This window comes from Streptomyces sp. NPDC039462 (genome assembly GCF_055639375.1).
On the sequence record NZ_JBVKAO010000001.1, the window covers coordinates 1,824,016 to 1,939,358 of the forward strand.

The following is a 115,343-nucleotide window of genomic DNA, read 5'->3' on the forward strand; positions in this document are numbered from 1 at the left end:
TCGCCTCGCCGTTGCCGACGGGGAAGAACGGGTCGCGGCGGCCATGGACGACGAGCGTCGGGACGTCGATCCCGGGCAGGCGCTCGCGCCAGCGGGGGGCGCAGTCGAGCCGGGAGAACACCATGCCCAGCTGGTTGGCCGTCTGGACCGGGGGCGTGGTGTCGGGCGTGCGGTCCCAGACGCGCGCGGCGATCTCGCGCGCGGCAACGGGGTCGTCGCCCCGGATCTCCGCGCCGGCGGCGGCGAACTCCGCGACCGCCTCGCGGTCGGTCCAGTCGGGCTGCGGGCGGGCGAACAGCCGGCTCATCGTCGCCCGGTCATGGTCGGGCAGGTCGGCGTCGGGCGGGCCGGGGGCCACCGCGCGGGTGCCGACCAGCGTGAGCGCCGAGAACACGGCCGGATGGTCGAGCACGGCCACCTGTGCGACCATCCCCCCGACGCCGATCCCCGCGAGGTGCGCGGGCCGCCCGCCGAGCGCGCCGGCGAGGGCCACCGCGTCGGCGGCGAGGTCGCGCAAGGTGTAGGAGGGTGCCTGCGGGTCCGCGCTGGTCGACTCCCCGCTGTCGCGCAGGTCGTAGCGCACCACGCGGCGCCCGCCGGCGGCGAGGCGCTCGCACAGCGCGTCGGGCCAGGAAAGCATCGTCGTCCCGCCCGCGAGCAGGACGAGGGGTGCGTCGTCGTCACCGAACGACTTGATGCAGATGGCGACCCCATTGGCGTGGACAGTGGTCACAGTGGTCACAGTGGTCATCGGGTCGCCGGGAGTACGTCGTCGTGGGACGGCCACGTCGCGCGGTCGAGGTCGGGCGCGGCAGCCACCTCAAGCATTCGCCTCTTGCCTGGGCAGATCTTGCCTGGGCGGAGCCGATCCACTGCCGAACTCATCGCCCATGCGCTGATCGCCCTCGTGCTCACCGGCCCGGCGTAGGCCGGTGGTGGCGACCTCAGGCGGAGATTCGGGCGAATGGGTAGAATTCTGGCATGGGGAAGCGGCCTGTGGCGCCGACTGCGCCCGAACTCGTGCTGGAGACCGACACCGGCTCCACGGTGATGAGTCCGAGCCGGGATTATCACGTGGGCCGCGACCCGCTGAGCGACATCGTCATCGACGACATCCGCGTCTCGTGGCATCACGCCGTCCTCCACGCCGAGCTCGATCACTGGACCATCGAGGACGAGCACAGCACCAACGGAACGTACGCCGATGGGCGGCGCGTCGAGGAGGGGGAGATCGGGCCGGGCAGCGTCATCCGCTTCGGCAGCGTCACCGACGGCCCGCGCGCGGTGGTCGTCGGCCGCACCCCGCCCGAACCCCGCGCTCCCGAACGCCCCTCCTCCGTCAGCACGCCCTCGGCCACCGGCACCTTCCGGCAGCCGACGACCGTGCGCCCGCTGCCCACCCGCACCGTCCGCATCGGCCGCGCCGACGACAACGACGTGGTCATCGACGACCTGGTCGTCTCCCGCCGGCATGCCGAACTGAGGGTCCTCCCGGACGGTACGTACGAGATCGTCGACCTCGGCAGCCACAACGGCACCTACCTCAACGGCCAGCCGGTGGACCGCGCCCCTCTGGCGCCGGGGGACATCGTCGGCGTCGGCCACCGCGCGTACTGCCTCGTCGGCGACCAGCTGCAGGAGTACGTCGACACGGGCGAGGTGTCTCTCGACGTCCAGGGCCTGACGGTCACCGTCGACCGGGGCCGCAAGACACTCCTCGACCAGGTCTCGTTCCCCGTCGGCGAGAAGTGCCTGCTGGCCGTTGTCGGACCCAGCGGCGCGGGGAAGTCCACCCTGCTCAACGCCCTCACCGGACTGCGCCCCGCGGACGGCGGCACCGTCCTCTACGACGGCCGCGACCTCTACCGCGACTACGCGGAGCTGCGCCAGCGCATCGGCCTCGTACCGCAGGACGACATCCTGCACGTCCAGCTGACCGTGCGCCGCGCCCTCGGCTACGCCGCCGAACTCCGCTTCCCTCAGGACACCGAGCGCGCGGAACGCCGGGCCAGAGTCGACGAGGTCATCCGCGAACTCGGCCTGGAACAACGCGCCGACCAGCCCATCCACAGCCTCTCCGGCGGCCAGCGCAAGCGCGTGAGTGTCGCACTCGAACTGCTCACCAAGCCCTCGCTGCTCTTCCTCGACGAGCCCACGTCCGGGCTCGACCCCGGCATGGACCGCTCGGTGATGCACATGCTGCGCGGCCTCGCCGACGACGGCCGCACGGTCATCGTCGTCACGCACAGCGTGCTCAGCCTCGACGTGTGCGACCGGCTCCTCGTCCTCGCCACGGGCGGGAAGATCGCCTATTACGGGCCGCCGCGGGACGCGCTGCCGTTCTTCGGCTTCCCGCAGTGGCCGGAGGCATTCGAGGCCTTCGAAGGCGACCGCGACCGGGACTGGGCACGGGACTACCACCTCTCTCCGCTGCACCAACGCTACATCGTCAACTCCTCCGCGCAGCCGTACCTGACGTCCCTCCCGCAGGACGGCGCGGCCACGCCCGGCTCCTTCGCGCCGCCGCCGAAGCCGCAGAGCTGGGGTTCCCAACTGCGCACGCTGGTGCGGCGGTACGCGGCCGCGCTCGGCGCGGACCGCACGTTCCTCGCCATCATGATCGCCCTGCCGTTCGTGATGGGCGCCATGGCCCGCGCGCTGGCCGGAAGCCGGCTCACGCAGGAGACGGCGATGAACGCGCTGCTCATCCTCTGCGTCGGCGGAGTCCTGACCGGTGCCGCCAACGCGGTGCGCGAACTGGTCAAGGAACGCGTCATCTACCGGCGGGAACGGGCGGTGGGGCTCTCCAGATCGGCGTATCTGCTGTCCAAGGTCGTCGTCCTCGGCACGGTCACGGTGCTCCAGGCCGTCGTGCTGACCCTCGTCGCTCTCCTCGGCGTCGACCTCAACGCGCCCGGCGGCGACGGGGTGTTGCTGCCACCGCTGGTGGAAGTCACCCTCGCGGTGGCCCTGCTGGCGTTCACCGCCATGATGCTGGGCCTCCTCGTATCGGCGCTGGTGCGCAAGGAAGAGGTGACGATGCCGCTGCTCGTGTTCCTCGCCATCGTCCAGGTGGTCTTCTGCGGCGCTCTCCTCAAGCTGAACGGCGTGCCCGGCGTCGAACAACTGGCGTGGCTGGTGCCCTCGCGCTGGGCGCTGGGCGCCATGGCGGGCACCATCGGCCTCGGCAGGATCGTCCCGGGCGAACTGACCACCGACCCGCTGTTCCGGCACTCCGCGGGTGTCTGGCTGCTCAACATGGGGATGCTGGTGGTCCTGTCGGCCGTCTTCGGATACGTGGTCGCCAGGCTGCTGCGCCGCCATGAACCCGCCGTGATGCGGAAGTAGGGGCGCCGACGATGACCCCCGCGGGCTTCCGCCCCACCCATGTGGTTCCCCAGGACGGACTGCCCGCCTGGGAGGCACCCGACGTGGAGCGTCCGACGACCCCTCTCGACGCGCTGCTGCCCGTGCAACTGGTCGACCGGCTCGGCGACTGGGGCCGGATCGTGTGCGCCAACGGCTGGTCGGCATGGGTCGACGGCCGGCTCCTGGTCGCCGTGCCGCGCGATCCACCGGGCGCGAGCGGCCCCCTGACCCGCACGGCGGACCCGCGCCCGCTGTTGACCAGGACCGAGGACGCCCTCGGCCGCTACCGGAGTGCGGTGGAGGAACTGGCGGGCGGGGGCGACGGGGAGTCTTTCCGGCGTGGGACGCACGGGCTGCGGGTGGGCGTGGTCGTGGAGGGCGAATCGTTGTGGCTCTACGATGCCGACCACGAGCGGTGGGTGTACTGCGACGGAACGAGGCTCAGTACGTACGCGGCGACGGAAGGGCCCGCCACCGAGGGACACGGCGAGGACCACGAGGCCGCCGAACCCCCACGGGCAGCCGCCACCGGCCCCGGCGCTTCCCCTCCGCCTGACGAGGAACCGACCCGCCTCGTCCCCGCAGCGCAGGAACCGACCGACGGAACCGACCGTTCGACCGCCGGGACGGGGCCGGGGGAGACGCAGGTGGTACATGAGGTGGCAGGGCCTGAGCCGACGCGGGTGGGGGGCGAGGCGGTAGGGCCGGGGGAGACTCAGGTGGTCGATGAACTGCACACCCCTGAACTGCACACCCCGCACGGCGGACACCCCGCCCCGTTTCTCCCGCCCGAGGGGGACGAACCCCATCAGCCGCTCCGGCCCGGTGACGCCTGATGGCGGCCGCGCCGGGCGAGGGCGGCCCGAGCCCGCACTCCGGGCGGCCCTCCGAGCTGATCGGACAGCGGATCGCGGACTACCAAGTCGAGGGCGAGATCGGCCGCGGCGGCATGGCCGTGGTCTACCGCGCCAGGGACCTGCGCCTCGACCGGACCGTCGCTCTCAAGCTGCTCGCCCCCGAACTCGCCCGCAACGACACCTTCCGGCGGCGCTTCACACACGAGTCCCGCGTCGCCGCCGCGATCGAACACCCGCACATCGTGCCCGTCTTCGAAGCCGGCGAGACGGACGGGGTGCTCTACATCGCCATGCGGTACGTCCCCGGGAGCGATCTGCGCCACCTGCTCGACCGTGGCGGCCCGCTCTCCGTCACGGCCGCGCTCCGCATCGCCACCCAGATCGCCTCCGCGCTCGATGCGGCGCACGACCACGGCCTGGTCCACCGGGACGTAAAGCCCGGCAACATCCTCATCGCCAAGGGCACGGACAGCGACCACCCCGAGCACGCCTACCTCACGGACTTCGGTCTTACGAAGAAGTCCTTGTCGCTGACCGGATTCACGACCGTGGGCCAGTTCGTCGGGACCCTCGACTATGTGGCGCCGGAGCAGATATCGGGCCGCCCGGTGGACGGCCGATGCGATGTCTACAGCCTCGCCTGCGTCGTGTACGAGACCATGGCGGGCCGGCCGCCGTTCCAGCGCGACGACGACTTCGCCCTCCTCTGGGCCCATCAGTACGACCAGCCGCCCCGGCTGACGGAGAAGCGGCCGGGTGTCGCCCCCGGCCTCGACGGGGTCCTCGCGAAGGCGCTGGCCAAGAGCCCGGAGGACCGGTACGGGTCGTGCCTGGAATTCGCCGCCACGATGCGGGCCGCGGCCATGGGCAGCAGTACGGACGGCCATCCCCCGACGCGGGTGGACCGCCGCGTCGAGCAAGCCCCGGCCCACCCGGGCGCGCCCCCCGACCCACCCCGCTGGGCCCAGCCGGTCTTCCGGCAGCTGACCGAATAGAGCGGCCGGTCTCCCGACGGCCGACCGCACAGCCCGCGCCAGGCCAGGACAGCCCGCTCAAGGCCAGGACAGCCCGCGCCAGGTCAGGCCCCGGGCCGCACCTCGCCCCGCCGATGGACCCGCCGCGCCAGCATCCCGCCGAGGAACCCCGAGACCAGACCCCAGGCAACGGCCAAGAGCAGCGCCTTCCAGAGGTGCGGCCGCAGCTCCACGAGGCCGGACAGGCCCCCGCCGAGATCCCCGATGCCGAGGAGCGAGAGCCCGTAGTGGGCCGACACGCCCGCCAGGAGACAGACGGCGAGCACGGTGAGGGCCAGCGCCACCGCCATGTGCACGGCGTGCTGCCAGGCCCGCATCCGTGCCGGGGAGCGGGCCGCCATCAGGAACGCCGCCGTCGGCACCAGGACCGCCGCGACGACCAGCAGCCACCACACCCGCCCGTCGTGCTCGGCGAGAGTGCGCAAACTGAGCGTGGAATCGGCCGGCGTACGCAGCACCTCGTCGAGGACCCGCGGCATGGGCAGGCCGAACGGCCCGTCGACCCGGCCCTCCCAGGACGCGCCGAGCCCCAGGGTGAAGGCGAGCCAGACGAGGTTGGGCAATCCGAGCAGCAGCACCGCGAACGTCTCGGCGGCATGGCCGCGGGTCGCCGCCACGACGAGGCCGGCCGCGAGCCCCAGGGCGGCGTACGACAGCAGCAGGAACACCATGGCGTACGCCGCGGGACGCACCGATTCCTGGAAGCGCAGCAGGCGCGCGGGGAGCGGGGCGCCGCGCGAGACGGACAGTGCCACGACGAGGATGCCCGCGAGCCACAGCAGTCCGAAGACGAGGGTCAGCGGCACGTCCGTCTTGAATCCGACCTCGGGCGAGGAGTCCAGCAGATCGCCGATCTCCCCGGCGGGCCCGTCGCCGGGCGCGATCGCGAAGCGGTGCCGGGCCAGCAGGCCGAGGCCGGTGAGCAGCAGCACCCACAGCACCGCGATCCGGGCGGCCCAGCCGGCGAGTTCCCGCACGTCGGCCACGGCCCGGTGCCGCAGCGGCCGGAGGAACCCGGCGGCGACCACCAGAGCGCCGACGAGGCTGACGGAGAGCGGGAGCACGGAGAGCCCCGCGTCCGTCTCGGCGATCATCCCGGCGTCGCCGGAGAGCCCGACGGAGCCGCCGACCGCCATCACGACGACGGCCGCGACGACACTCGGGAACGCCCCGCCGGGCAGGTCGGCGGCTCCCGCGGCCCACAGGCCGAGCCCGGCGACGACGGCCATGGCCGCCAAGGAGGCGAGCACGGCCGCAAGGGCATGGGGCCAGCCATGAGGGGCCCGTCGGCCCTGCTCCGCGCGTTGCGCCCCGGCCCGCCGCGGCGGTGTCTGCTCGCTCACGGTGCCACGCTAAGCAGCGCGGGACCGGTCCGCCTTTCGAGAGGGACTTCGGGAGGGCTTCGAGAGGGCTTTCGGAAGGGCCGACCGGCGTCGGCTTGCGGGGCCCCGGACGTCGGGGCACACAATAGGCGCGTACCGGAATAAAAGGTACGTCGCCGATCCCCCCCCACACAGGGAAGTGTTCGTGAGCGTCGAACCGCCGTCGTCAGGACGCCCCACAGGACCCCCTTCGGGCCCGCTCTCGGGTCCTTCGCAGCCGAGCCCTTCGGGGCCGGGCGAGACCCAGGCGGGCGCGAGCGCCGCCGGCTCGACGCCGCCTCCGGGTGGTGCGCGGCCCTCGGGCCCGCCGAGCGGCGGCCCGCCGAGCGGTCCGGCCGGTGGCGGGGGCCGCGGCGGAGGGTCCGACGGCCCGGGCGGGGGCGGCGCCGGTGCCGGTCGCGGAGGAGGTCGCCCGTGGTGGAAGTCGGCGCCCCGCGTCGCGGCGATCTCCGCCGCGGTGGTGGCCGCGGTGATCCTGGCCGTCGTCCTCACCCGCCCCGAGGGCTCGTCGGAGTCGGGCGGCGAGGTCCTCCTCCAGCCGGCGGGCAAGTCGGGGCCCGACCCCTTCACCCAGTCGACGGCCCGCGAGGGCTCCACGCCACCCTCCCCGAGCGGGCTGCCCAGTTCGTCCGCCTCGGCCAACGTGACGCGCGGCGTCGACGGCGCGGCGCCCGGTCTCTACGGCGGGACGCGGAAGGTCGGCAGCTGCGATGTGGAGAAGCAGGTCGGCGCGCTCCAGAAGGACCCGGCGAAGAACAAGGCGTTCGCCTCCGTCCTCGACATCGAACCGTCCGCTGTCCCCCGCTACCTGCGCTCGCTCACGCCCGTGCACCTGCGGCTGGACACCCGCGTGACCAACCACGGCTACCGCGACGGCCGTGCCACCGGCTACCAGGCGGTGCTGCAGACCGGCACCGCGGTACTGGTCGACGACCACGGCGTGCCGCGGGTGCGCTGCGCCTGCGGCAACCCGCTGCTGCCGCCCGTCGCGCAGAAGAGCACACCGCGGCAGACGGGCGACGCGTGGCCCGGGTACCGGTCCTCGAACGTCGTGGTCGTGGCGCCCGCCGCCCAGGTCGTGAACCAGTTCGTCGTGTACGACCCGGACAGCGGTGACTGGTTCACCCGGGCCAAGGGCGACACGGGCACCGGCGACAAGAAGACGAAGCCTCCGGCGACCAGGCCTCCCTCACTGCACCCGGACACCCCGTCCCCCGACGAGTCGACCTCGACGGCCAGTACGCTGCCGTGCGACGCGCGGTCCCCCGGGGTGCCCCCGGCAAGCTCGTGCCCGCCCTCGTCGGTCCTGCCGCCCTCCTCATCGGCGCCGCCCTCCTCGCCCGCCACGCAGCCGCCCTCCTCGGTCGAGGAAGAATCGCCCGCGTCCGAGCCCGTACCGCCGCCGTCGTCCCCCGAGGCGGACGGGAGCCCGTGAGCGAGTGGATGTCGCCGGGCCGGCGACGGCGGGACAGTACTCTCCTCGCATGACTGACAATGCACTGCGTTCCGTCACCATCGAGCGGGCAGGCCCCGGCCGGTTCACCGCGACCAACGCCCAAGGGAGCACGCTGACCTTCGGCACCGGCGGGGGTGCCGACTTCACGCCGGTCGAGTTGTTCCTCGCGGCGATCGGCGGTTGCAGCGCGGCCGACGTGGAGGTCGCCACGAGCCGTCATGAGGAACCGGCCGCGTTCACCGTCACCGTGACCGGCACCAAGGTCGAGGACGAGGGCGGCAACCGGATGTCGGACCTCGGGGTCGCCTTCCACGTCACGTTCCCGGACGGCCCGTCGGGGGAGCGCGCCCGCACCATCCTGCCCCGGGCCGTGAAGACGTCGCACGACCGGCTGTGCACGGTGAGCCGCACGGTCGAGGCGGGCACCCCGGTCACCGTGACCGTCTCCGAAGGCACCGACGACGCCTGACACACCCGTCAGGCGCGCACCGCCTTCGCCATGCGCTCGACGAAGGCCGCCAGGTACGTGGTCAGGCCGGTGTGTCCGCTCTGGGCCATGCGCACAGCACGCAGGCGCAGGCTGCGGCGGGCGTGATCGGCGCGGATCATCCGGGCATACGTGGCCGCGTGGCTCGGCCAGGGGCAGACCTGGATAAGGGTGTTCGGGTAGGAGGCGGTCAGTCCGGGGGCATGGGGGCGGGTCGCGGCAAGGACGGTGTTCAGCCAGCCGGGGCTCGTGCGGTGCTGCTCGGCAGCGGGGGCCGGTGCCGAGCGCATGGCACGGAACAGCTCGCCGTACGTGTGGTTGGAGAAGTGGCCCGGCTCCAGCAGGCTGATCTCGTCGAGGCGTTGGACACCCTGCGTGGGCGTCGCCTGGGCGGCGGGGTGTTCGGGGTGGACGGTTCTCTCGGCCCAGCCGTCCACCACACCGACACTCGAGTTGGCGGGCGGATGCGGCTTCCAGATGCCATGGTCGCGGGGTCGCTTGGGGTCTTGCGGGAGCCGGAGGGGAACGGCTCGGGCTCGCCGTCGGCGCACACGGTCGGTACGCGGCGGTCGGTGGCGCCCCGGCCGAGGGCCTCGGCCATGGAGATCCAGCGGGCGCAGCCCGGGTTCAACAGCGAATCGCGCCACCTCATGCCTGGCTCGATCGGTTGGGCGGCGGACCTCCTTGATGCCCGTCTCGATGCCAGAGGGGTATCGCCGCCACACGGCAAGGGTCGCGCGAACGTCAGGTGGGCGATGCTGACCCTTCGCAGCGAACAAGGCGGCTGACCTGTACGAACGTCCTGTCTGCATGAGATGTGGTGGAACTTCATCGGCCGCACGCACGAGGACATCGCACAGGCCCGCAACGACTGGATGACCGGCGACCGCTTCGGCGTCGTGCAGGGGTACGACGGGGCCCCGCTGTCGGCCCCCGAACTGCCGAACGTGCCGCTGAAGCCGCGGGGACGGGTGCGCCGACCCGAGGCTTTGCGTCTGGGGCAGGCGAGCGGGACGTCGCTCGGGAGACGTCGTGATCGCCCGCGGCGGGCGTACCGGAAGGGCTGGACCGATCCCAGATGTGATCGGTCCGACCGCGGGTCGCGGCTTGCGGGTGTCGGCGCGTGCGACCAGGTCTACTCGTACTCATGCTGACCCTTTGCCGAATCAATTGACGAATAATCAGGTCGGTGGTCCCTTGGCTGTGCTGGTGGGAGGGCAGGCACCGCCATGCTTCGAGCGGTGATAGCGGCATTGCTTCGCTTGCTGGCCGTCTGGCGCTGACTGGTCGAGGAGGCTTGTCCACGGCCCAAGACGGCGCCACGGGCTGAGCCCTGCGCGGCGTTGAGCGAGAAAGCTCACCTTCCGCACGGGCGCACCGCTTCCGACGTGGCATCGGTTCGTGGTGCGCTGTGTCTCACCGACCTGTGCGAGCAGCACCCAGGCAGTCCGGGTGAGTAGGTACACAGACTCGCACCGGTTGCCTTCGGCCAGGCCGGGGCCGGGCAGCGGGCATCGACCGGGTCCGGGCTGTTGCCCGCCAGGGCGGTGGTCACCCCGCACCCGGCCCGATCACCTGGGCGGAGCCAAGACGATCTACGAGCGCCGCAACGAAGTTGAACGGATGATCAACGCGCTCAAGAACTTCCGGGCAGTGGCCGCCAGATACGACAAGCGCGCCTACGTCTTCCACGGCACGGTCACCGTGTCGCGCTGCGACTATGGCTTCGCTGAGGCAACGCAGAACTCATTGCCCTCGGGGTCGGCCATCACAACGTGGTGTCCGTCGCACTCCTCCAAGACCCTCCCGCCCGCCTTTACCAAGCGGCCTGACTCTGCCTTGATCCGCGCCCACCGCTCCTCGGGGCTGCCGTGTCCAGGCACCCGGACATCGATGTGGAGCCGGTTCTTTGCCGTCTTGGACTCCGGGACTTTGAGGATGGACAGGCGAGGGCCGACGCCATCGGGATCGCAGAGCCACGCGCCATCGTCCTCGGTGTCGTCTTCCGGGAGGTCGAACTGCGCAAGCCACTCCTCGCGTGTCTTGAAGGGAGCGGGCGGTGGCTCGTCGATGTAGCCCAGTGCCGTTTTCCAGAATGCAGCAAGGAGCTGTGCATCCGCGCAATCAAGCGTCAGATCGATTTTGGCTGCCATGGCAGGACCGTACCGCGCGCCTCTGACAAGGTTTTATGGCCAACGGAGCGGCTATCGCCGGTCTCTCGTGATCCGCTGGACAGGACCCAGCCCGCGCTCCAGCTCCGAGAAGTCAGCCGGTCTCAGTGGTCAGCGCACTCTCATCACCGCCACCGCCACCGCCAACGTCGCATGCCGCGTTGTCCCGCGGCTGCCTCCACCACCAGCCCGGACCCCCGGCGTCGTGTACGGCTTCCCGTCATCCGTCGGTGCCGCCCGCCGGACTGGGCAACCAGGCGCGCAACCGCGGCCGCGAGCGGGGCCGTCGGCGGTGGGACAGCAGGCGGCGTCCGTTGGGCAGGGGCAGCCCCACGGTCAGCCGGCGTCCGGCAGCGGCCCGAACCCCTCCTCATCCGCCTTGCGCTGCGCTCGCCGCTCGTTCTCCTGCCGCCAGACCGTCAGCCACGGCCACGGGTCGGGCCGCTCCGACGGGGCCAGGCCTGGGAAGACCAGGCGGTGCGCGATGCGGCATACGGCGCCCGGCGTGGGTTCGGCGTCGTGGGTGTTCCAGGCGTGCCCGTCGCTCTCGATGAGCCACCGTTGGCGGGCGGGCACCATGTGCGCGGGCAGTGTCTCGGCCGGATCGACTGGCTCGAGGAGCACCCACGCGTTCGTCCATGTCGGGTACCGGTCGCCCTTGAGCCCGCAGTCGGGGCAGACGGGCGGTGCCGGTCCGGTCGCGCCGTCGTCGGCGGCCTGCGCCCGGTCCACGTTTTCCCACGGCCGGTCGGGCTCGGGTACGGACTGGATGTGCGGGTCTTCCCCCATGCCCTCCACAGTCGGCAGGAGGGTCGTGGCGGCGCCAGGGAGTGAACTGGGCGGACGAGAGGGGCGCTGCCGGGCCTACCGCGTCACGGGCGCCACACGGGCCGTACAGCGGCCCGGCCGCGGTGGGCCCGGGCGGCCTGTTCACAGCGCCTTCGGGTCCGTGTCCGGCCGCCCCTTCACCAATTGTCGGACCACGGCGTCGTCCTGAGCGCTCAACACACGTCATGCGCGTGTCAGGGAACGATCCTCCGGTCGGACAGGTCGGAGCCGGTTTCGCTCTTCGTCAAACCCCTGGCGCCCCACACCTTGTGAACCTTAAGGTTCGAGTATGGAAGAGAAGGAACTCGGCATCGAGGAAGTGCGCGCCCAGATCGGAGACTTGGTCGACGATGCCCACTACGAAGGCACTGTCACCCACATCACCCGACGCGGCCGCCGCCTGGCCTCCATCGTCCCCGCAGGCATGAAGGCCACCAGCATCCCCGACACGGCCATCGACGCAGCCTTCGACGCAGTCTGGCCCGCCCTGCCCGAAGGCGTCCGCATCGGTGAGGCCCGGCGCCGCACCATCGCAGCGCTCAATGCCGCCTACCCGCACATGGTGGTCTCGGCTGAGCCGGAAGTCCTCCCCGACGTCGACCGGTTGAAGGAAGTCAGCCGGAGCATCGAACAGCAGCTCGCGGGCGGCGCCCTCTCACCCGAGCAGACAGAACGCATGCGGAAGGCGGCCGAAGGGCTAGCGCAGACCATCCGAGACACCCGCGTCCGAATGACACACCAGCAGATCGTCACCAAGGCCATCGAAGAGGAGGGTGGAGTCTGGGACGCCGCCCGGACCGTCACCACGCTGGGCTTGGCCGGACACGGCGTAGACGACAAGCGCGCCAGGGCCGTCCTGCGCAGGATCGCCACCACAGGCCTTCTCACCCGCACGTCCCAGACCCGCGCCATCTATGACACCACCGAGAAGTCAGGACACCGACCATGAGCGATGGCACCGACCTCGGGAACGTGCAGTAGTTCGACCAGACCATAGGCGTGTACACCAACCTCGGCTCTGGCTCAGGTTTTGTGACGGGTGGCGCTCTGTTACCGCTCGACATCGAACAGCGGGATGGACGGGGATGGCGGAGCAAGGACTGTACGAAGGCGGTTGAGTTTGGCTTGCCAGTGCTTCCGGTCTTCCGGGTCGACCCAGGTTGAGGCTGTCCCTGCCTCGTGGCTGATGATGCGAGCGAGGGCCCTGTCCGCGAGCGTCCGGAGATCGCTAGGGAAGGCGGGCATGGGTTCTTCAGGGCCGTAACTTGTATCGATTGGCTCGCCGTCAGGGCATTGCGCGGCAATCAGTGCGGCTGCAGCTATCGCTTCATCTCCTTCAGCGAGCCAGCCGGTGGCGTCGAGGGTGCGCGTGAGGACGCCACGGATCAGTGCCTCGCGTTCCTCTGGCTTGGCGTCGTCGAGATCGTCGGCGAAGTCCGCGGCCGTGTCGTTGTCGAAGGGGCCGGTGTCCCAGGTGCCCATGCTGATCTCCTCGTGTAGTTGCGCCGGGATCTTCGCATCAGCTGCTGACATTGCGATCACTGTGCGAGCAGTACGCGTTTCCGCAGAAGGGCGAAGCCAACACGTCGGAACATCTGGCGCTTGAGCTTTTTTATCTCTCCGGCGCCGAGACTGAGCCGGTGGAGGAGCTGTTCGCCGGGACGGACGTGGCGACGCGGGTCCTGGGGGAGCGGGTCCGGCAGGCGAGCGCGCTCAAGCTCCTCTCCTACGGCGCGTACCAGAAGGCGTCCCGAGTGCTGGCCGCCGTTTCCTACGGCCTAGCCGCCGACCACGGTGTCGACCAGGAACTGCTCGCCGTCGCGGGCAAGAGGCCCGGCTCGTACGTAATGGAGACCGACTACATCCCCAAGGCCGCAGCGAGCGCCTGGCGGTGGGCCTCGGAACTGATCGAGGCCGCCGACATGCTCCATAAGGCCGGACTTCCCGACGACATGCTGCGCGCGGCCGCCGCCATCCAGAACCACTGGATGGACGCGACAGACACCCTGGGCCTCTCGCTGACCTCGCCCTGACGCATTCGAAGAAATCCGCCAGGTGAGGCCATGTGGCCAGGAGCACCGTCACGCATCGCCTCTGCCCTGGGGAGCACGAAGCGGCCCTTGTTGCCCGGTCCTGAACCGGGCAACAAGGGCCAGCGGTATGTTGTGTCTTTGCGGACGGATTCCAAGACCGTCTCCCGAACCGGGAAAAACGGTCTCGGTTACCGCAACTGGTCGCCCTCCGGGCAGCATTGTCCTCACGGTGGAGCCCCCGCATCTGGCGAGCTCTGCTGCAATGCCAGACAGGCTCAGCTACTGCCCCTGGCGGCAGCTCAGGAACACCGGCGTCCCATCTTCGCGATGCGGCGGTCGTACCCCTTGGTATCCCACCACTCTTCCAAGAGGACATGAACCAGACGAACCAGTTGTCGAAGACGCTCGGGATCAGGGACAGACGAGGTGAGCAGGTCCAGAAAGGACTTGTCGCCCCACGGGAGCGTGAACACCCAGCACTCCTCGGCATGCCCCTTCCGCTCGACGTTGAGCCGATAGGTCAACGTGGCGCTGCGGTCCGGGTGGTGGTCCACCGTCAGGTCGGTTACACCGAACCTGGTCGTGCCGTCATCGGACGTGAATGAGCTTGCCAGGACGCGCTCAGCCGGCGTGTGAGTCACCATCTGCACTCCTCATTCCGTCTACGAGTACCCCACGCTAGTCGCTGGCAGCTGGCAGCGGAGAGGCGCGTAACCCTGTAAGCGGTCAGCGCATCGTTGCTCCCCGCAGGCGGTACGGAACACCTCGCGACTCGGACAAGAAGTGCTCCAGGTTGAGTACCCGCCCCCCTTCAGCCGCGATCAGTACCTCTTGCCCCTCTTCATTCTGCGGGTTCGCCAGACTCCGATCGATCCGGATATGAGCGTGATGACGACGAGCATGATTGCCCCCGTGGGCCAGAACGGCGTGGGGTTATCGGCGGCTAAGTACATGTGCTCCACAGCCTGGCCTCCTCCGTCGGTTGAGCCACGCTCCGTTCACCGTGGCCGCTGCTGGTCGGTTACCCGCGTTCCGTCGCGGCACATCACCAGAGCAGCGTCAGGCTGCCTCGTAGTGGTGCGCCCGCCCGGCCCGCCACGTCACCCACGCCGGCCTCCCGTGCCGGATGGCGGGTGCACGACGATCAGGGCACCGTCCATGTCCCCAGCGTCCGCTGCGGGAGATCCTTCGCACGCGCAGGCCAACCGGCACATTCCGCAGCCAAGTTGGCCATCGACATCGTCGCTGCGGGCTCTGTATAGGCTGATGCGCGTGGACGTAACGGGGTGTCTTGGGTGTGACCTTCTGACCGGGCGCCGGGAGTTACCCGGGGGTGTCCTGCATGAGACCGCCGCTTGGGTGGTGAACCACGTCGTCGGCCCGATGAACCTCGGCACCCTGATCGTCGGTCCGCGGGAGCACGTCGTGGCCATCGCGGAGCTCGACGACACGGCAGCGGCAGAACTCGGCCCCCTGCTGCGCGATACCGCTCGTGTCGTGGAGACGTTGTGCCGGCCCGAGCAGACCTACGTCTGCATGTGGTCACACGGCCGCGACGCGCGCAAGCACCTGCACATCGCGGTCCAGCCGGTGACCGCTGAGGTGCGGGCCCGCTACGGCGGACTGCGGTCCGAGCAGCTCCAGGCCCGCATGCTGGCGGACGGAGACGAGCCGGACATCACGGAGGTCGAGCAGTTCTGCGAGCGGGCTCGCCAGCTGTTCCGAGCGATCACCGACAACAGCGCCGCAGACCACAGCTGATCACCCGCACGCCGATGTCACGCGCAGTCCGGCAACGTATGCGAGGAACACTGCAGTCTCCTCCATCACGTGCCCCCAACGTGAGGTTGGAAAGGGTTCACAGTTGAAGAGCCGGTGTTCGGCGGGACAGACCTGCATTTGGGAGTGCGGCCCCTCAGTCAGGGCGTTGAGGCGTTCCTGCAGGAGCACGCGCCGCAACTGCTGCCTGACGAACCCACCGAGGCGGTCGCGCCTGCAGGCCAGGCGATAGCGTGCGTGATGGTGCTGACGTGACTTCGGGCTGAGCTCGCGACCGGCAGTACAGACTTTGCGAACGTACAAAACGGTGCGATGGCGCCGTCACGAAGGGGAAACTCGATGCGCAAGATCACCGCCGGGATAGCACTGGGGCTCTCCGCCATGCTGCTGAGCGGCTGCGGCGGAAGTGACTCCAAGGACGACGAGGACAAGAAGCCGGCCGCCCAGAGCAGTAAGAGGCCGCAGCAGGAGGAGAGGAAGAGCGCCGCTCCGGAAGCCGCCGGCATGGACGGGACGTGGAAGCCGATCAATAAGAGCCCGATCGCGACGATGACGATCGCCGGAAACAAGGTCACTACCACGGGCAAGCTCGCCTGCCCGGGCACCCTCAAGCCGAACAAGAACAAGAAAGAAACGGTCATCACCCTGAACTGTCAGACCAAGGCACCCGATCGCTCCCGAGGAACCCTCGAGTTCAAGGACGGCACCCACGTCATCATCTCGTGGGACGGCCCCGCATGGGGCGGGCTCATCGACTCACTCATCCGAGCCTGACCCAGGTCATCCCGCGGCTGTCCGACGGCCTCCCCCCGGGGGGGGGGGGGGGGGGGACCGGCGCACCGGTCGCGTGCGGCGGGTTTTGCAAGTTCGGAGGTTGCTGACCTTTCTGACGAGTAGTCAGGAAGGTCGGCGACAGCGGCCTCGGCACGCGCCCTGCGTCGCCCACCGTGGGCTGGGGGCTGTAGGCGCCGCGGCCCCGGTGGCGCGGGCGCTGTCGAACCCAGCCCGTCTCGGTTTCACGGCGAACGGCGGCCTGATCAGTGAACCCTCGCGACGTCCCGGAGGCGCATCGGCTACGCGCCGGGGAAGTACCGGTTGAAGGATGAGGAGTCGACCGCCATGAGGCCGGTGAAAGGCTGGTCCAACTGGTAGACGAGCAGAACAGTCAGGGTGATCAGGCCGGTGAGACCCATCACCATGACGACATGGGAGACGCTGCGCTGGATCCCGAACATGAACATGAAGGCGATGGTGAGCAGCCCGCCGCTCAGCAGGCCGAACCACAGGACCGGTGACAGACCGTTACGTGCGTCAGCTTCCCGGCCCCGGCGCGCGTCCCCCATGACCGAGACCTGGTTGGCCACCTCTTGCACGGTGACCTGCTCCACCGCCTTCGCGTCGGCGGGAGCCCGGTTCGCAGTGCGCACATTCTGCAGGAGACGCCAGCCCTCCTGCCCCGGAGGTTCTCCTGCCGCCATGGCAGGGAGCTCGGTGCGCACCGCGTGGTGTACGTACTGCGTCACACTCTCGCGCAGGCGCACCGCTTCGGCCTCGGGCAGGCCCCCGGCGAGCTGGTAGATCTCGTGGGCCGCGTTCGCCTCGTTCTGGACGTGCTCCTCCGCGCTGGACCTGCCTTCCCAGACCGACACCAGCGACAGTCCCAGCAGCAACGCGTACAGGACGCCGACCATCATCGCGATGTACTCGGCCACGTCCTCCCGCGGCTCGGCGTCGTCGTTCGGCCAGTAGCGGTGACGCAGGAGCACGCTCGCGGCCGCGAGCATGGACACACCCAGGACCAGCGCGATCGTTTCGGTCATGAGCGCTCCTTCTGCGTACGGCGCGGCTACCGGGGCGTCCGTGCGTCACTTCAGGCGCGAGCCGAGCAGGACTGCTGCCAGGACCGCCGGAAACACGATCAGGAACAGGAGGGCCACCAGGCCGGTCCCGGTGGGCCCGTGTCCTGGACGATAGAGGCGGTCCAGGAGCTCCACATCTTGAGCGGTGTGTTCGGGGCGCACCGGTGTCACGCTGGAGGTATCGGGGTCCAGGAGAGGCGGCGGGACCACTGGCCGCAGCAGCGGTGGCCGGACCGCAGCGGCTGGAGGTCGCGCAAGACCCGGTGGCGCGAACGGGGCCGTGCCCGGAGGCAGGGGGAAGAGACCCGGTGGCGCGAACGGGGCCGTGCCCGGAGGCAGGGGGAAGAGACCCGGCGGCGCGAAAGGGACCGCACCTGGGGGAACGGGGAAGAGACCCGGCGGGGCGAGCGGCGGCCCGGGCGGCCCCGGGGGCCCCGGCGGAGCGGGTGGCGCCGCTGGTGGCGCGAGGAAGAGACCCGGCGTGGTGCGTGGGATCCCCGGGGGCGCGACGAAGAGACGCGGTGGTGCGAGCCGGGCCTCCGGGGGAACGGGGAGCGGGCCGGGCGCGGGCACTGCGGGGACAGGACGCGCGCCGGGAGGAAGAGGAGCGGTCCGCTGCCCAGTCCGGGCTCCGGGCGGAGGGGGTGGCGGGGGCCGAACAGCAGCGGCCCGCAGGGTGAACCGCACCGAGGAGTGTGCCGTGAGGCGCGGGGGAGGGGCCAGCGCGCCGGTACGTCCCAGCGTCCGCGTGAGGTCGTTGGCCTCGGCGAAGCCCCTGCTCTCATAGATGCCCGGCGCCGCATGAGCGATGGAACGGCATGAAGCGGAGCGCCCGGGAGCGATCTGGGGCACCACCGGCCGGCCGGCCCCGCAGTCGACGGCCTTGGCCTGCGGCAGCGCGTCACTGACGCGGACTTGGTGAACGGTGAGGTCTCCCCGATTCGTCACCGTGTAATTGATGATGCCCCGCTGCGGGGCCACCTCGACCGTCTGGACGAGGGCCAGGACTCCTCCCACCCCCCGGTATCCCGCGCGTGCGCGGGCCCGGGACTCCGTGTTCATGGCGCGGACAGCACCGACGGCGGTGACGTCCGTTGCCTGGACGCCCGGGGCGGCCCGCGTCTCGGCCGTGCACGTGGCCGAGCTGAGACCACGCAGCATCGCCACCGTGTGCCGTCCCCCGCAGTTGACGGCCACGCCCCGGGGGAGGGCGGGGTCGGTCACCCGCACGTTCAACAGGTCGGCCCCCGTACGATTGATCAGGCGGTAGACCTTGTGAACGGGGTCACCGACCCGGATGCCGGGATGCATGGCCCCGGTGCCCGGCCGGGAGTTGACGTTCACTTGCAGTGCCAGGCCGCCGTTCCCCGCGCCGTCGGCCTTCGCGCGTCCTCCACCGGGCACCGCGACAGCGCAGGCCAGAATCAGCAGTGCGGATACGTGCAAGGGCCACACCAACGCCTTCCTCCAGCGGATACGCATGCCGCCATGCTCGACGAGGACCGCATTTCCCACGGAAAGGAACGCGCCTGCTGTCTCCGTTGCGGTATGACAATCACCCTTGTGGCCTCGTGCCGACCTCACCTCACCGGCGTGGGAAAGTGCCGGTCGAACGTTTTCAGAGCCGTCAGGTAGCGCATCAGGGGCCCTTCGGGAGGCCCCCCGTCTCCGTGCCCGGCCCCGGCCGGTCACCCGAACGGCCCGGTCCGAGGGTCGGGGGTGCCGACAGCCGGTCCAGTGCACCGCTGCCCCCCCCACGACTCCAACGGGGTCGCCACGCGGTCGGCCTCTCCGTCGTCGGTGTGGGGCGGATGGATGAACGACATCGTCCGAGCGGGCGATCGTGCCCCTGCCGGATGATCAAGCCTCGGGGTGGGGCGCAAGCTGGGCTGAGCTCGGGTGGCGGAAGAGACGCGGGCCGGGGCCGAGGTCGAGGGGCGACGTTGCTTCAGCGGTTGCAGTACAGATTCGACAATGTCATGGCGCGCGGAACGCCGGCACTCATCGGAGTGCTGGCCATTGCCTGCTGTGTACTCGTGTTGCTCAATGGGGCGCTGCTGTTGTTGCTCGCTCCGACGGGGGCGTTTTCGCAGGGTGGGGACTCGTGGCTGTGGTCCGGTTTCCTGCGGGTCATCAGCCCAGCGGTGATTGCCAGGGACAGGGGTCCGGCTCCGTTCCTGGCCGTCGCGGCGCTGATGGCTTTCGGCGGGATCTTCCTGATGAGCACGCTCATCCCGGTGATCAGCGCGGGGCTCCAGAACCAGCTGGCCCGCCTGCGCCGCGGCCGTTCGCCCGTCGCCGAGAGCGGGCACACGGTCGTGCTGGGCTGGTCTCCCCATGTCTACACCGTGCTCGGCGAGTTGGTGGAGGCCAATCGCAGCCGGCGCCGTGCTTGTGTGGCCATCCTCGCGGAGAAGGACCGCCCGGAGATGGAAGCCGCGATCCGGGAACGGGTGGGACATACCGCCACCACCAGAGTTGTGTGCCGCAGCGGTGACCCCACCGACCCGGTCGACATCGCGATCGTCAATCCTTCGACCGCACGCGCGATCATCGTGATCCCGCCAGAGGGTGACGACCCTGACATCGCGGTCGTCAAGTCGCTGCTGGCCGTGGGGAGTAGCCAGGCTCCTCAGGGGCGGAGCGGGGCCAGTGCCGCACCGGTGATCGTGGCCAGCGTCCAGGAGGCACAGAACCTGTCCGTGGCGCGTCTGGCCGGCGGTGCCACCTGTCATGTCATCAGCGCTCAGGGGTTCATCTCCCGGTTGATGGTGCAGATGAGCCTTCAGTGCGGGCTGTCCGCGGTCTATACCGACCTGTTGGACTTCGAAGGCGATGAGATCTACATGCAGCCGCAGCCCGAACTGGTCGGACGGACGTTCGGTGAGACGCTGACGGCCTACCGGACCTCGTGCGTGATCGGGCTGATGGACGCGTCCGGCCGCGTACGGCTCAACCCCCGCCACGACACAGTGCTTCGAGCGCAGGACCAGATCGTCGCCATCAGCGAGGACGACGGCACAGTGGTGTTGTCCGAAACGGTGCCCGTCGTCGACGAGACGGCGGTCTCACCCCCCGATGTCCCCGAGCGGCCGGGCCGCCGGGTCCTGATGGTGGGCTGGAGTCGACACGCGCCTGACATCGTCCGCCAGCTTCAGACGCAGCTGCCTGCCGGATCCCGGGTGGACGTGATCGCCGATACCGACCTCACCGGCGCCGCGAAAGTTCTCACCGGCGCCGAGAAAGTGCTCACGGGCGCGGGCGACAGCGTCCCCGAAGTGTCCTTCCGCCAGGCCGACACCACCCGTCGGGAGGTTCTGGAGTCCGCCGGCCTCGGCGCCTACGACCACGTCATGGTCGTCTGCCCGAACGAGCGGGACCCCCGCGGCTCCGATGCCCGCACCCTCACCACCTTGCTGAAGCTACGCGATCTGGCGGCCCGGCACTCCCACGATTTCTCCCTGGCCACGGAGATCGCCGACGACCGCAACCGCGCCCTGGCCCGGGCGGCGAAGGCGGACGACTTCATCGTGAGCAGCGAGCTGGTGAGCCTGTGCCTCGCCCAGCTCTCCGAGAACCCCCGACTGGGCCAGATCTTCGACGAGTTGTTCGGACCGCGGGGCGTCCAGATCAGCCTGCGTCCCATGGCCTGCTATGTACGGGCCGGGGCGGACACCGACTTCTTCACGGTGACCGCCGCGGCCGCCCGGTGCGGTGAGATCGCCCTCGGCCACCGTATTCGCGCCCGGGCCCAACTGCCTCCCGACTACGGGGTTCTGATCAACCCTGACAAGGCGGAACGCGTCAGCTACACCAAGGACGACCAGATCATCATTCTGTCGGCCGGCACACACGACGAGTCCTGAGCGCCGGGGAGGCACTCTGCGCCGCTCGGGTCCCAAAGAAGCGAGATGGCCGGGAACACGGCCTTTTTGCGTTGCGGGTCGGCCCGGTTGACGGGCGGGATCCTGCCCGGAGTCAGGCCCGTGGGGAGGGACATGTGTCCGACCGGGTGACCCGCGCTCTCCGGCGCGGTGTCCCGGCCAGGACAACACGGTCGCCGGGCGAGGCTGTGACCATGAACGCACAGCCTCCCAGGCGCACCGTCATGGCCGCGGCCGGCAGCACCACCCTGACTGCCGGCCTCATCGGCTCCGCCCCGCAGGCGGCCGCCGCGCCCGCTCTCGCGCCCCTGGCCGCACCTTCCACGCCGGCCGGGGGCGCCGACTGGCAGACCTGCCTGGCAGTCGCCCGGGCCATCCTCGTCCTTGACGAACACAACAGGCCCCTCACCCCCGCGTACACCGACATCCTGCTCCGCAAGGGCCTGCCCCGTGGGGGCGTGAGAAGGAAGGTTCTGGTCATCGGGGCCGGCCCAGCCGGCATGGTGGCCGCCCACCTCCTGCGCGAGGCCGGGCACCACGTCACCGTGCTCGAAGCCAACGCCAACCGGGTCGGCGGGCGCATCAAGACGTTCCGCACCGGTGGCCATGAGAATGCCGACCAGCCGTTCGCCGACCCCGCTCAGTACGCGGAGGCCGGAGCGATGCGGATCCCCGACAGCCACCCTCTGGTCACCGGGCTGATGGAAGCGCTCGGCCTCGAACGTCGCCGTTTCCACCTCATCGACATCGACGCCTCGGGGAAGCCCGCGAACCGCACATGGATCCACGTCAACGGCATCCGGGCCCGCCGCTCCGACTATCAGGACAGGCCCCGGCGCATCAACCGCTCCTTCGGCGTCCCCGCGCGGCACGAGAACACCCCGGCGGCCGACCTGCTGCGCGCCGCACTGGCACCGGCCAGAGCACTGGTCGACGGCAAGAGCGGCCGCGAACTCGTCGAAGGCTGGGCGAGAGTGCTCCACACGTACGGGCACTGGTCGATGTACCGCTACCTCAAAGAACGAGCCGGACTCGACGAGAACACCATCGACCTGATCGGCACCGTCCAGAACCTCACCTCGCGCCTGCATCTCTCCTTCCTCCACAGCTTCCTCTCCGCGGCATTGATCAGCCCGGGCACCGCCTTCTACGAGCTGCCCGGAGGCACCGCCACTCTCGTCGACGCCCTCTACGAGCAAGTGAGGGATCTCGTACACCTGGACCGGCGCGCCGTGCGCATCGACTACCGGCCCGGCGGCGGCGTCACCGTGCACACCGTCTCCGAGAGCCGCACGAGCCGGCCCGTGACCGAAGAGTTCACCGGCGACGAGGCGATCATCACCGTGCCCTTCTCCGGGCTGCGCCACGTCACCTTCACACCCGCCATCTCCTACCGGAAACGGCGCGCCATCACCGAACTCCACTACGACGCGGCCACCAAGGTGCTCCTGGAGTTCTCACGCCGCTGGTGGGAGTTCAGCGAACGGGACTGGAAACGCGAACTCGACGCCGTACGCCCCGGTCTGTACGAGGCGTACCGTGCCGGGAAAGCGCCTACGGACGGCTCGTTGCTCGGCGCCCACCCCTCCGTCCCCGAGGGCCAGGTCTCCGAGCGCCAGCGCATCCACTACGCAGCGCACCGTTCCCCCCAGCGAAACCAGCCCGAAGCGGCGCGGGTCATCGGCGGCGGCTCGATCACCGACAATCCCAATCGCTTCATCTACGAACCCTCCCACCCCGTTCCCGGCAGTCCGGGTGGAGTTCTGCTCGCTTCCTACACCTGGTCCGACGACGCCCTGAAGTGGGACGCCTACGACGACGAGGAGCGCTACCCCCTGGCGCTCACCGGTGTTCAGGAGGTGTACGGCCAGCGCACCGAAATCTTCTACACGGGAAAGGGCCGCACCCAGTCCTGGATGCGCGACCCCTACGCCTACGGGGAAGCATCCGTCCTCCTTCCCGGTCAGCACACCGAACTCTTCCCCGACATCCCTGCCTCCGAGGGCCCCTTGCACTTCGCGGGCTGCCACACTTCCCTCAAGCCCGCATGGATCGAAGGAGCCCTCGAATCCGCGATCCGCACAGCACTGAAAGTCCACACCAGATGACAGGGGCCATGTGTCGACGGGGGTCGGATCGGCTCGCTTAGGCACGAACAACTTGGTGTGCGGGGCCGACGGAACCAGGTAACGTCTTGGTCATGTTCTTCCAGACGCCGATTTACGAGTGAGAGCGTGACGGGCTTCCGCTGACGTCCTTCGACGGGGCCGCGCCCGTCCCCTCCGATGAACACTTAGGCACTTCACACCATTTTGGGAGAACTTGTGAGCAAGAACATCAACAACCCTGTGGGCATGGGCGGCGGCAAGCGCAAGAGGCTGTCCCGCGCCGAGCGGCAGAACAACGGTCCGCACCGGAACCTCGACCGCCAGGGTGCCGCCGACCAGAAGGCGGAGCTGGTGCGCAAGATGCGCGAGAAGGTCGGCGCGGCCGAGGGCGACGCCGGGCAGGCGGGCGACGACACCGTACAGAACTGACGCACCGCCGCCGCGGGGCGGCACCACATGGGGCAGGGCCCGGACCGCGACGCGCGGTCCGGGCCCTGCTGCACTACCGGGCCGGCTGGTCCCGGTCAGCTCGACGGAGCCCCCCGGCGCGCCCCGAAAGTCCGGGAACCGTCGGGCGCTGACGGTTTCTCGGTCGTTCCCTTTCAGCCGCGATGCGCCCGATGGACGCTGACGGCATAGCCGCCGCCCTCGTAGGGGTGGGCGTCCCACGTGGCGAAGCGGTCGACGAAGGTGAGGCCGGCCGTGGCGCAGTGGGCGTCGTACTCCGGCAGGGTCAGGGTGGGCGATACCGGCAGGTGGGCTTCGTCCAGGCCGAAACCGGCGACCATGAGGCCGCCCGGGCGCAGGCTCCGCGCCAAGCGGCTGACCACCGCGGCCTCCGTGCCCGCGGCAAGGAGCGGGAAGATGTTGCCGGCGGCCACCACGAGGTCGAAGTCCGCGCCACCATGCAGTTCAGCCGGGTCGAACGTGGCCAGGTCGGCCTGGATCCAGGGCAGGTGGGGCGCCTGTTTGCGCGCCACGGCCAGCATGGAAGCGTCGAGGTCGACTCCGACACAGTCATACCCGAGCTCCGCCAACCGGATCATGACCCGGCCGGTACCGCACCCGGCATCCAGCACCCTCGCTCCGGCGGGCACCAGCGTGGCGCACAGCCGTGCCTCACCGTGCATGTCCCTGCCGCTGCCGGCCAGGGCGGCAAACCGGGCGGCGTAGTCCTCTCCGGACGTCCCACCGGTCAACTCTTCCCAACGACTCATGACCGACAGCGTAGGCGAGCAGCAGGAGTGGCTACCGACGTTCAGCCGGTCGCAGCAGAGCTCCGGGCCCGAGCGGGGAGCATCGCGGACGAGGCCGCCGATCTTCACGCTGCTTTACTTGAAAGTTCAAGGCTAGTAGCGTGTCCGCCATGAGCCAGAGCTGCCCGCGCCGTCCCCGCACCGGCCGGGGCATGACGACGCGGACGGCACGACCCCGGGGGCGCGCCGTCCGCGTGGCGCTGATCGCCCTGATCTTCGTCTTCCTGGCTCCCCTGTTCGGCATCGACGGGGCAGCGGATTCCGCTTCTGTCGGACCCGAGACCGCAGCCCGCGCGACCGCCGTTTCCGTCGCGCCTCGGGCCGACTCCCCGGCCGAGGACCGCGGCTGCCACGAGGGGCAGCCGGCGGATCCGAGGGGCGGGGTGGTGCCGTGTCCCGACCCGCCGGGGTCGCACACCCCCAAGTCGACGTCCATGCCGCCGAGCCCTCCCCACGTCGTCCCGGCCCTCGCCGGAACCTCGCACCAGGACGTCACATCGGTCGACCTGTACGGAATCCAGATCATCAGAACGTAGACGGGTCTCTCCACCCGCAAGCCGACAGTGCCCGACAGCGCTGGTCGGCGTCGCTTCGCTGCGCCTCCGGGAGCAGCAGCCTCACGTACGCCCTTCCCTACAGGAGAGACACCCATGTCCGTTTTCACCAGTAACAGCACCCCTGCCGGCGCCACGTCCCCGAACGACGCCACATCCCTTCCCGCGCCTTCCTGGTCCGGCAGTGACCTCGGGCTCCTGCTGCTGCGCTGGACGGTCGGCCTGACCATGGCCGCCCACGGAACCCAGAAGCTCTTCGGCTGGTTCGACGGCGGCGGCCTGGACGGCGCCGCGGGGTTCTTCGCGGGCAGCGGTTACGAGGCCGCGCACACCATGGCCGTGATCGCCGGGCTCACCGAGACCCTGTGCGGCCTGGGGCTCGTCATCGGCCTGCTCACCCCGCTCGCCGCGGCGGGCGTCGTGGGCGTCATGCTCAACGTCGTCGCCGTCAAGTGGGGCGGCGGATTCTTCAGCCCCGCCGGCATCGAGTTCGAACTGCTGCTCCTCGCCGCCGCCGCGAGCCTGGCACTGACCGGACCCGGTAGGTTCGCGGCCGACCGGTTCCTCCCCGTACTGCGCGCACACCGGCTTTCCCACGGTCTCGCCGCCGTGGCATTCGGCGCCGCGGCGGCCGGCATCGTTCTGGTGACCCTCCGCGCCTGAGATCCCTGTGGGGTAAGGGGTCTTCCGGCGCGGACCGGTGCCGGAAGATCCCGCCTGCAAGTACTGGTCCTGGATGGCCATGGCTGGAACGGCCTTACGGGGCCTAACGAGTGACAGATCGTTCCCTCCACCCGTCGCTGGTGTTCACACAGTGGCGCGCAGTTCAAGCTGGGTGCGGCCGGGCGGCAGGCGTTGGACCGGCTCGGTCGGCACGTGGGGTGGCTTGAGACGCAAGGTTCCCGCGCGTGGCCTTCAGACGGATGTACGCGGGCAGCGCGCCGCAGGGCCCTCTCGCGGCGAGGAACAGGAGACCCAGGCATGACGCAGGCGGCGGAGAACGCGACGGAGTCGGACCTTCCCGAGGAGTTGGTGGCCCTGCTGACCGGCCACCTTGATGTGAAGGCGGATGCCGGTGAGCTCTCCGGCAGGACGACGTTCGAGAGTCTCGGCCTGGACTCGCTGTCGCTGTTCGAGCTGGTGGTGGCGGCGGAGGAGGAGTACGGGATCGTCCTGCCCGAGAACACCCTGGACCTGCGCCCGTCTTCGACCCTGGGCGAGGCGGCTCGGGCGTTCGAGCATGCGCGCTGAGATCGCGGTCACCGGGCTGGGGCTGGTGACTCCGGCCGGGCACACGGCGGAGGCGAACTGGGCGGCCCTGTGCCGGGGGCGCTCGCTGGCCGCGACGGACCCCGACCTGGCGGGGCTGCCGGTCGACTTCTCCTGCCGGGTGACGGACTTCGACGCCGAGACGGAGCTGGGCCGGGCGCCGGCGCGGCGCCTGGACCGCTTCATCCAGTTCGCCCTCGTCGCCGCCCGGCGGGCCGTCGCCGACGCGGGCCTCGATCGTCGTACCTGGGAAGCGGAGCGGGTCGGTGTCGTGCTGGGTGTCGGGTCGAACAGTTTGAGTACCTACGTCACTGAGTTCGGCCACCTCGGCGCCGGGGTGCCGGAGCGGGTCTCGCCGCTCGCGCTGTCGCGCAGCGTGCCGAGCATGGCCGCGGGCGAGGTCGCCATCGACCTGGGCGTGCGCGGCCCCAACTTCACCACGGCCAGCGCCTGCGCGTCCGGTGCCACCGCGCTCGGAGTCGCCCGTGACCTGCTGCGATCCGGTACCTGCGACATCGTGCTGGCGGGCGGCAGCGAGTCGGCTCGCTCACGCATGACGGCCACGTGCTTCACGCGGATGCGGGCACTGTCCCGGCGCAGGACCGAACCGGCCCTGGCCAGCAGGCCGTTCGACGCGCAACGTGACGGCTTCGTCCTGGGTGAGGGCGCCGGCATCCTCGTCCTCGAACGCGCGTGCGCGGCTCGGGCCCGCCGGGCTCCCGTCCTGGCACTGCTGCGAGGTTACGGTGCCGGCGCCGACGCGCACCATCCCGTCGCCCCGCACCCGCAGGGCGACGGCGCGGTCCGCGCCATCCACACCGCTCTCGCGGACGCCGGGTGCGGGCCGGGGGACGTCGGCCACGTCAACGCGCACGGCACCTCCACCCCGCTGAACGACGCGGCCGAGGCACGCGCCCTCGTCCGCGTCTTCGGTGACGACGGGCCGCCGGTCACCGCGTCCAAGGGCGTGATCGGGCACGCGCTGGGGGCGGCCGGGGCGATCCAGGCGGCGTACACGGTTCTCGCGCTGCGCCATGCGGCCGTGCCGCCCGTGGCGAACTTCGACGGTCAGAACGGGGACGACAAGCTGGACATCGTCGCCGGGCGTCCCCGCCCCACGCGCGGCGACGTGGGCATCAGCTGCTCCTTCGGCTTCGGCGGCCAGAACGCCGTTCTGCTGTTCACGGCTTCCTAGTGGGAGCCGGACGCCGTCTCCGGCGGATGCGGGACGGAGGCACACGGATGGATGCGGTGCGGCGCCGGGCCTGGCTTGTGGTGGTGAGCGCCCTGCTGGCGGCGGTGTGCGCGGGGGCACTTGCCCCGGTCGCCTTCTCGGCGCTGAGCACGGGTGGCGCCGTCGCGACGGACACGGAGGCGACACGTGCCGGACGGCAGGCAGAGCGGTTCGGCGTGCCCACGCCCGATCTGCTCCTGGCCGTTTCGCAGCGCAGCGGCGGTGAACGCGAGGCCGGCGTCCGGGACGGCACCACAGCGGTGACGGAGAAGCTGGCCGGTCAGCGCGACGTCAAGACCGTGTGGTCGGCACAGACCACCGGTGACACATGGCTGCGCTCCAAGGACGGACGGACCCAGCTGGTCGCCGTACGGCTGAAGGGCACGGACAAGGAACGCAGACAGGTGGCGCCCGGTGTGGTGGCGGCGGCCCGCTCGGCCGTCCCGGGGATGCGGGTGGAGCCCAGCGGCGAGGTGTGGGCCAACCGGGAGATCGACGAGACCATCGAGCGCGATCTGAGCCGGGCCGAACTGCTGGCCGCGCCGGTGCTCTTCATCGTCCTGGTCTTCGCCTACGGGTCCGTGGTGTCCGCGCTGCTGCCCGTCGTCGTGGCCGCGCTGGCCATCGGCTGCACCATCCCGGTCCTGGGCCTGCTCGCGCAGGTGGCCGACGTGTCACGGGTCGCGGTGAACGCCGCCTCGGCGATCGGCTTCGGCCTGGCCGTCGACTACAGCCTCTTCCTGCTGGCCCGCGTACGGGAGGAGACCGCGCGGGGCGCGGACCTGCACACGGCGCTGGCGGCCGCCCGCCGCTCCAGCGGCCGTTCGATCGCGTTCTCCGCCGCCGCCGTCACCGTATGCCTCGCCACCGCCTTGGTGGTGCCGGTGCCGATGCTGCGCGCACTGTCCCTGGCGGGCATGATCGTCACCGTACTGGCGGCGCTGGTCGCCCTGACCGTGCTGCCCGCCTGTCTGCGCCTGCTCGGCCCCCGGGCCCAGGCGTGGGACCCGCTGGCGCGGTGGCGGCGTGCCCGTACCGGGGACGTCAGTCGCTTCTGGCATCGCACGACGTCCACGGTCACCGCACGGCCCCTCCTGGCGGGCGGCCTCGCGGTGCTGCTGCTTGCCCTGCTGGCCCTGCCCTTCACCCACGCACAGCTCGGCGTCGTGGATGAACGCACGCTGCCTTCGTCGGCTCCGGCCGCCGTCGCGGCCGAGCGTGTACGCGCCGAGTTCGCCGCGCCACCGGAGCGGCTCCTCACCGTGGTCGTCACCGGACCGCGGGCGACGGACGGTGCCCCGGCTTACGGCGACCGACTCAGCCGTGTCCCGGGCATCACCGGTGTCCGTGTGGTGCGTGTGGCTCCGTCCGGTGAGGCCCTCGTGCTGCTGGCGGCGACGTCCGCCGCCCCCGGCACGCCGGAGGCGAACACCGTGGTGCGCGAGGTACGACAGATCTCCGCCCCGGGCAGCGTGGCGGTAGGCGGGCGAGCCGCCGAGGTCGTCGATACGTCGGACGCCGTCCTCGACGCCCTCCCGTGGTGCCTGTTTCTGCTGACGGTGGGGCTTCTGGCCCTCCTCGGCGCCTTCACCCGTACGCTGGTCGCGCCCCTGAAAGCCCTGCTCGTGGCCACCGTCAGCCTCGGGGCGAGCCTCGGCGCGCTCGTCGTCCTCTTCCAGGACGGCCACGGCAGCGCGGTACTCGGTCACTTCACGGCGACGGGAACACTGGACGCCTCGACCCTGCTGTTCGTCCTGTTCATCACGCTCGCCCTGTCGGTGGACTACGAGGTCTTCCTGCTCGGCCGTATCCGCGAGGAGTACGACCGCTGCGGCGACAACCGCACCTCGATCGTCGAGGGCGTCGCCCGCACCGGCCGGCTGATGACGTCCGCTGCGGCAGCCGTGGCGATCTCGACCGCGGCCATGGCCACCTCCCACGTCGCCCTGCTCAAGTTCATCGGCATCGGCGTCGCACTCGGCGCGCTCGTGGACGCCGTGCTGGTGCGGGGAGTCCTGGTGCCCGCCGTCATGGCGGCCCTCGGCCCGGCGAACTGGTGGGCCCCGGCCCGCATCAGGTCCCCGTTGTTGATCACTACACCTGTGAAGAAAGGCGGAAGCTGATGCCGACGCGTCAGGCGACGCATGACCGCACCCGGCAGTCGGAGGCCGCCGGCCCACAGGTGGTGGCGATCCGGACGGCTTTCCCGCCGTATCAGTACCGGCAGGAGGAGATCCTGGCCGCGCTGGCCCGCACGACGCTGCTGGAGTCCGAGACGGGCGCTCTGGTACTCCGAAAGATCCACGCCAACTCGGGTGTGGAGACCCGCTCGCTGTCCCTGCCGTTGGAGAAGCTCGTCGAGCTCGCCCACCGGGAGGACTTCACCGAGCAGAACCGCATCTGGCTCGACACCGCCATGGAGCTGGGGGAACAGGCGCTGACCGGCGCACTGCGCACCGCAGGCGTCCGGCCTGAGGAGGTCGACGCGGTGATCAGCACCACCGTCACCGGCCTTGCCGTGCCGTCGCTGGAGGCCCGGCTCGCCCACCGGGTCGGGCTCCGGCCTGACGTCAAACGCATCCCGCTGTTCGGCAACGGCTGCGCAGGAGGCGCCGCAGGTCTGGCCCGGCTCCATGACTACTTGCTGGCCCACCCCGGCCAAGTGGCCGTCCTGCTCGCCGTGGAACTGTGCACACTGGCGCACCAGCGCGCGGACGGCTCCGTCGCGAACATCGTCGCCGGCAGCCTCTTCGGGGACGGTGCGGCCGCCGTCGTGGCCTTCGGAGCCCGGCGGGGCGGCCGCACCGCCGGGCCCGAGCTGGTGGACACCCACAGCCTGCTGGTCCCCGGCACCGAGGACGTCCTCGGCTGGGACATCGGCTCCCACGGCTTCCGGATCCTGCTGTCGCCCGAGGTCCCGACGCTCACTGAGAAGCACTTGCCCACGGCCGTCCAAGGGCTCCTCGCGCGGCATGAACTGTCGCCGGACCAGATCGCGAGCTGGATCATCCACGGTGGCGGACCGAAGGTCTTCACCGGTGTGCAGCGGGCCCTGGGCCTGCAGCCCAGCGCCTTGGAGCTCACCCGGAGGTCCGTGGCCGAGCGGGGCAACCTCTCCTCGGTCTCCGTACTGGACATCCTGCACGCGGCCATGGAGACACCGCCGCCTGCGAACACACCCGGCCTGGTCGCCGCCATGGGACCCGGGTTCGCCATCGAACTGGTCCTCCTCCGTTGGTAGGGGCCGCCCGCCGCCACCCAAACCTGCCGACCGCCTGATTAGAAAGGTGTCACGGACCGTGCCCGCCATCCCCGCAGACGTACGCATCCTGATCGACCTCGAACCGGTGGTCGCCGACGCTCTCGACACGCATTTCCGGACGACCGTCGACTGGTACCCGCACCAGTACGTCCCGTGGAGCCAGGGCCGTGACTACGACGGTCTTCTCGAAGGAGAGCCATGGGACTCCTCCCAGCAGAAACTGAAGGCGGCCGCTCGGGACGGCCTTCTCTACACTCTGCTCACCGAGGAAAACCTGCCCAGTTACCACCGGGTGATCGGGGACATGCTGTCGCTCGACGGCCCTTGGGGTGTCTGGGTCAATCGATGGACCATGGAGGAGGCCAGGCACGGCACCGCCATCCGTGACTACCTCGTGGTCACCCGCAGTGCCGATCCGGTGCTTCTGGAGGACGCCCGCGCCGCCCATGTGCAGCACGGCTACGACATCGACTACCGCGGCGACCTCATCGCCTCTCTGGTCTACGTCACCCTCCAGGAACTCGGCACCCGCGTCAGCTACCAGGGAATCCGCCGACTGTGCGACGAGCCGGTGTGCGGGGCTCTGATGCAGCGCATCGCCCACGACGAGAACCGGCACATGCTCTTCTACCGGACCGCCCTCCAGGCATGTATGCGCATGCACCCCGACCGCACGCTGCAGGCTGTGGCCACAGTCCTCAAGACATTCCGTCCCCCCGGCCACGCCGCACCCGGCTTCGGCCGGCTGGTCAGCTCCCTGGCCAGGTCGGGCATCCTCTCACCGGAGACGTACTACAAGGACATCGCCCTTCCCTTCGTCCGCATGCTCGGCGCTCTCGACACCTCCGGACTCACACCAGTCGGACAGCGCGCCCAGGAGGAGATCGCCGTGCACATGGACGCATCAGAGGACCGTGCCGGCAGATACCGCGCCCTGGCCGAACGCCTCGACCGGCTCGCGAACGCGTAAGACGAAGATTCCGCTGTCCGGGAGTGAGAAGGACGATCCGACATGCCCCTGGGTTGGGAGACGATCCCCGTAAGTCTGTACGTTCTCGTGACCGCGGTGACCGTCGTGCGCCTGGTCGTACTGACAACTGCCCGCCGCAACGCGCGATGGGCCATCGACTGCGGCGGCATCGAGTACGGGCAACGCCACCACCCCGTCATGATCGCCCTCCATGTCTGCCTGCTCGTCGGGACCGTTGCGGAGGTGGCCCTCGCCGACCGTGCCTTCGTCCCTCTGATCGGCTGGCCGGCGCTGGCCGTCCTCGTCCTCGTGCAGGCAGGCCGCGCCTGGTGCATGAGGGCGCTCGGCCCCCGATGGAACACCCGCGTCATCGTCGTGCCCGGGCTGCCGCTGGTCACCACCGGCCCCTACCGTTGGATGCGGCACCCCAACTACCTCATCGTCCTGTTCGAAGGCGTCGCCCTGCCCCTCGTCCACACCGCATGGATCACTGCCGTGCTCTTCACCATCGCCAACACGCCTTGGCTCGCCGTCCGCGTCCGCACGGAGAACGCGGTGCTGTGGCCAGTGGCGCGGGCCTGTTCGCGGTGCGGGTCCGACGCTACTTGAGCATGTCGGCCGCCTTCACCCGGTGAAGGTGGATCAGGATGTCGTGGGTCTTCGCGAGCCGGATCTTGGCGGCGTTGCCGTTCCAGGGGTAGGTGGCGCCGATGTTCTTGACGGTGCGTGACTCGGCGAGCCAGGCGCGGGCCGGGGCGGGGGCGTTGCGCAGGTCCACCATGAAGTCGCGGTGGCGTACCCGGTCCAGGGTGTGCTCGGTGGTGCCGGGTGCGGCTGGCCCGACGGCGAACCGGTGGACGCCGCCGTCCTGGCCCAAGGCGTTGAACGAGCCCCGGTCGAAGGTGAGGCCCACACTCAGGTAGTGGCGGCCCAACTGTTCGCGAAGGAAGTCGCCTTGGGCCTTCGGATGCGTATTCGGGACGTACGTCTTGAGGGCGATGTGGCTGTTGTGGGCGGAGAGCAGGATCTTGTCGCCCGTCTGCCGCTGCCACCAGGCGACGTTCTGTGCCATGACCTGGTCGCGGTAGCGCATGGCGTCAGGGACGGCCTTTGGGTCGTCCCAGTCAAAGGCGTACATGGTGGTCATCTGGTGGATCGCGGTGGCGTGCTGGACGGCCCAGGCGTGCCCGTCGGCGTCCTTGCCGGGCCGCTGTTCGAGCAGGTTTAGTGCCCGGCCGGTCCGCTCGGCGAGATCCTTGCGTTCGGCCAGCGGCTTCGACAGGTAGTCATTGACGTACGTCTCGGCGTCGGTGGTGGGCCGCAGGCCCCGGTACAACTCAGTGAGCCGCGGGCTGAGTTCGGGCCGGGCCGCGGCCGCGTAGGCGCTCACCTTGTCGTACAGCTCGGCACCGGCGAACCCGTTGTCGTCGCCGACGAAGCGGAGGGGGTCCTTGGGGTGCTTGACGTTGTACGCGCGCATCCATTGGAGCAGATCGCGGTACTCGCTGGTGTTCCAGAACTGGTAGGTGCCCTGGAACTCCTCGTCCATGATCTGCTTCAAGTCGCCCTCGCCGCGGGTGAGGTAGGCGTCGAGCCGCAGTCCGGTGCTCCAGGGGGCTTCGAGAGCGAAGGCCCGGAAGCCCTTCTTCTCCACCAGGTACCGCAAGATTCGGTGCTTGACGGTGAAGAACTCGTGCGAGCCGTGGGTGGCCTCGCCCAGGCCCACCACCCGGGCGTCGCCGACCATCTGGCCGAGCGGGCCGAGATCGGTCAGGCCACCGCGCGGCTCGGTGGTGCGCAGCGGGTGGGCCGCCCGGCCAAGGGCCGCCTCCGGGGAGCGGAACGCGGCGGGCGCGGCCCCCTTCGGGCCAGCCGGCGCGGCGGCATCGGCGGAGACCGATGCGGCGGTCGAGGCGGCGGGCGAGGCGGGCGGAGTGGCAGCGGAGGCGGCCGGGATGACGGCCAGGGTGGCACCGAGCGGGACGAGGAGGGCGGCGAGCAGGGTCTTGTGCGTTCTCATGAGCCCAACTCTCGCCGCGCGGGCATGCCCCGGACCATCCAGTGCGCCCCCCGAACCGCCCGGGAGTTAGCTCCACCCGTTCAGGAACGAAAACCAGGACCCTGGTCCTGGTCCTGGTCCCGGGTCCTGCTCCCCTGGTCCTGGACGGGAATGAGACGTGGGGTTCCATATGGCGTGCGTAGTCAACCCTCATCCGGCGAGAACCGTTGTGCAGTTGGCCCGGAGCGCGTGGCTGCTTGCCCAAGGCGGGCAGTGGCCAGGGGCCACGCGTCGATGTCGCGATAGCGCCGCGGGCCTGAGTGGCCTCTTATCGTGCTGCCGACCAGGTGGAGGCGCTCGGCCTGCCAAGGGCGTCCGGTGAAGCCGTCGAGGCAGGCGGCCGCCGCCTTCACGGACGCGTTGTCGTTGCGACGAGCGCGGGCCAGCGTGAGGTGGGGACGCAGCGGACGCTCGGGAAAGTCGACATCACAGTCCCTGACCAACGCCCTTACTGCTTCGGCCAGGTCGTGCAGTTGGTCGAGGTCGCCCTCGATGCCGCTCCACAGCACGCGCTCGTCGAAGTGTCCACCACCGATCAACGCCAGTTCGAGTGAGGGGCGGGTGGCCGCCAGGTCGGCGAGGGGCGAACGAAGCCGCTGGACGACCCGCACCGGCAGCTCGCCCAGGAAGGCGAGGGTGATGTGCCAGTCCTCGATGCGGTTCCAGCGCAGGTCGGGATAGGCGGCATAGGCCGGGCTCAGGGCAGCCGCCAGTTCCTTCTTCGCGCCATCGGGCGGCGCAAGGGCGATAAAGGCGTGCTGGGTGGCGGTCTGGGGCGGTTCGGTCACGGACGTCTTCATACCTCATGCGTCCGAGCCCCTCATGCGCGTCACAGCGAGGGCGGTACCGAAGAGTACGGCGTGTGGCTACGCACCCTGCTCCGGCCCGCCTCCGCCACTGGGTCGTCGCTGTTCGTGGTGGCCACTGTCAGTCGTCGGGCGTGGGGCGGTTCGGTGAGACCCGCAGGAGTGCGCCCTTGTGCGAGGACAGATCGGCCAGCGTGAGCCAGTCCTACCGAGTGGAGGGAGACGACCGTGACCGGCCCCTCTGTGCGGACCTCGCGCTCGTACGGGGTGGCGGGCGCATGCTGAGGATGCGGACTCGACCGGCTCGGCCTCGGGCAGAGTGCGCGCCACGGTCCAGCCGTTCACCCAACGTCGTAGCAGCTCTGATTCGGTCTTCGTCATTCAGCGATGTAGGGGTACGACGGTGACCCCTCTGGGGAATGTCGGGGTTGCCTGGTCTAGGGGACCGGGAGATTCATGTCCACAGCATGAGCCTTCCGGCAATGCGGAGTTGACGCGAGCTCAAAGGTTTTCGCTGGCTGTAGCGGTGGCGATACAGTCCGGCAGAGACAAGGGAGGGCCTGACGTGCTGGAGACCGTAGCGTTGAGTGCGCTGACTGCCTTTCTCACTGCGGCGTGGAACGGCGCCGCGGGAGAGATAGGCAAGCAGACGCTCCTGTCGGCCGGGGCGATGGCGAGAAGGACCCTGGGAAGGGAAACACCGCTGCCGACAGGGCCGGAGGAGTGGCAGACCCTGGCGGGCCAGGTTCACGCGCGCCTGGGCCATGACCCCCAGCAGGCAGGCGAGTGGGCGCTCCTCGTACGTAGCTTCCCCGGGCAGGCGATGGCGCTGACCCCAGCAGCCGGACTTCCGCCCGCGTCAAGGGACTTCACCAATCGCCAGAGAGTCTTGAAACAGCTGAAGCGGGAGGCGACGCGCCGGGCCGATGGGCGGCCGCGCGTCGCGTTGCTCCATGGACCGCCGGGGATCGGCACCACCGCGGTGGCCCTGCATCTGGGCGCGGCGCTGCACGCCCAGTTCCCCGACGGGCAGTTCTACGTCGACCTGCGGGACACCGCCGGCGGGCACGGCCCGGAGCCCGCCACTGTGCTGCTGCGTCTGCTGCGGCAGATGGGAGCCCCGCCGGATCGGATGCCTCCCACCGCCTCAGGCCGCGAACAGCTCTACCGTCGGCTCACCGCTGGTCGCAGGGCTCTGGTGGTGGTCGATCATGCTTCCTCAGCCGCCCAGGTCCGCAGTCTTGTTCCGGCCACTCCTGACGTATTCCTGCTGGTGATCGTCTCCGGTCGGCCCTTTGCGCTGGAGGCGGAGCGCGTCGCTGTTCCTCCCCTGAGCGACCGGTACGCGGTGCAGATGATGAGGAAGGTGGCCGGGCCGGAGAAGGTCGCGCGCGCCAAGGCCCGGATGCCGCGCCTGCTCGCGCGGTGTGAGGGGAACGCTTTTGCGCTGAAGGCCGAGGCACTGCGACTCCAGACAGAGGCAACCGAGCCGTCCGAGCAGGGTGCTCCGGAGACAAGGGCCGGAGCACCGGGGCGTGATCCTGTGCGGGACACCGTCCAGGCCGCCTGTGACGTCCTCCGGCCGGAGACGGTGCGGCTCATCAGGTTGACGGCGCTGGGCGGCTGGCCCTCCATCGACGCACGCCTCGCTGCCGCAGCCGCAGACACGACGCCCGAAGAGGCGGCCCGGATGCTCGCTGAGGCTTCGGAGGCCCAGCTGCTGGACGCGGTGGGGGACGAGCGCTACCGATTCCGTCCCCAAGTGCGGCGCTGTCTGGCCGACACCGCAGGCCCCGCGCACGGCATCCCCGAGTGCTCCGCCGCCGTGGAGCGTGCGCTCGACTTTCTCCTCAACCGCGCCCTGCACGCGGCCCATGCCGCACTGCCGCAGAGCTGGCGCACCGAACCTGCGCCGGAGGACGGGGACGCCTACCGTGACGAAGCGGAGGGTGTCGCGGCGCTGGTGGCGGAGACCGGCAACGTGGTCCGAGCGGTAGCTGTGGCCGTGGAGTATCAGCATTTCACGACGGCGCTGCGGCTGGCTCGGGCCCTGTGGCCACTTCAGCTGAAGGCCGGATGTTGGGACGAGGTGCTGCCCGCGCTGCGCGTGGCGGCCAGGTGCGCCGACGAACGCAGTCCGCACTCCCGCACAGCGGCCGGGCTCCACTTCCAACTCGGTCACTGCCTGGGGGAACTTCAGCAGTGGGAGGAAGCCGCGCGTGAGGTGCGCGCTGCCATCGCGTGCGAGCGCGCGGATGGGCACGTACGAGGTGAGGCTTCGTCCGTCGAGCTGCTAGGGCTCTTGTACCTCTACCAATGGCGCTACGAGGCCGCTTTCGAGCAGTTCGGAGAGGCCGAGCGCATCTACCGCCGGATCACCGCTGGACAGGAGGGGGCGCGGGACGTGGCGCGCGCGCTCGCCCTGATCGAGCGCCACCAGGGGCGTGCCCTGCGAGGGATGGGGCGGTTGGCGGAGTCGCGACACCAGCTGGAGTCTGCGACGGACTTCTTCAAGGACCAGGGGGAGAGCTACAACCGCGCACGTGCTCTCACCGACCTGGCGGAGACTCTCCTCGACGCGGGGGAGAACGCCGAAGCGCTGACGAAGATCACCGAAGCGGAGCATCTCCTGACACCGGCGGCCGCTCCGCACCTGCGGTACCTCGCCGGGCTCCGGCTGCGCTGCGAGGGCAACGGCTAGCTGTACTGGTCGGGGACGTTGATCAATGGTTGTCTTGCTCGGCGATATCCGGGGTCGTGAGGATCCAGACTGAAGGGCCGACCATCGTGTGTGGCCGGCCCTTCGACGACTAGACGTGTGGGTAGGGGCGTGCAGATCAGTCCACGGGGGAGACTCGGATGAGGTTGCCGTCGGGGTCGGTGATCACAAACGTGCGGCCGAAGACAGCGTCGTGCGGCTCCTCCACGACATGGACTCCCTTCGAGACCCAACTCGTGAAGATCTCGTCAATCGCAGTCGCTGCTCCGGAGACCATCAGCCCGACTTCGCTGGTGCGAGGGGTGCTCGGGACCGTTTGCTCGCTGTAGCCCGTCCACAGCGCGAACAGGACACCGGGGGCAACCTCGAATGCTACGTAGTGGGGACTGGTGAAGGTCGGTTCGATCTCGAACAGGTCGCTGTAGAAGGCGGTAGCGGCCTCGGCGTCGCGGACGCCGATCAGGAACAGGTTGGGTGCGGGCATGGAGCGCTCCTCAGATCGTTGAAGTCTCGGTACCGCTCCAGTTGATCGCCTCATCACGACAGAACCTGTCACCTTTTCTGCGAACATCAGTCAGCATGAAGGCTTCGAGGCTGTTGCACCTCTTGCTGCTCCTGCAGACCCGTCAGCGCATCACCACCACCGAGCTCGCCGAGCGTCTGGAAGTGTCTCGGCGGACCGTGCTGCGGGATGTCGAGGCGCTCTCGACAGCAGGTGTGCCCGTCTATGCCGAACGCGGGCGGAACGGTGGGATCGTCTTGCTCCCCAGTGCACGGCTCAACGCATCCCATCTGGAACCGCCAGAGCTGGAGGCCCTCTCCGTAGCCGGCTTGGACAGCGCGCAACTTGAGCGTATGGGCCTGTCTGCGGTGTGGGAGTCGGCCGCGCGCAAGATGGCCGCCCGGCAGGCTGTAGCACCTGGGTCGCCGAGCCTGCTGCAACTGGCGGACCTGGTGCTGGTGGACAGCACCGGGTGGTTTGCTGACTCAGAGGCAGCGGTCGACGTAGCGGATCTGGCATCGGCCCTGCGACGCCGACGTCGGCTGCGAATCCAGTACCGGCGCAGCGCCGAGAAGCAGGCCTCAACGCGGGTGGTCGACCCGTACGGGATCGTGGCGAAATCAGGCCGCTGGTATCTCATCGCCGATGACCAGGGGGACGGTCGACTGTTCGCTCTGGAACGACTCTCGTCCTACGAAGAACTCGACGCGCCCGCTGCTCTCCGACCAGGCGAAACCCTCCGCACCAGATGGGCCGCATTGAAGGAACGAACCGAGGGGCAAGGTCGCGTGAGCGTGACCGTCCGTCTGCCAGAAAATGGCATCGACCTGGCATGGCGCATTCTCGGCAACCGCATTCACGACATCTCCGACGCGGAGAACGGCTGGTGCATCGTCATCGTCCGCTACCCCGACATCGAGTCAGTGCGCCAGCTCCTCCAGTTCGGCGACCACATCGAGATACTCGCCCCAGAGACAGCCCGCGAACGCATCAGTCAGCTCGCCAGAGACCTGGCTGAAAGGCACTCAACCCCGGCCTCATGATTGCCGATCGGAACATCCTGCCCTCCATCAACGTCTCCGGTCAGTACAGCTGGCGGGCCGTCACGGTCACCGGGTGCACGTCGCCGGCGGCATGCACCTGGAGTGTGATGGAGCCTTCGCACGGAACGCTGCCGCCGTCGGCCAGCCACGCATACAACGCCGAGGCATACGCCGCCGGATCAGCATCCGCCCCCGGGTGCGCGGACAGGCGGAGCAGACCGTGTCCGCGGCTACGCACGGTGCAGGTGTCCGGGCCGGTCACGTATGCGGCAACTGCGCAGTGCTTGTGCCGCGCCAGGGTCTCGGCCGTCCACACCTCCGGGCCGCCGAGGCGCGGGTCTTCTGCCGAGTCGTCCCGCAGGATCACGTCGGCCAACTCCAGGCAGCCCGGATCCCTGGTCTCCTCGTGCACCGCCAGATGCACGTCACCGTCGGCGTCATAGGGGTGCTCGGTGGCTCGCTCGACCACGATGTCGGTGGCGGCAACACGCGTGAGCACGCGGAGTGGAACGGTCCGCCGTGGTGGGTCGTAGGGAGGCAGGGGCAATGGTTCCAGCAGAGCGGGGGCAGCGGGCTCCGGGAGGTCCAACAGAGCATAGAAGTGCTGCCGCAGGAGCGCCGCCGAGGCTCCCGGTGCTGAGGTGACGAACTCCCCGGGATCAGCGGCCGAGCGGTGCTCGGCCATCAGCCGCTCCACCTGGGGACGCAACGGGGCGTACGGATCGAGCCGCGGTGCGTCCCGGACGAACGCGGCGAGCGGCGTTTCGGGGTCCAGCCGGTCCTGACCTCCGGCCGCCAGCAGTACCGGGAGGCCCAGAGCGGACGCATAGTAGGAGACGGCGCCGAAGTCGCCGACGACGGCATCGGCTGCCAGCAGGGCCTGTCGCCAGGCGTGCGCGGGGTCGATGAGAGTCAGCCCGCTGCGCAGGGCCTGGTCCAGCCAGGCGCGGACCTGGCCGGGGCCGTGGCCGTACCAGATGTTCGGATGCAGCACCGCCGCCAGCCGATAGTCGTCGGCCGGCAACTCCGCGGCAAGTCGGGGGAGGAGGCCCGGAAGGAGGTCTTGGCCGCCGCCGCTGCCGAAGAAGCCCTCGGGGTTCCACGTGGAGTTGAGCACGACGAGCCGCTGGCCCCTTCGCACGCCCAGGGCCCGTCGGAAACGGTCGCGGTACGGGCGCGCTGCGAGCATCCGGTCGAAGCAGGGGTCACCGGCGAGCACGGAGACATCCACGGCCTCCGGACATGCGCGACGCAACCGGTCCAGTTGTTCTGGATGCGACAGTACGAGGCCGTCCATGAACGGTTTGCCGTCCGCCAAGAGCCACTCGGGAGACAGCCCGCTCCCGGCTCCCGGCTCCCGGCTCCCGGCTCCCGGCTCCCGGCTCCCGGCTCCCGGCTCCCGGCTCGGCTAGCTTCTTAGTATATCCAACACCGTGCGAAATAACGGATAGTTTGCCCGGAATGGAAGCGAGCTGTCCGCCGAAGCTCGCAGATACCGCAAGATCTACCGGTGTCGAAAGCGCTTGGTCCCAAGGCAGTACGGGAAGGCCCAAGCCGGCGGAGAACTCCTCGATTCCATCCTGGAAAGCGGAGGACCCCGTAGAGGTGACGAGTAGCTGCACGCGGAAGTCGTCATGGAAGAGCGGCAACACGTCCATGAGGCGGCCGGCGGACGTCACGTTGTGAATCACCAGCAGAACCCGACGGAGAGCTGTACGGCTGGTCCAACGTTCCGACTCGAACCCGACCGGCACGCGTATCGGCAGGGGTTCAGCCCGCACTTGTGCCCCTCCTGAGCGTGTGTGGTGCTATCGCACGATGACTGTAACTGTGCGTGATTCAGGCAGGCCCGGCCTGAGCCGGCACGGCCCGTTTCTCAGTTGCACGCGTCGCCTGGGTGACAAGGGACGAAGCGTCGAACTCGGCGAATCTCGGCATGGTGTGCACTCTAGTACCGCTCATGCCCACGGGGTGGGCGAGGGCTACGGGCTGCTGCAGGACGGGCCGGTGCCGCCTGGAGCAAGTCCTCGATTGCTCAAGACACCGAGTGGGCGTCCAGCAGTGTCTCAGTCGGTGATGTCGACGCCGTACCCGCGTGCGAGGTCGGCCAGCCGTGGTCGTAGCCCTGCCCGATGGCGCGGAAGCGCCAGACGGGTCCGCGGCGGTAGATCTCACCGAGGAGCAGGGTGCGTTCCGATGTGGCAGCGTCCAGGGTGGCCCTTGCCAGTGCGGAGGCGCCGCTGCCAGGTGTGACGGTCATCTGAACCGCGCCCACATCCCCGAAGGTCGCGTCGCCGTCGATGGCGGCCGCGATGACGACCTTGTGGGAGGAGGGTGGGAGCGAGGCGACGTCGATGGTGATGGTCTGCTCGGCCGGGCGAGTTCTGCCGGGGCGGGCAGGTCACCAGTGGCAGCGGCAGGTCGAGCCGGGCGGCCTCCCAGAGTGTGGCGCGGACGATCCCGGCGAGTACACGGGTGTCGTCCAGCGCGTCATGTGCCCGAGTCTGCGATATGCCGTAGTGGGCCGCCAGCGTGCCCAGCTTCATGTCTTCGAGCGGTAGGTCCACTTGTCGGTTGAGCGCCAAGGTGCACAGCCGCTGCGAGACCGGCAGGTACATGCGGGCCCGCGCGAACTCGTGGGCCAGGAAGTCGTAGTCGTGGCGACGTCTTCGAAGGTCGGTGCCCCGCGCAGCCGCTCGGCAGTCAGGCCGTGGACATGTACGGGCCCGGGCTCGCACCCGGGATTCAGCAGCGCCGAGAACTCTCCGGTCTGCTCACCATCCGGCCCCATGGTCACTACGGCGATCGACAGCACACGGTCCCGTCGGGCGATGAGGCCCCAGCAGGGAAGGGATCCGGTGGCTCGTTGTGGGCCCCTGCTCTCAGCAGAACAGGGACGCGGTGGTGGCCTGTCCATGTTTGAGTGCGCTGATGAACATCTTGGTGTTGGGCGGAACGGCGTGGGTGGGCCGCGAAATCTCGCGGCAGGCACTGGAACGTGGGCATCGGGTGACCTGTCTGGCCCGTGGAGAGAGCGGCAAAGTGGCCGCCGGTGCGGTGCTGGTTGCTGCGGACAGGCGTGACCCGACGGCGTACGAAAGTCTGGCGGGCCGGGATTGGGACGCCGTGGTCGAGGTGTCGTGGCAGCCGGGGTTCGTCCGCAAAGCGCTCGCGGAGCTCGGTAAGCGAGCTGGCCATTGGTCGTACGTATCGTCGGTCAGCGCATACGCCTCGCATGCGCAGCCACACGCTGACGAGTCGGCGGAGCTGCTCCCGGCGGCCAAGCGGGACGAGGTCGACCACCAGGAGTTCGGGGAGGCCAAGGTCGCCTGCGAGGAGGCTGCGGCGGCCTCGGTGGGCGACCGGCTTCTCATCGCGAGAGCAGGACTGATCGGCGGTCCCGGTGATCACAGTGGACGCTCCGGGTACTGGGTCGCCCGCGCGGCCCGCGAGCCGCTGGCACCGCTTCTGGTCCCGGCTGCCCCAGGCATCCCGACGCAGGTGATCGATGCGCGAGACCTCGCAGCATGGCTGCTCGACTGCGCGGAGAAGGGAACGACGGGAACGTACAACGCGGTCGGCCCCATCGTTCCCTTCGGGGAATGGGTCGCCCTGTCGCGGCAGATCGGCGGGCACACCGGCCCGGTGATGGAGGCCGACGACGCCTGGCTGCTCGGCCAGAACGTGGTCCAGGCCATGGGCCCGGAGTCGCTCGCGCTGTGGGTGGCCGACCCGAACTGGGTCGGCTTCAGCGCTCGCAACGGCGCTGCGGCAAGCGCGGCAGGTCTGCGACACCGGCCACGGGCGGAGATGCTGGCGGACACTTTGCGTTGGGAGCGGGAGCAGGGCCTGGACCGGCCCCGCCGGGCCGGCCTCAGCGGTGAGCGAGAGCGCCAACTCCTGAAAGCGCTCGCGCCCGAGTCGGACGGGACGCCAGGGCGGCCTGGCGGGCGGCCAGGCGATGCGCCCGTCAAGGTGTCCCGTACGCAGTGCCGGTGACAGCATGCAGCAGGTGACGCGCGGAGACCTTGGAGGCCGCAGGGCGGTCCGTGCCGGTCACGCACGGGAGGCGAGGTGGCGCCATTCGTCCCACATGTCGAGCCGCTTCCGATAGGCCGACTCGACAACCGGATAGGGGTAGGTGCCGAGAAAGAGCCGCAGGGGCGGTTCGTCGGTGTCGACGAGGTCAAGGACGACGGTGGCGGTGCTTCGCGCGTCCTGGGGCGCGCGGGCGGACGCGCCGGCCCGGCGCGCGGCGCGGACGGGTTCGTAGGCGGGGAGCGGCTTGGTGTGCACCGCGGAGGCGCCCGACCAGTCGGTGCCGTAGGGGCCGGGTTCGACGAGGGTCACGTTGATCCCGAACGGAGCGACCTCCTGGGCCAGGGCCTCGCTCATCCCCTCAAGGGCCCACTTGGAGGCGTTGTACAGTCCGAGCGTGGGGAAGGCGGCGAGGCCACCGAGGCTGGAGACCTGCAGGATGTGGCCGCTGCCTTGGGCCCGCAGGTACGGCAGGGCCGCCTGCGTCACCCACAGTGGGCCGAACAGGTTGGTGTCGAGCTGTGCGCGGGCCTGTTCCTCGGTGGTTTCCTCGACCATGCCGAACAGGCCGTAACCCGCGTTGTTGACGACCACGTCGAGGCGGCCGAAGACTTCGGCGGCCCGTTGCACCGCGGTGGTCGCGGCGGCGCGGTCGGTCACGTCGAGGGGGAGTGGGAGGACGTCGTCCCCGTGGGTGTCCACGAGGGGCTGCAGGGTCTTGGGGTCGCGTGCGGTGGCGGCGACGCGGTCGCCGCGTTCGAGAGCGGCTTCGGCCCAGATACGGCCGAAGCCGCGGGACGCGCCGGTGATGAACCAGGTCTTCATGGCATCGAGCCTGCGTCGTTTCCACCTCGGCAGCCAGCACCCTCGCAGGGTTACCCTCGCACCATGGCGGCCGACAATCTTCTGGGAGATTTCCTCAAGGCCCGGCGCGGAAGGGTCGCTCCGGCGGACGTGGCGGGACCCGCCGGCGGACGTCGCCGGGTGTCGGGACTGCGCCGGGAGGAACTGGCCCGGCTCGCCGGCATCAGCGAGCCGTACCTGGTCCGGCTCGAACAGGGCGTCGACCGGCACCCTTCGCCCCAGGTGCTGCGCTCCCTCGCGCGGGCGCTGCAGCTGGACGCCGACGCCTCCGCTCACCTGCACGCACTCGTCGACGCCGTCCCCGTGCCGCCGTCGCGGACCGAGGCCTCTGAGGACGTGCACCGGCTGCTCGACGCGTGGACGGACCACCCCGCGTACGTCCGCGACCGGTGTTTCGACGTGCTGGCGGCGAACAAGCAGGCCCGTGCGCTCGCCCCGATGTACGAGCCCGGGAGCAACCTGGTCCGAGCGATGTTCCTCGACCCGGCGTCCCGTCGGCTCTTCCCCGACTGGACGGAGGTAGCCGCGCAGACCGCAGCGGCCCTGCGGGCCGAAGCCGACCCGCGCGACCCCAGAACCGTCCGCCTGGTCGCCGAACTGGAGACGGACGAGGAGTTCCGTCGTCTGTGGTTGCGGCACGAGACGCGACCCGCCCGTGACGAACTCAAGCGCTTCGCACACCCGGTCGTCGGCAGCCTCGCCCTGCGCAGGCAGGCACTCACCGTCGGCGGCGCCGAGCAACAGGTGATCGTCGTGTACCAGGCGACGGCCGGGAGCCCGTCCGAGGCGGCCCTGTCACGTCTTGTGTGACGCGCCAGACGCCTCCGAGTTCGCCGACGTGCAGTCAGCACAGATGCATCCAGGTGCGGCCCGTATTCGTATCTCCGCCGGGATACGGGCTGTCGTGATCTGCCGTGATGCGGTACCGGAGCGGGAGCCTGGGAGGTGAAATGCCGGGAGGCGGGGGCACCGTTAGGGCATGACGACGACGCTTGGTGCCTTTGTGCTCGGTACTCCGGATCCGCCCGCGCTTGCCGACTTCTACCAGGCCCTGCTGGGCTGGCGCGAAGTGGATCGCCGGCCGGAGTGGGTCCGCCTGCGCAATCCGGAGCGGGAACGGCCCGGTCTCAGCTTCCAGTTGGAGACCGACCACACGCCCCCGGTCTGGCCGCAACGCCCGGGTGTACAGCAGATGCAGGCCCACTTGGACCTCCAGGTCGACGATCTGGAGGCGGAGACGGAGCGGGCCCTCGCTCTGGGCGCGACGCTGGAGGAGCATCAGCCGCAGAAGGACGTACGAGTTCTGCGGGATCCGCACGGTCATCTGTTCTGCCTCTTCCTGCCGGGGGCATGATCCCCAGTACGGGCCCTGACAGGTAGCCATGAGTGCCCGGGACGGCCGACGCGCCGTCTCCGGGCCTTTTCGGTTTTGTGGTCCTCCCCTTGACCTGCGGCGACGCAGCCACTACGTTCCCAAGCCACTGACCCGTGGTGACGAAAGGAGGCGACCAGCAGATGTGCACCAGCTCTGACCTCGGTCGTCTCGCCCAGTGCACCGCCTGGGTACCGGGTCGGATCGCACACGGCTGCTGAGTACGCCGTCCTGATGTGCCCCGCTGCGGCACTCTCCGGGTTTCCCTGCCCTTCACCGTCTTCCGGCACGTCGCTGTCCCGTGCCCTGCCGCGCCCGCCGCTTTGGGTGAGGCGCGTCTGAACACAGAAAGCTGCCTGAAATTGGCGAACATGAATGTGACCGATCACGCGCCGGAACGGACACCGGAAACACCTGAAGCGATGCCCGGCACGACCGGGGCGCGGATGACGGTGAACGGGACAGAGACACCGATCTCACCGTGCGCACCCCACACCACGGCGCTGGACTTCCTCCGCGAGCGCGGCCTCACCGGGACCAAGGAGGGCTGCGCGGAGGGCGAGTGCGGTGCGTGTTCCGTCATGGTGGCCCGGCCCGGAGTGCACAAGCCCACCGACTGGGTGGCGGTCAACGCCTGCCTGGTGCCGGCCGCGGCGCTCGACGGCCAGGAGATCATCACCTCCGAAGGGCTCGCGACGGCCGGTGCGCCCGGCACGGCGCCGTCCCTGCACCCCGTACAGGAGGAGATGGCGGTCCGCGGCGGCTCCCAGTGCGGCTACTGCACGCCGGGATTCGTCTGCAGCATGGCCGCGGAGTACTACCGCCCCGGCCGTTGTGAACATTCTGGTACGGGGGCGGCCGACCGTACGGAGACGGGCCCGAGCCCCGACCCCGAGCACGGCCCGAACGGCTTCGACCTGCACGCCCTCAGTGGGAACCTGTGCCGCTGCACCGGCTACCGACCCATCCGTGACGCCGCGTTCGCCGTCGGTGCGCCCACCGATGACGACCCGCTGGCCCGGCGCCGCGAGCTGCCCCCGCCCGCGCCGGTCGCCACCGAATACGCCCTCGACGGCCGAGTGTTCCTGCGTAAGAACACTCTCGCCGAGACCCTGAGGGTGCTGCGCGAGCGGCCCGACGCCGTCGTGGTCGCCGGCTCCACCGACTGGGGCGTCGAGGTCAACATCCGCTCCCAGCGGGCGGATTGCGTCATCGCCATCGACCGGCTGCCCGAACTGCGGGAGCTGCGCGTCGAGTCCGACCACATCGAGATCGGCGCGGCTCTGACGCTCACGGAGATCGAGCGCCGCCTCGACGGCGACATCCCGCTGCTCGCCGAACTCTTTCCGCAGTTCGCCTCGCGGCTCATCCGTAACGGCGCGACCCTCGGCGGCAACCTGGGTACCGGATCGCCCATCGGCGACAGCGCGCCGGTCCTGCTCGCCCTCGACGCGTCGCTGGTGCTCGCCGACGCCGAAGGTGAGCGCGTGGTACCGCTGGCGGACTACTTCACCGGATACCGGCAGAGCGTGCGCCGTCCCGGGGAGCTGATCCGCGCGGTGCGCGTCCCGCTGCCGCTGTCACCCGTCACCGCCTTCCACAAGATCGCCAAGCGGCGTTTCGACGACATCTCCAGCGTGGCCGTCGCCTTCGCGCTCGACGTCGAGGACGGGATCGTCCGCAAGGCACGCATCGGCCTGGGTGGCGTGGCCGCCACGCCCATCCGCTCCCTGGCCACCGAGGCCGCCCTGGAGGGCAAGCCGTGGTCGGCGCGGACCGCCGAAGCCGCGGCCCGGGTGCTGCGCGGGGAGGGCACACCGATGAGCGATCACCGCGCCAGCGCCCTCTACCGTTCCGCGATGCTCGGCCAGAGCCTGCTCAAGCTGCACGCACAGACCACCGAGGCGGTGTCGTCATGAGTCATCTGTCCCAGCGTCCCGAGAAGCCCGTCGTCGGAATCTCGATGCCGCACGAGAGCGCCGTCCAGCACGTCACCGGCGCCGCCCTCTACACCGACGACCTGGTCCAGCGCACCAAGGACGTCCTGCACGCCTACCCGGTCCAGGTCATGAAGGCCCGCGGCAGGATCACCGCGCTGCGCACCGAGCCCGCTCTCGCCGTGCCCGGCGTGGTCCGCGTCCTGACCGGTGCCGACGTGCCCGGCGTCAACGACGCGGGCATGAAGCACGACGAACCGCTCTTCCCCGACGAGGTCATGTTCCACGGCCACGCAGTCGCCTGGGTACTGGGCGAGACGCTGGAAGCTGCCCGGCTCGGCGCGGCAGCTGTCGAGGTGGACCTGGAGGAACTGCCCTCCCTGGTCACGCTGCGGGAAGCCATCGAGGCCGGCAGCTACCACGGGGCGCGGCCCCTGATGGAGACCGGCGACATCGACGCGGGCTTCGCCGACAGCGCGCACGTGCTCAGCGGCGAGTTCCAGTTCGCCGGGCAGGAGCACTTCTACCTGGAGACGCACGCGGCGCTGGCCCAGATCGACGAGAACGGACAGGTGTTCGTCCAGAGCAGCACCCAGCACCCCTCGGAGACCCAGGAGATCGTCTCGCACGTGCTCGGCGTGCCCGCGCACGAAGTGACCGTGCAGTGCCTGCGGATGGGCGGCGGCTTCGGCGGCAAGGAGATGCAGCCGCACGGCTTCGCGGCCGTCGCCGCGCTCGGCGCGAAACTCACCGGCCGGCCGGTCCGCTTCCGGCTCAACCGGACCCAGGACCTCACCATGTCCGGCAAGCGGCACGGCTTCCACGCCACCTGGAAGATCGGGTTCGATGCCGAAGGCCGCATCCAGGCCCTGGACGCCACCCTGGTCGCCGACGGCGGCTGGAGCCTCGACCTCTCCGAGCCGGTCCTCGCCCGGGCGCTGTGCCACATCGACAACACCTACTGGATCCCCAACGCCCGCGTGGCGGGCCGTATCGCCAGGACCAACACGGTCTCCAACACCGCCTTCCGCGGCTTCGGCGGCCCCCAGGGCATGCTGGTGATCGAGGACATCCTGGGCCGCTGCGCGCCGAAGCTCGGCCTTGACCCCATGGTGCTGCGGGAACGCAACTTCTACCGCCCTGGCCAGGGCCAGACGACGCCGTACGGACAACCCGTCACGCAGGCCGAGCGGATCTCCGCGGTCTGGCGGCAGGTGCAGGAAAGCGCCGGTGTCGCCGACCGCCGGCGCGAGATCGACGCGTTCAACGCCGCGCACCCGCACACCAAGCGGGCGCTCGCCGTCACCGGCATCAAGTTCGGCATCTCGTTCAACCTCACCGCCTTCAACCAGGGCGGCGCCCTGGTGCTGATCTACAAGGACGGCTCGGTCCTGATCAACCACGGCGGCACCGAGATGGGCCAGGGCCTGCACACCAAGATGATGCAGGTGGCCGCGACCACGCTGGGCATCCCGCTGCACAAGGTGCGCCTCGCCCCGACGCGCACCGACAAGGTGCCCAACACCTCCGCCACCGCCGCGAGCGCGGGCACCGACCTCAACGGCGGGGCGATCAAGAACGCCTGTGAGCAGCTGCGCGAGCGCCTGCTGCAGGTGGCCGCCACCCAACTGGGCGCGAACGCCTCGGACGTACGCATCGTCGAGGGCGTCGCACGGGCCCTGGGCAGCGACAAGGAGGTGGCCTGGGACGACCTGGTGCGCACCGCCTACTTCCAGCGGGTCCAGCTGTCGGCCGCGGGCTTCTACCGGACCGAGGGCCTCCATTGGGACGCGAAGTCGTTCCGGGGCTCGCCGTTCAAGTACTTCGCCCACGGGGCAGCCGCCACCGAGGTGGAGGTCGACGGCTTCACCGGCGCCTACCGCATCCGGCGCGTGGACATCGTGCACGACGTCGGCGACAGCCTCTCCCCGATGATCGACATCGGTCAGGTGGAGGGCGGCTTCGTGCAGGGCGCGGGCTGGCTGACGCTGGAGGACCTGCGCTGGGACACCGGCGAAGGACCCCACCGCGGACGCCTCCTGACCCAGGCGGCGAGCACCTACAAGCTGCCGAGCTTCTCGGAGATGCCCGAGGAGTTCAACGTGACGCTGCTCGAACACGCCACCGAGGAGGGCGCGGTCTACGGCTCCAAGGCGGTGGGCGAGCCGCCGCTGATGCTGGCATTCTCGGTGCGCGAGGCGCTGCGCCAGGCCGCCGCCGCGTTCGGGCCGAGCGGAGTCAGCGTCGAACTGGCCTCGCCCGCGACACCGGAGGCCGTGTTCTGGGCGATCGAGGCGGCGCGCGGCGCGCCCGCCGCCACCCCGGACGGTCACGCACCTGACGCGCCGGCCGATGCCGGGAACGCCGACACCGGGAACGCCGACGCCGGGAACGCCGACGGCCGGGACCGGGCGGCCGAGGCCGCAGCGTTGAACGGTGCCTGACATGACGTGGATCGCCGCGGTCGCGCGGTTGCGGGCACGCCGGGAGCCCGGCGTGCTGGTCACCGTCGCGACCGTGCGCGGCCACGCCCCGCGCGGCGCGGGCGCGAAACTCGTGGTGGCGCGCGGCGAGACCTGGGGCTCGATCGGAGGCGGCAATGTGGAGGCCGTCGCGATCGACCGGGCCCGGGAGATGCTCGCCGCGGACACGGCGGAGCCGGAGCTGATGGACTTCGCCCTGAACGACAAGGTGACCAACCGGCACGGTGTGCAGTGCTGCGGCGGCACGGTCTCGGTACTGCTCGAACCCCTGCCGGTGGTACGGGCGGTGGCCGTCTTCGGCATGGGGCACGTCGGCCTCGAACTCGCGCGCATCCTGGCCCGCCAGGACCTCGACCTCCATCTGGTCGACAGCCGCGCGGACATGCTCGCGCCGCAGCGGCTCGACGCACTGGCGGACGCGGTGGCGCACGTCCACGTACACCACACGCCGCTGCTGCCCGAGGAGGTCCTTGAGGCCCTGCCGCACGGCACGCACGTCCTGATCATGACCCATGACCATGCCGAGGACGCGGCTCTGTGCGACGCGGCCCTGCGCACCACCCACCTCGGCTCCATAGGGCTGATCGGTTCGGCGGCCAAGTGGGCGCGCTTCCGCAAGCGCCTCTCCACGGAGGGCGGCCACGACGACGCCACCATCGACAGGATCAAGACCCCGATCGGGCTTGCGGACATCACCGGCAAGGAGCCCGCGACGATCGCCGTGAGCGTCGCCGCGGATCTCCTGCGCGCCTTCGAGGGCGCACGGTGACCTATCGCGCCGAATAAGGGTTACGTCAGGCGCACGCCAATTGGCCGAATTTGTGTACTGGTAGAGAGGGGTGTCTTCCGGACGTTCGTGGAGTGGGCGAGCGGTGCGGCGGTGGCGCATATCCGACCGGAGAGCGTCGGCCGCGGATCGGATTCGCCCACACCGTGTTGAGCCACGGTCCTTCGGGCGGGGCACGGGGTGTCCGCTGGCTCAATCATCACCCCAGATCGGGGAGATCCCGCCCGGAATGCCGACGGCGCGGTGGCGCGTCCATCCGGTCCGGTCCGGCGGTGTTCGGCGTGCCTGTGCGCGCACTGGCCGCGTTCTTTTCCGCGCGGTCCGGTTTGCGGCCGAGTTGCCGGGGCACACGCGGCGGTGCGGCATTCGGCGATCGGCCTCGATGCGCGGTCGGCCGGACGAATTGGCTGAGTGGTGACGCAAAAGCACCGGCGGAACACTCTCCGTTCAACCTCAGGGGGTTGCTTGCACGTGACTCGCCGTGAAGACTGTGGCCGAGTTCTGCCGAGTTCTATCGAAACGAAGGTGTTCCGAGGGGACGCATCATGCCAATCGAGGCACGGCACGTGCCGCGATTGCGTACTCTCACACACTGTTTCGAACGGCCGGGACTGGAGGTCCGCTGTCCGTCCAGGACAGGGAGGGGCCCGCGCGTATCCGGTGCGCGGGAGGTATCGCCGAGGGGGATGGTTATGTCGGGTTGGCGCGCCGCACGACTGGGCCGACTGCGGGGCCGTGGTCGACCGTGCAGCCGCGGCGGCACCCTGCACCGCATGTGTTGAGGGCACCGCATGTGCTGAGGCCCGGGGGTCCGTTCCGGCGTCGGACTGACGCCGATTGACCGTCCCGCCGTACGAGGACTCCGCGGGGCACGTGCCGTTCTGATTCAAGTCCAGGCGACAGTGACACAGCTGTGCCCGGGGCCGTGCTGCCCTGGCCGACCCGGACCACCACACCCCTGTGCGCGTGACTCCAACGTGCCCGCACGCGCCAGCCGCTAGCAAGGGAGACAAGGTGATCAGCAAGCAACCGACGGGCGAGCGACCCCTCTTGGAGGAGTTACCCGACCGCTGGCGGGGCTTACGCGATACCGGGCCGGTGCGGTACGACGAGACCCAAAGCGTCTGGCAGGTGCTCGACCACGAGACCGTCTCCGCCGTGCTCGCCGACCCGGCGACGTACTCCTCGGAGCTCTCCACTCTCGCACCCACCCAGTCCGACTTCGAGACCTTCACCCAGGGCAACTTCGTCGGCATGGACCCCCCGGAGCACCGGAAGCTCCGCACCCTGGTGAGCCAGGCGTTCACGCCGCGTGTCGTACAGGGCCTCGAACCCCGCATCGAGGCCGTCTGCGCCCGGCTCCTCGACGCCGTGACCGACCGCGACCGGTTCGACCTGGTCGACGCGCTGGCCTACCCGCTGCCGATCATCGTCATCGCCGAACTCCTCGGCATCCCCGCGGAGGAACACCGGCGCTTCCAGGAGTGGGCGAGCGTCCTCTTCGGCGGCGACCAGCTCGGCGAGGCGCCCGACATGGCCGACCTGGAGCGCGCGCTGGAAGCCATCGCCCCCACGGTGCGCGAGATGAACGGCTACATGCTGGAGCACATCCGCGCCCGCCGCGCCGACCCCGGTGACGACCTCACCAGCAGACTCATAGCCGCCGAGGTGGACGGTGTGCGCCTCGCCGACCAGGAGATGGTCGGCTTCGTGGCCCTGCTCCTCGTGGCCGGGCACATCACCACGACCGCGCTGCTGGGCAACGCGATCGTCACCTTCGACCGGCATCCCGACACGGATGCCGCGCTGCGCGCCGACCCCACGCGCGTCCCGGCCGCCGTCGAGGAGGTCCTGCGCTGGCTGCCGCCCTTCCCCGAACTGGGCCGCAGGGTAACCCGACCCGTGGTCCTCGGCGGTCACGAGATCCCGGCCGACACGATGCTGATGGCCCATCTCGGCGCCGCCAACCGGGATCCCGCCCGCTTCACCGCGCCCGACGTCTTCGACGCGACCCGAAGTCCCAATCCCCACTTGACCTTCGGGCACGGCATCCATTTCTGTTTCGGCGCGCCGCTGGCCCGGCTGGAAGCGCGGATCGCTCTTCACATGTTGCATGAACGATTCCGCGAACTGACGATCCCCTCCTACGAGGACGTCGTCTACCAGAACCCGGCCGTCCTCATCGGCGTACGACATCTGCCTGTAGAGGTCGCAAGACCGTAGTCCCCGGCGCACGCAGCGCCCCCTCCGGCCGGCCCGCACCGCTCGTGCCCGGGCCGGATCGGCACACCCGCACATGAGACCCACCCAACGGGAGTCCCCTTCTCATGCCGTACAGCATCCCGCTCGCCCCGGTCGCCTTACGGGAACCGGCCCTATTACGCCGCGAGCTGCAAGACCGTCTCGACGACCTGGCCCGGACCCACCGGGTACCCGGCGCCCAACTGGCGGTGGACACCGGCAGCGACGTCGTCGCCGTGCACACCGGTACCGCCGACGTCACCATCGGCAGCCCCTTCACCGCGGACACCGCGGTTCCGCTGGGATCGCTGACCAAGCCCTTCACCGCCGCGCTCGTCATGCTCCTCGCCGACGACGGCGACCTCGACCTGGACGAGCCGGCCGCTGAGCACCTGGCCGAACTGGCCGGCACTCCGGACGTGACGATCCGTCAACTCTTGTCCCACACCGGCGGATTGCCCACAGGCCCCGACTCCGACACCGCCGCCGCGACCACCCCCGCGCGCTACTTGACGGCCGTCTGCACCGCCCGCGATCTGCTGTTCACGCCAGGGACCGACTTCTCCTACTCCAACGCCGGCTACGTCGCCGCCGGACGGCTGGTGGAGACGGTCACCGGCATGCCCTGGCCCGAGGCCGTGCGAGCGCTGCTCCTCGAACCCCTCGGTGTCCTCCCGGTGTTCGTCGGCGACGCCGCGCCCCTGCGGCCGGTGGCCGCGGGGCACGCCGTCAACACCGTCACCGGGCAGTCTGTCGCCGCCCGGCAGAACCTGGCACCGCTGGAGGCACCGGCCGGCGCGCTGCTCGCGAGCGCCCTGGACCTGGTCGCCTTCGGCAACGCGCTGACCGGCCGCTCGGATCTGCTGCCGCCCGCCGTCGCCAAGGAGATGCGCCGGGCCGAGACCGCCGCCGACCCGGGGACGCTCGCCGACGGCTGGGGCGCCGGACTCGCCCTGTACCAGCGGGACGGCCGGGTGTGGTGCGGCCACGACGGCAACGCCCAGGGTACGTCGTGCCACCTGCGGGCCGACCCGGAGAGCGGAGTCGTGGTGGCCTTCACGGGCAACGCCGGGGGTGCCACCGCTCTCTGGCGCGACCTCGCCGAGTTTCTGGCCCGGCTCACCGGCATCCGGGTGCCCGCCGAGGCGCTCACCACGGACCGCGGCCGGCCCGTCGGCCTGCCCGGCTGTGCGGGCACGTACCGCAACGGAACCACGACCTACCGCGTCGCGCCCGGACCGGACGGTACGCCGGCCCTGTCCGTCGACGGGGACCTGGCCCTGCCGCTGGTCTGTTACGCCGACCTGTCCTGCGATCTGCGAGATCCGGCCACCGGGCGTGTCGAACCCGGTGGCCGGTTCCACCGCGATCCGGCCACCGGCACGATCGATCGGGTGCAGATATCCGGGCGCACCGCGCGCCGCGCCGACGACGGCTGAGCACGGTCGTCGCCGTCGCCGCGGGCTTCGACGGGCGAGCCTTCTTCCGGCCGGGGGGCGGGTTGTCGGCTGGTGCCGGTGCCGGTGCCGGTGCCGGTGCCGGTGTCGGTGCCGGTGCTGGTGTCGGCGCCCGTCTGCTCCGGTTCGGTCTAGGGCTGACGGCGTGTTGGTCCCGGCTCCCTCGGGGGTCGGCCGCGGGCCCAGCACCCGTTGCCCGGGGGCTGGGGCGTGTGGCCGCCTTGCCGTGCGGAACCGGTTCCGGTGGCGGTTCGCCGTGGCCGGTCCGGACCGGTGGGTCGCTGTCGCCAGTCCACTTCGGTGGCGTCCGGTGGGGCCGTTGCCGGGCCACGGCGGCGGCACACCCGTCCACCGGTCTGCCGGGCGCCGTTCGGCTCCGGCGTATTCCGGTCACCGGACCGCTGACCGGGCCCGCAGGCGGGGCCGGTGGCGGGTCGGGGGATCGGAGTCGCCGGGAGGTGGTGGTCGGTGGCCTGGGCGGCGGGTCGGGTGGCGGATCGGGCGGTGGTTCGGGTGGCGGGCCGGTCGGTGGGCCGAGCGGTTTCGGTCCTCGGGCCCTGCCGGTCCGGTCACCGCGGCTGGGTGGTTCGGCTGCCGGTGCCGGTGCCGGTGCCGGTGCCGGTGCCGGTGCCGATGCTGGTGTGTTGGCTTTCGGGGTCCGTGGTCCGGCCGCGGGGCTTGGTGGTTCGGCCTCCGGGCTTGGTGGTTGGGTCACGAGGCTTGGTGGTTCGAACGCCGGGTTGGGTGGTTCGGGCACGGGGTTCGGCGCTCCGGCCTCCGGGCTTGGCGGTCTGGCCTTCGGGCTTGGTGGTCCGGTCATCGGGTTCGGTGGTTTGGCCACGGGGCTCGGCGGTCCGCTCTCCTGGCTCGGTGGTCCGGCCGCTGGGTTCGGTGGTTGGGCCTCCGGGTTCGGTGGTTGGGCCTCCGGGCCTGGCGGCTCGGCCAACCGGCTCGGGGGCTCCGCCAACCGGCTCCGGGGCCGGACCGCCAGGTCGCGCGCGCTCGGGCGTCGCGGTGGCCCCGGTCGCCGGATGCCGTGGCTCTCCCGGCGGCCCGGGTGGCTCTGGCGGTCCCGGTGGTGGGCCGCTCGTCGGGGTGGGTCACCACCGGGACCGGCGAGTCACTCGTCGCAGCCTCGGCTCAATCACCTGCCCACGCCCGTCGGTCACCGCACCACCCCGCCCGCTGTATCCCGTCCGTTCCGCATCACGCCGCCACCGTCCGGTTCCACCGCACCGCCGCGCACACCCGCCGTATCCCGTCCACTCCGCACCATGCCGCCACCATCCCGTTCCACCGCACCGCCGCGCACACCCGGTGTGTCACGTCCGATCCAGCGCACCGCCCACGAGGCGGGGCCGGGATCGTCCGCGTGGCGCGCGCCGCATCGCCCCGCTCTCCAGAAGGACTTCACCCATGACGGACCTGCACGACAAGCCCGCGCCGGCGTCCTCCCTTCCGCAGGGCGGCCCCGCCGCCGACACGCCGGAGGACTCGGCGTCTCCGGCGCATCCGACGCTCGGCGAGCTGTTCACCGCCTGGGTGACCCGAACCCCGGACGCACCGGCCCTCACCGACGGCCGACGGACCTGGACGTACCGTGAACTGGCCGCACGTACCGACCAGTTGGCCGCGCATCTGATAGCCCGGGGAGCGGGGCCGGACCGGGTGGTGGCCCTGGTCCTGCCACGCTCCATGGAGCTGATCGCGGCGGAGCTGGCCGTCGCTCGGGCGGGCGCCGCCTTCCTGCCCGTGGACCCGGCCTACCCCGCCGAGCGCCGTGCGCTGATGCTCGCCGACGCCGCGCCCGCGCTCACCCTGGACGATCCGCGTCAGGTGCGCGAACTGCTGGAGACCGAAGACGCAGCGGGACACGGGGGCAGCCCCGGCGACGACGCGGACCGCGCGGCGGACGGCCCCGGCGTCGACGCGGACCACGCGGCGTACGTCATCTACACCTCCGGTTCCACCGGCACCCCCAAGGGCGTGACGGTGACCCACCGCGGCATCGGCGGGTTCACCTCGGCCGCCGCCGAGCGGTACGCGGTGGGGCCCGGCGACCGGGTGCTCCAGTTCTCCTCGCCGAGCTTCGACGCCTCCGTCCTGGAGCTGTTCATCTCCGTCCTGTCCGGCGCCACCCTCGTCGTACCGCCGCACGGGCCCTGGCTGGGCGACGAACTCGCTGCGGTCCTGGACGAGCACCGCATCACCCACGCCCTCATCCCGCCCGCCGCGCTGGCCTCTCTGCCCGACCCCGCGCGGGGCACCGGCCGCCACCTGCGCACGCTGATCGTCGGCGCCGAGGCCTGCCCTGCCGGTCTCGTGGACCGCTGGGCACCCGGCCGTCGGATGATCAACTCCTATGGTCCGACCGAGACCACCATCGTCGCCACGTGGACCGGGCCGCTCACCGCGGGCAGCGGTACGCTGACGATCGGCGGCGCTCTGCCGCACACCCGGGTGTACGTCCTGGACGCCGCGATGCGGCCGGTTCCTCCCGGCGCCGACGGCGAGTTGTTCGTGGGCGGTGACGCGGTGGCCCGCGGCTACTTGGGGCGCCCCGGGCTGACAGCGGCGCGGTTCGTCGCCGATCCCTTCGGCACACCCGGAGCGCGCCTGTACCGCACCGGTGACCGGGTGCGGTGGACCGCCGAGGGAGAGCTGGAGTTCCTGGGCCGACTGGACCGGCAGGTGAAGATCCGCGGCTTCCGGATCGAGCCGGGCGAGATCGAGGCGGCGTTGCGCCGGGCGGGCGCCGACACCGTCGGCGAGGCCGTGGTCGTCGTACGCGAGGACGTGCCGGGCCATCGGCGTCTCGTCGCCTACGTCACGGCGGCCACCCGGACCACACCTAACGTGCCACCGGGCTCTGTCGGCCTTGCCAGGCCTAGTCGTTCCGCCGTCTCTGACGGTCATGCCCGCGCCGCGCACTCCCTCGACCCCGCCGCCCTGCGCGCCGCCGTCGCGGCCGTGCTGCCCGCGCACATGGTGCCGTCCGCCGTCGTGGTGCTCGACCGGATGCCGCTCACCCCGCAGAACAAGATCGACCGGCGGGCCCTGCCCGCGCCGGAGCGGACGGTATCGGCCGGTCATGTGGCGCCGCGGACGGCCGAGGAGCGGATCCTCGCCGGGATCTGGGCGGATGCCCTCGGCGTCGAGGAGGTCGGGGTCACCGACGACTTCTTCGACCTGGGCGGGGAGTCGATCCTCGCCGCCCGTGTGCTCGCCCGCGTCCGGGACGACCTGGGCGTCCGGCTGACCGTACGGGACGTGTTCACCGCGCGGACGATCGCCGCGCTCGCGCCCCTGCTCGCCGACCCGTCGGCCGCCGCGCCGCCGGAGCCGATCCCACCGGCCCCCCGCGAGGGCGGCCTGCCGCTGTCCAGCGCGCAGCGGCGCCTGTGGTACATGGACGACCTCACCGAGGGCGGCACCGAGTACAACACCGGCGTCTCCCTCAGGCTGCGTGGCGCCCTGGACCCGGACGCGCTGCACCGCTCCCTGCTCCGTCTCGCGGCCCGGCACGACTCCCTGCGCACCACGTTCCCCACGGTCGACGGCCAGGGCGTCCAGCGTGTCGCGCCGGAGCCGGACGTACCTCTGCGGACGGCCGATCTCACCGGCGTACCCGACGCACGGCGTGATGCGGCCGCCGAGGAACTGCTCACCGAGGAGCTGGGCCGCCGCTTCGACCTGGCGGCCGGACCGCTCACGCGGGCGCTGCTCGTCCGGCTCGCCGACGACGACCACCTGCTGCTCCTGGCCCAGCACCACATCGTCACCGACGGCTGGTCGGTGGGCATCCTCACCCGCGAACTCGCCGCCCTCTACCGCGCGGAGACCACCGGTGAGCCGGACGGACTGACACGACCCGCCGTCCAGTACCCGGACTTCGCGGTCTGGGAGCGCCGGCAGCGGGCCGGTGACGCGGACGCCGCCGATCTGGCGTACTGGAAGCGGCACTTGGCGGGCCTCCAGCACTTGGAACTGCCCACGGACCGGCCGCGTCCCGCCGAGCGCACCACCGTCGGCGCGGCCCACCGGCACGTGCTGCCCGCGGAGTTGACGTCCCGGCTGCGGCAACTGGCCGCGGGCCGCGGCACCACGGCGTTCACCCTGTACGCGGGCGCCGCCGCGCTGCTGTTCTCCCGCTACTCGGGCCAGCGGGACATCGCGTTCGGCACCGTCACCAACGGGCGCGGCCGCCGGGACCTGGAAGACGTGCCGGGCTTCTTCGCCAACACCGTGGTGCTCCGTGGCGACGTGGACGAACGGACGACCGTGGACCGGTTCGTGGAGACGATGCGGACGACGGTCCTCGACGCCTTCGCCCACGACGGGGTTCCGTTCGACCGGGTGGTGGAGGAGCTCGCCCCGCCCCGCGACCCGAGCCGCACCCCGCTGGTGCAGGTGCTCGTCGTGCAGCAGACCGCCGCGCCCGCACTACCGCCCGCCGGTGGTCTGCGCGTCACAGGACATCCGCTGCCGCGCCCCGCCGCCCGCTTCGACCTTGTCCTGGAGTTCACGCCGGACGCGGACGGCGGCTGCGTGCTGACCGCGGAGTTCAACAAGGACCTGTTCGACGCGGCGACCGTGACCCGGATGACCGCCCACCTGCACCGGCTGCTCGAAGGCATGGCGGAAGGGCCGGGTCGCAGGCTGGCCGAACTGCCCATGCTCACGGCCGAGGAACAGCGCACGCTGGTGGACAGCTGGAATCCGCCCGCCCGCGTGATGCGGAAGAACGAGTACGGCACGCTGCCCGCACTGCTCCACGCCCAGGCGGCGAGGACCCCGGACCATACCGCCGTCGTCTGCGGCGAGATCCGGCTGGACTACGCCGAAGTCGCCCGGCGGGCGTCCCGCCTTGCCCGGCTGCTCGTCGCGCGCGGCGCCGGTCCCGAGACGCTGGTCGCGCTCTGCCTGCCGCGCTCCGCCGACCTTGTGCCCGTGCTGTGGGCGGTGCTCGCCTCGGGCGCCGGCTACCTCCCGGTCGACCCGGCCTATCCCGCCGAGCGGGTCCGCTTCATGCTCGACGACGCCCGGCCCGCCCTCGTCCTCGCCACCCGGGAGACCGCCTCCGCGCTGCCCCCGGAGTGCGTACCACTGCTGCTGGAGGACTGCGCCGCGCCGGATGCCCCCGACACCGCGGTGACCGACGCCGACCGGATCCGGCCGCTGCTGCCGGACCATCCCGCGTACGTCATCTACACCTCGGGGTCCACGGGCCGCCCCAAGGGCGTGGTGGTCAGCCATCGCAGCGTCGCCGCGCTGGCCGAGTGGGCGGGGGAGCGGTTCGGGACCGAGGGCCTGGCCCATGTGGTCGCCTCCACCTCCCTCAACTTCGACGTCTCGGTGTTCGAACTGCTCTGCCCCCTGGTGGCCGGCGGCACCGTCGAGGTGGTCGCCGATCTGCCGGCCCTCACGGACGGCGCCGGGCCCCGGCGCACCACTGTGCTCAGCGGCGTGCCGTCCGTCGTCTCCCGGCTCGTCGCGGACGGCACGGCTCCCCTCACCGCCGACACCGTCGTCCTCGCCGGTGAGGCCCTGCCCGCGCAGACCGCGCAGGACGTGCGGGCCGCCATGCCCGGCTGCCGGATCGCCAATGTCTACGGCCCCACCGAGGCCACCGTGTACGCCACCGCCTGGTTCGCCGGTGACCGGCTGCCGGAGCAGGCCCCGCCCATCGGCGACCCGGTGGCGCTCACCCGCACCTACGTACTGGACACCTCCCTGCGGCCGCAGCCCGTCGGCGTCCCCGGCGAGCTGTACCTCGGGGGCGGCGGCCTGGCCCGCGGCTACCTGAACCGGCCAGGACTGACCGCCGCCCGGTTCGTCGCGGACCCGTTCGGCGCGCCGGGAGAGCGCATGTACCGCACCGGCGACCTGGTGCGCCGACGTCCCGACGGCGGACTCGAATACGTGGGACGCACGGACCAGCAGGTCAAGGTGCGCGGCTTCCGCATCGAACTGGGCGAGGTGGAGGAGGCGTTGCGCGGCTGCGCGGGCGTCGCCGAGGCGGCGGCCGTCGCGGCCACCGACGGCGACGGCAACCGCCGCTTGGTGGGTTACGTCGTCCCGGCCGCCGGGCAGCACACCGAATCCGATGCGGTGCGCCGGGAACTCGGCCGGACGCTGCCCGACTACATGGTCCCGTCGACCGTCGTCGTGCTCGACGCCCTGCCGCTCAACCCCAACGGCAAGCTCGACCGCGCCCGGCTCCCCAGCCCGGGTCCCGCCGTGCGGGCGGTGCGCCACGTCGAGCCCCGCACGCCCACCGAGCGCACTCTCGCGCGGGTCTGGGCGGAGGTGCTGCGGGAGGAACGCATCGGCGTCGACGACAACTTCTTCGAACTCGGCGGCGACTCGATCCTCAGTATCCAGGTGGTGGCCCGCGCCCGGCAGGAGGGCCTGCCGCTCACTTCCCGGGACCTCTACCAGCACCAGACCGTGGCCGCCCTCGCGCACCGCGCGGACGCGTCGGCGGGACCGCGCGAAGCCGCGCCCGCACCGCAGGCGCCCACCGGCACGGCACCCCTGACCCCCATCCAGCACTGGCTGTTCGGCGCCGTCGGCGAACGCGCCGGGCACTTCTCCCAGGTGCTGTCCCTCCGGATGCCCGCCGACCTGGACCCGGCGGCGCTGGAGGACGCGCTGAACGACCTGGTCGCCCACCACGACGCCCTGCGCTCCCGCTTCACCGACGGCGAACCGGCCGGCTGGCACATCGACGAGCGGGCACCCCGCCTCCAACTGGCCCACCACACCGGCCCGGAGACGGACACCCCGCACCTCGGCCCGTTCGACCTCGCCCGAGGGCCGCTGCTCCGCGCCGTGCTGCACGCCCCAGACGACGGCGTGTCCCACCTGCTGCACCTCGCCGTACACCACCTGGTGGTCGACGGAGTCTCCTGGCGGCTGCTGCTCGAGGACCTGGATCGCGCCTACCGGGCGCGCCGCGCGGGTGAGGACGGCGCCGCGGCACTGCCCGCGAAGTCCTCGCCGCTGCGACAGTGGGCCCGCAGGCTCAACGCCCACGCGGCGGACGGCGGCTTCGACGACGAACGCGCGTACTGGGCAGAGGCGGTCCCCGCCACCGAGACCGTCCTGCCCGCCGAACTGCCGGGCGGCCCCGGCACCTACGCCGAGCAGAGGTCGCTCACCGTGCGCCTCGGCGCCGAGGCGACCGCGGCCCTGCTGCGCACCCTGCCCGACACCTACCGCACCCAGGCCAACGACGTGCTGCTCAGCGCGCTCGGCCGGGCGCTGTGCGGCTGGAGCGGCCGCGAACGGGTGGTGGTCGACGTCGAGGGCCACGGCCGTGAGGAGCTCTTCGGCGAGCTGGACATCAGCCGCACGGTCGGCTGGTTCACGACCCGGTACCCCGTCGCGCTCGCCGTCCCGGAAGACGCCGGCTGGGACACCGTGCTGAAACAGGTCAAGGAGCAGTTGCGCGCCGTACCCCGCAACGGCCTCGGCCACGACGTGCTGCTCCGGCTGGCCGGCCCCGGGGCGGCACCGCGCACCGCGGCCACCCAGATCAGCTTCAACTACCTGGGCCGCATGGACGCGCCGGAAGACCCCGACAGCCTCTACCGGGGCACCGTACGCCCGCTGGAACTGGACGCCGAGCCGGCCGCCGAGCGCCCGCACGCCCTTGAACTCGTCGGACAACTCGTGGGTGAAGCACTGGAGTTCACCTGGTTCTACGCCGACCTGCCGGGCCGCAAGGACGCCGTCGCGGACCTCGCGGGGCGTTTCTCCGACGCGCTCAGCGACCTGGCCCGGCACGCCGTCCGGCCGGGCACCGCCGGACGCACCCCGTCCGACTTCCCGCTGGCCCGCCTCGACCAGGCTGCCGTGGACCGGATCACCGGCGCCGACCCGGCCGCGGTGGCCGACGTCCTGCCGCTCACACCCACCCAGGCGGGCATGCTCTTTCACGGCCTGTCCCAGGACGACCGCGGCGTCTACGTCCAGCAGCTGACGTTCGTTCTGGACGGCGTGTCCGACCCGGCGGCCCTCGCCGCGGCCTGGCAGCACGTCACCGACCGCACCGACGTGCTGCGCGGCCGAGTCGTCTGGCAGGACGTACCCGAACCGCTCCTTGTGGTGGCGCGCCACGCGGCCGTACCCGTCACCCACCTGGACTGGCGCGACCTGACCGAGGACGAGCGCCGCGCCCGACTCGACGACCTGCTGGTCCGGGACCGCGCCGCCGGCATCGACCTCGGGCGGGCCCCGCTCCAACGCCTCCTGCTCGCCCGCGTCTCCGACACCGCCGTGCGCGTGGTGTGGTCCTTCCACCACCTGCTCCTCGACGGCTGGAGCATGTTCCAGGTGCTGTCGGACGTCTTCGCCCACCACGCCGGACCCGACACCGCCACCCTCCAACACCGCCCGCCCTACCGGGAGTACGTCTCCTGGCTGCGGCGGCGCGACCAGGACGCGGCCGAACGGCACTGGCGACGCCGCCTGTCCGGCCTGACCGAGGCCACACCGTTGCCGTACGACCGCGAGCCGCGCGAGGCCCACCGCGCCGAGTCCACGCACGCGGTCCACGGCACGCTGCCCGCGGCCGCCACCCGGGCACTGGAAGAGCTGGCCCGCACCTCGGGCCTCACCCTGAACACCCTGGTACAGGGCGCCTGGGCGCTGCTCCTGGCCCGGCAGGCGGGCCGTGATGACGTGGTGTTCGGCACCACCGTGTCCGGCCGTCCCGCCGAGCTGCCCGGCGCCGAGGCCATGACCGGCCTGTTCATCACCACCCTGCCCACCCGGGTCACCGTCCCCGGCCACGGCACCTTGCTCGACTGGCTGCGCGCGCTCCAGCACGACCAGAGCGAGGACCGGCGCTTCGACCACCTGCCGCTCACCCGCATGAAGACGTTCACCGAACTCCCCGAGCGCGTCGGTCTTTTCGACAGCATCGTCGTCTTCGAGAACTACCCGGTGGACGACGACCTCGCCGCCACCCACGGGCTGCGCCTGAGCGGCCTGGAGGGCGTCGAGACCACCAACTACCCGCTGAGCCTGACCGCTTACCCGGGCACGGAGCTGGGGCTGCGCCTCGGCTACGACCCCGAGCTGTTCGACGCCGACACGGCCGGGCGCATGGCGGAGTACCTCACCGTCCTGCTCACCGGCATGCCCACCGGCTCACTGCGCCCGCCCGCCCGGCTGCCGCTGCTCGGCCAGGACCGCCGCGAACAGGTCCTGCGCACCTGGAACGACACCGCCACCGACCTGCCCGACAGCACCGTCGCCGACCTTTTCGCCGCCCAGGTGCGCCGCACGCCCGACGCCGTGGCCCTTGAAGCGGGGGTCGAGCACCTCACGTACCGTCAACTCGACGCACGCGCGGAGGAGTTGGCGGCGCAGTTGGCCGATGCCGGGGTGTGCCCGGAACTTCCCGTCGGCGTCCTCATGGACCGTTCCGTCGAGCTGATCGTCACCCAGCTCGCGCTCGTGCGCACCGGCGGCGTGTACGTGCCGCTGGACGGCAGGGCACCGGCCGAGCGGCTGCGCAGGACCCTGGCCGAGGCTGGGGCCGACCTGCTGCTCACCGACGCCGCCTGGGAGGCGACGGCCCGCGAGGTGCTGCCGGGCGACGGCGTCCTGCGCGCCGACGGCACCTTCGAGCCGCCCACCGGCCCGGTGCCCCACCATGCCGTGCACCCCGACAACATCCAGTACCTGATGTTCACCTCAGGGTCCACCGGCACCCCCAAGGGCGTCGCGGTACGCCAGCGGGACGTCGTCGCGCTCGCCCTCGACCGGTCCTTCGTCGGGCACGACCGGGTCCTCGTCCACTCGCCGCACGCCTTCGACGCCGCCACCTACGAGGTGTGGGTGCCGCTGCTGCGCGGCGGCACCGCCGTCCTCGCCCCGCCCGCCGATCTCGACGCCGCCCAGGTCCGGCACGCCGTCACCGAGCAGCGGGTGAGCTGCCTGTGGCTGACCGCGGGCCTGTTCCGCCTGCTCGCCCAGGAGGACCCCGCTTGCCTGCGCGGTGCCCGCGAGGTGTGGACGGGCGGCGAGGCCGTGCCCGGCGCGGTGGTGCGCCGGGTCCTCGACGCCTGCCCCGGCCTGACCGTCGTCGACGGCTACGGCCCCACCGAGACCACCACCTTCGCCACCCGCCGCGTCTTCCGCTCCGGCGACCCGCTGCCCGCCGTACTGCCCATCGGACGCCCGCTCGACAACACCCGCGTGTACGTCCTGGACGGCACCCTCCAGCCGCAGCCGCCCGGCATCCCCGGCGAGCTGTACATCGCCGGCGCCGGACTGGCCCGGGGCTACGCGGGGCGGCCCGGCGCGACCGCCGCCCGCTACCTCGCCGACCCTTACGGCCCGCCCGGCACCCGCATGTACCGCACCGGCGACGTCGTGCGCTGGAGCGCCGACGGCGAGCTGCACTTCGTCGGCCGCGCGGACGACCAGATCAAGATCCGTGGCTTCCGCGTCGAACCCGCCGAGATCGAGGCACGGCTCACCGCGCACCCGGCCGTCGCCGAGGCCGTCGTCTCCCTGTACGAGGACGGCGGACGCAAGCGGCTCGCCGCCCACCTCGTGCCGTCCTGCGCCGCCGAACTGCCTTCCGCCGCCGGGCTGCGCACCCACCTGGCGGCCGGGCTGCCCGACTACATGCTGCCCGCCGCGTTCGTCACCGTGCCCGAGCTGCCCCTGACGGCCAACGGCAAGGTCGACCGGCGGCGGCTGCCCGCGCCCGACTGGGCGGCGGGCGGCGAACAGGCCCACCGCGCCCCGCGCACCGAGGCGGAGCAGGTCCTCGCCGGGATCTGGGCCGAGCTGCTCGGCGTGGCACGGGTCGGCGCGGACGACAACTTCTTCATGCTGGGCGGCGACTCCATCCTCAGCATCCAGGTGGTCTCCCGCGCCCGCGCCGCAGGGCTCGCGATCAGCCCCCGCGACCTCTTCCGGCACCCCACCGTGGCCGAACTGGCCGCCGCCACCGAGGGCGCCGCGCGCGCCGTCGCCGGTACCGCACCCGTCGCCGGAGCGGCCGAACTCCTCCCCATCCAGCACTGGTTCCTCGACCCGTGCCCCGCACACCCCGCCTTCTTCAACCAGTCCGTCGTCATCGAGACGCCCGGCCCCGTCGACCAGGACGCCCTGCGCACCGCCCTCACCGCTCTGTGGACGCACCACGACGCCCTGCGCGCCCGGTTCCTCGTCGACGACGTGGGCGCCTGGCGGCAGGACATCGCCGCCGCCGACGGACCGACACCCGAGCTGCTCCACGTGCACGACCCGGCGGACGAGGAACGCGTCACCGCGGAAGCGCACAGCGGACTCAGCCTCGACACCGGCCCGTTGTTCACCGCCCGCCTCTTCGCCGCCGACAGCGCCCGGCTGCTCCTGGTCGCCCACCACTTGGTGGTCGACGGCGTGTCCTGGCGGATCCTGCTCGAAGACGTGGAGACCGCCTACCGGCAGGCCGCATCCGGCGAACCCGTACGGCTGCCCGCCCGCACCACCTCCGTACGGGAGTGGGCCGACCGGCTGCGCGACGACGACCGCTTCGCCGCGCGGCTCGGCCACTGGGAGCGCACCGCCCGGGTCTGCGCCGACCCGCTGCCCGTGGACCTCGACGGCGGCAACAACACGGCCGACGTCCGCGAGGTCACCGTACGCCTCGACCGGGAACACACCGACGGCCTCCTGCGCCGCGTCCCCGGCGTCTACCGCACCCGCGTCGACGACGTCCTGCTCACCGCCCTTGGCCGGGTCCTCGGCGACTGGGCCGGACGCGACACCGTCGCCGTCGGCCTGGAGGGGCACGGCCGCGAGGACCAGCTGTTCGAGGACGTCGACCTGTCCCGCACGGTCGGCTGGTTCACCTCGCTCTACCCCCTCGCGCTGTCCGTCCCGGCCGGCTCCTGGGGTACCGCGCTGAAGTCGGTGAAGGAGCAGCTGCGGGCCGTACCCGACCGAGGGATCGGCTACGGCGTGCTGCGCCACCTCGCCCGAGACGAACGGCTCACCGGCGCCCCCGAACCCGGCATCAGCTTCAACTACCTGGGCCGCTTCGACTGGTCCGCCGACGAAGGCACCCTCGTCGCGGCCGTGCCCGGCGGCCTGGGCGGAGCCGAGGCACCGGACACCGAACGGCCGCACCTGCTGGACGTCGTCGCCCGGGTCGAGGACGACCAGCTGGAGATCACCTGGTACTACAGCGCCGGACGCCACCGCGAGGAGACCGTCAGCGCGCTGGCCGACGCCATGCTGCGAGCGCTCGGCGACATCGTCGCGCACTGCGCCCTGCCGGACGCGGGCGGCCGGACCCCGTCGGACTTCCCGCTGGCCCGCCTCGACCAGGCCGCCGTGGACCGGATCGCCGGGGACGGCAGGGACGTCGCGGACATCTACCCGCTGACGCCGATGCAGGCAGGCATGCTCTTCCACAGCCTGCTCGACGCGGACAACCGCACGTACGTCAACCAGGTGCAGCTCGTGCTGTCCGGCGTCACCGATCCGCACGCGCTCGCCGAGGCATGGCAGCACACCGCCGACGCCAACCCGGTGCTGCGCACCCACCTGGTGTGGCAGGAGACCGCGGAACCCCTCCAGGTCGTCCGGCACCGGGCCACCGTGCCCGTCACGCACCACGACGGGTCCGGCTGGTCCGCCGAGCGCGGCGCGCGGGAGATGGACCGCCTGCTCGCCGAGGACCGGGAGACCGGCGTCGATCTGGGCACCGCGCCCCTGATGCGGCTGACGCTGATCCGGCTGGCGGCGGACCGCGTCCGGCTGGTGTGGACCTTCCACCACGTCCTGCTCGACGGCTGGAGCGCCGCCCAGGTCTTCGAAGAGGTGTGTGAGCGGTACGCCGCCCTGACCGCGGGGCACCGCCCCGAACTGCCCGACCGGCGGCCCTTCGCCGACTACCTGCGCTGGCTGTCCGAGCAGGACGCCGACCGCGCCGAACAGTACTGGCGCACCACCCTCGCGGGCTTCCAGGCGCCCACCGAACTGCCCCGCGACCGGCGGCCCGCCGAGGCCCACCGCGCCTCCTCCTCCGGATCCGTGCGGATGGCGCTCGGCGCGGACGTCTCGGCACGGCTGCGGGAGACCGCCCAAGGGGCCGGACTGACCCTCAACACGGTCGTCCAGGGCGCGTGGGCGCTGCTCCTGTCCCGGTACGGCGGCGGCGACGACGTCGTGTTCGGCACGACCGTCTCCGGCCGCCCCGCCGACCTGCCCGGCGTCACCTCGATGGTCGGCCTGTTCATCAACACCCTGCCCACCCGGGTCGGCGTCGACGGGCGGCGCGCGCTGCTCGACTGGCTCCGCGAACTGCAGGACGCCCAGGCGGAGTCCCGGCGCCACGACTTCGTCTCGCTGGCGCAAGTGCAGTCGTGGAGCGAGGTGCCCGGCGGCACCAGTCTGTTCGACTCGATCGTCGTCTTCGAGAACTACCCCTTCGACGAAGGCGCCATCGCCCGGCACGGTCTGGCGATGGAGGCGGAGCGGGACCTGGAACCGACGAACTACCCGCTCAGCGTGGTCGTCGCGCCCGGCGAGACCCTGGCCGTGAACCTGGACTACGACCCGGCCGCCTTCGACACCGGCACGGTGGAGGCGCTCGGCGAGAGCCTGCGTGCCCTGCTGACCGGCATGGCCGACGCGCCGGACCGCCGCCTGGCCGACCTGGCCCTCCTCGACCCGGCCGAGGGCCGCGACCTGGTGGCCCGGTTCGGCGGGCGGGTGGGCGACGCGCGGTACGCCGCTGTGTCCGAGGTACCGTGCGACGCCCGGTCCGAGGCGCCGCACGACACGCTGCCCGTGGCGCCGTACGACACCCTGCCCGAGGCCTTCAGGCGGCAGGTCGAGCGCACCCCTGACGCCCCGGCCGTCCGCCACGGCGACACCTGCCTCAGCTACCGCGAACTCGACACCCGCTCCAGCAGGCTGGCCCGGCTGCTCATCGCCGCCGGCGCCGGACCCGAGCACTTCGTCGCCCTCTGCCTGCCCCGCACCGCCGACCTGGTCGTGGCGCTCCTCGCGGTCCTGAAGAGCGGCGCCGGGTACCTGCCGGTCGACCCGCAGTACCCCGCCGAGCGTGTCGCGTTCCTCTTCGACGACGTACGGCCGGACGCCGTGATCACGGCCGCCGAGACCGCGGGTCGGCTGCCCGAAGGGCCGTACACCCGGATCCTCCTCGACGAGGAGCCGGGCACCGACCTGCCGGACACCCCCGTCGGCGACACCGAACGCCACACCACCCTGCTGCCCGCACACCCGGCCTACGTCATCCACACCTCCGGCTCGACCGGCCGCCCCAAGGGAGTGGTCGTCAGCCACGCGTCCGTGCGCGCCCTGACCGACTGGGCGGCGGCCGAGTTGACCGGGCGCGGCCTGGAGCACGTGGTGGCGTCCACCTCGCTCAACTTCGATGTGTCGGTGTTCGAAATCTTCTCGCCGCTCCTGTCGGGAGGCTGCGTGGAGATCGTCCGCGATCTGCTGGCCCTCGCCGAGCGCTCCGGGCCCTGGCGGGCCGGACTGCTCAGTGCGGTGCCCTCTGCCCTGGACCGGCTGCTCGCCGAGGGCGCCGTCCAGGTCACCGCGGACACCGTCGTCCTCGCGGGGGAGGGGCTGCCCGCCCGGACCGTCGGCCGGGTCCGCGAGGCCGTGGCCGGCAGCCAGATCCACAACATCTACGGCCCCACCGAGGCAACCGTCTACGCCACCGCCTTCACCTGCGACCCAGCCGACCCCGACCGCGATCCGCCGATCGGCCGCCCGCTCGGCGGCGCCCGCGCCTACGTCCTGGACGAGCGGATGCGCCCGGTGCCCGTCGGCGCGCCCGGCGAACTGTTCCTCGCCGGAACCGGCGTCGCCCGCGGCTACCTGCGCCGCCCCGGCCTGACCGCCGCCCGTTTCCTGCCCGACCCGTTCGGCCCGCCCGGCAACCGCATGTACCGCACCGGCGACCGGGTTCGCTGGACGGCCGACGGCGACCTGGTCTACCTGGGCAGGGGCGACGACCAGGTCAAGGTCCGCGGCTTCCGCATCGAACTCGGCGAGGTGGAGGCGGCGTTGGCCCGCCACCCGGGGGTGGCGGCAGCAGCGGCGCGTGTGGTGGAGCAGGACGGGCATCGGCGTTTGATCGGGTACGTGGTGCCTCATGCGCGGGCTCTGCCTGTGTCCTCCGATGGGGGAGGAGCTGCGGAGGCTCTGCCTGTGTCCTCGGGGGGAGGGGGAGTCGCGGCGGTTCTGCCTGGGGCTTCTGGTGCCGTCGGCGGTACGTCGGTTCTGCCCGGGTCCTCCGGTGATGCGGGTGCCGTCGGCGATACGGCTGTTCCGGCCGGCCCTCTCGGCGAAGCGGGAGCCGACGACTCGTCTGCAGGCCCCACCAACCGGCCGGTGGCCCCCGCCCTCCCCGACACCGGTGAGCTCCGCGCCTTCCTCGCCCGGAGTCTTCCCGACCATCTGTTGCCCGCCCTCGTCGTCCCGCTGGAGCGGCTGCCGCTCGGGGCCACCGGGAAGCTGGACCGGCGGGCGCTGCCCGTGCCCGGGTGGGCGGCGCCTACCGCCGGCACGGGTGGCCGGGCGCCGCGTACCGAGGCAGAGCAGACCCTCGCGGCCATCTGGTGCGAGGTGCTCGGCGTGCCCGAAGTCGGCGCGGACGACAACTACTTCACGCTCGGCGGTGACTCCGTCCTGGGCATCCAGATCGTCTCCGCCGCCCGCCGGGCCGGACTCGCCCTCACGCCGCGGCATCTCTTCACCCACCAGACCCTCGCCGAACTCGCCGCCGCGGCCGAGCCGGTGCCCGAGGCCGCCACAGCCAACGCCGAACAGGGGCCTGTCACCGGCGACGTCCCGCTCACTCCCGTACAGCACTGGCTCCTCGACACCCTCACGGGCGACCCCGCCCACTTCAGCCAGACGGTCTCCTTCGAGCTGGCCGTCGACCCCGACGAGGCACTGCTGCGCGCCGCCCTCTCCGCCGTACTGGAGCACCACGACGCGCTGCGGATACGCTTCGAGCCGCTCGGCGACGGACGGTGGCGGCAGTACGGCACTCCGCCCGGTGACCATGACGTACATCTGGAGGTACACGACCGGACGGCGCCGAAGGAGGTGGCCGACGCCCTGGGTGCCGGCTTCGATCTGGCCTGCGGGCCGCTGCTGCGGGCCGCGCTGTGCCGGCCGGGTGGCGACGGCAGGCGGCCGGTGCTGCTGCTCGCCGCCCACCACCTGGTCGTGGACGCTGTGTCCTGGCGGCTGGTTCTGGAGGATCTGGACGCCGCCTATGACGCGCTGCGGGACGGCGGGCGGCCCGCTCTCGCCCCGAAGAGCACGTCGTTCCGGACGTGGGCGCGGCGGCTCGCCGAGCACACGGAGGCGGGCGGTTTCGATGGCGAGCTCGCCCACTGGCGCGGCGTCGACGACGGCGCCACCGCGCTGCCCGCCGACCGCCCCGGCGGCGCCAACACCGTCGCCGACGAGGAGAGCGTCACCGCGGGACTCGACGCCGAGGAGACCCGCCGACTGCTCCAAGACGTGCCGGACGCGTACCGCACCCGCGTCAACGACGTCCTGCTGTGCGCCCTTGGCCGGGTCTTGGCCCGCTGGACCGGGCAGGACCGGGTGGCGGTGACCCTGGAGGGGCACGGCCGCGAGGAGTTGTTCGAGGACACCGACCTCGCCCGGACCGCCGGCTGGTTCACCGCCATGTACCCCGTCGCCCTGGACGTGCCGCGGGACGCCGTCACCGGCACCGTGCTGAAGGCCGTCAAGGAGAACCTGCGGGCCGTGCCGCACGGCGGACTCGGCTACGGCGCCCTGCGCTTCCTGCACCCCACGGCCGGCCGCGAGCTGCCCGCCCTGCCGCCGGTCTGCTTCAACTACTTGGGCCGACAGGACCGCACCGGCACGCCGGGCGGCCTGCTGCACGCGCCCTACAGCGGTCTGGCCGGCGGCATGGACCGCTCGGCGCAGCGGCCGTACCTCCTCGATGTGCTCGGCCAAGTCAGCGCGGATCGACTTGAGTTCACCTTGTCGTACTCCCGCCAGGTGCACAGCCGGGAGACCGTCGCCCGCCTCGCGGACGAGCTGACCGACGAACTGCGCGCGATCGTCCGGCACTGCGCCGAGCCCGGCGCCGGCGGCCGCACCCCCGCCGACTTCCCGCTCGCCCCGCTGGACCAGGCGGGCGTCGACCGGCTCGTCGGCACCGGAGCGGACGTGACGGACGTGGTGGACATCTACCCGCTCACGCCCACCCAGACCGGCATGGTCATGCACGCTCTGGACGAGGCGGAACACGGTCTGTACGTCGAGCAGATCACCTTCGTGGCGGACGGTGCCCACGCCCCCCGGACCCTGGCCGCCGCCTGGCAGCACGTCGTCGACCGCACCCCCGTGCTGCGCACTTCCGTCGCGCTGCGCGGCGTACCCGTGCCGCTCCAGGTCGTCCACCGGGACGTGACGCTGCCGGTCACCGAGCATGACTGGAGTGCTCTCCCGGCCGACCGGTGCGACGCGGAGCTGGAGCGGCTGCTCACGGAAGAGCGGGCCCGAGGCGTCGCCCTGGAGAGCGCCCCGCTGATGCGGCTCGTCCTGGTCAGGCTCGGCCCGGACGCGGTCCGCGTGGTGTGGACCTTCCACCACGTGCTGCTGGACGGCTGGAGCGTCTTCCACGTCCTGTCCGACGTCACGGCCGCGCACGCCGCCCTCACCCGCGGTGAGCGGCCCCACCTGCCCGAACGCAGGCCATTCGCGGATTACGCCGCCTGGCTCGCCGCCCGCGAGACCCGCCGGGCGGAGGAGCACTGGCGCGCCGCCCTCGCCGGGCTGCGCGGCCCGACCCCGCTGCCGTACGACCGACGGCCCGCCCCGGACGCCACCGCGCGCTCCGGCACCTGGCTGTCCCAGCGGCTCGACGCCGAACGGACCGGCCAGCTGCAAGAGTTCGCGCGCAGGCACCGCCTCACCCTCAACACCGTGGTGCAGGGTGCCTGGGCGCTGCTCCTCGCACGGTGGAGCGGGGAGCAGGAGGTCTGCTTCGGCACCACCGTCTCCGGACGGCCCGCCGATCTGCCCGGCGCCGACACCATCACAGGCCTGTTCATCACCACCCTGCCCGCCCGCACCGAGGTCGACGGCGGTGCCGGCTGCGGCGCCTGGCTGCGCGCCTTCCAGGAGGCCCGCGCGGAGGACCGCCGCCACGACCACCTGCCCCTCACCGCCCTGAACGCCCTCGGCGAACTGCCGCCGGGTACCGCCCTCTTCGAGAGCCTGGTGGTCTTCGAGAACTATCCCGTCGGCGACGCGACCGCGGGTGCGCACGGACTCGCTCTGCGGGACCTGGACGCCCGGGAGGCCACCAACTACCCGCTCACCGTGGTCGTCTCGCCCGGCGACCGGCTGACCGTCGAACTCGGCTACGACCCACGGTACTTCGACGAGTCCAGCGCCGAATCGCTGGCCGGGCAGCTGCTGCACACCCTGGACGCCCTGGCCGCCTCGGACGGCACCGTCCGCCTGGACGACCTCGACGTCCTGCCGCCCGCGCAGCGCGACCGGCTGCTGCACGGCCCGGCCAGGCCCGAGACCGGCCCGGTGCCCGCGGCCACCCTGCCCGCCCTCGTCGAGGCCGCCGTCGACCGGTGGCCGACCGCGACCGCGCTCGAAGAACTCGCAGGGCCCGACGCGGCCGGCGCGTCGATGGGCTTCGCGGAGGCGGAGGACCGGGCCAACCGGCTCGCGCACCGGCTCATCGCCCGGGGCGCCGGGCCCGGCGCCCTCGTCGCGCTGCTCCTGCCCCGCTCCACGGACATGGTGCTCGCACAGCTGGCGGTGACCAAGGCCGGTGCCGCGTTCCTGCCCGTCGATCCGGCCTACCCGAAGGAGCGGATCGTCCTGATGCTGAGCGACGCCGCCCCCGCCCTCACCCTCGACGCCCAGGAGGTCGCCGACATGCTCGCCGCCCCGCCGGACGGCGTCCCCGGACACCGGCCCACCGACGCCGACCGGACCCGCCCGCTCGACCTGGACGACCCGGCGTACGTCATCTACACCTCCGGCTCCACCGGTACGCCCAAGGGAGTCGTCGTCACCCACCGCGGGCTCGCCGCGTTCAGCGCCGCCGAGGCGGCCCACTACCAAGTCGCCCCGGGGGACAGGGTGCTGGTGTTCGCCACGCCCAGCTTCGACGCCAGCGTCCTTGAACTGTGCGCGTCCCTGCCGCACGGTGCCCGACTCGTCGTACCCCGGCCGGGGCCGCTGCTCGGCGCCGAACTCGCGAACGTGCTGCGGGCCGGGCGCATCACGCACACCCTGCTGCCGCCCGCCGCGCTCGCCACGCTGCCGCCCGACACCCCCGGCACGCTGCCGGACCTGAAGACCCTGATCGTCGGCGCCGACGCGTGCGGCCCCGAACTCGTCGCACGCTGGGCGCCGCACCACCGCATGGTCAACTCCTACGGCCCCACCGAGGCCACCGTCGTCGCCACCTGGTCAGCACCTCTGACCGCGGGCGGCAGCGCACCGCCGATCGGCCGCCGGCTGCCGGCCACCGGCGCCTACGTCCTCGACTCCCGCCTGCGGCCGGTTCTCGACGGCGTCACCGGCGAACTGTGGCTGAGCGGACCGGCGTTGGCGCGCGGTTACCTCGGCCGGCCCGGACTGACCGCGTCGCGCTTCACCGCCGACCCGTTCGGGCCGCCCGGCACCCGCATGTACCGCACCGGCGACCTGGTGCGCCGCGACAGCGCCGGCGAACTGCACTACCTGGGCCGCACGGACCACCAGCTCAAGCTGCGCGGCCACCGCATCGAGGCGGGCGAGGTCGAGGCGACCCTGGTCCGCCACCCGGGCGTGCTGGACGCCGTGGTGACCGTACGCGAGGACGAACCGGGCCTGCCGCGCCTGGTCGCCCACCTGCTCACGGCCCCCGACGCGGAACCGGCGACGCCGGCGGAGCTGCGCGAACTGGCCGCACGCTCGCTGCCGGCCACCATGGTGCCGTCCGCGTTCGTGGTGCTCGACCGCTTCCCGCTCACCGAGAACGGCAAGACCGACCGGGCCGCCCTGCCCGCCCCGGCACCGGCCGAGGAACGTGAAGGGGAACGGGAACGGCCCGAGTACGTGGCACCCCGCACCCCCACCGAGGAGGCGGTCGCGGCCATCTGGGAGGAGACCCTGGAGACGGCCGTGGGCGCCGAGGACGACTACTTCCTGCTCGGCGGCGACTCGCTGCGCGCCCTGCTCATCGCCTCCCGCGCCAACGACGCGTTCGCCGTCACGCTCACCCCTCGCGACGTCCTGGTCTCCCGCACCGTCGCCGCCCTGGCGGAGCTGGTGGAGGAGCAAGTGCTGAGTGAACTCGAACAGAGCGCGTACGGCGAGGACGTCGCGTCCGGCGACGTCGGGTACGACGAAGACGCCGCGTATGGCGGCCACCACTCCGAAGACGCCGCGTCCGGCGGCCACGACCACGACCACGAACGGTGAGGATCCGACGACCATGACGTCTTCGACCCCTTCGAACCCCGCTTCGAACTCGGCCTCGGGCCCCGCCGACTCCGCACGGCCGTCCCGGCGGGCCCGTGCCGAGGCCCTGCCCGAGGAGATGCGGGAAGCGCTGCGACGGCGGCTCGCCGGCCGGGCGGCCGGTGGTGCCGTCCCCGCCGCCCGGCAAGGCATCCCGCGCGCCGACCGGGAGCACCCCCTCCCGCTGTCCTTCGCTCAGCAGCGGCTGTGGTTCCTGGACCAGCTGCGGCCCGGCGACGCCCGCTACAACAGCGCGGTCGCGCTGCGCCTCACCGGTGCGCCGGACCAGAAGGCGCTCGGTGAGGCCCTGACCGCCGTCGTGGCCCGGCACGAGGCGCTGCGCACCACCTTCGAGGAGACCGACGGCCGCCCGGTGCAGCGCGTCCACCCGGCGGGCCCTGTGCCGCTGCCGGTCCGGGACGTCGGTGACCTGGACAAGGACCTCCTGTCGGAGTACTCCCGGCCCTTCGACCTGCGCAACGGCCCGCTGCTGCGCGCCCTGCTGCTGCGCGAGTCCGCGACCTCCCACGTCCTGCTGCTGATGGCCCATCACATCATTACGGACGGCTGGTCGATGGGCATCGTCCTGGACGAGCTGTGCACCGCCTACGACGCCCTCGCGCAGGGCGGCGCGCCCGCCCTGCCGCCGGTGGCCACGCAGTACCCGGACTTCGCGGTGTGGCAGCGCGACCGACTCTCGGGCGCGCGCCTCGAAGGCGAACTGGCCCACTGGCGAAAGAAGTTGGCCGGGGCGGTGGCGCCCGAGCTGCCTCTAGACCGGCCACGGCGCGGCGAGGAGGCGGGCGAAGGGGCCGTGAGTTCCTTCGCCATCCCTGCCCCGCTGACCGCGCGCCTGCGCGACCTCGCGAGAGAGCGGCACACCACCCTGCACACCGCCCTCGTCGCCGCCGCCCAGGCGCTGCTTGCCCGCTGGTCCGGGCAGGACGACATCACCGTCGGCTCCCTCACACCCGGCCGCTCCCGCACCGACCTGGAACGCACCGTCGGGTTCTTCGTGAACACCGTCGTGCTGCGCACCCCGGTCGACGCGTCCGGATCCTTCCGCGAACTGCTCGCCCGGGCGGCCGAGACGGTGGGCGACGCCTTCGCCCACGGCGACACACCGTTCGAGCGGATCGTGGAAGCGGTGGGCGCGCCCCGCGAGGCGGGCCGCAACCCGCTGTTCGACGTACTGGTCCTGCTGCACCCCGAACCGCCCGCCGCGACCGCCCCGCGAGGGCTCACCACCACCCCGGTCACCGTGCCCCGGCACGCGGCCACCTTCGACCTGAGCATCGAGTTCGTACCGGACGGCAACGGCCTGACCGGTCTCCTCGAGTACCGCACCGACCTGTTCGACGCGGCCACCGCCGAGCGCATGACCGGACAGCTGATACGCCTGCTCGAAGGCGCCTGCGCCGCGCCGGATCGCGCCCTTGGCAGCCTCCCGCTGCTCTCCGAGGAGGAGACCCGGCGCGTCGTCCACGACTGGAATCCCGCCCCGCTCCCCGTCACGGACACCACCTACCCCGAGCTGTTCGAACGCCAGGCGGCCCGCACCCCCGACGCCCTCGCCCTCGTCGCGGGCGGCGAACGCCTGGACTACGCCACGCTCAACGCCCGCGCCAACCGGCTCGCCCACCACCTCATCGCCCACGGCGCAGGCCCCGAACAACTGGTCGCCCTGCGGCTGCCGCGCACCGCCGACATGATCGTCGCGATCCTCGCCGTCTGGAAGTCGGGCGCGGGCTATCTCCCTCTGGACCCGGCTCTGCCCGAGGAGCGGGTCCGGTTCCTGCTGGACGACGCCCGCCCGGCCCTGGTCCTCGACGAACCGGCCCTGCGTGCCCTGCCCGCCGACGCCCCCGAAACCGACCCCACCGACGCCGACCGGCGCGTCCCGCTGCTGGCGGACCACACCGCGTACGTCATCTACACCTCCGGCTCCACCGGCCGCCCCAAGGGCGTCGCCGTCACCCACCGCGCGGCGGCGCACCTGCTCGCCGCCCACCGGGCCGGCTTCGTCGCCGAGGCGGGCGGCGGCCCGCTGAGGGTCGCGCTCACCGCGTCGTTCTCCTTCGACACCTCCCTCGAAGGCGTGCTGCTTATGGCCGACGGCCACCCATTGCACCTGGTCGACGAGACGACCCGGATGGACCCGGCCGCGCTGGTCGAGTACGTCGTCGAGCACCGCGTCGACTTCCTCGACGTCACCCCGTCCTACCTGCGGCAACTGCTGCCCGCCGGACTGCTCACCGACCCTCGGCACCACCCCCGCGTCCTCATGCTCGGCGGCGAGGCGGTCGGCCCCGCGCTCTGGCGCGAACTGGCCGCCCACCCGGACGTGGCCGCCCACAACTTCTACGGCCCCACCGAGTGCACGGTCGACGCGCTGTCCTGCCGTATCGACGGCGGGGACCGCCCGCTGGTGGGCCGCCCCCTGCCCGGAGTACGGGCGTACGTCCTTGACGACCGGCTCCGGCCGGTGCCGCCCGGTGTCGGCGGCGAGCTGTACCTCGCGGGCGGCCAGCTCGCCCGCGGCTACGCCGGCCGGCCGGGGCTGACCGCGGCCCGCTTCCTGCCCGACCCGTTCGGCGGGCCGGGAGAGCGGATGTACCGCACCGGCGACCTGGCCCGCTGGACCGCCGACGGCCGCCTGGACTACCTCGGGCGCGCCGACGACCAGGTCAAGGTGCGCGGCCACCGCATCGAGCCCGGCGAGATCGAGGCCGCCCTGCTCGCGCTGCCCGCCGTCGCCGCCGCCGCGGTCGTCGCCCTGCCGGACCCGCACGGCCACACCCGTCTCGCCGCCTACGTCGTCCCCGCGACCGACACGCCCCGGCCCGCCCCCGCCGACCTGCGGGCGGCCCTGCGCGAGGTGCTGCCCGACGCCCTTGTGCCGTCCTCCTTCACCTCACTGGACGCGTTGCCGCTGACCACCAGCGGCAAGCTGGACCGCCGAGCCCTGCCGACGCCGGAAAACAGTGCGGAGGAGCGGGAGTTCGTAGCCCCGCGCAACCCTGGCGAGGAGACCCTGGCCGGAATCTGGGCCGAAGTGCTCGGGGTCGCCCGGGTCGGCGTCACGGACAACTTCTTCGAGCTGGGCGGCGACTCGATCCTGAGCATCCAGGCCGTCTCCCGCGCCCGCGCGGCGGGCCTGCACATCGGCTCGCAGGACGTCTTCCGCCACCAGACGGTCGCCGACCTGGCCGCCGCCGCGTCCCGCCGTACCGCCGCCGTGCCCGCGCCCCGCCGCGCCCACCAGGACGGACCCGCCCCGCTCACCCCTGTCCAGGAGTGGTTCTTCGCCACGCATGGGCCGCTGCGGCACTTCGCCATGTCGATGCTGCTCGACCTTCCGTACGACCTCGACGAACGCGCCCTGGACCGGGCGCTGCACGCCGTCGTGGCCCGCCACCCGGCCCTGCGCACCCGCTTCACGTGCACCGATGGCACCTGGCGGCAGCACCCCGGCACCGGCCCCGCGACCGGACTGCTCACCCGCCGCGACCCTACGACCCCGCCCGCCGAGGCTGCCGAAGCGGCCCGCGCCGCCCTGGACCCGACGACCGGCGACCTGCTGCGCGCGGCCCTGCTCACCGGCGGCGAACGGCCGCAACTCTTCCTCAGCGCGCACCACTTGGCGGTCGACAGCGTCTCCTGGCGCGTCCTCCTCGCCGACCTGGAGCACGCCTATCGACAGGCCGCTGCCGGCGAGGAACCCGCGCCCGAGCCCGAGCACACCCCGTTCGCAGACTGGGCGCGGACCCTGACCGAACGGGTCCGGGCCGGTGACCTCGACGACGACCTGCCCCACTGGACGCAGGAGCTGGCGACGCCGCGCACCCCGCTCCCCGTCGATCTGCCCGGCACCCCGCTCGCCGGGTCCGTGCACACCGTCAGTACGCGCGTGGACCGGGACACCACCGAGGCACTGCTGCGGCGGATACCGGGCGCGTACCGCACCCAGGTCAACGACGTGCTGCTGAGCGCACTGAGCCGCGTACTGGCCGACTGGACGGGCGCCGAGCACGTGACCGTCGCACTGGAGGGCCACGGCCGGGAAGAGGAATTGGACGAGGGCGCCGATCTGTCCCGTACGGTCGGCTGGTTCACCACCCAGTACCCCGTAACCCTCACTCCGGCAGGACCGGACGACTGGGGGACCACCCTCAAGTCCGTCAAGGAACGACTGCGCGCCGTGCCGCGCCGCGGTCTGGGCTACCAGGCGCTCGGCCACCTCGGCTCACCGAGCCCCGAGGCCCGCGCGCTCGGTCAACTGCCGCTGCCCGACGTGTGCTTCACCTACCACGGGCAGTGGGAGGCGGCTGCCGGAGGCGACTTCGCGCCCGTCGCCGACGTGCCCGGCCGGGACATGGACCCCGACGCGCCGCTGGACCACCTCCTCGACGTGTCCGCCCTGGTCACCGACGGCCAACTGGAGATCACCTGGCACTACAGCGACCAGGTCCATCAGGAGGGCACAGTCCGGAACTTGGCCGACGGCATGGTGCGGGCGCTCGCCGCCATCGCCGAGCACTGCGCCCGGCCCGGCACGGGCGGACGTACGCCCTCCGACTTCCCGCTGGCCCGCCTGGACCAGGCCGGTGTGGACCGGCTCGTCGGCGACGGCCGTGACGTCGAGGACCTGCTGCCGCTCACTCCGCTCCAGGAAGGCATGCTCTTCCACCGGCTGGTCGGCGGAGACGACGACGTGTACGTCGACCAGGCCGCCCTGCTCCTCGAGGGCGTCAGCGACCCGGACGCCCTCGCCCTGGCCTGGCAGCGGGTGACCGACCGCACTCCCGCCCTGCGCACCTCGGTGGTGTGGGAGGGCGTCCCGGTGCCGCTCCAGGTCGTGCACCGGCGCGTCGAGGTACCCGTCGTCCAGTTGGACTGGCGCGACGTGGACGCGGGGGAGCGGGCCGAGCGCCTCGACCGGCTGCGCGCCGACGACCTCGCGCGCGGCCTCGACCTCGGCACGGCACCCCTGATGCGGCTCACCCTCGTCCGCCTCCCCGATGCCCGGCTGCACCTGCTGTGGACCTCCCACCACCTGATCCTGGACGGCTGGAGCCTCGCCCAGGTGCTCACCGACGTATCCGAGGAGTACGGGGCACTCACCACCGGCGCCGAGCCCCGGCCGTCGGCGCGGCGGCCGTTCGGCGACTACGTGCGCTGGCTGGCCGACCGGGACACCGAGGCCGCCCACGCGCACTGGCGGACCGTCCTCGACGGGTTCGCGACCCCGACCCCGTTGCCCGCCGACCGCGTCCGGCGCCCCGGGCACGAGACCCGGTCCGCCGACGTGCACACGGGCACCCTGTCCGACGACATCTCCGCCCGCCTTGCCCACACCGCCCGGATGGCCGGACTCACCCTCGGCACCGTGGTGCAGGGCGCCTGGGCGCTGCTCCTGTCGCGCTACAGCGCCGAACGGGACGTGCTGTTCGGCACCACCGTCTCCGGGCGGCCCGACGACCTGCCCGGCGCCGAGTCGATGGTGGGCATGTTCATCAACACGCTGCCCACCCGGGTCCGCGTGGACGGCGACCGCACGGCCGCCGTCTGGCTCCGGGCACTCCAGGAGGAACAGGCACAGGCACGCCGGTTCGCGGCGGTGTCCCTCGCCGAGCTGACCTCGCTGAGCGACGTACCGGCCGGCAGCCCGCTCTTCGACAGCATGGTGGCCTTCGAGAACTACCCCTTCGACGAGGCGCGTTCGGCCACCACCGGGATACGCCTGGCCGACGTCTCCTCCCGCGACGCCACCAACTTCCCGCTGGTGCTGCGGGCCTACCAGGGCGAGCGGTTCGGCTTCGACCTCGCCTACGACCCTCAGCTGTTCGACGCCACGACCGTACGCGCCCTCGCCGACCGGCTCTGCCTGCTGCTCACGGAGCTGGCCGACGACCCGGACCGGCCCGTGCGCTCCCTGGCCTGGACCACCGCCGAGGAACGGCGGCGGATGCTCACCGACTGGAACGGCACCGAGGAGGGCAGGCCCGCCGACACCCTGGACGCGCTGTTCGCCGCCCAGGCCGCCCGCACCCCGGACGCCGAGGCCGTCACCTGTGGCGAGGAACGGCTCGACTACGCCACCCTGGACGCGCGGGCGGGCCGTCTCGCCCACAAGCTCGTCGAACTCGGCGCCGGGCCCGAGACGTTCGTCGCCCTCGCGCTGCCCCGCTCCACCGACCTCGTCGTGGCCGTCCTCGCCGTCCTCAAGACCGGCGCCGCCTACCTGCCCATCGACCCCCGGCTGCCCGAGGAGCGCGTCCGGCACCTGCTCGCCGACGCCGGACCGGTCGCTCTGGTCACCACGCAGCAGACCGCGCCGGTCGTCCCGGACGTGCCCCGCCTGCTCCTCGACGACCCGGAGGTGTCCGCCGACCTGGCCCGCCGCCCGGCCGCAGGACCGACGGCCCGGCGCGCGCTGCCCGAGAGCCCCGCCTACGCCATCTACACCTCAGGCTCCACCGGCCGCCCCAAGGGTGTCGTCGTCCCGCACGCCAACGTGGTCCGGCTGTTCACCCGCACCCGGCACTGGTTCGGCTTCGGAGCCGACGACGTGTGGACGCTGTTCCACTCGTACGCCTTCGACTTCTCGGTGTGGGAGCTGTGGGGTCCGCTGCTGCACGGTGGCCGGCTCGTGATCGTCCCCGAGGACACCGCCCGCTCCCCGGAGGACTTCCTGCGCCTGCTCGTCGATGAACAGGTCACCGTCCTCAACCAGACGCCGTCCGCGTTCTACCCGCTGATCCGCGCGGACGCCGAACTGCCCGGCGTGGGCGACCGGGTGGCACTGCGCACCGTCATCTTCGGCGGTGAGGCGCTGGACGTGGGCAGGCTCGCCGACTGGTACGCCCGCCACCCGGACACCGCGCCCCGCCTGGTGAACATGTACGGCATCACCGAGACCACCGTGCACGTCACCTACGCGGACCTCGGCAGCTCGAACGCCCACACCGCCGCCGCCAGCCCCATCGGCACCGGCATACCCGACCTGCGGCTCTACGTCCTCGACGACACGCTCCAGCCGGTGCCGCCGGGCGCCGTGGGCGAACTGTTCGTGGCCGGTGAGGGTCTGGCGCGCGGTTACCTGAACCGGCCAGGGCTGACCGCTACCCGCTTCCTCGCCGACCCCTTCGGTCGGCCGGGCACCCGCATGTACCGCACCGGGGACCGGGCCCGCTGGCGCGCCGACGGCACCCTGGAGTACCTGGGCCGCGCCGACCAGCAGGTCAAGATCCGCGGCTACCGCATCGAGCCGGGCGAGATCGAGGCCGCCCTGCACGGCCACCCCGGCGTCGGCGCGGCCGCCGTCGGCGTGTACGAGGACACCGCGGGGACGCGGCGGCTTGTGGCTCATATCGTCGGCACCAGCGCTGGGGGGCAGGGGGAGTGCGCCACGCCGCCGCCCGCCGCCGAACTCCGCGCGTACCTCGAAGGACTGCTGCCCGCGCACATGGTGCCTGCCGCCTACGTGCCGCTGGCCGCCCTGCCGCTCACCGCCAACGGCAAGCTCGACCGCCGTGCCCTGCCCGCACCCGGCCCCGACGGCTTCGCCGCCGACGGCACGCGGACCCCGCCGAGCACCCGTGCCGAGCGGCTCGTCGCCGCCGCCTGGACCGACGTCCTTGACACCGACGAGGTCGGCGCCGACGACGACTTCTTCGCCCTCGGCGGCGACTCCATCCTCGCCGTCCGCGTCACCTCCCGGCTGCGCGCCGCCTTCGGCACGGACGTCTCGCCCCGCATGCTGTTCACCCACTCCACCCTCTGCGACCTCGCCGCCGCCCTGGGCGAGCCGGGCGGCGCGGACACCGCCGACGTCATCCCGGCCGCCGACCCGGACGCCCCGGCGCCCCTGTCGTACGCCCAGCAGCGCCTGTGGTTCCTCGACCGGTTCGAGCCGGGCAGCACGGAGTTCACGACCCTGTCCGTGCTGCGGCTGCGCGGTCCGCTGGACTGCGCAGTCCTGCGCACCGCCCTGGACGGCCTGGTCGCCCGGCACGAGGTGCTGCGGACGACGTTCGCCGAGCACGACGGTCAGGCCCGGCAGATCGTCCACCCGCCCCGGCCCGTGGACCTGCCGATCCTTGACCTCCCGGACGACGCCGCCCTGGACACCCTCGTGGAGCGGGTCGCCGCCACCCCCTTCGACCTGGCCACCGGCCCCCTGCTGCGGGCCCACCTGGCGCGCTTCGCCCCCGATGAGCACGTCCTCGTCCTGGCCGTGCACCACATCGTCACCGACGGCTGGTCCGTCGGCGTGCTTGCCCGCGACCTGGGCGAGCTCTACGCGGCCGCCCTGGAGGACCGCCGCCCGCAGCTCCCCGAGCTCCCCGTCCGCTACGCCGATTACGCGGCCTGGCAGCGTTCCCGCGCCGACCGCTCCGACGCCGAACTCGCGTACTGGCGCCGGGCCTTGGACGGCGTAACCCCACTGGAGCTGCCCACCGACCGGCCGCGCCCCGCCGTCCGCACCCGCGACGGCGCCCTGCTGACCTTCACCCTGCCCGCCGCGCTCACCGAGCGGCTGCGCGAGCGGGCACGGGAGGCCGACGCCACCCTCTACATGACCCTGGTGACGGCCTGCCAGACCCTGCTCGCCCGGTGGGCGGGCCAAGAGGACGTCACCGTCGGCACCGTCACCGCCGGCCGCGAGCGAGCCGAACTGCACGACCTGGTCGGCATGTTCGTCAATACGCTGGTGCTGCGCGCCCGGATCCGGCCCGGTGTGCCCTTCCGGGAACTGCTCGCCGAGGTGCGCGACACCGCCCTGGAGGCGTTCGCCCACCAGGAGGTGCCCTTCGAGCGCGTGGTGGACGCCCTCCAGCCCGAACGCGACACCAGCCGCACCCCGCTGTTCCAGGTCATGGTCGCCCTGCACAACCTCGGCGCCGAGCCACTCCGGCTGCCCGGCCTGACGGCGGAGCCGGTGACCCCGCCGGTGCGCGTCGCCACGTACGACCTCGCCTTCGACTTCGTGGAGGGCGACGACGGACTCACTGCCCACCTGGAGTACAACACCGGCCTTTTCGACACCGACACCGCCGAACGCCTGGCCACCCGGCTGCGCGTTCTGCTTGAGGCCGTCGCCGAGGACCCGGGGCAGAGCGCGGACCGGCTGCCGCTGATGACCGACGACGAGCGGCACCGCGTACTGCGCCAGGGTGAGGGCATCCGCCTGCCCGAGCCGGACACCACCTTCCCCGCCCTGTTCGAGGCCCAGGCCGCCCGCACCCCGGAGCACACCGCCCTGGTCGCCCGCGACGCCACGCTGGACTTCGCCGCGCTGAACCAGCGCGCCAACCGGCTCGCCCACCACCTCATCGCTCAAGGCGCGGGGCCCGAAGATGTGGTCGCGGTCCGGCTGCCGCGCACCAGCGACCTGATGGTGGCGGTGCTCGCCGTCCTCAAGGCGGGCGCCACCCTGCTCTGCCTCGACTTCGAACTCCCCGCCGAACGGCAGGAGTTCCTCCTCGCCGACGCCCGCCCGCACACCCTGCTGACCGGCCTCGACGCAGTGCCCTGGGACCGGCTGCCCGCCCACGACCCGACCGACGCCGACCGCGTCCGGCCCCTGCTGCCCGAGAACACCGCGTACATCATCTACACCTCGGGCTCCACCGGCCGCCCCAAGGGCGTCACCGTCGAACACCGCAATCTGGTCAACCTCTGCCACGACCACCGCGCGGGCCTGCTCGCCCCGCACACCGCCGACGGGCGGCGGCTGCGCGCCGCGCTCAGCGCCTCCTTCTCCTTCGACACCTCCTGGGAAGGACCGCTGCTCCTCGCGCTCGGCCACGAGGTCCACCTGATCGACGAGGACGTACGCCTGGACCCGCGGGCGTTCTGCGCCCAGGTCGCCGAACACCGCCTCGACCTGGTCAACGTCACCCCGTCCTACCTGCGCGAACTCACCGCCGCCGGGCTGCTCGCCGCCGACCGGCACCCCCCGCGCCTGCTGCTCGTCGGCGGCGAGGCCGTCACCACGGCCGACTGGCGCGACCTCGTGCGCGCCGAACAGGAGCTGGGCGTGGCGGTGTACAACATGTACGGCCCCACCGAGACCACCGTCGACGCCGTCTACGGCCGCTGCGCCGACCAGCCGCACCGTCCGCTCATCGGCCGCCCCGGCGGCAACCTGCGCGCGTACGTCCTCGACGGCGCCCTGCGCCCGGTGCCGCCCGGCACGCCCGGCGAGCTGTACCTGGCCGGGGCGCAGGTCGCCCGCGGCTATCTGAACCGGCCCGGCCTCACCGCGGCCCGCTTCCTCGCCGACCCGTTCGGGGTGCCCGGCGAGCGGATGTACCGCACCGGCGACCGCGCCCGCTGGGACCGCGACGGACTCCTGGAATTCCTGGGCCGCGCCGACGAGCAGGTCAAGATCCGAGGGTTCCGCATCGAACCAGGTGAGGTGGAGGCCGCCCTCCTGGACCACCCGGACGTCGCCGACGCGGCGGTGGCCGCCCGCGAGAACGCCGGCCGCCTCATGCTCGTCGGCTACGTCGTGCCCGCCACCGCCGACCGCGTGCCGTCCCCGGACGCCCTGCGCCTCGCGCTGCGCCGCACCCTGCCCGACCACATGGTGCCCGCCGCGTTCGTCCCGCTGGCCCGCATACCGCGCACCACCAGCGGCAAGACGGACCGGCGCGCCCTGCCCGCCCCGCCCGCACAGCCCGACAGCGGCACGCCCTACGTCGCTCCCCGGGCGGGCACGGAGGAACGGCTGGCCGCGATCTGGGCGGAGGTGCTCGGCGTCGAACGCGTCGGCGCCCGCGACAACTTCTTCACGCTCGGCGGCGACTCCATCCTGAGCATCCAGATCGTCTCCCGCGCCCGGCAGGCCGGACTCGCCCTCGCCACCAAGGACGTCTTCCGCCACCAGACGATCGCGGAACTCGCTCTGTGCGTACGGGAGTCGGCCCCGCAGCAGGATGCTGTCGAGGAGCCTGCCGAGGCGCCGCTCACCCCGATTCAGCACTGGTACCTGGACGGCCGCGACCCGGGGGAACGGCGGCTCCGCTTCACCATGACCCAGCGCCTCGAACTCGCCCCTGACACCACAGAACCGACGCTCCGGGCCGCCACCGACGCCCTCGTACGCCACCACGCCGCCCTGCGCACGCGGTTCCGCCGCACAGCCGACGGTTGGCGCCAGGATGTGCTGCCCGAGGCGCCGGACGGCGTCTTCACGCGGCACGACGCGGTCGGTCTGGACGATGCGTCGTTGGAGGCCGAGGTACAGCGGCTGACGGACGAGGCGCAGGCCGCCCTCGACCCCACCACTGGACGGGTGGTCCGCGTCCTGTCCTTCGGCCGCGGCCCCGGGCGGCCCGGGCAACTGGTCGTCACTGCACACCACTTGGTGATCGACGGCGTGTCCTGGCGCATCCTGCTCGCGGACCTGGAGGCCGCCCAGCGGGCGGCGGCGGACGGCCTGCCGGTGGAACTTCCTCCCACCGGCACGTCGTACGGCCACTGGGCGACCCGACTGGACCGGCACACCCGCTCCGGCGGGCTCGACGCCGACCTGCCGTACTGGACACGCACCGGCACGGCACCGGCCGAACTGCCCGCAGGCCGACCCGGCCCGAACACCCACGGCACCGCCACCACCCTCACCGTCACTCTTGACGCGCGGACCACCGACGCCCTGCTGCGCGAGGTTCCTCCGACCTACCGCACCCAGGTCAACGACGTCCTGCTCAGCGCTCTCGGCCGCACCCTGGCCCGCTGGTGCGGACGCGACACCGTCCTGCTGGGTGTCGAGGGCCACGGGCGCGAGGAACTGTTCGCGGACGTGGATCTGTCGCGGACCGTCGGCTGGTTCACCGCCGAGTTCCCGCTCGCCCTGTGCGTCGCCCCGGACGGCGGCTGGCACGACACTCTCCGCTCGGTGAAGGAGCAGCTGCGCGCGGTGCCGCTGCACGGCCTGAGCCACGGCGCCTTGCGCCATCTCGTGCCCGGCAGCCCGCTCGCCGCGGCCCCCGCCCCGCAGGTCGGCTTCAACTACCACGGCCAATGGGACACGGACACCGCCGGCGGCCTGTTCCGTGGCGCCCTGCCACCGGCGGGCCGGGACACCGACCCGGAAGAACCCCGGCCCTACCTCCTGGACATCACCGGCGTGGTCCAGGAGGGTCAGCTCGAACTCGGCTGGACCTACCCGGCCGCCGTCTACGACCACGCCACCGTCGAGCGGCTCGCCGAGGACATGCTCGCGGCCCTGCGGGAGATCGTCGCGCACTGTGCCCGCCCCGAGGCGGGCGGCCGCACCCCCTCCGACTTCCCCCTCGCCGACCTCGCCCAGAAACAGCTAGACCAGCTCCTGGGCACCGGCCAACACGTCGAGGACGTCCTGCCGCTCACCCCGCTCCAGTCCGGGATGCTCTTCCACGGCCTCGTGGACACCGAGCACGCCTACTTCGACCGCACGGCCGTACGCCTGTCCGGCGTCGCCGACCCGCAGGCCTTCGCCACCGCCTGGCAGCAGGTCGCCGACCGCACCCCGGCGCTGCGCACCAGCGTCCACTGGCACGGCCTGCCGCACCCGGTCCAGGTCGTCCACCGCCACGCGGAACTGCCCGTCCGCCACCTCGACTGGCGCGCGCTCACGCCCGCCGAACGCGCCTCGGCCACCGAACAGCTGCTCGCCGAGGACCGCGCCGCCGGCATGGACCTCGGCACGGCGCCGCTCACCCGGCTCGCCCTGGCCGCCCTGCCCGGCGACGAGGTGCTGCTCGTGTGGTCCACCCACCACATCGTCCTCGACGGCTGGAGCACCGGGCAGCTGCTCACGGAGGTGTGCGAACGTTACGCCACACTCACCGGGGGACCTGACCAGGCGCCCCCGCTGCGGCGGCCCTTCGCGGACTTCCTGCACTGGCTGCGGGAGCAGGACGAGGCGGCGGCGGAGCGGCACTGGGCCGACGCCCTCGACGGGTTCACCGTCAGGACCCCGCTGCCGTACGACCGTACGCCCACCGAGGCCCACCGGGCCCGCTCCGCGGCGGCCGTCCACCACGAGCTGGACGACGGTCTCTCACGGCGACTGCGGGAGACCGCCGCCCGCGCCGGACTCACCGTGAACACGGTGGTGGAGGGCGCCTGGGCGCTGCTGCTCGCCCGCTCCGGCGGACGCGACGACGTGGTCTTCGGCACCACCGTCTCCGGCCGCCCGGCCGAACTGCCCGGTGTCGAAGGCATGATCGGCATGTTCATCAACACGGTGCCGACCCGGGTCCGCATACCCGCCGGGCCGGTGCTGCCGTGGCTGCGCGACCTCCAGGAACGGCAGAGCGACGCCCGCCGCTTCGACTTCCTCGCCCTGCCCCGCATCCAGGCCGTGAGTGAAGTCCCGTCCGGCGAGGCGCTGTTCGACAGCATGGTGGTGTTCGAGAACTACCCCGTGGACGAGTCGGCGACGGCCCGCACAGGGGTCCAGGTCGAGGAGGTGCGCGCCGACGACGCCACCACCTTCCCCTGGTGCCTCCGCGCCCACCTGGCCGAACGGCTCGGCTTCGACCTGGCCTACGACCCCGACCTGTTCGACCCCGCCACCGCCGAGCGAGCAGCGGCCCGCCTGGCCGGACTGCTCACCGCCCTAGCCGACGGATTCGACACCGACCTGACCGACCTGGACGTGCTCGCCCCGGCGGACCGCGAGCTGCTGGCCACCTGGAACATCGCCGCCCGCCGGACCACGCCGCGCAGCCCCGTCGACCTGTTCACCGAACAGGCCCGACGTACCCCGGACGCATCCGCGATCCACGACGGCGACCGCCGACTGACCTACCGTCAACTCCATGACTGGGCACACTCGCTGGCCGCCAGGCTGCGGACCGACGGGCTGGCCCCCGAGGACCGGGTGGCGCTGCTCCTCGACCGCTCCGCCGAACTGGTCGTAGCCCAGCTCGCCGTCCTCATGGCCGGCGGGGCCTATGTCCCCGTCGACACCCGAGCCCCCGAGGAACGCCGCCGCACCTTGCTCGCCCAGGCGGGCGCGACCCGCCGGCTCACCGCCGTGGAGGTAGCCGCTGCCCGGCCCGGGACCCCGCGGCGAGACGGTCGGCCCGCGCTGTCCACCGACCCCGACCAACTCGCCTACGTGATGTTCACCTCCGGGTCCACCGGGCTGCCCAAGGCGGTCGCGGTGCGGCACCGGGACGTGGCGGCGCTGGCAACCGACAGCCGGTTCACCGGCGGGGTGTGCGACCGTGTGCTGCTGCACTCGCCGGTGGCGTTCGACGCCGCCACCTTCGAGGTGTGGGCGCCGCTCCTCAACGGCGGCTGCGTGGTCGTGGCCCCGGGCGGCACCGTCGACGCGGCCTCGCTGCGCCGGCTCGCCGCCGACGGCGGACTGACCGCGCTGTGGCTCACCGCCGGACTGTTCCGGCTGCTCGCGCAGGACGCGCCCGACTGCTTCCGCGGCCTCACGCAGCTGTGGACCGGCGGTGACGTGGTACCGGCGCAGGCCGTACGCCGGGTGCTCGACGCCTGCCCCGGCCTGACTGTCGTGGACGGCTATGGCCCCACCGAGACCACCACCTTCGCGACCTCCTTCGCCCTCACCGACCCTGCGGCGGTGCCCGGCACGATCCCCATCGGCCGGCCGTTGGACGACATGCGGGCGCTGGTCCTCGACTCCCGGCTGCGGCCCGTGCCGCCGGGCTGCCCGGGTGAGCTGTACCTGGCCGGGGAGGGGGTCGCCCGGGGATACCTGGGGCGACCCGGCGACACCGCAGGCCGCTTCCTCGCCGATCCGCTCGGCCCGCCCGGCGCCCGCATGTACCGCACCGGCGACCTGGCCCGGCGGCGCCCGGACGGCACCGTCGAGTTCCTCGGCCGCGCCGACGACCAGGTGAAGATCCGGGGCTTCCGGGTGGAGCCAGGCGAGGTCGAGGCCGTGCTCGCCGCCCACCCGGACGTCGTCGACGTGGCCGTCCTGGCCCGCGAGGACCGCCCCGGCGCCAAGCGGCTCGTCGCCTACGTCGTCGGACCGGCCGGTGAGGACGGCGATGCGCTGCGGGCGTACGCCGCCCGTACCCTGCCCGACTACCTCGTGCCCACCACCGTCGTCCCGCTCACCGCGCTGCCGCTCAGCCGCAACGGCAAGGTCGACCGGGCCGCCCTGCCCGCGCCGGACGCCGACGCCGCGCCGGGCCGCGAGCGGGTCGAGCCCCGCACCGAGGCCGAGCGTCGCACAGCGGACGTCTTCGGCGAGGTGCTCGGCAGCGAACCGCCCTGTGTGGAAGACGACTTCTTCCAGCTCGGCGGCGACTCGATCCTCAGCATCAGGCTCGCCTCCCGCCTCGCCGAGACCTTCGACACCGACCTCACACCGCGCGCGGTCTTCACCCACCCGACACCGGCCGCCCTGGCCCGCCTGCTCGGCGAAGAGCGGCAGGGCTCCGGCCGCCCGGCGCTCGTCCCGGTCGCCCGTGACGCGGTCGCACCCATGTCACATGCCCAGCAACGCCTCTGGTTCCTGCACGAGTTCGAGCCCGACAGCGCCGAGTACGTCACCACCCTCGCCCTGCGGCTGCGCGGCACCCTGGCCACCGACGCGCTGCGCGCCGCCCTCGGCGCCGTGGTGGCCCGGCACGAGTCGTTGCGCACCACTTTCGACAGCATCGACGGGCATGGCATTCAACGCGTCCACCCGCCCCAGGGCGTGCCCTTGCCCGTGCACGACATGTCCGGGCTCGACGCGGGGGAGCGGGACACGGCCGTGCGCCGCCTGCTCGCCGAGGAACGCCTCCGCCCCTTCGACCTGCGTGAAGGACCGCTGCTCCGCGCCTGCCTGCTCCGGCTCGCCGAGGACGACCACGTACTCGCCCTCACCCTGCACCACATCGTCACCGACGGCTGGTCGACCTCCGTCCTGCTCGGCGACCTCACGCACTTCTACCGGTCCGAACTCGGCGTAGAGGTAGGTGAATTGGCGCCTCTGCCGGTTCAGTACGCCGACTACGCCCACTGGCAGCGCACCACCGGCGACACCGAGGCCGACGAGCACCTCGCCTACTGGAAGCAGCAACTGGCCGACACCGCACCGCTGGAGCTGCCCACCGACCGGCCCCGGCCTGCCGTCCGCACCAGCGCCGGAGCGAACACCCGGCTGGTCGTGCCCGCCTCCATCGCCCGGCGGCTCACCCGGATCGCCCGCGACCACGGCACCACCCTGTTCACCACGCTCGTGGCCGCCGCCCAGAGCTACCTCGCCCGGCTCTCCGGCAGCGAGGACATAGTCGTCGGCACTGTCAATGCCGGCCGCGACCGGCCCGAGACGCAGGCCCTCGTCGGCTTCTTCGTCAACACCCTGGTGCTGCGCTCCCGGGTCGAGACCGACCGGCCGTTCACCGCGTTCCTCGGCGACGTACGGCAGACCGTCATGGACGCCTTCGCCCACCAGGACGTGCCGTTCGAACGGGTCGTGGACGAGGTGCAGCCCGTCCGCGACACCAGCCGCAGCCCGCTCTTCCAGGTCATGGTCGTCCTCCAGAACACTCCGGCCGTCGCCCTCGACCTGCCCGGCCTGGACGTCACCGACGTCGAACCGGAGTCGGAGCAGACCGCGTTCGACCTCACTCTGGAGTTCGCCGAGACCGACTCCGGTGAGCTGCACGCCCTGCTCACCTACAACACCGACCTGTTCGACACGGCCACGGCCGACCGGATGGCGGCCCAGCTCGGCACCCTGCTGCACGCCGTCGCCGAGGACCCCTGCCGCCCGCTCGGCGCGCTGCCACTCGCCTCCGACTACCAGCGAGGGGACCTGCTGGCGCAGGGCCGGGGCACTTTCCGCCCGGTGCCGGAAGCCACCCTGCCCGCCCTGTTCGAACGGCAGGCGGCACGTACCCCTGATGCCGTGGCGCTGATCGACGGCGACCGGGAGCTGACGTACGCCGACGTCGACCGGGCCGCCAACCGGCTGGCCCACCGGCTCGTCCGGGACGGTGTCGGACCCGAGCGCGTGGTGGCCCTCGCACTGCCGCGCTCGGCGGCGGCCGTGGTCGCGCAGCTCGCTGTCACCAAGGCCGGTGGGGCCTTTCTGCCCGTGGACCCCGACTACCCGCCGCAGCGAAGGGAGTTCATGATCCGGGACGCGGGCGCCCACCTGGTCCTCGACGACCCGGCCGAGGCGTGGTCCACCGAGGGGCCGGGCACGGCACTCACGGACGCCGACCGCACCATCGCGCTCACCCCTGCCCATCCCGCCTACGTCATCTACACCTCAGGCTCCACCGGCACGCCCAAGGGCGTCGTGGTCACCCACCGGGGCCTCGCCTCCTTCGCCGCTGCGGCCGCCGAGCAGTACGCGGCGGGACCCGGCGACCGCGTGCTCCAGTTCGCCTCCCCGAGCTTTGATGCGTCCGTACTCGAACTGTGTGTTTCCCTGCTCAGCGGGGCCGCGCTGGTGACGGGCGAGGAAGGGCCACTGGTCGGGGAGCGGCTCGCGGAAGTGCTTGCCGAACGGCGCGTCAGCCATACGCTGATCCCGCCGGCGGCCCTGGCCACGCTGCCGCCGGAGAGCGCCGCTGCCCTGCCCGACCTGCGCACCCTCATCGTCGGCGCCGAGGCCTGCCCGGCCGACCTGGTCGACACCTGGGCCCCCGGCCGCCGCATGGTCAACTCCTACGGCCCGACTGAGGCCACCGTGGTCGCCACTTGGACCGGCCCGCTGGTCGCGGGCACCGGTACCCCGACCATCGGCCGTCCGTCCGGCGCCACGCGCGTGTACGTGCTCGACGCCGCCCTGCGCCCCGTACCGCTCGGCGTGACCGGCGAGTTGTACATCGCGGGGCCCGGCCTCGCCCGCGGCTACCTGGGGCGGCCGCAGCTCACCGCCCAGCGGTTCCTGCCCGACCCGTTCGGCGCGCCGGGGGAGCGGATGTACCGCACCGGGGACCTGGTCCGCTGGACCGCCGACGGGCGGCTGCGGTTCGCCGGCCGCGCCGACGACCAGGTCAAACTGCGCGGCTTCCGCATCGAGCCCGGGGAGATCGAGAGCGCGCTGCGGCGCAGCCCGCTGGTGCGGGACGCGGCCGTGGTCGTCCGTGCGGGGGAGGGGGCCGGCGCGCCGGCCCGGCTTGTCGCCTACGTGGTACCGACACAGCCGTCCGCTATGGCACCGGCTCACCCTGATCCGTCGGGCACCGGCTCCTCAGGCTCCGAACTGTCGGGCGCAGGCCCGTCTGGCACCGGGTTCTCGGGCGCCGATCCGTCAGGCGCCGGCTCGTCTGGCGTCGGCTTCTCGGGCACCGATCCGTCCGGCACCGGCCCGTCGGGCTCCGATTCGTCTGGCGTCGGCTTCTCGGGCACCGATCCGTCCGGCACCGGCCCGTCGGGCTCCGATTCGTCTGGCGCCGGCTCTTTGGGCACCGAACCGTCCGGCACCGACCCGTCCCGCACGGGCTCCTCGGGCACGGATCCGTCAGGCACGGATCCGTCGGGCGCCGGCTCGTCTGGCACCGGCCCGTTCCGCACGGGCTCCTCGGGCACCGACCCGGCCGCCACCGGGCCGTCGGGCGCTGAACCGCCCGGCACCGCCACCGCCCACCCCGACCAGACCGGAACCGACCCCTCGCGCACCGACCCGTCCAGGACGGGTTCCCCGGGCGCCGACCTGCCAGGGGCGGGTTCCCTGGGCGCCGACCTGCCCGGAACCGGTTCCCCGGGCGCCGACCTGCCTGGGACCGGCTCCCCGGGCACCGACCTGCCTGGGACCGGCTCCCCGGGCGCCGACCTGTCCGAAACAGGCGCCTCACGCACCGCGTCGCCCGCCCCCGCGCTCCCCATCGCCGAACTGCGGCTGCACCTGGCCGGGTCGCTGCCACCGCACATGGTGCCCTCGGTCTTCGTGCCGCTCGACCGGTTGCCGCTCACCCCGAACGGCAAGACCGACCGTCGGGCGCTCCCCGCGCCCGGGCCCGCCCAGGCCGCCCACGGTCCGCGAACCGCGCCGCGCACCGACACCGAACGCCGTATCGCCCGGATCTGGGCCGATGTGCTCGGCATCGAGGAGGTCGGTGCCGACGACAACTTCTTCGCGCTCGGCGGCGACTCCATCCTGAGCATGCAGGTCGTCTCCCGGCTGCGCCGCGACGGTCTGCACGTGGCGACCCGGGACCTGTTCACGCACCAGACCGTCGCCGAACTCGCCACCGTGGTCCGCACCGCGCCCCGGCGCTCCGCCGACGGCCCCGTGACCGGCGAGGTACCGCTCACCCCGATCCAGGAGTGGTTCCTCACCACACCCCGTGCGGCCCACCACCACTTCAACCAGTCGGCACTGCTGGAACTCGACGGCCGCCCCGACCCGGGGGCGCTGCGCGCCGCGCTCGACGCCCTCCTTGAGCACCACGACGCCCTGCGCATGCGTTTCACCCAGGACGAGCACGGCTGGCGGCAGTTCAACCCGCCGCCCGCCGCAGGCGACGACATCCTCGTACGTCACGACCTGACGGGTCTGGCCGCCGATGAGGCCGACGCGGCGATGGCGAAGGCCGCCGACGAACTCCACGCGGGCTTCGACCTGGCCCGCGGCCCGCACCTGCGGGCGGCCCTGTTCACCGGGGACCCGGACCGGCCCGCATACCTCCTCCTCGTCGCGCACCACTTGGTCGTGGACGCCGTCTCCTGGCGCATCCTGCGCGACGATCTGGAGAGCGCCTACCGACAGGCCCTCCAGGGAGACCCGGTCGCGCTGGGCGAGCGCGGCACCAGCTTCCGCACCTGGTCCCGGCGCCTCGCCGAACACGTCGCCGAGGGCGGCCTCGACCACGAACTGCCGCACTGGGAGCAGACGACAGGCGCCGAACCGGCCCCCGCCACCGCCCCCGCAGACCCCGCCACCGCCACCGGCGACGAGCCGGCCGCCACGGTGAGCGTCGAACTCGACGAGGACGACACCGCGGCCCTGCTACGCTCCGCGCCCACCGCCTACCGCACCCGCGTCAACGACGTACTGCTCGCCGCGCTCGCCCTGGCACTGGCCCGCTGGACCGGCCACGACCGGGTCCGCCTGGACCTGGAGGGCCACGGCCGGGAGGACCTGCTCGACGACGTAGACCTCTCGCGCACCGTCGGCTGGTTCACCACCGTGTACCCGGTCGCCATCCAGGTGCCCGGCCCCGGCGACCTCGGCCCGGACCGCGACTGGCGATCCCTGGTCAAGGCGGTCCGCCGCCAGCTGCGCGCCGTCCCCGGCAACGGCATCGGTTACGGCGCCCTGCGCACCTTCGGCTCGCCCGAGGTCCGCGAACGCCTCGGCGACCGGGCCCACAGCCAGGTGGTGTTCAACTACCTCGGCCAGTGGGACGCGCGCCCCGAGACGGCGAACGGCGGCCTGGTCCGCGCCGAACACGGCTCCTTCGGACAGGACCACGACCCCCGGGACCCCGGCTCCCACCCGGTGGAAGTCGTGGGCGCGGTGCAGCAAGGCCGGCTCGCCTTCACGTGGCACCACCGGCCGGGCCTCCACGACACCGCGACCGTGCGCCGGGCGGCCGAGGACTTCGCCGAGGCCCTGCGCCACCTCGCCCGGCACGCCCGGGGAGGCAGGTGACGACACTCCGCTCCCGCGAGGCACCGTCCCGGCGGACCGCCCGGCATAGCCCTCGCGCACCCCGCGCCCCGACCGCCCACCCCTCGACGACTCATCGATCAACCGAACCGAACGACGAAAGAAGGCGACATGGACGAGAACACCCGCTACCAGGTGCTGCGCAACGACGAGGAGCAGTACTCGCTCTGGCCCGCCGACATCGAGGTGCCCGCGGGCTGGCAGCCCGTCGGAAAGGAGGGCACCGAGGCCGAGTGCTCCGCCTACGTCGACGAGGTCTGGACCGACATGCGGCCCAAGAGCCTGCGCGAGCGCATGGAGAACGCCGGGGCCTGACCGGCCGCCCACACCCACACCCGCATCCGCACCCGTACCCGCGAACGCACGCCGGGCCGACCGCACCCGCGGCGGCCCGGCGCCCCCGCCCCCCACGCGTCGCCGTTCCGGCGCCCCACCGCCCTCGGCCCACCACCGCACGGCACCACTCCCGAGGAGCCCGCCATGACCCCCGTCCTGCGCACCGAACGCCTGGACTTCCTCCCGTACCGACCCGAACACGAGGACCACTTCGTCGCGCTGCTGCGGGACGCGGAGGTGTGCCGCTGGATGGGCCAGGACCTCGTGCCCGAACCACAGCTGCGCGAGGTGTTCCGCGCCATCCTCACCGACGTCTACCCCACGCACCGGTTCGACGTGTGGGGCCTGTGGCTGGCGGGCGCCTACGTCGGGCACGCGGAGGTGAAGCCCACCGGCAACGTCGACGGCCATGAACTCGTCACCGCGCTCGCCCCCGCGTACTGGGGACAGGGACTGGGCGGCGAGGCCGTGCGCGGCCTGCTCCGGCACGCCGCCGACAACCTCGGGCTCAGCGAGGCCTACGGCATGGTCGGCGCCGAGAACACCGCCAGCCTCGCCCTGTGCCGCCGCCTGGGGTTCCGCCACGTCCGGGACGTCGTCGGCGACGACGGCTCCGTCACGAAGATGATGGTCATTCCGTGTCCGGACCCGAATGAGGCGGCATCCGACGCCGGACGCCGGGAGTCCGGAAACGAGCGGAGTGCCGGGGAGCCGGACGGCGCGAAGTCGGTACGAGGCGGGGCGGCAGGCGCAGGTACGTCCGATACGGCCACAGCCGGGACGGCCGAGGCCGGGTCTGCCGGGACCGGGCCCGCCAGGGGACCGGTATGAGCCGGCCGTCCGTCGGCGGGGGAACCGCCGCGACGGCGGACGGCGACCGGTCGCCGGGGCTGTGGCGCAACCGCGACTTCAATCTGCTGTGGTCGGGGCAGTGTCTGTCCGACCTCGGCGGCGCCATGGTGGAACTGGCACTGCCGCTGCTGGTGCTCCAACAGACCGGGTCCCCTGCACAGGCCGGGCTCGTCGGCACCGCCGGACTCGTCGCCACCCTCGTGTGCCGACTGCCGGCCGGCGTCCTCGCCGACCGCCTCGACCGGCGCCGCCTGATGATCACCTGCGACGTACTGCGGCTCGCAGGGTACGCCCTGCTCGGGTGGGCAGTGGCCACGGACACCGCGAGCCTGCCCGTGATCGTCGCGGTGGTGATCGCCACTGCCGCCGCCACGGCCGTCTTCAGCACGGCTGAGCACGCCTCGATACGCAGCCTGGTCCGCCCCGACCAGCTCACCGCGGCCGTCGCCCGCAACGAGGCACGCGCGTACGCCGTCTCACTGAGCGGTCCGCCGCTGGGCGGCCTGCTGTTCGGACTAGGCCGCGCCCTGCCCTTCCTCGGCAACGCGCTGAGCCACCTGCTCTCCCTGGTGGCCGTCGCCTGTATCCGGCGGCCTCTTCAGGAGACCGAACGGGAGGCCCGGCGGGAGGCGGCCCAGCCTGTCACCGTCTCCGCGGCGCAGGGCCTGCGCTTCCTCCTCGGCCATCCCTTCCTGCGCGCCCTGCTGCTGATCGCCGCGCCGCTGAACATGGCCTTCACCGGCATGATTTTCGCGATGACACTCGCGCTGCTCGACGCGGGCGTCTCCCCGGCCCTGGTGGGCCTCGCCTCCACGATCTTCGCGCTGGGCGGCTTCCTCGGCGCCCTCGTGGCGCCCGCGCTGCAGCGGCGGTTGCGGCTGCCCGTCCTGATGAGGCTGCTGTGCTGGACGACCGCCGCGCTGATGACGGTGAGCACGCTCCTCGCGGGCAGTGTGCCGGCCGCCGTACCGCTGGCCGCCGCTGTCTTCCTCGGGCCCACGGCGAACGCGGCGCTCTTCGCCCACCAGGCCGCCGTCACACCGGACCACCTGCAAGGCCGCGTGGTCAGCGGCGTACTGCTCGCCGCGGGGTCCGCCGCCGCACTCGCCCCCGCCCTGGCCGGTGCCCTCCTGGCCCGCTTCAGCCCGACACCGGCCATGCTGGTCTTCCCCGCCCTGGTGGCCGTCGCCGCGGTGACGGCCACGCGCAGCAAGGGCATCCGCGACATGTCCGGCCAGGCTCCGGAGGCGGGACGGGGCTCGTCGACTTCCTGAGAAGTTCGCGGTCACTGCCAGCTCGCCGAAGGGAGTTCGGGCCTTGACGATGCGGGCTCCGCCGGGGTCGCGTGGGGGGTCTGCCCGGCCCGCCCCTTGCCGCGGTGGCGGTCCATCTCCCGCCATTCCGGGCGCAGGCCCGTGAGGTTGGTCGTCAGGAAATACACGGCGCCCGCGGCCAACAGCGCGGGGGTGAGGCCCACGCCCGCCACGACGGCGCCCGCGAGCAGACCGCCCAGGGGAATCCCGGCCCACGTGATGGCGTCGCCGATGCCTTGAGCTCGCCCCATCATGTCGGGGGGTATGCGTTCGTACGTGACGGCACCGATGATCGGGTTGATGAAGCCGCCCCCCAGGCCACCCATACCGATCACCATCGCCACGCACCACAAGGGCGCGTCCGTCGTCAGGATGAGGAACCGCGGCGCGCCCGTGACGAGCCAGCCGAGGAAGAACACCGGCCGGCGCCGCAGCCGATGGGCCACCGCCGCGGCGACGAGGCTGCCGACGGTCGCCGTGACGCTGAACGATGCCAGCACCAGTCCGATCGTGCCAGGGCCGTAACCCGACTCCGAGGCCCAGACGGGAACGAGCACGGCCACATATGCGGCGTCCAGCAGATTCGTGATGCCGAGCATGGTGTAGAGGGCGAGCAGTATCGGTTGCCGGCGCAGGAACGCGAAGCCCTGGCGCAGGCTGTGCCAGTAGCCGTCCCGCGCATCGTGGGTTCCCGCAGCCTCCGCTGCTTTTTCAGCTTCCGTTGCTTCTTCGGCTTCTCGCGTGCCCTCCCCAGCAGGGTGCTTCTGCGGTTGCCCCATACCGCCGGGCAGCGCGACGGCGATGATCAGCGAACCCAGCGCGAAGCAGGCGGCGTTGACGCCCAACCCGACCATGGGGCCCACCAGCCCCACCAGCGTGCCACCGGCGGCAGGCCCCACGGTTCCTGCCAGGCGATCGAACACGCCCTGGAGTCCCGTCGCCCGCTCCAGCGGCACCCGGCTGCGTTCGGCCGCCTCCGGGATCATGACGTCCTTCGCGAGATCCCCGGGGCTGCGGACCGTGCCGATGACGGCCACCAGGGCCAGCAACACGCCGAAGGACAGCAGGCCTTCGGTGTGCAACAGGGGGATCAGGAGGGCGGCGGCCGCGCTGACGACATCCGCGATCCAGGAGATCCGGCGGGGCCCTGCCCGGTCGACCAGTGGGCCGGCGAAGGCCTTGACCACCACATAGGGCGCCATCTCGCAGAACGCGACCAGACCGGTCTGCGTGGCGCTGCCGGTCGTCACCAGCACGAACCACGGAATGGCGATGGCCGAGATCCTGGTGCCGCTGTGCGCGACCAGCAGCGCCGCGAGTACTCCTGCGAGCGGCCGTAACCGGCCCCGGTCGGTCTCCGCTGTCTTCTCGTACCGCATCAGCCCACCTCGTGCGAGGGTATGTCGGCTTCCGGCAGGACTTGGAAGTTCACCCAGACCCGCTCGGTGGCTTCGGGGTCCTCGTCAGCCGCAGCGCGCGGGTAGCGGTCGATCACCGCCAGGATCTCGGTACGCAACTCCTGGGCCTGCGCGGGGGTGAGCCGGAGCGTGGCGTCGCTCATGTCGAAGACTTCCCGCCACGGCCGGGGCAAGGTCTGCAAACCGTTGAGCCCTTGCTGGGTGCGCAGGACGTGCGCGTTGTGCACCGACCGCAGGTAGGCAAGCGCCGCCTCCGGTTCCCGCTCGGCGAGGTCCTCGTGGTTGAAGCGCGTCAGCTGGTGGACCGAACGCCACCACCGTTCCCGCGCGTTCCCTCTTCCGGTGTCCTCGGCCACGAAGCCGGCCGCGGCGAGCTGCCGCAAGTGGTAGCTCGCCGTACCGGAATTCACGTCCAGCCGCTCCGCGAGGCGGGTGGCCGTCGACGGGCCGTGCTTGCGCAGCAGTCCGACCAACTGCACGCGCACCGGATGCGCCAGGGCGCGCAGCCCCTTGGCATCCAGGACAACTGAATCGTCTTCCTCGTTCGGGCCGTTCGGCCTCTCCACTGCATCAGCCATGACCCTCACGGTATTCCACGAAGAACTCTTCGCAAAGAGTTCTTCGCAAAGAATCCTCTGCGAAGAGTTCTCTGGGGTTCGGGTCGACTCAGCGGCCCACTGCGGTCACCCGGCTGATACGTGACAGCTTCTCGGGGTTGCGGACGGCGTAGAGCCCGGCGATGAGGCCGCCTTCGAGGTGTACCGCCAGGACGGTGTCGGTTTCGCCGCCCGTGCGCAGGATCAGTGCGGGGTGGCCGTTGACCTGTGCCGGCTGCAAGGTCGCGGACGTGAGCCTGCACAACACGTCGGCCACCGCTTCGGCTCCCACGACGGGCTCCAGCGCAGCCCGTACGACTCCGCCGCCGTCGGTCAGCAGCACCACGTCCGGAGCGATCACGTCGAGCAGGCGCCGCAAGTCCCCCGTTTCGACGGCCCGTTGGAAAGCCGCGAGCACACTGCGTGTCTGATCAGGGGAGACGACCTCGCGCGGCCGGCGTGCCGCGACGTGGGCCCGTGCGCGGTGGGCGATCTGCCGGACCGCGGCGGGGGTCTTGTCGACGGCCTGCGCGATGTCGTCGTACCCGAGGTCGAAGACGTCGCGCAGCACGAACACGGCCCGCTCGGTCGGCGTGAGCGTCTCCAGCACGAGCAGCATCGCCATGGAGACGCTGTCGGCCAGCTCGATGTCCTCGGCGACATCGGGCGCGGTCAGCAGGGGTTCGGGCAGCCAGGGTCCGACGTAGGACTCCTTGCGCCGACGCAGCGTACGCAGCCGGGTCAACGCCTGGCGCGTGGTGATGCGAACCAGGAAGGCGCGCGGGTCCCGCACCGTGTCGTGGTCGACGTCCGCCCAGCGCAGCCAGGTCTCCTGAAGGACGTCCTCCGCGTCGGCGGCAGAGCCGAGCATCTCGTAGGCGACGGTGAACAGCAGATTGCGGTGGGCGACGAATGCCTCGGTGGCGGAGTCCGCCTCATCGGCGTGAGGGCTGTGCCCCGTCACGCCGGTCGCTCGCTCGGTGTCCTCGTCCATCGTGGCTCCCGCCTATCGCGTCTCTTGCCCCTGTCGCGCACAAGACGCCGCCCGCCACGCCCCTGTGACACCCAACCCCGGTGGCCCTCATCACACAGCCGAACTGTCACAACCCCACGGCGACCGGCGCCTTATGGGCGTCAGGACGCCGCGCGGACGATCCGCGCGGCACACGCTTCCACAAGCGAGGACGTTGTGATGGAACCCCGTATGAACCTGTTCGCCCACGAGATCGGCGCCAAGATCGGCAAGCGGATCTTCGCCGTCAGCCAGGTGATCCAGGAGTCGCCGCTGCCCAAGCCGACCCAGGAGCTGGTGCAGCTGCGCGCCAGCCAGATCAACGGCTGTGGCTTCTGCGTCGACATCCACACCAAGGACGCCGCGGCCGCCGGTGAGACCTCGGCCCGGCTGAACCTGGTCGCCGCCTGGCGCCACTCCACCGTGTTCACCGAGGCCGAGCGGGCCGCGCTGGCCCTCACCGAGGAAGGCACACGCATCATCGACGGCTACGAAGGTGTCTCCGACGAGACCTGGGCCCGAGTGCGCAAGCACTACGACGACGACCAGGCCATCGCCCTGGTCTCCCTGATCGCCATGATCAACGCGACCAACCGGCTCGGCGTGATCCTCAACAACCAGGGCGGCACCTACGAGCCCGGCAACCTCGCCACCATCGCCGTCTGACCAGCCCCGACGCCGCCGGACGCGGCTGCGGCCGCAACGCAACCGCAGCCGCCGCCACCGGACGACACGACAGCTTGATCAGCCGGGTCCCTCAGGTGAGGGTCCAGCGTTGGTTGCTGCCGTTCGAGCAGGAGTAGAGCTGGATCAGGGTGCCGTTGGCGGTGCCGGCCCCGGTGGCGTCGAGGCAGCGGCCGGACTGGACGCCGACGATGGTTCCGTCGGAGTTGATACGCCACTTCTGGTTGTCGCCACCCCAGCAGCTGTAGATCTGGACCTTGGTGCCGTTGGCGGTGCCGGCGGCGTCCAGGCACTTGTCGCCGTGGATCCTGAGCTCACCCGCGGCGGTGCGGGTCCACTGTTGATTGGTGCCGTTGTGGCAGTCCCACAGCTGGAGCTGGGTGCCGTCGGTGGTGCCGGTGCCGGGCACGTCAAGGCAGCGGCCAGAACCGACGCCCTTGATCTGTCCGGCATCACCGGGGGGTGTGGGGGAGGCGGCGTTGAGTGCGTTGAGGACGGCGGTGTACGCGGGCTTCTTGCTGCCGTCACCGTTGAAAAGGAGCGGCGAGTGCTCCGGCCGCCAGGAGTCGGTGTCGCGCACGCCCCAGACGGTGATGCCGAGGCAGCGCGGGACGGCCAGGCAGTCGTTGGTCACGGCGGCATAGGTCGAGGCCGGGGCGCCCTGGATGTCGAGTTCGGTGATGGCGACGTCGACGCCGAGGGCGGCGAACTGCTGCAGTGTGGTGCGGAAGTTGCTGTTGTACGGGCTGCCGCTGTTGAAGTGCGACTGGAAGCCGACGCAGTCGATCGGTACGCCGCGCTGCTTGAAGTCCCGGACCATGGAGTACATCGCCTGGGTCTTGGCCCAGGTCCAGTTCTCGACGTTGTAGTCGTTGTAGCAGAGCTTGGCGGCCGGGTCGGCGGCGCGCGCGGTGCGGAAGGCGACCTCGATCCAGTCGTTGCCGGTGCGCTGCAGGTTGGAGTCGCGCCGGGCTCCCGAACTGCCGTCGGCGAAGGCCTCGTTCACGACGTCCCACTGGGCGATCTTGCCCTTGTAGTGGGACATCACGCCGTTGATGTGGCCGACCATCGCCTGGCGCAGGGAGCTGCCGCTGAGGCTCTGCATCCAGCCGGGCTGCTGGGAGTGCCAGGCCAGGGTGTGGCCGCGCACCTGCTTGCCGTTCCGCACCGCCCAGTCGTAGACGCGGTCACCGGCGGTGAAGTCGAACCGGCCCTGCTGGGGTTCGGTGGCGTCGATCTTCATCTCGTTCTCGGCCGTCACCGAGTTGAACTCGCGGCCCGCGATCGTCGTGTACGCCGAGTCGCCCAGCCTGCCCGAGGCGATGGCGGTGCCGAAGTAGCGGCCGCTCTGCGCCGCCGCGGCGCCGAGCGTGCTCTCGGCCGCACTCTCGGCGGCGTGTGCGGCCGGCGGCGCGACCGGTGCGGCGACCGCACCGAGGACGCCGACGATCAGCGCTATGAGGAGACCGCCGAACCTCCGGCGGACGGCGGGTGCGGGCGCAGCAGACGTAGGTGGGGGAATGGCGTGCGAAGACATGACTGTGCCTCCAAGGTAGACATCACGGAAGGACTGAAGAGCAGCGGGACGCGTCACGGCCGCTCGGCGGCGTACGCGGCGAGCCAGGCAAGCGGGGCGTTCCAGTTGACCGCCACCTCGTTGGTGGAGTACGAGCCGATGTCGTCGATGTAGCAGGCGGCGGGCGCGCAGCCGGCCAACTTCTCCTGCGCCACCGGGTCCTGGAGCGCGCTGTTCGGACCGCCCGCCAGGGACCCCGCCGGAGGATGGGGCAATGAGGCGTCCGCCTGGTGTGCCCAGAAGCGGTGATGCTGGTTGCGCGAGGACGTCTCGCCGTAACCGGATACGTAGGACTGGCCGATGGCGTTGCGGCCCAGCAGGTAGTCCATCACCTCGAGCGCGCCGGCGCGGTAGCGCCGCTTGCCGGTCAACTCCCCGGCGACGGCCAGGACGATCGCGTCGTTGGCGACCTCACCGTTGGAGCCCCAGAAGTAGCCGTCCGCAGGGACGGGCACCGCGTAGCCCTGGCCGGCCATCCTGGACAGATAGCCGTCGGCGGCGGAGGTCACCGACGAACGGACGCGGGCCAGGTCCGCGGTGGGCAGCTCGTTGGGGACCGTGGCCAGGGTGAGCCGGCCGAGCGCCGCTGTGTCCGCCCAGCCGAATCCGTAGGCGGAGAAGGCAGTTGGGGAGGTGTGCCAGGACGACTCGGTGATCGCGTCCCGGTAACGGCTGTCGCCGGTCGTGGCGTACAGCTCGGCGGCCGCCCAATAGAACTCGTCGGTGACCTTGGTGTCGCCGTAGGCTCCGCCGCCCGTGCTGTCCGAATCCGGCGCGTACAGGGCCGGGTTGGTCCGGGCCGCCGTCCACGCCCGGCGGGCGGCCGACAGGCAGCGGTCGGCGAACGCGGCGTCGTAGGGCCGGAAGACGCGGGCGCACTGTGCCGCGGCTGCCGCGAGGTTCAGGGTCGCCGCCGTGGACGGACGGTGCAGCTCGCGGGGCTGGGCGTCCTCTTCGGGGCGGGTCGGTATGCCGGTCCACTCCGCGTCGTGGATCTTGTGGAACGCCATGCCCGCGTACGGCTTGTTCCGCGGCACCTGCATCCGCATCAGGAAGTCGAGCTCCCAGCGAGCCTCGTCCAGGACGTCGGGAACGCCGTTGTCCCGCTCGGGGACCCGCAGGGTCGAGTCGCCGAGTGCCGCGTCCTTGCCCGCCCGCTCGGCCCGCTCGAAGGAGTTGACCACCAGCCAGGTGGAAAGGCCGCCGTTCACCACGTACTTGCCGTGGTCACCCGCGTCGTACCAGCCGCCCCTGACGTCCCGCTTGTAGTCGCACACGGTGGCCTGGCACGGAACGGAGGTGTCGCCCTGGTTGGGCGCGACCCCGAGGTGTCCGGCCGGGCGCGCGTAGGCGGAGCCCCCTAGGGAGGCGTCGATGGGGATGCCGCTGCGCTGGTGGTAGAAGAACGCCATCGCGTCGGAGCGCAGAGCGTCGTACAGGTTCGCGCGGATGTCGAAGGGCACGCTGCCGCTGCCGTCCACCGCCAGGACATATCCCGAGCCGGACCCTCGGTACGAAGAGAAGTCGGCCACCTGGACGGACTGCCCGGACGGGGCATCCGCGCCGCGCGGGACCGTCGCACCGGAGGCGACCACCCTTCCGGACGCGTCGCGCAACTGCCAGGCGAGCGACTGTGTCGCCGTGGTGACCACGGTGGCGCGCTTGGGTCCGTCCGGCAGGTAGCCGACCTGGTTGACGCGCACGGCCGTGGTCGCGGCCGCCGCGGAGGGGACGGCTGCCGCTGCGGGCGCGGTCAGGAGGCCCCCGACGAGGAGGGAACTCGTCAGCAGGGTGGCGGCGACGCGTCTGGGTCGGCGTAACGAAGTGGCGGGGGTGGGGGCGGGGGACATGAGCGGCTCCGGTGTTGGGAGGAGGGGGGAGGGGGAGGGGCGCGGCGCCGGAAACTGGGAGCGCTCCCAGTCGAAATATCGAACCACGGTCGGTACGTCGAAGATTCGAGGCGGACAGTAATGAGGGGCGGGACGGTCGTCAACAGGTGCGGGTGCATAGAGGAGTTGACGATGTGACGGCCAGAGTCTGACCTGCCTGGTCACAAACTTCCGAGAGTTTTCCGGTCGGCCCGGCATGCTGATCGAGCCCGAAAGGGAGCCGCTGCTTGGGGATAGCCGTTGTTTGCGGACAGCTCGGTGACAGGTCTTGACCGAGAGGTCCCACCTACCTAGCTTGTGGCGTCAGTTGATTCGAGAGTTTTCCGAAAGTTTTCGGGAGGTCTTCCGATGTCGCTCCGCCATCCGCCCATGACCCACCTGAGACGCTTACTCGCCGTCCTGGCGCCCTTGCTGCTCGCCGCCACGTTCCTCGGTGCCCCGCCCGCCGCCGCGGCGCCGACCGTCGACACCAACGCCTGGTATGTGCTGGTCAACCGCAACAGCGGCAAGGCCTTGGACGTCCACAATCTGGCGACCCACGACGGCGCGCGCATCACCCAGTGGACCAGGAACGACCAGAACCAGCAGCAGTGGCAGTTCGTCGACTCCGGTGACGGCAACTACCGCATCAAGTCCCGCCACTCCGGCAAGGTGCTGGACGTCTCCAACCGGTCCACCGCCAACGGCGGCTCCATCGTCCAGTGGGCCGACTCGAACAGCACCAACCAGCAGTGGCGCCTGGCCGAGAGCTCGGACGGCTACGTGCGGTTCATCGCGCGCCACAGCGGCAAGGCCCTCGAAGTGCAGGGCGCCTCCACCGCCGACAACGCGAACATCGTCCAGTACGACGACTGGGGCGGCGCCAACCAGCAGTGGCAGCTCGTCAAGGTCGGCAGCGGCAACCCCGGCCCGTGCGACCTTCCGTCGACATACCGCTGGAGCTCCACGGGCGCGCTGGCGCAGCCCAAGCCGGGGTGGGTCTCGCTCAAGGACTTCACCGTCGTCCCGTACAACGGCAAGCAGCTCGTCTACGCGACGACGCACGACACGGGGACGCGTTGGGGTTCGATGAACTTCGGCCTGTTCACCAACTGGTCGGAGATGGGCTCGGCAAGTCAGAACGCGATGTCGACGTCCACCGTCGCGCCCACGCTCTTCTACTTCGCGCCGAAGAACATCTGGGTGCTCGCCTATCAGTGGGGCGGGACCTCCTTCTCCTACCGGACGTCGAGCGACCCCACCAACCCGAACGGCTGGTCGTCCGAGCAAGTGCTCTTCTCCGGAAGCATTCCCGGCTCCGGCACCGGCCCCATCGACCAGACGCTCATCGGTGACGGGACGAACATGTACCTGTTCTTCGCCGGTGACAACGGCAAGATCTACCGGGCCAGTATGCCGATCGGGAACTTCCCGGGCAGCTTCGGCGCGACCTCGACGGTCGTCATGAGCGATACGACGAACAACCTGTTCGAAGCCCCGCAGGTCTACAAGCTCCAGGGCCAGAACCGCTACCTCATGATCGTCGAGGCGATCGGCTCTCAGGGCCGCTACTTCCGCTCGTTCACGGCCACGAGTCTGAACGGCACATGGACACCCCAGGCGGCGACCGAGAGCAACCCCTTCGCCGGCAAGGCCAACAGCGGCGCCACTTGGACCAACGACATCAGCCACGGCGAACTGCTCCGCACCGGCGCCGACCAGACCATGACCGTCGACCCCTGCAACCTGCAACTGCTCTACCAGGGACGCAGCCCCAACTCCGGCGGCGACTACGGCCTCCTGCCCTACCGCCCGGGGCTGCTGACACTGCGCCGCTGACGGCTTGGCCATCTGGACCGGGCGCGACGTGAGCACCGCTTGCGTCATGCCGTAGGACCCCCGCACCTAGGGGGATTTGACCGTCTCTGGCGGTATATCGGCCGCCGTTCCCAAAAATATCTCAGGAATCTTCCGCCTCCCCAGAACCAAACGCCTGCAAGATCACGTGTTACGGGCGACCACATCAGGCACGCTCAAAAGACAGGCAAATCGGGTGGCAGTCATATCGAGGGTGGGGACGGCGGCGATAGCCGCCGTGGTGTCCGGCGCTCTGGTCGCGGGGGTGGCCTCGGCCGACTCCGGGACAGGACCGGACCGCACCGCGGACACACGGACCGGTACCAGTGGGGAGACCAAGACCGGCCGGGCCGCGCAGGGCGGGAAGACGAAGACCGTCACGCTGGTGACCGGCGACCGCGTGGTCGTCCGGGCAGGGGGCAAGCAGGTCGTCCGGCTGATCCGCGGCGAGGGCCGCGAGGAGGTCGCGATCGCGGTGCGGCGCGAGGCCGGGCACACGTACGTCGTGCCGCAGGACGCCCAGTCGCTGATCAGCGCGGGCAGGCTTGACCGGCGTCTCTTCGACGTCACACGGCTCGTCAGGGACAAGTACGACGACGCCCACCGCGCGTCGCTGCCGCTGATCGTCAAGTACCGGCCGGGCCGCGTCAACAGCCGCTCCGGCGGCACCTTCCGGGGCCTCGCCCGCGACCGCCGTACGCTGCCCGCCATCGGCGGCGAGGCGTTCGACGCGCCCAAGTCCGGTGCGGAGAAGGTCTGGGCTGAGCTCACCGGCGGTACGGGCAGCGGGACGGGGAGCCGTACGAACGCGCGTGCCACCGCGGCACCGGCCATCGCGCACGTCTGGCTGGACGCCAAGGTCCGCCCCGCCCTCGACAAGAGCGTGCCGCAGATCGGCGCCCCCACCATGTGGCGGGCCGGCTACACCGGCAAGGGCGTCAAGGTCGCCGTCCTGGACACCGGGGTCGACCAGACGCACCCGGACCTCAAGAACGTCGAGGTCACCGAGAAGAACTTCACCGAGTCCTCGCCCGACGCCAAGGACCGCATGGGCCACGGCACGCACGTCGCCTCGACCCTCGCGGGCTCCGGGGCCAAGTCGGGCGGCAAGTACAAGGGCGTGGCGCCCGACGTACAGGTCCTGGACAGCAAGGTCATCTCCGAAGTGGAGGGCACGGGCACAGAGTCCAGCATCGCCGCAGGCATGCAGTGGGCGGTCGACAGCAAGGCCAAGATCGTCAACCTGAGCCTGGGCAGCCTCGACTCGCCGGGAGTCGACCCGCTGGAGGAGGCCGTCGCACGGCTCTCCGGCAAGGCACTCTTCGTCATCGCGGCGGGCAACGACGGCCCCGAGGCCGGCACGCTGAACTCGCCCGGCAGCGCCCCCGACGCCCTGACCGTCGGCTCCGTCGACAAGCAGGACAACATCGCGGAGACCTCTAGCAGGGGCCCGCAGGCCGACGGTGTCACCAAGCCCGACCTCACCGCACCCGGCGACGACATCACGGCCGCACGCTCCACGCAGATGTCCGACGGCTCCGAGGGCGACCCCTATGTCGCCATGTCGGGCACCTCGATGGCGACCCCGCACGTGGCCGGTTCCGCCGCCCTGCTCCTCCAGCAGCACCCGAAGTGGACAGGACCGCAGCTCAAGGCCGCACTGACCGGATCCGCCAAGCCCCACCCCAAGCTCAACGCCTATGAGCAGGGAGCGGGCCGCGTCGACCTGACGCGCGCCGTCACCGCGTCCGTCGTCCCCGAGCCCGGCACGGTCGCCTTCGGCACACAGGCCTGGCCGCACACCGACGACAAGCCGGTCACCAAGACCGTCACCTACCGCAACCTCGGCACCGAGCCCGTCACCCTCACGCTCTCCGCCGACGCCCTGGACCCCAAGGGCCGCCCGGGCCCGGCGGGCATGTTCACCGTCAAGGACGCCAAGCTCACCGTCCCTGCGGGCGGCACCGCGAAGACCACCGTCACCGCCGACACCAGGCTCGGCACCGCCGACGGCATCTACGGCGGGACACTGCTGGCCGCCGGTGACGGCCAGGAGGTGCGAACCGGCCTCGTCGTCGACCGTGAGGTCGAGTCGTACGACCTCACGCTGAAGCATCTCGACGTCAACGGCAGGAACTCGTCCAACTACACCACCACGCTCACCGACCGCACGCAGCGGAAGATCGAGGTGCCCTTCCGCGAGGGGCCGGTCACCCTGCGGGTGCCGAAGGGCACGTACGCGCTGGAGAGTTCCGTCTACGGCGCGAGCAGGAGCTTCGCGGTCTTCGTCCAGCCGAAGCTGAAGATCGGTGCGACCGCCACGGTCACGCTCGACTCGCGCAAGGCCAAGCCGGTCGCCGTCACCACCCCGGACGCCGGCGCGCGTCTCGCGCAGTCGCAGATCAGCTACGACGACACGGCGCTCGGCATCGCGAGCAGCTGGAGCCTCGGCGACGGCACCGTCGTCCGCACCCTAGGCATCGGCGCCGAATCGCCGACCCTGAACGCCCAGTACAACGGCGTCTGGAAGGGATCGGGCACGGCGGCGAACAAGGTCGACTACCGGCTGGCCTTCAGCCGCAGCGGCAGCTGGTTCTCGGGCCTGAAGCACGCCGCCACCAAAGCCGAACTCGCCGAGGTGAAGTACGGCGTCGGCTCCTCCGCCGCCGGACGCAAGGGCACGCTGTCCGCCATGCCGATCGGCAAGAACGACTACTACCCGCCTCTCCAGCCGGTGACCGCGATGAAGCTCCCGGCCTCCGGCACGAGCTTCGTCAGCACCAAGGACATGCGCTGGACCTGGGCCATGGCGCAGCTCGACGACGCGGGCGAGTCCACCATCGACTACGGCACCGACACGGTCGCGTACAAGGCGGGCAAGCGCTACACGCTGAACTTCAACACCGGCGTCGTCGGCCCCGACCTCGACGCCGATGACGGGCAGGGCGCGCGCCGCGCGGGCAACGCCATGGACGCGTACGTCCAGCTCTTCAGCGACGGCGCGGGGCACGCGGGAAGCTCCGTGACGACCGGCGGCTTCACCCGGCTCGAGTCGGGCGGCCGCGTCCTCGCCGAGGGCGGCCCCGGCGCGGTGAACGCCGAACTCCCGGCCGCCTCCGCCTCCTACCGCCTGACCATGGAGGCCACCCGCGCGGCCAAGGTCGCCACGACCAGCACCAAGGTGGCCGCGGTCTGGACGTTCAAGTCGGCGAAGACGCCCGACGAGCCGCCCACCACACTGCCCCTCTCCACCGTCCGCCTCGCCCCGAAACTGGCACTGAACGGCACGGCCCCGGCGGGCAGCACGCTCAAGGTGCCGCTGAAGGTGGCCGGCGCGGCGGCGGACTCCGACAGGATCGCCTCCCTGACCGTCAAGGTCTCCTACGACGGCGGCAGCACATGGAAGTCGGCCCCCGTCACGACCGGCACCACGGGGGCGCACACGGCGAGCGTCAAGCACCCGGCGACGGCCAAGGCCGTGTCGTACCGCGTGTACCTGAAGGACACGGCGGGCAACACCGTGACCGAGACGATCACCAACGCGTACCGGCTGGCGCCGTGACGCGACGTCCACATCAGTGACGGGCCCAGCGGCCACGTCATGAGGCCGGGCCACGGGAACACTTCCCGTGGCCCGGCCCTTTTTTGGCGCGCCGTCACGCTGTTGTCGGCAGAGTCCGAAGGGTGGCTGGAGACAGGCGGGCCGGCCCCCGTGGTCCCGGCGTCCCGCTCCGTCGGCCCCGGCATCGGTGTGCCTTCCGTTTCTGTCGGAGAGCGGACGGACCCACGTGGTCGACCGCCTCTGCGAGAAGGCAACCATCCGCACCATCGCTGCCGAGCTGGGCCGTAGCCCGTCGACTATCAGCAGGGAGATCCGCCGCAACAGCACCGCACTGCCAGACGGCCGCACCCACTACCGGCCCTACGCCGCTCAACGCCACGCCGAGGCTCACAGACTGCGGCCCAAGCCCGGCAAGATCGGCCAGAGCCCGAGGCTGAGGGGCTTCATCCAGGAGCGCCTCCCAAGGCGATGGAGCCCCGAGCAGACCTGCCATGTTCTGCGCAGGAGCTTCCCCAACCGGCCGGCGATGCACGTGGTCCACGAGACGATCTACCAGGCCCTTTTGCGGCCAGGGCCGCGGTGAACTGCGCCGGAAACTGGCCCATGCACTGCGCACAGGACGGACCATGCGCAAGCCGCACCGGCAGTCCAACAGGCGCAAGCCCCGCTACACCACACCCATGGTGATGATCAGTGACCGTCCAGCCGAAGCCGCCGATCGGGCCGTCCCAGGACACTGGAAGGGCGACTGCATTATCGAGACCGGCCACCGCTCCGCCATCGGCACCCTCGTCGAACGGACGACCCGCTTCGCCATGCTGGCGCTCGCCGAAACCATCGGACACCTGCCGCCCCACCTGCGTCGATCTCTCACCTGAGACCAGGGCAACGAGATGAACCCCAGCCGAGCGCCTCGCAAAGCTCCGGGAGACAGCCAGTTGATCACTGTGACGCGAAGACCGCCCGAATGCGCCTCTCGGCGGTGGGAGGTGTCACGCGGGTAGCGTCACCCCCAGCAAGCTGACGCGCTATAGCCGGAGTAGTTGGCGGTGTAGACGTAGAACCACGTATTGCCGTTCGATGTTCCGCAAGCGGTATACCGGCCGCCCAGGAAGGGGCTGGATGAGCCACAGGCCCACGTCTGCCCCTTCAGGGCAGTGGTCACCACAGCGGCACTGGTACTGGTACTGGTACTGGTGCGGACGACCACGTTTTCGAATGTTGTCGCCTTTCCGTCGTTACAGGCCGTGTCGGTCCTGAGCTGGGGCGAGCCATCCGCCGCACCCGCCACTCCCGGAAGGGCGAGGCCGACGACGGCGGCAATCGTCAGCGTGACAGTCAGCCTCGATCGCATGATCTTTCCCATTGAGTCCCCTTTGATCGGCATTTACGCAGTGAGCACCGACAAGTAGCGCCGGAGCTGCGCACCCCGTCAAGCGCCCTGTATGAGGTTGACCTGTTATCCACGTGAGCTCGTGCTGGAGGGACTGCAGGCGCTCGGCTGCGGAAACCCAGCCGAGCCTTATGAGTGGACCGTTGTTGAATTCGGCGGCAGCGGTATCCAGTTCCCGGCGGCTGCACCCGCCGAGGCGTCAGCAAGCGGATTCCGGGATCGTCGCGACACACGATCACTGACATGTGGTGGCGAGCAGTGGGGCCGTCCTCCCCCGCACGAGGGCGCGAGTCGGCCGTCCGTATCCAGTCCGGTCAACGTGTCGGCCACATCGCCGCCTTCACGGCATGGCGGGCGTACGCCACGAAACACGCCAATTCTTCGGCCTGCCCTTCACGCGACGAGACGCCCCAACTACGTTCTGCGACGCAGGAGCAGACAGTGAATCGCATGCCTCACCCGCCAGCCGGGTGTGGGCCGGGAGGGAACGCGATGGGTTCATGGCACTGGAGCGACCAGGAACAACCCACCACCACAGTCGGTGTCCGGGCCACGATGGGCGCCGTCACGATGAAGGACGACGCCCAGGCCGCCCAGCGGCCGTACGTCTTCGTGCGCGGCTACGACTCGCGCCTGCACGTCAACTGGTGGGACGGCAAAGCGTGGCACTGGAGCGACCAGGGCACGCCGGCCGGGCGCACGATCACCGAGAAGGTCGGCGCCGTCACGGTCCAGGACGGGCCGAACACGCAGCAGCGGCCGTACGCCTTCGTCATCACCGACGACTCGAAGCTGCACGTCAACTGGTGGGACGGCAGCAAGTGGCACTGGAGCGACCAGGGCGCACCGAGCGGGCGGCTGGTCCGTGAGGGCGTCGGGGTCGTCTCGGTCCAGGACAACCCGAACGCGAAGCAGCGCCCGTACGTCTTCGTCATCACCGACGACTTCCGGCTGTGGGTGAACTGGTGGGACGGCTCCAAGTGGAACTGGAGCGACCAGGGCGCGCCGCCGAACCACACCATTTCCCGCCCGCTCGGCGTCACCGCGATGAAGGACGGCCCGAATGCCTTCACGCGCCCGTACGTGTTCGTCATCACCGAGGACTCCCGGGTCTGGGTGAACTGGTGGGACGGCTCCAAGTGGAACTGGAGCGACCAGGGTGCGCCGTCGGGACAGCCGGTCAAGGAGGGCGTCGGTGTCATCAGCGTCCAGAACGACCCGAACGCACAGCAGCGCCCCTATGCCTTCGTGCAGGGGTACGACTCGAAGCTGTACGTGAACTGGTGGGACGGCGCCAAGTGGAACTGGAGCGCGCAGGGTTCGCCCAGCGGCCGCCTCATCCTGGACTCCGTCGGCGTGGTCACGATGAAGGACGACCCGAACGCCTTCACCCGCCCGTACGTCTTCGTGATCGCCGACGACTCGAAGCTGTACGTCAACTGGTGGGACGGGAAGGCGTGGCACTGGGCCGCCCAGAACACCCCGCCCGGCCGCGTCATCGAACGCCCCGGCGAGGCACTCACCATGCAGGACACCCCGAGCGCCAAGGAACGGCCGTACGCCTTCGTCATCACCGATGACTCGGACCTCTGGGTCAACTGGTGGTCGTTGGCGTAAGAGGTTGCGCGGACAGCCGCGCCGGAGGCTCCGGCTGCGGACGGGCACAGGTCACAGGATCATGGAGTCGTGACGCTCCTTGATGGCTGGGGCCCTGTGCCCGGTTGTCGTCATGGCTGACTGAACCGCTCCGGTGTCCGTCGGCGGTATCAACCGCGCCAACGAAGCCGCCGACCACGAGGTCGACGGGGGATAGGCAGGCCGGTTCCACCCGTCCGGTCTGTCGGTCCGTGTGTTGCCGAGCGAGCCGCGCAACGCCCGTGTGCCGCACACGCGTTGTTGGTTAGGGTGGGCTCGGAACGCGATATGCGCGGCATGGGCCCGGGCCGCCAGGGAGGCGCTGGTTCATGACTGTCCACCGGTCGGACGAGGATGCGCAGCCTTGCCTTGCCCCGGGAAGTCCGGGCCGGGAGTCGGCCGGCCGGCCCGCGTCCGCGCCGCTGCTGCCGCCGTCGCTGCGCGCGTGGCTCGGGCTGGTCGCCGGTCTCGCCGCGCTGGGAGTCCTCGTGCTCGGGGTTCTGTACGCGGGGCACAGCGAGCCCGGCCGGGTGGACGGGTGGCTCGTCGAGCCGACGGCGGACAGCGTGCGGCCTCCGTGTCGGTACGCCGCTCTGGCCACGGACTTCCTGGGGGAGCCCGGGGGAGCGGCGGCGCTGGTCGTGGCCGCCGTGACGGGCTGTCTGCTGTTTCGGTGGACGCGCGCGGCGGTGCTCGTCGTCGCCGGCGCGGCCCTGACCGTGGGGGCGACGACGCTGCTCAAGCCCGTGGTGGGACGCACCATCCACGGTGAGGGCAACCTGTCTTATCCGAGCGGGCACACCGCCTTCCTCACCGCGCTCGCCCTCGTGGTGGCGCTGCTCGCGGCAGGCCGGCTCGGCCTCGGCCGGGCCGCCGCCCTGGCGCTCGTGCTCGCCGCGGCGCTGGTCGCCGGTGCCGCCATGGGCTGGGCGCAGGTCGCTCTGGGCGCGCACTACCCGACCGACGTCCTCGGCGGCTGGTGCACCGCGCTGGCGGTGGTACCCGCGACCGCGTGGCTGGTCGACCGGGTGGCCGACTCCCGTCGGCACGGCCGCCGCTGACGTCGCGTCACGCCAAGCGGCGGAACACGGGCTTCACCGGCCGTCCGGCCAGCCAGGGCGTGGGGTCGGCGACGTCCAGCGCCTTCCGGTACACCGCACACGCCTCGGCCACCACCTCGACGGTGCGGTCGATGTCGGCGTCGTCGAGCGCGCTGCTCACCACGAACGACGGGGCGAGCACCCCGCCCGCGAGGAGCCGGCGCAGGAACAGGGTGCGGTACTCCTGCGACGGCCGCCGGTTCTCGTCGAGGGTGGCGAAGACCAGGTTGCTGGCCCGGCCCCGGACGACGACGTGATCGCCGACGCCCATGCCGGCCGCGGCCTCGCGGACACCGGCGGCCAGCCGCTCGCCGAGCGCGTGCAGCCGCGCGGTGATGCCCTCTTCGACGTAGGTGGTCTGCACGGCCATCGCGGCCGCCAGCGCGTGTGTTTCCGCGCCGTGCGTGGTGGAGAGCAGGAACACCCGCTCATCGGAGTGGCGCAGTCCGCCCCGCTCCATCAGCTCGCGGCGCCCGGCGAGCGCGGAGACGGCGAATCCGTTGCCCAGCGCCTTGCCGAACGTGGACAGGTCGGGCACGACGCCGTACAGGCCCTGGGCGCCCGCTTCCGACCAGCGGAGGCCGGTGATCATCTCGTCGAAGATCAGCACGCAGCCGTGCCGGTCGGCCAGTTCGCGCAGGCCCGCGAGGTAGCCGGGCGGGGGCTCGGTGTGGCCTGCGGGTTCGAGGATCAGGCAGGCGATCTCGTCCTGGTGGCGGGTGAGCAGCTCCTCCGTCGCGGCCAGGTCTCCGTAGGGGAACGACACCGTGAGTTCGGTGGTCGCCGCCGGGATGCCGGCGGACATCGGTGTGGTGCCGATGAACCAGTCGTCGACGGAGAAGAACGGATGGTCGCCGCAGATCGCCACGCGCGGACGCCCGGTGACGGCGCGGGCGAGGCGCACCGCGGCGGTGGT

Annotated in this window: 63 protein-coding genes and 4 pseudogenes (2 of these 67 only partly in view); 43 read left to right on the plus strand and 24 right to left on the minus strand. The window is 71.7% G+C overall.

Annotated features, from left to right (window positions below):
- Positions 1–733: the 5' portion of an alpha/beta fold hydrolase gene (locus ACZ7LU_RS07420; RefSeq protein WP_471915988.1), read on the minus strand. It extends 134 nt beyond the left edge of the window; the window shows 733 of its 867 coding nt (coding positions 1–733); its start codon is at positions 731–733; its stop codon lies beyond the left edge, outside the window.
- Between the two features lie 248 nt (positions 734–981).
- Here ACZ7LU_RS07420 and ACZ7LU_RS07425 point away from each other — a divergent pair, with 248 nt between their 5' ends.
- From ACZ7LU_RS07425 to ACZ7LU_RS07435, 3 genes are read left to right on the plus strand one after another with little or no spacing between them, the layout of a single operon-like run.
- Positions 982–3,348: an ABC transporter ATP-binding protein/permease gene (locus ACZ7LU_RS07425; RefSeq protein ID WP_471915989.1), complete on the plus strand. Its 2,367-nt coding sequence runs from the start codon at positions 982–984 to the stop codon at positions 3,346–3,348.
- Positions 3,349–3,359: 11 nt separating this feature from the next.
- The gene (locus tag ACZ7LU_RS07430; protein WP_471915990.1) at positions 3,360–4,205 is read left to right on the plus strand and encodes a hypothetical protein; all 846 of its coding nucleotides are present in this window, start codon (positions 3,360–3,362) and stop codon (positions 4,203–4,205) included.
- Positions 4,205–5,221: a serine/threonine-protein kinase gene (locus tag ACZ7LU_RS07435; protein ID WP_471915991.1), complete on the plus strand. Its 1,017-nt coding sequence runs from the start codon at positions 4,205–4,207 to the stop codon at positions 5,219–5,221. Before ACZ7LU_RS07430 ends, ACZ7LU_RS07435 begins: the two co-directional genes overlap by 1 nt.
- Before the next feature lie 83 nt (positions 5,222–5,304).
- Here ACZ7LU_RS07435 and ACZ7LU_RS07440 read toward each other — a convergent pair whose 3' ends face one another.
- Positions 5,305–6,603, minus strand: a complete 1,299-nt coding sequence (locus tag ACZ7LU_RS07440) for a streptophobe family protein (protein ID WP_471915992.1) — start codon at positions 6,601–6,603, stop codon at positions 5,305–5,307.
- A 184-nt stretch (positions 6,604–6,787) separates the two neighbouring features.
- Here ACZ7LU_RS07440 and ACZ7LU_RS07445 point away from each other — a divergent pair, with 184 nt between their 5' ends.
- Complete coding sequence (locus ACZ7LU_RS07445; RefSeq protein ID WP_471915993.1) at positions 6,788–8,077, plus strand: DUF6777 domain-containing protein; 1,290 nt, start codon at positions 6,788–6,790, stop codon at positions 8,075–8,077.
- Between the two features lie 49 nt (positions 8,078–8,126).
- Positions 8,127–8,567 (plus strand): OsmC family protein, encoded by a 441-nt coding sequence (locus ACZ7LU_RS07450; protein WP_471915994.1) that lies wholly within the window; start codon positions 8,127–8,129, stop codon positions 8,565–8,567.
- Between the two features lie 8 nt (positions 8,568–8,575).
- On the opposite strand, the gene ACZ7LU_RS07455 is transcribed toward ACZ7LU_RS07450, so the two are convergent.
- Positions 8,576–9,025 carry a DnaB-like helicase N-terminal domain-containing protein gene (locus tag ACZ7LU_RS07455; protein ID WP_471915995.1) on the minus strand — a complete coding sequence of 150 codons (450 nt, stop codon included), beginning with the start codon at positions 9,023–9,025 and terminating at the stop codon, positions 8,576–8,578.
- 375 nt (positions 9,026–9,400) lie between these two features.
- On the opposite strand from ACZ7LU_RS07455, the pseudogene ACZ7LU_RS07460 reads away from it, so the two are divergent.
- Both ACZ7LU_RS07460 and ACZ7LU_RS07465 read left to right on the plus strand, forming a co-directional pair.
- Positions 9,401–9,562, plus strand: a pseudogene (locus ACZ7LU_RS07460) (pirin family protein); the annotation flags it as partial.
- 619 nt (positions 9,563–10,181) lie between these two features.
- Positions 10,182–10,318: pseudogene (locus tag ACZ7LU_RS07465) on the plus strand (IS5/IS1182 family transposase); the annotation flags it as partial.
- Here the strand turns inward: ACZ7LU_RS07465 and ACZ7LU_RS07470 are convergent.
- Entirely contained in the window at positions 10,304–10,738 is a 435-nt protein-coding gene (locus tag ACZ7LU_RS07470; protein ID WP_471110634.1) for a VOC family protein, read from the minus strand. The pseudogene ACZ7LU_RS07465 and the gene ACZ7LU_RS07470 sit on opposite strands and share 15 nt — an antisense overlap.
- A 354-nt stretch (positions 10,739–11,092) precedes the next feature.
- Positions 11,093–11,545: a DUF6083 domain-containing protein gene (locus ACZ7LU_RS07475; protein ID WP_471915996.1), complete on the minus strand. Its 453-nt coding sequence runs from the start codon at positions 11,543–11,545 to the stop codon at positions 11,093–11,095.
- A gap of 328 nt (positions 11,546–11,873) precedes the next feature.
- Between ACZ7LU_RS07475 and ACZ7LU_RS07480 the strand changes: the two genes are divergently transcribed.
- Positions 11,874–12,533 (plus strand): hypothetical protein, encoded by a 660-nt coding sequence (locus tag ACZ7LU_RS07480; RefSeq protein WP_471915997.1) that lies wholly within the window; start codon positions 11,874–11,876, stop codon positions 12,531–12,533.
- 101 nt (positions 12,534–12,634) lie between these two features.
- Here the strand turns inward: ACZ7LU_RS07480 and ACZ7LU_RS07485 are convergent, their stop codons facing one another.
- Positions 12,635–13,066, minus strand: coding sequence for a DUF4259 domain-containing protein (locus ACZ7LU_RS07485; RefSeq protein ID WP_471916500.1), 432 nt, complete (start codon positions 13,064–13,066; stop codon positions 12,635–12,637).
- A gap of 158 nt (positions 13,067–13,224) precedes the next feature.
- Here ACZ7LU_RS07485 and ACZ7LU_RS07490 point away from each other — a divergent pair, with 158 nt between their 5' ends.
- On the plus strand, positions 13,225–13,617 hold the full coding sequence (locus ACZ7LU_RS07490) for a DUF1932 domain-containing protein (RefSeq protein ID WP_471915998.1): 393 nt from the start codon (positions 13,225–13,227) through the stop codon (positions 13,615–13,617).
- 299 nt (positions 13,618–13,916) lie between these two features.
- Here ACZ7LU_RS07490 and ACZ7LU_RS07495 read toward each other — a convergent pair whose 3' ends face one another.
- Complete coding sequence (locus tag ACZ7LU_RS07495; protein ID WP_471915999.1) at positions 13,917–14,261, minus strand: hypothetical protein; 345 nt, start codon at positions 14,259–14,261, stop codon at positions 13,917–13,919.
- Positions 14,262–14,976: 715 nt separating this feature from the next.
- On the opposite strand from ACZ7LU_RS07495, the gene ACZ7LU_RS07500 reads away from it, so the two are divergent.
- Positions 14,977–15,378 carry a hypothetical protein gene (locus ACZ7LU_RS07500; RefSeq protein WP_471916000.1) on the plus strand — a complete coding sequence of 134 codons (402 nt, stop codon included), beginning with the start codon at positions 14,977–14,979 and terminating at the stop codon, positions 15,376–15,378.
- 357 nt (positions 15,379–15,735) lie between these two features.
- A complete protein-coding gene (locus ACZ7LU_RS07505) occupies positions 15,736–16,170 on the plus strand; it encodes a hypothetical protein (protein ID WP_471916001.1) in 435 nt (144 codons plus the stop codon).
- A 299-nt stretch (positions 16,171–16,469) separates the two neighbouring features.
- Here ACZ7LU_RS07505 and ACZ7LU_RS07510 read toward each other — a convergent pair whose 3' ends face one another.
- Together ACZ7LU_RS07510 and ACZ7LU_RS07515 are read right to left on the minus strand one after the other, a co-directional pair.
- A complete protein-coding gene (locus ACZ7LU_RS07510; RefSeq protein WP_468084266.1) occupies positions 16,470–17,216 on the minus strand; it encodes a bestrophin-like domain in 747 nt (248 codons plus the stop codon).
- 45 nt (positions 17,217–17,261) lie between these two features.
- Entirely contained in the window at positions 17,262–17,417 is a 156-nt protein-coding gene (locus ACZ7LU_RS07515; protein WP_398303853.1) for a hypothetical protein, read from the minus strand.
- Positions 17,418–19,234: 1,817 nt separating this feature from the next.
- On the opposite strand from ACZ7LU_RS07515, the gene ACZ7LU_RS07520 reads away from it, so the two are divergent.
- From ACZ7LU_RS07520 to ACZ7LU_RS07530, 3 genes are all read left to right on the plus strand, one after another.
- On the plus strand, positions 19,235–21,121 hold the full coding sequence (locus ACZ7LU_RS07520; RefSeq protein ID WP_471916002.1) for a CASTOR/POLLUX-related putative ion channel: 1,887 nt from the start codon (positions 19,235–19,237) through the stop codon (positions 21,119–21,121).
- A 212-nt stretch (positions 21,122–21,333) separates the two neighbouring features.
- Positions 21,334–23,247 carry a flavin monoamine oxidase family protein gene (locus ACZ7LU_RS07525; RefSeq protein ID WP_471916003.1) on the plus strand — a complete coding sequence of 638 codons (1,914 nt, stop codon included), beginning with the start codon at positions 21,334–21,336 and terminating at the stop codon, positions 23,245–23,247.
- A 216-nt stretch (positions 23,248–23,463) separates the two neighbouring features.
- The gene (locus ACZ7LU_RS07530) at positions 23,464–23,676 is read left to right on the plus strand and encodes a DUF6243 family protein (RefSeq protein ID WP_471916004.1); all 213 of its coding nucleotides are present in this window, start codon (positions 23,464–23,466) and stop codon (positions 23,674–23,676) included.
- 173 nt (positions 23,677–23,849) lie between these two features.
- Here ACZ7LU_RS07530 and ACZ7LU_RS07535 read toward each other — a convergent pair whose 3' ends face one another.
- Entirely contained in the window at positions 23,850–24,464 is a 615-nt protein-coding gene (locus ACZ7LU_RS07535) for a class I SAM-dependent methyltransferase (RefSeq protein WP_471916005.1), read from the minus strand.
- A 149-nt stretch (positions 24,465–24,613) separates the two neighbouring features.
- Here ACZ7LU_RS07535 and ACZ7LU_RS07540 point away from each other — a divergent pair, with 149 nt between their 5' ends.
- From ACZ7LU_RS07540 to ACZ7LU_RS07575, 8 genes are all read left to right on the plus strand, one after another.
- A complete protein-coding gene (locus tag ACZ7LU_RS07540; RefSeq protein ID WP_471916006.1) occupies positions 24,614–25,039 on the plus strand; it encodes a hypothetical protein in 426 nt (141 codons plus the stop codon).
- A 114-nt stretch (positions 25,040–25,153) separates the two neighbouring features.
- Complete coding sequence (locus ACZ7LU_RS07545; protein ID WP_471916007.1) at positions 25,154–25,720, plus strand: DoxX family protein; 567 nt, start codon at positions 25,154–25,156, stop codon at positions 25,718–25,720.
- A gap of 318 nt (positions 25,721–26,038) precedes the next feature.
- Positions 26,039–26,308 carry an acyl carrier protein gene (locus ACZ7LU_RS07550; RefSeq protein ID WP_468084282.1) on the plus strand — a complete coding sequence of 90 codons (270 nt, stop codon included), beginning with the start codon at positions 26,039–26,041 and terminating at the stop codon, positions 26,306–26,308.
- Positions 26,298–27,521, plus strand: coding sequence for a beta-ketoacyl-[acyl-carrier-protein] synthase family protein (locus ACZ7LU_RS07555; RefSeq protein WP_471916008.1), 1,224 nt, complete (start codon positions 26,298–26,300; stop codon positions 27,519–27,521). Before ACZ7LU_RS07550 ends, ACZ7LU_RS07555 begins: the two co-directional genes overlap by 11 nt.
- A gap of 47 nt (positions 27,522–27,568) precedes the next feature.
- A complete protein-coding gene (locus ACZ7LU_RS07560; protein ID WP_471916009.1) occupies positions 27,569–29,683 on the plus strand; it encodes an MMPL family transporter in 2,115 nt (704 codons plus the stop codon).
- Positions 29,683–30,801, plus strand: coding sequence for a type III polyketide synthase (locus ACZ7LU_RS07565; RefSeq protein WP_471916010.1), 1,119 nt, complete (start codon positions 29,683–29,685; stop codon positions 30,799–30,801). The genes ACZ7LU_RS07560 and ACZ7LU_RS07565 overlap by 1 nt, the downstream gene beginning before the upstream one ends.
- Positions 30,802–30,859: 58 nt before the next feature.
- Positions 30,860–31,792 (plus strand): acyl-ACP desaturase, encoded by a 933-nt coding sequence (locus ACZ7LU_RS07570; RefSeq protein ID WP_471916011.1) that lies wholly within the window; start codon positions 30,860–30,862, stop codon positions 31,790–31,792.
- A gap of 42 nt (positions 31,793–31,834) precedes the next feature.
- The gene (locus tag ACZ7LU_RS07575; protein ID WP_471916012.1) at positions 31,835–32,401 is read left to right on the plus strand and encodes an isoprenylcysteine carboxyl methyltransferase family protein; all 567 of its coding nucleotides are present in this window, start codon (positions 31,835–31,837) and stop codon (positions 32,399–32,401) included.
- Here ACZ7LU_RS07575 and ACZ7LU_RS07580 read toward each other — a convergent pair.
- Both ACZ7LU_RS07580 and thpR read right to left on the minus strand, forming a co-directional pair.
- Positions 32,394–33,812 (minus strand): erythromycin esterase family protein, encoded by a 1,419-nt coding sequence (locus ACZ7LU_RS07580; protein ID WP_471916013.1) that lies wholly within the window; start codon positions 33,810–33,812, stop codon positions 32,394–32,396. The genes ACZ7LU_RS07575 and ACZ7LU_RS07580 overlap by 8 nt on opposite strands.
- 182 nt (positions 33,813–33,994) lie before the next feature.
- Positions 33,995–34,651 (minus strand): RNA 2',3'-cyclic phosphodiesterase, encoded by a 657-nt coding sequence (gene thpR, locus ACZ7LU_RS07585; RefSeq protein WP_471916014.1) that lies wholly within the window; start codon positions 34,649–34,651, stop codon positions 33,995–33,997.
- Between the two features lie 895 nt (positions 34,652–35,546).
- Between thpR and ACZ7LU_RS07590 the strand changes: the two genes are divergently transcribed.
- A complete protein-coding gene (locus ACZ7LU_RS07590) occupies positions 35,547–37,358 on the plus strand; it encodes an ATP-binding protein (protein WP_471916015.1) in 1,812 nt (603 codons plus the stop codon).
- A gap of 136 nt (positions 37,359–37,494) precedes the next feature.
- On the opposite strand, the gene ACZ7LU_RS07595 is transcribed toward ACZ7LU_RS07590, so the two are convergent.
- Positions 37,495–37,860: a VOC family protein gene (locus tag ACZ7LU_RS07595; protein ID WP_471916016.1), complete on the minus strand. Its 366-nt coding sequence runs from the start codon at positions 37,858–37,860 to the stop codon at positions 37,495–37,497.
- Between the two features lie 95 nt (positions 37,861–37,955).
- Here ACZ7LU_RS07595 and ACZ7LU_RS07600 point away from each other — a divergent pair, with 95 nt between their 5' ends.
- A complete protein-coding gene (locus tag ACZ7LU_RS07600) occupies positions 37,956–38,921 on the plus strand; it encodes a helix-turn-helix transcriptional regulator (protein ID WP_471916017.1) in 966 nt (321 codons plus the stop codon).
- Between the two features lie 40 nt (positions 38,922–38,961).
- On the opposite strand, the gene ACZ7LU_RS07605 is transcribed toward ACZ7LU_RS07600, so the two are convergent.
- The 3 genes and pseudogenes from ACZ7LU_RS07605 to ACZ7LU_RS07615 all read right to left on the minus strand — a co-directional run.
- Positions 38,962–40,152, minus strand: coding sequence for a hypothetical protein (locus ACZ7LU_RS07605; RefSeq protein ID WP_471916018.1), 1,191 nt, complete (start codon positions 40,150–40,152; stop codon positions 38,962–38,964).
- Positions 40,153–40,956: 804 nt separating this feature from the next.
- The gene (locus ACZ7LU_RS07610; RefSeq protein ID WP_471916501.1) at positions 40,957–41,283 is read right to left on the minus strand and encodes a TerD family protein; all 327 of its coding nucleotides are present in this window, start codon (positions 41,281–41,283) and stop codon (positions 40,957–40,959) included.
- Positions 41,284–41,299: 16 nt separating this feature from the next.
- A pseudogene (locus ACZ7LU_RS07615) lies at positions 41,300–41,760 on the minus strand (exonuclease domain-containing protein); the annotation flags it as partial.
- Positions 41,761–41,852: 92 nt separating this feature from the next.
- Between ACZ7LU_RS07615 and ACZ7LU_RS07620 the strand changes: the two are divergent.
- Complete coding sequence (locus ACZ7LU_RS07620; RefSeq protein WP_471916019.1) at positions 41,853–42,920, plus strand: NAD-dependent epimerase/dehydratase family protein; 1,068 nt, start codon at positions 41,853–41,855, stop codon at positions 42,918–42,920.
- Positions 42,921–42,977: 57 nt separating this feature from the next.
- On the opposite strand, the gene ACZ7LU_RS07625 is transcribed toward ACZ7LU_RS07620, so the two are convergent.
- Positions 42,978–43,784, minus strand: a complete 807-nt coding sequence (locus ACZ7LU_RS07625; protein WP_471916020.1) for an SDR family oxidoreductase — start codon at positions 43,782–43,784, stop codon at positions 42,978–42,980.
- Between the two features lie 63 nt (positions 43,785–43,847).
- Between ACZ7LU_RS07625 and ACZ7LU_RS07630 the strand changes: the two genes are divergently transcribed.
- From ACZ7LU_RS07630 to ACZ7LU_RS07685, 12 genes are all read left to right on the plus strand, one after another.
- Positions 43,848–44,633: a helix-turn-helix domain-containing protein gene (locus ACZ7LU_RS07630; RefSeq protein ID WP_471916021.1), complete on the plus strand. Its 786-nt coding sequence runs from the start codon at positions 43,848–43,850 to the stop codon at positions 44,631–44,633.
- A gap of 169 nt (positions 44,634–44,802) precedes the next feature.
- Complete coding sequence (locus tag ACZ7LU_RS07635) at positions 44,803–45,177, plus strand: VOC family protein (protein ID WP_471916022.1); 375 nt, start codon at positions 44,803–44,805, stop codon at positions 45,175–45,177.
- Positions 45,178–45,617: 440 nt separating this feature from the next.
- Positions 45,618–47,114, plus strand: coding sequence for a xanthine dehydrogenase small subunit (locus ACZ7LU_RS07640; RefSeq protein WP_471916023.1), 1,497 nt, complete (start codon positions 45,618–45,620; stop codon positions 47,112–47,114).
- Positions 47,111–49,576, plus strand: a complete 2,466-nt coding sequence (gene xdhB / locus ACZ7LU_RS07645) for a xanthine dehydrogenase molybdopterin binding subunit (RefSeq protein ID WP_471916024.1) — start codon at positions 47,111–47,113, stop codon at positions 49,574–49,576. Before ACZ7LU_RS07640 ends, xdhB begins: the two co-directional genes overlap by 4 nt.
- Before the next feature lies 1 nt (position 49,577).
- Positions 49,578–50,384, plus strand: coding sequence for a xanthine dehydrogenase accessory protein XdhC (xdhC, locus tag ACZ7LU_RS07650; RefSeq protein WP_471110561.1), 807 nt, complete (start codon positions 49,578–49,580; stop codon positions 50,382–50,384).
- Between the two features lie 1,032 nt (positions 50,385–51,416).
- Positions 51,417–52,625 (plus strand): cytochrome P450, encoded by a 1,209-nt coding sequence (locus tag ACZ7LU_RS07655; protein ID WP_471916025.1) that lies wholly within the window; start codon positions 51,417–51,419, stop codon positions 52,623–52,625.
- 104 nt (positions 52,626–52,729) lie between these two features.
- Entirely contained in the window at positions 52,730–54,082 is a 1,353-nt protein-coding gene (locus ACZ7LU_RS07660; protein ID WP_471916026.1) for a serine hydrolase domain-containing protein, read from the plus strand.
- A gap of 1,434 nt (positions 54,083–55,516) precedes the next feature.
- The gene (locus tag ACZ7LU_RS07665) at positions 55,517–74,587 is read left to right on the plus strand and encodes a non-ribosomal peptide synthetase (protein ID WP_471916027.1); all 19,071 of its coding nucleotides are present in this window, start codon (positions 55,517–55,519) and stop codon (positions 74,585–74,587) included.
- 13 nt (positions 74,588–74,600) lie between these two features.
- On the plus strand, positions 74,601–95,207 hold the full coding sequence (locus ACZ7LU_RS07670) for a non-ribosomal peptide synthase/polyketide synthase (protein WP_471916028.1): 20,607 nt from the start codon (positions 74,601–74,603) through the stop codon (positions 95,205–95,207).
- 129 nt (positions 95,208–95,336) lie between these two features.
- Positions 95,337–95,540 (plus strand): MbtH family protein, encoded by a 204-nt coding sequence (locus ACZ7LU_RS07675; protein WP_067045059.1) that lies wholly within the window; start codon positions 95,337–95,339, stop codon positions 95,538–95,540.
- A 165-nt stretch (positions 95,541–95,705) separates the two neighbouring features.
- Positions 95,706–96,392, plus strand: a complete 687-nt coding sequence (locus tag ACZ7LU_RS07680) for a GNAT family N-acetyltransferase (protein ID WP_471916029.1) — start codon at positions 95,706–95,708, stop codon at positions 96,390–96,392.
- The gene (locus ACZ7LU_RS07685) at positions 96,389–97,687 is read left to right on the plus strand and encodes an MFS transporter (protein WP_471916030.1); all 1,299 of its coding nucleotides are present in this window, start codon (positions 96,389–96,391) and stop codon (positions 97,685–97,687) included. Before ACZ7LU_RS07680 ends, ACZ7LU_RS07685 begins: the two co-directional genes overlap by 4 nt.
- Before the next feature lie 11 nt (positions 97,688–97,698).
- On the opposite strand, the gene ACZ7LU_RS07690 is transcribed toward ACZ7LU_RS07685, so the two are convergent.
- The 3 genes from ACZ7LU_RS07690 to ACZ7LU_RS07700 all read right to left on the minus strand — a co-directional run bounded on the left by ACZ7LU_RS07690 (position 97,699) and on the right by ACZ7LU_RS07700 (position 100,734).
- Positions 97,699–99,105 carry an MFS transporter gene (locus ACZ7LU_RS07690; RefSeq protein ID WP_471916031.1) on the minus strand — a complete coding sequence of 469 codons (1,407 nt, stop codon included), beginning with the start codon at positions 99,103–99,105 and terminating at the stop codon, positions 97,699–97,701.
- Entirely contained in the window at positions 99,105–99,722 is a 618-nt protein-coding gene (locus tag ACZ7LU_RS07695; RefSeq protein WP_471916032.1) for an ArsR/SmtB family transcription factor, read from the minus strand. The genes ACZ7LU_RS07690 and ACZ7LU_RS07695 overlap by 1 nt, the downstream gene beginning before the upstream one ends.
- An 88-nt stretch (positions 99,723–99,810) precedes the next feature.
- Positions 99,811–100,734: an RNA polymerase sigma-70 factor gene (locus ACZ7LU_RS07700; protein ID WP_471916033.1), complete on the minus strand. Its 924-nt coding sequence runs from the start codon at positions 100,732–100,734 to the stop codon at positions 99,811–99,813.
- Between the two features lie 198 nt (positions 100,735–100,932).
- On the opposite strand from ACZ7LU_RS07700, the gene ACZ7LU_RS07705 reads away from it, so the two are divergent.
- Complete coding sequence (locus ACZ7LU_RS07705; protein ID WP_471916034.1) at positions 100,933–101,418, plus strand: carboxymuconolactone decarboxylase family protein; 486 nt, start codon at positions 100,933–100,935, stop codon at positions 101,416–101,418.
- Between the two features lie 91 nt (positions 101,419–101,509).
- Here the strand turns inward: ACZ7LU_RS07705 and ACZ7LU_RS07710 are convergent, their stop codons facing one another.
- Positions 101,510–102,973, minus strand: a complete 1,464-nt coding sequence (locus ACZ7LU_RS07710) for an endo-1,4-beta-xylanase (RefSeq protein ID WP_471916035.1) — start codon at positions 102,971–102,973, stop codon at positions 101,510–101,512.
- Positions 102,974–103,026: 53 nt separating this feature from the next.
- Positions 103,027–104,862, minus strand: coding sequence for a glycoside hydrolase family 9 protein (locus tag ACZ7LU_RS07715; protein ID WP_471916036.1), 1,836 nt, complete (start codon positions 104,860–104,862; stop codon positions 103,027–103,029).
- Positions 104,863–105,249: 387 nt separating this feature from the next.
- On the opposite strand from ACZ7LU_RS07715, the gene ACZ7LU_RS07720 reads away from it, so the two are divergent.
- The 3 genes and pseudogenes from ACZ7LU_RS07720 to ACZ7LU_RS07730 all read left to right on the plus strand — a co-directional run.
- Entirely contained in the window at positions 105,250–106,719 is a 1,470-nt protein-coding gene (locus tag ACZ7LU_RS07720) for a non-reducing end alpha-L-arabinofuranosidase family hydrolase (RefSeq protein WP_471916037.1), read from the plus strand.
- Between the two features lie 214 nt (positions 106,720–106,933).
- A complete protein-coding gene (locus ACZ7LU_RS07725) occupies positions 106,934–110,299 on the plus strand; it encodes a S8 family peptidase (protein WP_471916038.1) in 3,366 nt (1,121 codons plus the stop codon).
- A 127-nt stretch (positions 110,300–110,426) separates the two neighbouring features.
- Positions 110,427–111,174, plus strand: a pseudogene (locus ACZ7LU_RS07730) (IS30 family transposase); the annotation flags it as partial.
- Between the two features lie 131 nt (positions 111,175–111,305).
- On the opposite strand, the gene ACZ7LU_RS07735 reads toward ACZ7LU_RS07730, so the two are convergent.
- On the minus strand, positions 111,306–111,665 hold the full coding sequence (locus ACZ7LU_RS07735) for a hypothetical protein (RefSeq protein WP_471916039.1): 360 nt from the start codon (positions 111,663–111,665) through the stop codon (positions 111,306–111,308).
- Positions 111,666–112,184: 519 nt separating this feature from the next.
- Between ACZ7LU_RS07735 and ACZ7LU_RS07740 the strand changes: the two genes are divergently transcribed.
- Positions 112,185–113,309, plus strand: a complete 1,125-nt coding sequence (locus tag ACZ7LU_RS07740) for a PLL family lectin (protein ID WP_468084364.1) — start codon at positions 112,185–112,187, stop codon at positions 113,307–113,309.
- Positions 113,310–113,656: 347 nt separating this feature from the next.
- Complete coding sequence (locus ACZ7LU_RS07745) at positions 113,657–114,388, plus strand: phosphatase PAP2 family protein (protein WP_471916040.1); 732 nt, start codon at positions 113,657–113,659, stop codon at positions 114,386–114,388.
- Between the two features lie 7 nt (positions 114,389–114,395).
- On the opposite strand, the gene ACZ7LU_RS07750 is transcribed toward ACZ7LU_RS07745, so the two are convergent.
- Positions 114,396–115,343: the 3' portion of a glutamate-1-semialdehyde 2,1-aminomutase gene (locus ACZ7LU_RS07750; RefSeq protein WP_471916041.1), read on the minus strand. It continues 378 nt past the right edge of the window; the window shows 948 of its 1,326 coding nt (coding positions 379–1,326); the start codon falls outside the window, past its right edge; it ends in the stop codon at positions 114,396–114,398.

Excerpts from the sequence above, each read along its gene's own strand:
- ACZ7LU_RS07425 (WP_471915989.1), top strand. The coding sequence starts at position 982 with ATGGGGAAGCGGCCTGTGGCGCCGACTGCGCCCGAACTCGTGCTGGAG.
- ACZ7LU_RS07430 (WP_471915990.1), top strand. The coding sequence starts at position 3,360 with ATGACCCCCGCGGGCTTCCGCCCCACCCATGTGGTTCCCCAGGACGGA.
- ACZ7LU_RS07435 (WP_471915991.1), top strand. The coding sequence starts at position 4,205 with ATGGCGGCCGCGCCGGGCGAGGGCGGCCCGAGCCCGCACTCCGGGCGG.
- ACZ7LU_RS07450 (WP_471915994.1), top strand. The coding sequence starts at position 8,127 with ATGACTGACAATGCACTGCGTTCCGTCACCATCGAGCGGGCAGGCCCC.
- ACZ7LU_RS07470 (WP_471110634.1), bottom strand. The coding sequence starts at position 10,738 with ATGGCAGCCAAAATCGATCTGACGCTTGATTGCGCGGATGCACAGCTC.
- ACZ7LU_RS07475 (WP_471915996.1), bottom strand. The coding sequence starts at position 11,545 with ATGGGGGAAGACCCGCACATCCAGTCCGTACCCGAGCCCGACCGGCCG.
- ACZ7LU_RS07480 (WP_471915997.1), top strand. The coding sequence starts at position 11,874 with ATGGAAGAGAAGGAACTCGGCATCGAGGAAGTGCGCGCCCAGATCGGA.
- ACZ7LU_RS07485 (WP_471916500.1), bottom strand. The coding sequence starts at position 13,066 with ATGGGCACCTGGGACACCGGCCCCTTCGACAACGACACGGCCGCGGAC.
- ACZ7LU_RS07495 (WP_471915999.1), bottom strand. The coding sequence starts at position 14,261 with ATGGTGACTCACACGCCGGCTGAGCGCGTCCTGGCAAGCTCATTCACG.
- ACZ7LU_RS07505 (WP_471916001.1), top strand. The coding sequence starts at position 15,736 with ATGCGCAAGATCACCGCCGGGATAGCACTGGGGCTCTCCGCCATGCTG.
- ACZ7LU_RS07510 (WP_468084266.1), bottom strand. The coding sequence starts at position 17,216 with ATGACCGAAACGATCGCGCTGGTCCTGGGTGTGTCCATGCTCGCGGCC.
- ACZ7LU_RS07520 (WP_471916002.1), top strand. The coding sequence starts at position 19,235 with ATGGCGCGCGGAACGCCGGCACTCATCGGAGTGCTGGCCATTGCCTGC.
- ACZ7LU_RS07525 (WP_471916003.1), top strand. The coding sequence starts at position 21,334 with ATGAACGCACAGCCTCCCAGGCGCACCGTCATGGCCGCGGCCGGCAGC.
- ACZ7LU_RS07535 (WP_471916005.1), bottom strand. The coding sequence starts at position 24,464 with ATGAGTCGTTGGGAAGAGTTGACCGGTGGGACGTCCGGAGAGGACTAC.
- ACZ7LU_RS07540 (WP_471916006.1), top strand. The coding sequence starts at position 24,614 with ATGAGCCAGAGCTGCCCGCGCCGTCCCCGCACCGGCCGGGGCATGACG.
- ACZ7LU_RS07545 (WP_471916007.1), top strand. The coding sequence starts at position 25,154 with ATGTCCGTTTTCACCAGTAACAGCACCCCTGCCGGCGCCACGTCCCCG.
- ACZ7LU_RS07550 (WP_468084282.1), top strand. The coding sequence starts at position 26,039 with ATGACGCAGGCGGCGGAGAACGCGACGGAGTCGGACCTTCCCGAGGAG.
- ACZ7LU_RS07555 (WP_471916008.1), top strand. The coding sequence starts at position 26,298 with ATGCGCGCTGAGATCGCGGTCACCGGGCTGGGGCTGGTGACTCCGGCC.
- ACZ7LU_RS07560 (WP_471916009.1), top strand. The coding sequence starts at position 27,569 with ATGGATGCGGTGCGGCGCCGGGCCTGGCTTGTGGTGGTGAGCGCCCTG.
- ACZ7LU_RS07565 (WP_471916010.1), top strand. The coding sequence starts at position 29,683 with ATGCCGACGCGTCAGGCGACGCATGACCGCACCCGGCAGTCGGAGGCC.
- ACZ7LU_RS07575 (WP_471916012.1), top strand. The coding sequence starts at position 31,835 with ATGCCCCTGGGTTGGGAGACGATCCCCGTAAGTCTGTACGTTCTCGTG.
- ACZ7LU_RS07580 (WP_471916013.1), bottom strand. The coding sequence starts at position 33,812 with ATGAGAACGCACAAGACCCTGCTCGCCGCCCTCCTCGTCCCGCTCGGT.
- thpR (WP_471916014.1), bottom strand. The coding sequence starts at position 34,651 with ATGAAGACGTCCGTGACCGAACCGCCCCAGACCGCCACCCAGCACGCC.
- ACZ7LU_RS07595 (WP_471916016.1), bottom strand. The coding sequence starts at position 37,860 with ATGCCCGCACCCAACCTGTTCCTGATCGGCGTCCGCGACGCCGAGGCC.
- ACZ7LU_RS07600 (WP_471916017.1), top strand. The coding sequence starts at position 37,956 with ATGAAGGCTTCGAGGCTGTTGCACCTCTTGCTGCTCCTGCAGACCCGT.
- ACZ7LU_RS07620 (WP_471916019.1), top strand. The coding sequence starts at position 41,853 with ATGAACATCTTGGTGTTGGGCGGAACGGCGTGGGTGGGCCGCGAAATC.
- ACZ7LU_RS07625 (WP_471916020.1), bottom strand. The coding sequence starts at position 43,784 with ATGAAGACCTGGTTCATCACCGGCGCGTCCCGCGGCTTCGGCCGTATC.
- ACZ7LU_RS07630 (WP_471916021.1), top strand. The coding sequence starts at position 43,848 with ATGGCGGCCGACAATCTTCTGGGAGATTTCCTCAAGGCCCGGCGCGGA.
- ACZ7LU_RS07635 (WP_471916022.1), top strand. The coding sequence starts at position 44,803 with ATGACGACGACGCTTGGTGCCTTTGTGCTCGGTACTCCGGATCCGCCC.
- ACZ7LU_RS07640 (WP_471916023.1), top strand. The coding sequence starts at position 45,618 with ATGCCCGGCACGACCGGGGCGCGGATGACGGTGAACGGGACAGAGACA.
- xdhB (WP_471916024.1), top strand. The coding sequence starts at position 47,111 with ATGAGTCATCTGTCCCAGCGTCCCGAGAAGCCCGTCGTCGGAATCTCG.
- xdhC (WP_471110561.1), top strand. The coding sequence starts at position 49,578 with ATGACGTGGATCGCCGCGGTCGCGCGGTTGCGGGCACGCCGGGAGCCC.
- ACZ7LU_RS07660 (WP_471916026.1), top strand. The coding sequence starts at position 52,730 with ATGCCGTACAGCATCCCGCTCGCCCCGGTCGCCTTACGGGAACCGGCC.
- ACZ7LU_RS07665 (WP_471916027.1), top strand. The coding sequence starts at position 55,517 with ATGACGGACCTGCACGACAAGCCCGCGCCGGCGTCCTCCCTTCCGCAG.
- ACZ7LU_RS07670 (WP_471916028.1), top strand. The coding sequence starts at position 74,601 with ATGACGTCTTCGACCCCTTCGAACCCCGCTTCGAACTCGGCCTCGGGC.
- ACZ7LU_RS07675 (WP_067045059.1), top strand. The coding sequence starts at position 95,337 with ATGGACGAGAACACCCGCTACCAGGTGCTGCGCAACGACGAGGAGCAG.
- ACZ7LU_RS07680 (WP_471916029.1), top strand. The coding sequence starts at position 95,706 with ATGACCCCCGTCCTGCGCACCGAACGCCTGGACTTCCTCCCGTACCGA.
- ACZ7LU_RS07685 (WP_471916030.1), top strand. The coding sequence starts at position 96,389 with ATGAGCCGGCCGTCCGTCGGCGGGGGAACCGCCGCGACGGCGGACGGC.
- ACZ7LU_RS07690 (WP_471916031.1), bottom strand. The coding sequence starts at position 99,105 with ATGCGGTACGAGAAGACAGCGGAGACCGACCGGGGCCGGTTACGGCCG.
- ACZ7LU_RS07695 (WP_471916032.1), bottom strand. The coding sequence starts at position 99,722 with ATGGCTGATGCAGTGGAGAGGCCGAACGGCCCGAACGAGGAAGACGAT.
- ACZ7LU_RS07700 (WP_471916033.1), bottom strand. The coding sequence starts at position 100,734 with ATGGACGAGGACACCGAGCGAGCGACCGGCGTGACGGGGCACAGCCCT.
- ACZ7LU_RS07705 (WP_471916034.1), top strand. The coding sequence starts at position 100,933 with ATGGAACCCCGTATGAACCTGTTCGCCCACGAGATCGGCGCCAAGATC.
- ACZ7LU_RS07710 (WP_471916035.1), bottom strand. The coding sequence starts at position 102,973 with ATGTCTTCGCACGCCATTCCCCCACCTACGTCTGCTGCGCCCGCACCC.
- ACZ7LU_RS07715 (WP_471916036.1), bottom strand. The coding sequence starts at position 104,862 with ATGTCCCCCGCCCCCACCCCCGCCACTTCGTTACGCCGACCCAGACGC.
- ACZ7LU_RS07720 (WP_471916037.1), top strand. The coding sequence starts at position 105,250 with ATGTCGCTCCGCCATCCGCCCATGACCCACCTGAGACGCTTACTCGCC.
- ACZ7LU_RS07735 (WP_471916039.1), bottom strand. The coding sequence starts at position 111,665 with ATGGGAAAGATCATGCGATCGAGGCTGACTGTCACGCTGACGATTGCC.
- ACZ7LU_RS07740 (WP_468084364.1), top strand. The coding sequence starts at position 112,185 with ATGGGTTCATGGCACTGGAGCGACCAGGAACAACCCACCACCACAGTC.
- ACZ7LU_RS07745 (WP_471916040.1), top strand. The coding sequence starts at position 113,657 with ATGACTGTCCACCGGTCGGACGAGGATGCGCAGCCTTGCCTTGCCCCG.